Source organism: Pseudomonas sp. Pseusp21 (assembly GCF_059492145.1).
This window is the reverse complement of record NZ_CP168520.1, coordinates 4,965,698-5,078,667: the sequence shown is the minus strand read 5'-3', so window position 1 is coordinate 5,078,667 and position 112,970 is coordinate 4,965,698. Positions and strand designations below refer to the sequence as shown.

The 112,970-nt window shown below is 60.4% G+C and carries 114 protein-coding genes and 2 tRNA genes (2 of these 116 running past the window's edge); 29 read left to right on the top strand and 87 right to left on the bottom strand.

Features of this window, described 5'->3' with window-relative positions:
• Both ACEN93_RS23030 and ACEN93_RS23025 read left to right on the top strand, forming a co-directional pair.
• Positions 1–205, top strand: the end of a protein-coding gene (locus tag ACEN93_RS23030) for a proline--tRNA ligase (RefSeq protein WP_064593895.1). The gene continues 1,511 nt to the left of window position 1, outside the view; 205 of the gene's 1,716 nt are visible here — the last part of the coding sequence; the start codon falls outside the window, past its left edge; the stop codon is at positions 203–205.
• Between the two features lie 17 nt (positions 206–222).
• Entirely contained in the window at positions 223–1,176 is a 954-nt protein-coding gene (locus ACEN93_RS23025; protein WP_039771323.1) for a hypothetical protein, read from the top strand.
• Positions 1,177–1,223: 47 nt separating this feature from the next.
• Here ACEN93_RS23025 and dinB read toward each other — a convergent pair whose 3' ends face one another.
• A complete protein-coding gene (gene dinB, locus ACEN93_RS23020; RefSeq protein WP_039771321.1) occupies positions 1,224–2,285 on the bottom strand; it encodes a DNA polymerase IV in 1,062 nt (353 codons plus the stop codon).
• A 280-nt stretch (positions 2,286–2,565) separates the two neighbouring features.
• On the opposite strand from dinB, the gene ACEN93_RS23015 reads away from it, so the two are divergent.
• From ACEN93_RS23015 to ACEN93_RS22995, 5 genes are all read left to right on the top strand, one after another.
• Positions 2,566–2,642, top strand: a tRNA-Met gene (locus tag ACEN93_RS23015).
• Between the two features lie 204 nt (positions 2,643–2,846).
• Positions 2,847–2,923: transfer RNA gene (locus tag ACEN93_RS23010), tRNA-Met, on the top strand.
• A 279-nt stretch (positions 2,924–3,202) separates the two neighbouring features.
• Entirely contained in the window at positions 3,203–5,842 is a 2,640-nt protein-coding gene (gene mprF, locus ACEN93_RS23005) for a bifunctional lysylphosphatidylglycerol flippase/synthetase MprF (RefSeq protein ID WP_495610536.1), read from the top strand.
• Positions 5,842–7,137, top strand: a complete 1,296-nt coding sequence (locus ACEN93_RS23000; RefSeq protein WP_074691372.1) for a virulence factor family protein — start codon at positions 5,842–5,844, stop codon at positions 7,135–7,137. The genes mprF and ACEN93_RS23000 overlap by 1 nt, the downstream gene beginning before the upstream one ends.
• A 560-nt stretch (positions 7,138–7,697) precedes the next feature.
• Positions 7,698–8,024: a DUF3077 domain-containing protein gene (locus ACEN93_RS22995; RefSeq protein ID WP_039771318.1), complete on the top strand. Its 327-nt coding sequence runs from the start codon at positions 7,698–7,700 to the stop codon at positions 8,022–8,024.
• Between the two features lie 67 nt (positions 8,025–8,091).
• On the opposite strand, the gene ACEN93_RS22990 is transcribed toward ACEN93_RS22995, so the two are convergent.
• Entirely contained in the window at positions 8,092–9,933 is a 1,842-nt protein-coding gene (locus tag ACEN93_RS22990; RefSeq protein ID WP_414860288.1) for a potassium transporter Kup, read from the bottom strand.
• 347 nt (positions 9,934–10,280) lie between these two features.
• On the opposite strand from ACEN93_RS22990, the gene rimO reads away from it, so the two are divergent.
• From rimO to tsaA, 6 genes are all read left to right on the top strand, one after another.
• Entirely contained in the window at positions 10,281–11,618 is a 1,338-nt protein-coding gene (gene rimO / locus ACEN93_RS22985; protein ID WP_039771314.1) for a 30S ribosomal protein S12 methylthiotransferase RimO, read from the top strand.
• 111 nt (positions 11,619–11,729) lie between these two features.
• Positions 11,730–12,203: a GNAT family N-acetyltransferase gene (locus ACEN93_RS22980; RefSeq protein WP_085647830.1), complete on the top strand. Its 474-nt coding sequence runs from the start codon at positions 11,730–11,732 to the stop codon at positions 12,201–12,203.
• Between the two features lie 191 nt (positions 12,204–12,394).
• Positions 12,395–13,105, top strand: coding sequence for an rRNA pseudouridine synthase (locus tag ACEN93_RS22975; RefSeq protein ID WP_490841750.1), 711 nt, complete (start codon positions 12,395–12,397; stop codon positions 13,103–13,105).
• A 73-nt stretch (positions 13,106–13,178) separates the two neighbouring features.
• A complete protein-coding gene (locus tag ACEN93_RS22970; protein ID WP_039771308.1) occupies positions 13,179–13,646 on the top strand; it encodes a YehS family protein in 468 nt (155 codons plus the stop codon).
• A gap of 124 nt (positions 13,647–13,770) precedes the next feature.
• A complete protein-coding gene (locus ACEN93_RS22965; RefSeq protein WP_085666836.1) occupies positions 13,771–14,541 on the top strand; it encodes an SDR family oxidoreductase in 771 nt (256 codons plus the stop codon).
• Positions 14,542–14,653: 112 nt separating this feature from the next.
• Positions 14,654–15,352, top strand: coding sequence for a tRNA (N6-threonylcarbamoyladenosine(37)-N6)-methyltransferase TrmO (gene tsaA / locus ACEN93_RS22960; protein WP_210711097.1), 699 nt, complete (start codon positions 14,654–14,656; stop codon positions 15,350–15,352).
• A 125-nt stretch (positions 15,353–15,477) separates the two neighbouring features.
• Here the strand turns inward: tsaA and fpr are convergent, their stop codons facing one another.
• Positions 15,478–16,257: a ferredoxin-NADP reductase gene (gene fpr / locus ACEN93_RS22955; RefSeq protein ID WP_003222277.1), complete on the bottom strand. Its 780-nt coding sequence runs from the start codon at positions 16,255–16,257 to the stop codon at positions 15,478–15,480.
• Positions 16,258–16,401: 144 nt separating this feature from the next.
• Here fpr and ACEN93_RS22950 point away from each other — a divergent pair, with 144 nt between their 5' ends.
• Positions 16,402–17,328 carry a LysR family transcriptional regulator gene (locus ACEN93_RS22950; protein ID WP_007954941.1) on the top strand — a complete coding sequence of 309 codons (927 nt, stop codon included), beginning with the start codon at positions 16,402–16,404 and terminating at the stop codon, positions 17,326–17,328.
• Here the strand turns inward: ACEN93_RS22950 and ACEN93_RS22945 are convergent.
• The 3 genes from ACEN93_RS22945 to ACEN93_RS22935 all read right to left on the bottom strand — a co-directional run bounded on the left by ACEN93_RS22945 (position 17,325) and on the right by ACEN93_RS22935 (position 19,381).
• Positions 17,325–17,687, bottom strand: a complete 363-nt coding sequence (locus tag ACEN93_RS22945) for a diacylglycerol kinase (protein WP_039771303.1) — start codon at positions 17,685–17,687, stop codon at positions 17,325–17,327. The two genes, ACEN93_RS22950 and ACEN93_RS22945, sit on opposite strands and share 4 nt — an antisense overlap.
• Before the next feature lie 75 nt (positions 17,688–17,762).
• Positions 17,763–18,413 (bottom strand): response regulator transcription factor ErdR, encoded by a 651-nt coding sequence (gene erdR, locus ACEN93_RS22940; RefSeq protein ID WP_103386528.1) that lies wholly within the window; start codon positions 18,411–18,413, stop codon positions 17,763–17,765.
• A gap of 224 nt (positions 18,414–18,637) precedes the next feature.
• Positions 18,638–19,381 (bottom strand): tRNA-uridine aminocarboxypropyltransferase, encoded by a 744-nt coding sequence (locus tag ACEN93_RS22935; protein WP_495610535.1) that lies wholly within the window; start codon positions 19,379–19,381, stop codon positions 18,638–18,640.
• A 189-nt stretch (positions 19,382–19,570) separates the two neighbouring features.
• Between ACEN93_RS22935 and ACEN93_RS22930 the strand changes: the two genes are divergently transcribed.
• A complete protein-coding gene (locus tag ACEN93_RS22930) occupies positions 19,571–19,996 on the top strand; it encodes a PA3611 family quorum-sensing-regulated virulence factor (protein WP_011332746.1) in 426 nt (141 codons plus the stop codon).
• On the opposite strand, the gene ACEN93_RS22925 is transcribed toward ACEN93_RS22930, so the two are convergent.
• The gene (locus ACEN93_RS22925; RefSeq protein WP_074691361.1) at positions 19,997–20,191 is read right to left on the bottom strand and encodes a hypothetical protein; all 195 of its coding nucleotides are present in this window, start codon (positions 20,189–20,191) and stop codon (positions 19,997–19,999) included. It lies immediately after the preceding gene.
• A 352-nt stretch (positions 20,192–20,543) separates the two neighbouring features.
• Between ACEN93_RS22925 and ACEN93_RS22920 the strand changes: the two genes are divergently transcribed.
• Entirely contained in the window at positions 20,544–21,662 is a 1,119-nt protein-coding gene (locus ACEN93_RS22920; protein ID WP_163974120.1) for an LOG family protein, read from the top strand.
• A gap of 70 nt (positions 21,663–21,732) precedes the next feature.
• Here ACEN93_RS22920 and recX read toward each other — a convergent pair whose 3' ends face one another.
• The 46 genes from recX to ACEN93_RS22690 all read right to left on the bottom strand — a co-directional run bounded on the left by recX (position 21,733) and on the right by ACEN93_RS22690 (position 57,899).
• A complete protein-coding gene (recX, locus tag ACEN93_RS22915) occupies positions 21,733–22,203 on the bottom strand; it encodes a recombination regulator RecX (RefSeq protein ID WP_039771298.1) in 471 nt (156 codons plus the stop codon).
• 8 nt (positions 22,204–22,211) lie between these two features.
• Entirely contained in the window at positions 22,212–23,270 is a 1,059-nt protein-coding gene (recA, locus tag ACEN93_RS22910; protein ID WP_003222269.1) for a recombinase RecA, read from the bottom strand.
• Positions 23,271–23,353: 83 nt separating this feature from the next.
• Entirely contained in the window at positions 23,354–23,854 is a 501-nt protein-coding gene (locus ACEN93_RS22905; protein WP_495610534.1) for a CinA family protein, read from the bottom strand.
• 68 nt (positions 23,855–23,922) lie between these two features.
• A complete protein-coding gene (locus tag ACEN93_RS22900; protein ID WP_039771294.1) occupies positions 23,923–24,453 on the bottom strand; it encodes a lysis system i-spanin subunit Rz in 531 nt (176 codons plus the stop codon).
• A complete protein-coding gene (locus tag ACEN93_RS22895; RefSeq protein WP_495610533.1) occupies positions 24,435–24,998 on the bottom strand; it encodes a glycoside hydrolase family 19 protein in 564 nt (187 codons plus the stop codon). The genes ACEN93_RS22900 and ACEN93_RS22895 overlap by 19 nt, the downstream gene beginning before the upstream one ends.
• 56 nt (positions 24,999–25,054) lie before the next feature.
• Positions 25,055–25,297: a hypothetical protein gene (locus tag ACEN93_RS22890; protein ID WP_064593864.1), complete on the bottom strand. Its 243-nt coding sequence runs from the start codon at positions 25,295–25,297 to the stop codon at positions 25,055–25,057.
• 11 nt (positions 25,298–25,308) lie between these two features.
• On the bottom strand, positions 25,309–26,511 hold the full coding sequence (locus tag ACEN93_RS22885; protein WP_285411929.1) for a carbohydrate binding domain-containing protein: 1,203 nt from the start codon (positions 26,509–26,511) through the stop codon (positions 25,309–25,311).
• Between the two features lie 18 nt (positions 26,512–26,529).
• Positions 26,530–26,976, bottom strand: coding sequence for a tail fiber assembly protein (locus tag ACEN93_RS22880; RefSeq protein WP_074691348.1), 447 nt, complete (start codon positions 26,974–26,976; stop codon positions 26,530–26,532).
• The gene (locus ACEN93_RS22875; protein WP_074691346.1) at positions 26,977–27,873 is read right to left on the bottom strand and encodes a gp53-like domain-containing protein; all 897 of its coding nucleotides are present in this window, start codon (positions 27,871–27,873) and stop codon (positions 26,977–26,979) included.
• Between the two features lie 41 nt (positions 27,874–27,914).
• Positions 27,915–28,382 (bottom strand): phage tail assembly chaperone, encoded by a 468-nt coding sequence (locus tag ACEN93_RS22870; RefSeq protein WP_074691344.1) that lies wholly within the window; start codon positions 28,380–28,382, stop codon positions 27,915–27,917.
• The gene (locus ACEN93_RS22865) at positions 28,382–29,305 is read right to left on the bottom strand and encodes a hypothetical protein (protein WP_039771280.1); all 924 of its coding nucleotides are present in this window, start codon (positions 29,303–29,305) and stop codon (positions 28,382–28,384) included. Before ACEN93_RS22865 ends, ACEN93_RS22870 begins: the two co-directional genes overlap by 1 nt.
• Positions 29,306–29,327: 22 nt before the next feature.
• On the bottom strand, positions 29,328–29,894 hold the full coding sequence (locus tag ACEN93_RS22860; RefSeq protein WP_039771278.1) for a tail fiber assembly protein: 567 nt from the start codon (positions 29,892–29,894) through the stop codon (positions 29,328–29,330).
• A gap of 7 nt (positions 29,895–29,901) precedes the next feature.
• Positions 29,902–30,996 carry a phage tail protein gene (locus tag ACEN93_RS22855; RefSeq protein ID WP_074691339.1) on the bottom strand — a complete coding sequence of 365 codons (1,095 nt, stop codon included), beginning with the start codon at positions 30,994–30,996 and terminating at the stop codon, positions 29,902–29,904.
• A 55-nt stretch (positions 30,997–31,051) separates the two neighbouring features.
• Entirely contained in the window at positions 31,052–31,477 is a 426-nt protein-coding gene (locus tag ACEN93_RS22850; RefSeq protein WP_163974112.1) for a phage tail assembly chaperone, read from the bottom strand.
• Position 31,478: 1 nt separating this feature from the next.
• Complete coding sequence (locus tag ACEN93_RS22845; RefSeq protein WP_039771272.1) at positions 31,479–32,210, bottom strand: hypothetical protein; 732 nt, start codon at positions 32,208–32,210, stop codon at positions 31,479–31,481.
• Positions 32,211–32,224: 14 nt separating this feature from the next.
• Positions 32,225–32,824, bottom strand: a complete 600-nt coding sequence (locus tag ACEN93_RS22840; protein ID WP_039771270.1) for a YmfQ family protein — start codon at positions 32,822–32,824, stop codon at positions 32,225–32,227.
• A complete protein-coding gene (locus tag ACEN93_RS22835; protein ID WP_039771268.1) occupies positions 32,812–33,855 on the bottom strand; it encodes a baseplate J/gp47 family protein in 1,044 nt (347 codons plus the stop codon). Before ACEN93_RS22835 ends, ACEN93_RS22840 begins: the two co-directional genes overlap by 13 nt.
• On the bottom strand, positions 33,845–34,243 hold the full coding sequence (locus tag ACEN93_RS22830) for a phage GP46 family protein (RefSeq protein WP_007954906.1): 399 nt from the start codon (positions 34,241–34,243) through the stop codon (positions 33,845–33,847). Before ACEN93_RS22830 ends, ACEN93_RS22835 begins: the two co-directional genes overlap by 11 nt.
• A complete protein-coding gene (locus ACEN93_RS22825) occupies positions 34,243–34,752 on the bottom strand; it encodes a phage baseplate assembly protein V (protein ID WP_495610532.1) in 510 nt (169 codons plus the stop codon). The genes ACEN93_RS22830 and ACEN93_RS22825 overlap by 1 nt, the downstream gene beginning before the upstream one ends.
• Positions 34,753–34,779: 27 nt before the next feature.
• Positions 34,780–35,823, bottom strand: a complete 1,044-nt coding sequence (locus ACEN93_RS22820) for a phage baseplate assembly protein (protein ID WP_495610531.1) — start codon at positions 35,821–35,823, stop codon at positions 34,780–34,782.
• Positions 35,824–35,826: 3 nt separating this feature from the next.
• The gene (locus ACEN93_RS22815; protein WP_495610530.1) at positions 35,827–37,062 is read right to left on the bottom strand and encodes a DNA circularization protein; all 1,236 of its coding nucleotides are present in this window, start codon (positions 37,060–37,062) and stop codon (positions 35,827–35,829) included.
• Positions 37,049–38,821: a phage tail protein gene (locus ACEN93_RS22810; RefSeq protein WP_495610529.1), complete on the bottom strand. Its 1,773-nt coding sequence runs from the start codon at positions 38,819–38,821 to the stop codon at positions 37,049–37,051. Before ACEN93_RS22810 ends, ACEN93_RS22815 begins: the two co-directional genes overlap by 14 nt.
• A 130-nt stretch (positions 38,822–38,951) precedes the next feature.
• Positions 38,952–39,248: a phage tail assembly protein gene (locus ACEN93_RS22805; protein ID WP_003222226.1), complete on the bottom strand. Its 297-nt coding sequence runs from the start codon at positions 39,246–39,248 to the stop codon at positions 38,952–38,954.
• On the bottom strand, positions 39,245–39,592 hold the full coding sequence (locus tag ACEN93_RS22800) for a phage tail tube protein (RefSeq protein ID WP_007908779.1): 348 nt from the start codon (positions 39,590–39,592) through the stop codon (positions 39,245–39,247). The genes ACEN93_RS22805 and ACEN93_RS22800 overlap by 4 nt, the downstream gene beginning before the upstream one ends.
• Positions 39,593–39,659: 67 nt before the next feature.
• A complete protein-coding gene (locus ACEN93_RS22795; protein WP_495610528.1) occupies positions 39,660–41,156 on the bottom strand; it encodes a phage tail sheath subtilisin-like domain-containing protein in 1,497 nt (498 codons plus the stop codon).
• Positions 41,156–41,335 carry a DUF2635 domain-containing protein gene (locus ACEN93_RS22790; protein ID WP_495610527.1) on the bottom strand — a complete coding sequence of 60 codons (180 nt, stop codon included), beginning with the start codon at positions 41,333–41,335 and terminating at the stop codon, positions 41,156–41,158. Before ACEN93_RS22790 ends, ACEN93_RS22795 begins: the two co-directional genes overlap by 1 nt.
• Positions 41,332–41,916, bottom strand: coding sequence for a phage tail terminator protein (locus ACEN93_RS22785; RefSeq protein ID WP_103386540.1), 585 nt, complete (start codon positions 41,914–41,916; stop codon positions 41,332–41,334). Before ACEN93_RS22785 ends, ACEN93_RS22790 begins: the two co-directional genes overlap by 4 nt.
• Positions 41,917–41,977: 61 nt before the next feature.
• Positions 41,978–43,006 (bottom strand): phage late control D family protein, encoded by a 1,029-nt coding sequence (locus ACEN93_RS22780; RefSeq protein WP_495610526.1) that lies wholly within the window; start codon positions 43,004–43,006, stop codon positions 41,978–41,980.
• Positions 43,007–43,015: 9 nt separating this feature from the next.
• The gene (locus ACEN93_RS22775) at positions 43,016–43,228 is read right to left on the bottom strand and encodes a tail protein X (protein WP_480401832.1); all 213 of its coding nucleotides are present in this window, start codon (positions 43,226–43,228) and stop codon (positions 43,016–43,018) included.
• Entirely contained in the window at positions 43,221–43,604 is a 384-nt protein-coding gene (locus tag ACEN93_RS22770; protein ID WP_007954886.1) for a phage tail protein, read from the bottom strand. The genes ACEN93_RS22775 and ACEN93_RS22770 overlap by 8 nt, the downstream gene beginning before the upstream one ends.
• A complete protein-coding gene (locus ACEN93_RS22765) occupies positions 43,601–45,829 on the bottom strand; it encodes a phage tail tape measure protein (protein ID WP_495610525.1) in 2,229 nt (742 codons plus the stop codon). Before ACEN93_RS22765 ends, ACEN93_RS22770 begins: the two co-directional genes overlap by 4 nt.
• 128 nt (positions 45,830–45,957) lie before the next feature.
• Positions 45,958–46,539 carry a phage tail assembly protein gene (locus ACEN93_RS22760; protein ID WP_102686571.1) on the bottom strand — a complete coding sequence of 194 codons (582 nt, stop codon included), beginning with the start codon at positions 46,537–46,539 and terminating at the stop codon, positions 45,958–45,960.
• Between the two features lie 100 nt (positions 46,540–46,639).
• On the bottom strand, positions 46,640–47,146 hold the full coding sequence (locus ACEN93_RS22755; RefSeq protein WP_285411956.1) for a phage major tail tube protein: 507 nt from the start codon (positions 47,144–47,146) through the stop codon (positions 46,640–46,642).
• The gene (locus tag ACEN93_RS22750) at positions 47,146–48,312 is read right to left on the bottom strand and encodes a phage tail sheath protein (protein ID WP_495610524.1); all 1,167 of its coding nucleotides are present in this window, start codon (positions 48,310–48,312) and stop codon (positions 47,146–47,148) included. Before ACEN93_RS22750 ends, ACEN93_RS22755 begins: the two co-directional genes overlap by 1 nt.
• A 2-nt stretch (positions 48,313–48,314) precedes the next feature.
• Positions 48,315–48,500: a hypothetical protein gene (locus tag ACEN93_RS22745; RefSeq protein WP_064593825.1), complete on the bottom strand. Its 186-nt coding sequence runs from the start codon at positions 48,498–48,500 to the stop codon at positions 48,315–48,317.
• A gap of 99 nt (positions 48,501–48,599) precedes the next feature.
• The gene (locus ACEN93_RS22740) at positions 48,600–49,028 is read right to left on the bottom strand and encodes a tail fiber assembly protein (protein ID WP_490841743.1); all 429 of its coding nucleotides are present in this window, start codon (positions 49,026–49,028) and stop codon (positions 48,600–48,602) included.
• 1 nt (position 49,029) lies between these two features.
• Positions 49,030–51,975: a tail fiber protein gene (locus ACEN93_RS22735; RefSeq protein ID WP_495610523.1), complete on the bottom strand. Its 2,946-nt coding sequence runs from the start codon at positions 51,973–51,975 to the stop codon at positions 49,030–49,032.
• On the bottom strand, positions 51,976–52,611 hold the full coding sequence (locus ACEN93_RS22730) for a phage tail protein I (RefSeq protein WP_103386545.1): 636 nt from the start codon (positions 52,609–52,611) through the stop codon (positions 51,976–51,978).
• A complete protein-coding gene (locus tag ACEN93_RS22725) occupies positions 52,608–53,603 on the bottom strand; it encodes a baseplate J/gp47 family protein (protein WP_103386546.1) in 996 nt (331 codons plus the stop codon). Before ACEN93_RS22725 ends, ACEN93_RS22730 begins: the two co-directional genes overlap by 4 nt.
• On the bottom strand, positions 53,600–53,932 hold the full coding sequence (locus ACEN93_RS22720) for a hypothetical protein (protein ID WP_007954853.1): 333 nt from the start codon (positions 53,930–53,932) through the stop codon (positions 53,600–53,602). Before ACEN93_RS22720 ends, ACEN93_RS22725 begins: the two co-directional genes overlap by 4 nt.
• 14 nt (positions 53,933–53,946) lie before the next feature.
• Positions 53,947–54,555 (bottom strand): phage baseplate assembly protein V, encoded by a 609-nt coding sequence (locus ACEN93_RS22715; RefSeq protein ID WP_039771230.1) that lies wholly within the window; start codon positions 54,553–54,555, stop codon positions 53,947–53,949.
• A 3-nt stretch (positions 54,556–54,558) separates the two neighbouring features.
• Positions 54,559–55,080 carry a hypothetical protein gene (locus ACEN93_RS22710; protein WP_495610522.1) on the bottom strand — a complete coding sequence of 174 codons (522 nt, stop codon included), beginning with the start codon at positions 55,078–55,080 and terminating at the stop codon, positions 54,559–54,561.
• A 73-nt stretch (positions 55,081–55,153) separates the two neighbouring features.
• Positions 55,154–55,492, bottom strand: coding sequence for a phage holin family protein (locus tag ACEN93_RS22705; protein ID WP_039771226.1), 339 nt, complete (start codon positions 55,490–55,492; stop codon positions 55,154–55,156).
• Between the two features lie 147 nt (positions 55,493–55,639).
• Positions 55,640–56,086 carry a tail fiber assembly protein gene (locus tag ACEN93_RS22700; protein ID WP_052266599.1) on the bottom strand — a complete coding sequence of 149 codons (447 nt, stop codon included), beginning with the start codon at positions 56,084–56,086 and terminating at the stop codon, positions 55,640–55,642.
• Between the two features lie 136 nt (positions 56,087–56,222).
• Entirely contained in the window at positions 56,223–56,645 is a 423-nt protein-coding gene (locus ACEN93_RS22695) for a tail fiber assembly protein (RefSeq protein WP_235375918.1), read from the bottom strand.
• Positions 56,646–57,164: 519 nt separating this feature from the next.
• Complete coding sequence (locus tag ACEN93_RS22690; protein ID WP_085612303.1) at positions 57,165–57,899, bottom strand: LexA family transcriptional regulator; 735 nt, start codon at positions 57,897–57,899, stop codon at positions 57,165–57,167.
• A gap of 209 nt (positions 57,900–58,108) precedes the next feature.
• On the opposite strand from ACEN93_RS22690, the gene mutS reads away from it, so the two are divergent.
• Together mutS and fdxA are read left to right on the top strand one after the other, a co-directional pair.
• Positions 58,109–60,691 (top strand): DNA mismatch repair protein MutS, encoded by a 2,583-nt coding sequence (gene mutS, locus ACEN93_RS22685; protein ID WP_039771222.1) that lies wholly within the window; start codon positions 58,109–58,111, stop codon positions 60,689–60,691.
• Positions 60,692–60,854: 163 nt separating this feature from the next.
• On the top strand, positions 60,855–61,178 hold the full coding sequence (gene fdxA, locus ACEN93_RS22680) for a ferredoxin FdxA (protein WP_007908827.1): 324 nt from the start codon (positions 60,855–60,857) through the stop codon (positions 61,176–61,178).
• Positions 61,179–61,665: 487 nt separating this feature from the next.
• Here the strand turns inward: fdxA and ACEN93_RS22675 are convergent.
• The 9 genes from ACEN93_RS22675 to ACEN93_RS22635 form a co-directional block, all read right to left on the bottom strand.
• Positions 61,666–62,891, bottom strand: a protein-coding gene (locus ACEN93_RS22675) for an IS3 family transposase (protein ID WP_428997874.1) whose coding sequence is annotated in 2 segments (ribosomal slippage) — positions 61,666–62,540 and positions 62,540–62,891 — 1,227 coding nt in all. Because the reading frame shifts where the segments join, the coding sequence is not laid out codon by codon here.
• 112 nt (positions 62,892–63,003) lie between these two features.
• Positions 63,004–64,011 carry an RNA polymerase sigma factor RpoS gene (rpoS, locus tag ACEN93_RS22670; protein ID WP_007954831.1) on the bottom strand — a complete coding sequence of 336 codons (1,008 nt, stop codon included), beginning with the start codon at positions 64,009–64,011 and terminating at the stop codon, positions 63,004–63,006.
• Positions 64,012–64,117: 106 nt separating this feature from the next.
• Positions 64,118–64,999 carry a peptidoglycan DD-metalloendopeptidase family protein gene (locus ACEN93_RS22665; protein ID WP_039769692.1) on the bottom strand — a complete coding sequence of 294 codons (882 nt, stop codon included), beginning with the start codon at positions 64,997–64,999 and terminating at the stop codon, positions 64,118–64,120.
• 211 nt (positions 65,000–65,210) lie between these two features.
• Positions 65,211–65,846, bottom strand: a complete 636-nt coding sequence (locus tag ACEN93_RS22660; RefSeq protein WP_170844894.1) for a protein-L-isoaspartate(D-aspartate) O-methyltransferase — start codon at positions 65,844–65,846, stop codon at positions 65,211–65,213.
• A 41-nt stretch (positions 65,847–65,887) separates the two neighbouring features.
• Positions 65,888–66,637 (bottom strand): 5'/3'-nucleotidase SurE, encoded by a 750-nt coding sequence (surE, locus tag ACEN93_RS22655; protein WP_495610521.1) that lies wholly within the window; start codon positions 66,635–66,637, stop codon positions 65,888–65,890.
• On the bottom strand, positions 66,625–67,683 hold the full coding sequence (gene truD / locus ACEN93_RS22650) for a tRNA pseudouridine(13) synthase TruD (RefSeq protein ID WP_039769690.1): 1,059 nt from the start codon (positions 67,681–67,683) through the stop codon (positions 66,625–66,627). The genes surE and truD overlap by 13 nt, the downstream gene beginning before the upstream one ends.
• Positions 67,680–68,153 (bottom strand): 2-C-methyl-D-erythritol 2,4-cyclodiphosphate synthase, encoded by a 474-nt coding sequence (gene ispF / locus ACEN93_RS22645; RefSeq protein WP_007954821.1) that lies wholly within the window; start codon positions 68,151–68,153, stop codon positions 67,680–67,682. Before ispF ends, truD begins: the two co-directional genes overlap by 4 nt.
• Before the next feature lie 299 nt (positions 68,154–68,452).
• Positions 68,453–69,307: an S-formylglutathione hydrolase gene (gene fghA / locus ACEN93_RS22640; RefSeq protein ID WP_414882255.1), complete on the bottom strand. Its 855-nt coding sequence runs from the start codon at positions 69,305–69,307 to the stop codon at positions 68,453–68,455.
• 55 nt (positions 69,308–69,362) lie between these two features.
• On the bottom strand, positions 69,363–70,475 hold the full coding sequence (locus tag ACEN93_RS22635) for an S-(hydroxymethyl)glutathione dehydrogenase/class III alcohol dehydrogenase (protein ID WP_007954819.1): 1,113 nt from the start codon (positions 70,473–70,475) through the stop codon (positions 69,363–69,365).
• 116 nt (positions 70,476–70,591) lie between these two features.
• Between ACEN93_RS22635 and ACEN93_RS22630 the strand changes: the two genes are divergently transcribed.
• Positions 70,592–71,488: a LysR family transcriptional regulator gene (locus tag ACEN93_RS22630; RefSeq protein WP_007954817.1), complete on the top strand. Its 897-nt coding sequence runs from the start codon at positions 70,592–70,594 to the stop codon at positions 71,486–71,488.
• On the opposite strand, the gene ispD is transcribed toward ACEN93_RS22630, so the two are convergent.
• The 23 genes from ispD to rpsB form a co-directional block, all read right to left on the bottom strand.
• Positions 71,485–72,192 (bottom strand): 2-C-methyl-D-erythritol 4-phosphate cytidylyltransferase, encoded by a 708-nt coding sequence (gene ispD, locus ACEN93_RS22625; protein WP_074691307.1) that lies wholly within the window; start codon positions 72,190–72,192, stop codon positions 71,485–71,487. The two genes, ACEN93_RS22630 and ispD, sit on opposite strands and share 4 nt — an antisense overlap.
• Positions 72,189–72,467 (bottom strand): cell division protein FtsB, encoded by a 279-nt coding sequence (gene ftsB, locus ACEN93_RS22620; protein WP_003222158.1) that lies wholly within the window; start codon positions 72,465–72,467, stop codon positions 72,189–72,191. Before ftsB ends, ispD begins: the two co-directional genes overlap by 4 nt.
• Positions 72,468–72,638: 171 nt before the next feature.
• Positions 72,639–73,928 (bottom strand): phosphopyruvate hydratase, encoded by a 1,290-nt coding sequence (gene eno, locus ACEN93_RS22615; protein WP_007954808.1) that lies wholly within the window; start codon positions 73,926–73,928, stop codon positions 72,639–72,641.
• A gap of 156 nt (positions 73,929–74,084) precedes the next feature.
• Entirely contained in the window at positions 74,085–74,930 is an 846-nt protein-coding gene (gene kdsA / locus ACEN93_RS22610; RefSeq protein WP_007954807.1) for a 3-deoxy-8-phosphooctulonate synthase, read from the bottom strand.
• A 5-nt stretch (positions 74,931–74,935) separates the two neighbouring features.
• Positions 74,936–76,567 (bottom strand): CTP synthase, encoded by a 1,632-nt coding sequence (gene pyrG / locus ACEN93_RS22605; RefSeq protein WP_011332696.1) that lies wholly within the window; start codon positions 76,565–76,567, stop codon positions 74,936–74,938.
• 274 nt (positions 76,568–76,841) lie between these two features.
• On the bottom strand, positions 76,842–78,170 hold the full coding sequence (gene tilS, locus ACEN93_RS22600; RefSeq protein WP_495610520.1) for a tRNA lysidine(34) synthetase TilS: 1,329 nt from the start codon (positions 78,168–78,170) through the stop codon (positions 76,842–76,844).
• Between the two features lie 146 nt (positions 78,171–78,316).
• Positions 78,317–79,264, bottom strand: a complete 948-nt coding sequence (locus ACEN93_RS22595) for an acetyl-CoA carboxylase carboxyltransferase subunit alpha (RefSeq protein WP_011332694.1) — start codon at positions 79,262–79,264, stop codon at positions 78,317–78,319.
• Positions 79,265–79,403: 139 nt separating this feature from the next.
• Entirely contained in the window at positions 79,404–82,925 is a 3,522-nt protein-coding gene (dnaE, locus tag ACEN93_RS22590; protein WP_085748115.1) for a DNA polymerase III subunit alpha, read from the bottom strand.
• Between the two features lie 76 nt (positions 82,926–83,001).
• Positions 83,002–83,628: a ribonuclease HII gene (rnhB, locus tag ACEN93_RS22585; protein WP_495611564.1), complete on the bottom strand. Its 627-nt coding sequence runs from the start codon at positions 83,626–83,628 to the stop codon at positions 83,002–83,004.
• 11 nt (positions 83,629–83,639) lie between these two features.
• The gene (lpxB, locus tag ACEN93_RS22580; RefSeq protein ID WP_039769681.1) at positions 83,640–84,770 is read right to left on the bottom strand and encodes a lipid-A-disaccharide synthase; all 1,131 of its coding nucleotides are present in this window, start codon (positions 84,768–84,770) and stop codon (positions 83,640–83,642) included.
• Positions 84,771–84,772: 2 nt separating this feature from the next.
• Entirely contained in the window at positions 84,773–85,549 is a 777-nt protein-coding gene (lpxA, locus tag ACEN93_RS22575) for an acyl-ACP--UDP-N-acetylglucosamine O-acyltransferase (protein WP_039769679.1), read from the bottom strand.
• Positions 85,546–85,986: a 3-hydroxyacyl-ACP dehydratase FabZ gene (gene fabZ, locus ACEN93_RS22570; RefSeq protein ID WP_003222142.1), complete on the bottom strand. Its 441-nt coding sequence runs from the start codon at positions 85,984–85,986 to the stop codon at positions 85,546–85,548. The genes lpxA and fabZ overlap by 4 nt, the downstream gene beginning before the upstream one ends.
• Positions 85,987–86,092: 106 nt before the next feature.
• A complete protein-coding gene (lpxD, locus tag ACEN93_RS22565) occupies positions 86,093–87,148 on the bottom strand; it encodes a UDP-3-O-(3-hydroxymyristoyl)glucosamine N-acyltransferase (RefSeq protein ID WP_039769677.1) in 1,056 nt (351 codons plus the stop codon).
• Between the two features lie 3 nt (positions 87,149–87,151).
• On the bottom strand, positions 87,152–87,655 hold the full coding sequence (locus tag ACEN93_RS22560; protein ID WP_003222140.1) for an OmpH/Skp family outer membrane protein: 504 nt from the start codon (positions 87,653–87,655) through the stop codon (positions 87,152–87,154).
• A gap of 45 nt (positions 87,656–87,700) precedes the next feature.
• On the bottom strand, positions 87,701–90,091 hold the full coding sequence (gene bamA / locus ACEN93_RS22555) for an outer membrane protein assembly factor BamA (protein WP_074691300.1): 2,391 nt from the start codon (positions 90,089–90,091) through the stop codon (positions 87,701–87,703).
• Positions 90,092–90,165: 74 nt separating this feature from the next.
• Positions 90,166–91,518, bottom strand: coding sequence for a sigma E protease regulator RseP (gene rseP, locus ACEN93_RS22550; RefSeq protein ID WP_495610519.1), 1,353 nt, complete (start codon positions 91,516–91,518; stop codon positions 90,166–90,168).
• 53 nt (positions 91,519–91,571) lie between these two features.
• Entirely contained in the window at positions 91,572–92,762 is a 1,191-nt protein-coding gene (gene ispC / locus ACEN93_RS22545) for a 1-deoxy-D-xylulose-5-phosphate reductoisomerase (protein ID WP_495610518.1), read from the bottom strand.
• The gene (locus ACEN93_RS22540) at positions 92,759–93,565 is read right to left on the bottom strand and encodes a phosphatidate cytidylyltransferase (RefSeq protein WP_039769669.1); all 807 of its coding nucleotides are present in this window, start codon (positions 93,563–93,565) and stop codon (positions 92,759–92,761) included. The genes ispC and ACEN93_RS22540 overlap by 4 nt, the downstream gene beginning before the upstream one ends.
• On the bottom strand, positions 93,565–94,320 hold the full coding sequence (uppS, locus tag ACEN93_RS22535; RefSeq protein ID WP_007954779.1) for a polyprenyl diphosphate synthase: 756 nt from the start codon (positions 94,318–94,320) through the stop codon (positions 93,565–93,567). The genes ACEN93_RS22540 and uppS overlap by 1 nt, the downstream gene beginning before the upstream one ends.
• 14 nt (positions 94,321–94,334) lie before the next feature.
• Positions 94,335–94,892: a ribosome recycling factor gene (frr, locus tag ACEN93_RS22530; RefSeq protein ID WP_011332684.1), complete on the bottom strand. Its 558-nt coding sequence runs from the start codon at positions 94,890–94,892 to the stop codon at positions 94,335–94,337.
• Positions 94,889–95,632, bottom strand: coding sequence for a UMP kinase (gene pyrH / locus ACEN93_RS22525; protein WP_011332683.1), 744 nt, complete (start codon positions 95,630–95,632; stop codon positions 94,889–94,891). The genes frr and pyrH overlap by 4 nt, the downstream gene beginning before the upstream one ends.
• Positions 95,633–95,843: 211 nt before the next feature.
• Positions 95,844–96,707: a translation elongation factor Ts gene (tsf, locus tag ACEN93_RS22520; RefSeq protein ID WP_064593783.1), complete on the bottom strand. Its 864-nt coding sequence runs from the start codon at positions 96,705–96,707 to the stop codon at positions 95,844–95,846.
• 190 nt (positions 96,708–96,897) lie between these two features.
• Positions 96,898–97,635 (bottom strand): 30S ribosomal protein S2, encoded by a 738-nt coding sequence (rpsB, locus tag ACEN93_RS22515; RefSeq protein WP_008052780.1) that lies wholly within the window; start codon positions 97,633–97,635, stop codon positions 96,898–96,900.
• 374 nt (positions 97,636–98,009) lie between these two features.
• Between rpsB and map the strand changes: the two genes are divergently transcribed.
• The 4 genes from map to ACEN93_RS22495 all read left to right on the top strand — a co-directional run bounded on the left by map (position 98,010) and on the right by ACEN93_RS22495 (position 103,677).
• On the top strand, positions 98,010–98,792 hold the full coding sequence (gene map / locus ACEN93_RS22510; RefSeq protein ID WP_039769663.1) for a type I methionyl aminopeptidase: 783 nt from the start codon (positions 98,010–98,012) through the stop codon (positions 98,790–98,792).
• Between the two features lie 40 nt (positions 98,793–98,832).
• Entirely contained in the window at positions 98,833–101,535 is a 2,703-nt protein-coding gene (locus ACEN93_RS22505; RefSeq protein WP_039769661.1) for a [protein-PII] uridylyltransferase, read from the top strand.
• Positions 101,536–101,578: 43 nt separating this feature from the next.
• Positions 101,579–102,778, top strand: coding sequence for a succinyldiaminopimelate transaminase (gene dapC / locus ACEN93_RS22500; RefSeq protein ID WP_074691296.1), 1,200 nt, complete (start codon positions 101,579–101,581; stop codon positions 102,776–102,778).
• 170 nt (positions 102,779–102,948) lie between these two features.
• A complete protein-coding gene (locus tag ACEN93_RS22495; RefSeq protein WP_039769720.1) occupies positions 102,949–103,677 on the top strand; it encodes a M12 family metallopeptidase in 729 nt (242 codons plus the stop codon).
• An 8-nt stretch (positions 103,678–103,685) separates the two neighbouring features.
• Here ACEN93_RS22495 and ACEN93_RS22490 read toward each other — a convergent pair whose 3' ends face one another.
• Positions 103,686–105,317, bottom strand: coding sequence for a Na+/H+ antiporter (locus tag ACEN93_RS22490; RefSeq protein WP_236178325.1), 1,632 nt, complete (start codon positions 105,315–105,317; stop codon positions 103,686–103,688).
• A 182-nt stretch (positions 105,318–105,499) separates the two neighbouring features.
• Between ACEN93_RS22490 and ACEN93_RS22485 the strand changes: the two genes are divergently transcribed.
• From ACEN93_RS22485 to ACEN93_RS22470, 4 genes are all read left to right on the top strand, one after another.
• Positions 105,500–105,862, top strand: coding sequence for an ArsC family reductase (locus tag ACEN93_RS22485; protein WP_003222107.1), 363 nt, complete (start codon positions 105,500–105,502; stop codon positions 105,860–105,862).
• Positions 105,863–105,893: 31 nt separating this feature from the next.
• Positions 105,894–106,928 carry a 2,3,4,5-tetrahydropyridine-2,6-dicarboxylate N-succinyltransferase gene (gene dapD, locus ACEN93_RS22480; RefSeq protein ID WP_007954762.1) on the top strand — a complete coding sequence of 345 codons (1,035 nt, stop codon included), beginning with the start codon at positions 105,894–105,896 and terminating at the stop codon, positions 106,926–106,928.
• Positions 106,929–107,057: 129 nt separating this feature from the next.
• Positions 107,058–108,263: an aminotransferase class V-fold PLP-dependent enzyme gene (locus ACEN93_RS22475; RefSeq protein ID WP_085666849.1), complete on the top strand. Its 1,206-nt coding sequence runs from the start codon at positions 107,058–107,060 to the stop codon at positions 108,261–108,263.
• Entirely contained in the window at positions 108,260–108,667 is a 408-nt protein-coding gene (locus ACEN93_RS22470; protein WP_074691290.1) for a SufE family protein, read from the top strand. Before ACEN93_RS22475 ends, ACEN93_RS22470 begins: the two co-directional genes overlap by 4 nt.
• A gap of 158 nt (positions 108,668–108,825) precedes the next feature.
• Here ACEN93_RS22470 and tcdA read toward each other — a convergent pair whose 3' ends face one another.
• Positions 108,826–109,644 (bottom strand): tRNA cyclic N6-threonylcarbamoyladenosine(37) synthase TcdA, encoded by an 819-nt coding sequence (gene tcdA / locus ACEN93_RS22465; RefSeq protein ID WP_039769652.1) that lies wholly within the window; start codon positions 109,642–109,644, stop codon positions 108,826–108,828.
• Positions 109,645–109,858: 214 nt separating this feature from the next.
• Here tcdA and ACEN93_RS22460 point away from each other — a divergent pair, with 214 nt between their 5' ends.
• A complete protein-coding gene (locus ACEN93_RS22460; protein WP_163974102.1) occupies positions 109,859–112,450 on the top strand; it encodes a glycosyltransferase in 2,592 nt (863 codons plus the stop codon).
• A gap of 97 nt (positions 112,451–112,547) precedes the next feature.
• Positions 112,548–112,970, top strand: partial view of a succinyl-diaminopimelate desuccinylase gene (gene dapE, locus ACEN93_RS22455; RefSeq protein WP_011332670.1) — the 5' portion only. The gene runs 729 nt beyond the window's last position; the window shows 423 of its 1,152 coding nt (coding positions 1–423); the start codon lies at positions 112,548–112,550; its stop codon lies beyond the right edge, outside the window.

The following is a 112,970-nucleotide window of genomic DNA, read 5'->3' as shown; positions in this document are numbered from 1 at the left end:
GCTGCTGGACGACCGCGACAAGAAAACCAGCCCGGGCATCAAGTTCGCGGACATGGAGCTGATCGGCATTCCGCACCGGATCGTGGTCAGCGACCGCGGCCTCGCCGAAGGCAACCTGGAATACAAGAGCCGTACCGAAGGCCAGGCGCAAGCGCTGCCGGTTGCCGACGTGCTGTCCTTCCTTCAGGCCCGTATCCGCCGCTGAAACCAGATAGAGACGTCATGTTCAAGCGAAACACCTTAGGCCTCGGTGGTGCCGCCCTGTGCGGCACCCTGCTGGTCAGCGGCTGTGCCAATCACATGTCACAACGCAGCGAGCACGAGGAACGTGTCGAGCGCAAACTGCTCGATCACAGCCTGCAGATCGATGTCGGCGAGCCCAAGGTGCTTGAGCTGCCGCAACGGCGCGTGAAGATCAACGAACAGAAGACTTTCGAAGTCACCGAGTTCGAGGTTACCCGCCATTACGACCGTTACACGCCTTACCAGCCATGGCGGGAGATCTACGAGATCCCGCTGGGCGCGGTCGCGGTGGTCGGCGGCGTCGGCGCGAACGTGGTCAACGTGTTTGCCCTCGGCAATCTGCCCGACAGCGTGACACGGGACTGGCTCAGCTACGGTTTCGCCGGGCTCAACCCGTTCATGAACGTGCAATCCAACGGTCGCGCGCAACAGAACCTGGCCGGTATCGACGAAGTCCAGCGCGACAAGCGCACGGAATATTCGAGCCTGCCGTGGAGCGAGCGCCCGGTTCAGGTCAAGGCCGGCAAGCAGACCTTCGACATGACCACCGATCGCAACGGCGTGCTGCGTCTGAACCTGCTGGACAGCCCGTTCGCCGAAAACGACCTCAATCATGTAGGCAAACTGCAGATCAGCGTCGAAGACGGCAAGGATGACGTGCATTCCGACTCGTCTTTGGCGATCAGCAGTCACCTGCGCGGCAAGCTGCTGGAAGCTCACGGGCTGATCTACGACGATCTGGAAGACGACGAAGTGAGCCAATGGGTGCACCGGGTCAAGCGTCTGTCGGAACTGGGTCTGGAAGAAGAAGCCAGTGAACTGGAACAAAGCCTGATCGAACTGACCCGCAACGATCCTGAGTTGCAGGCCGAATTCCTCAAGTCCCTGACCCGGGATGCGGGGCGTCTGGTGGCGGATCCGGGGCCGAACTGAACCCCTGAAAAAATGCCCGAACCTGCTTCGGGCATTTTTTTGTCCGCTTATCGCTCGAACAGCTCCATTTGTTCGAACCCGCCGCGTAAATCCTCCAGCCGCACGCCTACTCCCAATAGCCGCACCGGTTTGCCACCGCGATTGAACGCCTGCGTCAGCATCAACTGGTAACTGCCCAGATCCCGCCCTGCCCCCGCCTGTTCCAACGTGGTCTGGGTAAAATCGTGAAACTTCACTTTGACGAACGGCTTGCCCGGCCGGTAGCTGCTGTCGATCCGCGCCATGCGGGTTTTCAGGGTTTCCAGCAATTCCGGGAGCTTGTCGAGGCAACTGCGCAGGTCCGGCAGATCGACGTCGTAGGTGTTTTCGACACTGATCGACTGACGGCGACTGTCGTTGTGTACCAACCGCTCATCAATCCCACGGGCCAGACTCCACAAGCGCTCGCCGAAACTGCCGAATTCCCGCACCAGCGCCAGCTTGTCCCACTCGCGCAATTGCAGGCAGTCACTGATACCGAGCTTGCCCAGCTTGTCGGCCGTGACCTTGCCCACCCCGTGCAGCTTGCTCACCGGCAGGCCACTGACGAAGTCTTCGACCTGGTCCGGGGTGATCACGAACAAGCCGTTGGGCTTTTTCCAGTCGCTGGCGATCTTGGCCAGAAACTTGTTCGGCGCCACGCCGGCGGAGACGGTGATGTGCAATTGATTGGAAACCCGGCGGCGAATGTCCTGGGCGATCCGCGTGGCGCTGCCGCCGAAATGCGCGCTGTCCGAGACGTCGAGATAGGCTTCGTCCAGGGAAAGCGGCTCGATCAGGTCGGTGTAATCGCTGAAGATCGTATGAATTTCCTTCGACGCTTCGCGATAGGCATCCATGCGTGGCTTGACGATGGTCAGGTCCGGGCACAGCTTCAAGGCATGTCCGGACGACATCGCCGAGCGAACCCCATAAGCCCGCGCCTCATAGTTGCAGGTGGCGATCACTCCGCGCCGGTCCGCCGAACCACCGACCGCCAACGGCTTGCCGGCGAGGCTCGGGTCATCCCGCATCTCGATGGCGGCGTAGAAACAGTCACAGTCGACGTGGATGATTTTTCGCTGAGTCATGACAGAAAAGGAAACATGGCGAGCCGGACCGGCAGTATCTCACTGACACCTGTATATAGCACCAGTGGTATGAATGTTCTTTTCAGTTTGTAGGAAACGGACTTTGAATTTATTTTCTCAATCGAAAAGCAACCTCCAATAGAGCTGAAACCCTTGTGCTGCCTGACCTGCAGCCGGGAAAAAGACCGTCCGTCAGCGCTAACCGATTGAAGCTGAACAGGTTTTATCCGAATTGAAGGTTGACACTCCGGCGTTCCTCTGTAGAATGCCGCCACACAGACGCGGGATGGAGCAGTCTGGTAGCTCGTCGGGCTCATAACCCGAAGGTCGTCGGTTCAAATCCGGCTCCCGCAACCAAACATCAAAAAAGGCCAATCGAAAGATTGGCCTTTTTTGTGCGCGTCGGTTTTTTGAATCCAGTCGCGCCAAGCGGAAATCGTTCCGATTCCGAAACTTAGCGCTTCCTCTGCGACCGTTTGCCGCGATTGCACACTTATTTGACCCATCACGGGATTATCGGTTGACACCTCGCCGTTCGCCTGTAGAATGCCGCCACACAGACGCGGGATGGAGCAGTCTGGTAGCTCGTCGGGCTCATAACCCGAAGGTCGTCGGTTCAAATCCGGCTCCCGCAACCAAACATCAAAAAAGGCTACTCGAAAGAGTGGCCTTTTTTGTATCTGTGGAAAAAGTCCTTTCGCAACAATGATCTGTCACTGTGCAGTGAACCGTTCAGGATCTTCAGACCCGCCGAGATGCGACTATGCTTGAGTCGCGGACAAGGCATCTGCAATCCAAGACCTGCCCTCGCCGATACCCGGTGAGAGGCGTAGTATTTTGTGATTATTTTTTTCTACAGGGATTGGTTACTTGGCTGGATACCTCCATCCTGTCGCGCACAATCCAAGAGGTGATTGATGCGCGCCAACTCGTCTGATTCACAAGACACCGTCACAGCGACCCCACCGATCAAGCCTGAGCGTCTGCGCCTGCTGGATCGGATCAGCAAATACCGGCAACCGATCGGTCTGGCGGTTACTTTGCTGCTGTTCGCCATCGCGCTGATTGCCTGTCGCCATCTGCTCAGCGAACTCGATCTTGACGCACTGCACGACTCGATTCTGGAGGTGCCGAAACCGGCCCTTCTCGGTGCCCTCGGTGCGACATTCGTCGGCTTCATCATTCTGCTCGGCTATGAATGGTCGGCCAGTCGTTACGCCCGCGTGACGCTGGCACCGAAAGTTCTGGCCCTTGGCGGCTTCACCGCGTTTGCCATCGGCAACGCCATCGGCCTGTCGATGCTGTCCGGTGGCTCGGTGCGTTACCGTTTATATGCACGACATGGCCTGGGCGCTTCCGAAGTCGCGCACATGACCCTGTTCGCCAGCCTGTCGCTGGGCTGCGCCCTGCCGCCGCTGGCTGCGCTTGCGACCCTGAGCAACCTGCCTGCTGCGTCGCAGGCACTGGGGCTCTCCGAGACCTTGTTGGGGACGGTTGCCGGCGTGGTGCTGCTGCTCGGCGCGATCCTGGCCATCGGCATCTATCGCCGTCGCCTGCCGGAACAACCTTATCCGGACAACCTGCTGGTCCGGGCCGGTCGTCGCACCCTGCGCCTGCCGGGTCGTCGCCTGACGTTCCTGCAACTGGTCATCACCGCCCTCGACGTCGCCGCCGCTGCGACCGTCCTTTATCTGCTGCTGCCGGAAGCGCCGCCCTTCGGTGCGTTCCTGCTGGTTTATCTGCTGGCGCTGGCGGCGGGCGTACTCAGTCACGTTCCGGGTGGCGTGGGGGTCTTCGAAGCGATTCTGCTCGCGGCGTTCGCCGACAAGCTCGGCGCCGCTCCACTGGCTGCCGCCCTGCTGCTATATCGCCTGATCTATGTGGTGCTGCCGTTGCTGGTGGCGTGCGTGCTGTTGCTGCTCAACGAAGGCCAGCGCCTGTTTCAGTCGCAGACCATGCGTGCGGCTTCCGGTCTGGCGGCACCGATTCTCGCGGTGCTGGTGTTCCTGTCCGGCGTGGTGCTGCTGTTTTCCGGCGCGACGCCAGAGATCGACACCCGTCTGGAACACATCGGCTTTCTGATTCCTCACCGCCTGGTCGACGCCTCGCACTTTGGCGCCAGCCTGATCGGCGTGCTGTGCCTGATGCTCGCCCAGGGCTTGCGTCGCCGGTTGTCGGCGGCGTGGATGCTGACCACCATTCTGTTGCTGGTGGGCGCCCTGCTCTCGCTGCTCAAGGGTTTCGACTGGGAAGAAGCGACCCTGATGACCCTCACCGCCGCGCTGCTGGGGGTGTTCCGTCGCTCGTTCTACCGCCCGAGCCGTCTGACCGAACTGCCGTTCTCGCCGCTGTATCTGGTGGCCAGCCTGTGCGTACTCGGTGCTTCGACCTGGCTGCTGCTGTTCGCTTATCAGGACGTTCCGTACAGCCATCAACTGTGGTGGCAGTTCACCCTCGACGCCGACGCCCCGCGCGGCCTGCGCTCGCTGCTCGGCGCCGCCGTATTGCTACTGGTGATCGCCCTGACCTGGCTGCTGCGCACCGCTCGCCCGGTGATCCATCTGCCGACACCCGATGAGCTGGAACGCGCCTCGAAGATTCTGATGGCCTCCTCGCAACCGGACGGCGGCCTGGCCCTGACCGGTGACAAGGCGCTGCTGTTTCATCCCAACGACGAAGCCTTCCTGATGTACGCCCGTCGCGGCCGCAGTCTGGTGGCCCTGTACGACCCGATCGGCCCCGGCCAGCAACGGGCCGAAATGATCTGGCAATTCCGCGACCTGTGCGACATCCACCACGCCCGCCCGGTGTTCTATCAGGTGCGCGCCGAGAACCTGCCGTACTACATGGACATCGGCCTGACCGCGATCAAGCTGGGCGAGGAAGCCCGGGTCGATCTGCATCGCTTTGACCTGGAAGCCAAGGGCAAGGAGATGAAGGACCTGCGCTACACCTGGAACCGTGGCACTCGCGATGGCCTGTCACTGGAAATCCATGAGCCGGGCCAGGCGCCAATGGATGAGCTAAAGGTGATTTCCGATGCCTGGCTGACCGGCAAGAACGTGCGCGAGAAAGGCTTCTCCCTTGGCCGTTTCAGCGACGATTACCTGAAGCATTTCCGCATCGCGGTGATTCGCTTCGAAGGGCGTCCGGTAGCGTTCGCCAACCTGCTCGAGACCTACAGCCACGACCTGGCCAGTCTCGACCTGATGCGCGCGCACCCGGACGCCCCCAAGCTGACCATGGAATTCATGATGGTCGGTCTGATTCAACACTATAAGAGTCACGGATACGCGCGCTTCAGCCTGGGCATGGTGCCGCTGTCGGGGTTGCAACCCCGGCGCGGGGCACCGCTGACCCAGCGTCTGGGCTCGATGGTTTTCCGCCGTGGTGAGCAGCTGTACAACTTCCAAGGCTTGCGCCGCTTCAAAGACAAGTTCCAGCCTGACTGGGAACCCCGTTATATGGCCGTGCCCGCCGGACTGGATCCGCTGGTGGCGCTGGCCGACACTGCTGCCCTGATCGCGGGCGGCTTGACTGGATTGGTGAAACGCTGATGATTCAACGCTCCCTGAAGTACATCCTGGTCGCACTGCTGGTGCTGGCCGCGATTGCCGGTGGCGGTTTCTGGTACCTCAAACGCCCGGCACCGGAACCGACCCTCGAACAGCTCACCCCGGCCGATGGCGCCGCCATGACCCGGGTCATCCCTGGCACCAAGCCCAAGGCTCAGGTACTGGTGGCGGTCAACGACGACCAGAAGCTCAGTGACAAGCAACTGACCACCCTGAGCCGCAGCGCCTCGGCGCAGATCGTCCAGGTGATCCTGCCCAAGGACTGCCTGCTGCAAAGCCGTGCCCTGCAAGCCGGCCTGCGTGAACTGAACGGCCCGGCGACCCTGGTCAGCGGCATCGGCCCCGGCGCGGTGCTGGCATGGCGCTGGCTGTCCGAACAGAAGGACGACAAGGCCCAGGCCGTCTCCGTCGACCTGGCCCTGGAAAAACCCGGCTGCACCCACCTGCTGCCAAAAGCCGCCGCCCACGGCCACTGGCTGGTGGCGTGGAACGACAACCCGGACGACACCAGCGCCGGTTTCGTGCGCGACCAACCGAACGCCGAAACCAGCATCAGCGACTACGACATCAACCTGCCGCAAGTGCTGAACAACGAACTGCGCAAGATCCTCGTCGGCGGCGACAAGGCCAACGGTGGTCTGCAGATCCCAGTGGTTGAAGTCCCGGCCGGTCAGGCCAAGGACACCGTGACCCTGTTCCTGTCCGGTGACGGCGGCTGGCGCGATCTGGACCGCGACGTGGCCGGTGAAATGGCCAAGATCGGCTACCCGGTCGTCGGCATCGACACCCTGCGCTACTACTGGCAGCACAAGAGCCCGGAACAGAGCGCGCTGGACCTGACCGAACTGATGCAGCACTACCGCCAGAAATGGGGCACCAAGCGCTTCATCCTGACCGGCTACTCGTTCGGCGCCGACGTCCTCCCGGCCATCTACAACCGCCTGCCGGAAACCGAGCAGCAACGCGTCGACGCAATCATCCTGCTGGCCTTCGCCCGCACCGGAAGCTTCGAAATCGAAGTCGAAGGCTGGCTCGGCAACGCCGGCAAAGAAGCCGCCACCGGCCCGGAAATGGCCAAGCTGCCACCGGCCAAGGTCGTGTGCATCTACGGTGAAGAAGAGACGGATGAAAGCGGCTGCACCGACAAAACCGCGGTGGGCGAAGCGGTGAAGCTGCCTGGCGGCCACCACTTCGACGAGAACTACCCGGCGCTGGCCAAGCGTCTTGTGGATCTGATCGAGAAGCGCCAGAACACGGCGCAGGTGGCGGAAGAGTGATCTGAAGCGCACCACCAAAAAGCCCCCGCAGCCTTATGGTTGCGGGGGCTTTTTCATTCAATGCTTGACTCTTCATGAAACTGAAAACGCCAGGTGTCCACATTCCATAAAACGTGGACACCTGCTTCATTGGCCTTTTCGAGTCGTCAACTCCACATTCATCTGCCGCACCAAAGCCGCGCAAAACCGCCATCAACGTTTAGTTTCGTTTACGTCTGGTGTCGCAATATCAGATGACGTCCGCATACCTTGTAGGCAAACTCCTAATCTCGTGTTTGGGCACTTTGCCGCCCTATTGCACTGTTTTTCGACGGGATACTCTCCAGAGGTCGCTGACTATTTCAGTGATCGGGTGTGGTAACCCGGCAAGGCAAAGTGCAACAGCATTCCAAACACGGCTCAGGTGTTTTTATGCCTGCAATTCGAGTCATGGCGGCTGTGCGTGGGAGACCTTCGGGTCTGCCGGTTTCTTTGCTCCCCCGGTTTACCACCCTGCGTACAGCTGCCACCCATTCGTGTGGTAACGAATGCGGCAGCTCCTCGTTTTATGGAGCGAAACAATGAGCAAACAAAGTCCTTCATCACCTTCAGACCTGACGACCATCGGTTTCACCTCTTTCCTCTACAGCTCGGATCAGGCGTTACTCAACGTTCGCTCCGGCGTCCCCATCGTCGAAGCACTGTCCCAGGCTTCAGACCTGTTGTTCCTCGCCAAATCCTTCGCCGAGGAAGCCGCCTACGACAAGGAAAGCGACCGCCACGCCTGGGCCGCGCATTACCTGACGATAATCGGCAAGGCCTTGGTCGACGACGTGATGAAGGCCCTGATGCCGCGACCTGCGCGAACGAAGACCGAATCTGAGGCAGAGCTGCCAGAAAGCATGTAACGGCGCAAAAACGAAAAAGCCCCCGCCAGCCGCAAAGCTGACGGGGGCTTTTCAATTGCGACGAGGCCTACATCTCCACCTGCGTCCCCAACTCAATCACCCGGTTCAGCGGCAGATTGAAGAATCGCAGGTTCCCGTTGGCATTCTTCAACATGAACGCAAACAACGCTTCACGCCAACGGGCCATGCCTTCAAGTTTCGAGGCGATGACCGTTTCGCGGCTGAGGAAGTAGGTGGTGCGCATCGGGCTGAAATCGAGATCGTCCAGATGGCACAGTTTCAGCGCCTGCGGCACGTCCGGTTCGTCGGTGAAGCCGAAGTGCAGGATCACCCGGAAGAAGCCTTCGCCGTGGGCTTCGACTTCGAAGCGGCGAGATGGCGGGACGCGCGGGATGTCTTCGTAAACGACAGTCAGCAGCACCACTTGCTCGTGCAGCACCTGGTTGTGCAGCAGGTTGTGCAACAGCGCGTGCGGCACCGCGTCGGAACGGGCGGTGAGGAACACGGCGGTGCCCTGCACACGGTGCGGCGGCTGCACGCGGATGCTGCTGATGAAGATCGGCAGCGGCAGTGCGCCTTCGTCGAGGCGCTCGACCAGCAGTTGCTTGCCGCGCTTCCAGGTGGTCATCAGCACGAACAGCGCGATACCGGCGATCACCGGGAAGGCACCGCCCTGGACGATTTTCGGCACGTTGGCGGCGAAGTACAGGCCGTCCACCAGCAGGAAGCCGAGCAGCACCGGCACCGCCAGAATCGGTGGCCATTTCCACAGCAGCAACATGACTGCCGACACCAGAATCGTGGTCATCAGCATGGTGCCAGTCACGGCCACGCCGTAGGCCGAGGCCAGCGCGCCGGAGGATTCGAAGCCGATCACCAGCAACACGACGCCGACCATCAGCGACCAGTTCACGGCACCGATGTAGATCTGGCCCTGCTCGTCGCTGGAGGTGTGCTGAATGTACATGCGCGGGATGTAACCGAGCTGGATCGCCTGACGAGTCAGGGAGAACGCGCCGGAAATCACCGCTTGGGAGGCGATCACCGTGGCCAGGGTCGACAGACCGACCAGCGGAATCAGCGCCCAGCTCGGCGCCAGCAGGTAGAACGGGTTGCGCGCGGCGTCCGGGTTCTCCAGCAACAAGGCGCCCTGACCGAAGTAGTTCAGCACCAGCGCCGGCAGCACCAGCAGGAACCACGCACGGGCAATCGGCTTGCGACCGAAGTGGCCCATGTCGGCGTACAGCGCTTCGGCACCGGTCAGCGCCAGCACCACGGCGCCGAGGATGGCCACGCCCATGCCGGTATGAACCATGAAAAAGCGCACGGCCCAGACCGGGTTCATCGCGTGCAGCACTTCCGGGTAGTGGCTGATACCGTAGACGCCAAGGGCGCCGAGGACCAGGAACCAGGTGACCATGATCGGCCCGAACAGAATGCCGATCCGCGCCGTGCCGTGTTTCTGGATCAGAAACAGCGCCACCAGCACCACCAGCGACAGTGGCACCACCCAGTGGTCGATGCCGTCGAAGGCCAGGCCCAGACCTTCAATGGCCGAGAGCACGGAAATCGCCGGGGTGATCATGCTGTCGCCATAGAACAGCGCCGCGCCGATCAGCCCGCAGACCACCAGCAACGTACGCAATCGCTTGCGCCCCGCCGCTGCCCGACGGGCCAGCGCGGTGAGCGCCATGATCCCGCCCTCGCCCTGGTTGTCGGCGCGCAGGACGAACATCATGTACTTGATTGAAACGACCCAGATCAGCGACCAGAAAATCAGCGACAGAATGCCGAGCACTCCGTCGTGATTGACGGGCACACCGTAAGCGCCGGAAAACACTTCTTTGAGGGTGTACAACGGGCTCGTGCCGATGTCGCCGTAAACTACCCCGACCGCCGCGACCAGCATGCTCAGCGGCTTGGTGGCCGAACCTTCGGCGCCTGCCGCGTGACTACTTGCCTGACCCATCCAACACTCCTGATTCCCAGACCGGCTTCTTATATGAAGCACTATGCTTTGTGTGCAGCATGCGCGTTTTTACGCCCTGTAACAGACGTTTTCTTGACTGTAAAAATTCAGTAAAGCGCAACGGCGCGAAGCATAGCGCAGCACTCGTCGTATTTCCCTGCATAAAGCTGGTCAAGTGCGCTGCTCGTCGCTAGAATTGCGCACTTTTTGATCAGAGGCGCGCCTTAAGCGCCCGTCCGTCGGTTCCTGAATCAGGTAATCGATGTCACAAAACACCGAGGTTAGACATGTCCACCACTCCTGCGCCGGCCAATCCAAAGGTTGGCTTCGTTTCTCTGGGTTGCCCGAAAGCACTGGTCGACTCCGAGCGCATCCTGACCCAGCTGCGCATGGAAGGCTATGACGTGGTGTCCACCTATCAGGACGCCGACGTGGTCGTGGTCAACACCTGTGGCTTCATCGACTCGGCCAAGGCCGAATCGCTGGAAGTCATCGGTGAAGCGATCAAGGAAAACGGCAAGGTCATCGTGACCGGCTGCATGGGCGTGGAAGAAGGCAACATCCGTGACGTGCACCCGAGCGTGCTGGCCGTCACCGGTCCGCAGCAGTACGAGCAAGTGGTCAACGCGGTGCACGAAGTCGTGCCGCCGAAGCAGGATCACAACCCGCTGATCGACCTGGTGCCGCCGCAAGGCATCAAGCTGACCCCGCGTCACTACGCGTACCTGAAGATTTCCGAAGGCTGCAACCACAGCTGCAGCTTCTGCATCATCCCGTCGATGCGCGGCAAACTGGTCAGCCGTCCGGTGGGCGATGTGCTCGACGAAGCCCAGCGTCTGGTCAAATCCGGCGTGAAGGAACTGCTGGTGATTTCCCAGGACACCAGCGCCTACGGCGTTGACGTCAAGTACCGCACCGGCTTCTGGAACGGCGCACCGGTGAAAACCCGCATGACCGAACTGTGCGAAGCACTGAGCACCCTCGGCGTCTGGGTCCGTCTGCACTACGTTTACCCGTACCCGCACGTCGACGAGCTGATCCCGCTGATGGCCGCCGGCAAGATCCTGCCGTACCTGGACATCCCGTTCCAGCACGCCAGCCCGAAAGTCCTGAAGTCGATGAAGCGCCCGGCGTTCGAAGACAAGACCCTGGCGCGGATCAAGAACTGGCGCGAAATCTGCCCGGACCTGATCATCCGCTCGACCTTCATCGTCGGCTTCCCCGGCGAAACCGAAGAAGACTTCCAGTACCTGCTGGACTGGCTGACCGAAGCCCAGCTCGACCGCGTCGGCTGCTTCCAGTACTCGCCGGTCGAAGGCGCTCCAGCCAACGATCTGGATCTGGAAATGGTTCCGGACGACGTCAAGCAGGATCGCTGGGAACGCTTCATGGCGCACCAGCAGGCCATCAGCTCGGCGCGCCTGCAAATGCGCATCGGCCGTGAAATCGAAGTGCTGGTGGATGAAGTCGACGAGCAAGGTGCGGTCGGCCGCTGCTTCTTCGATGCCCCGGAAATCGACGGCAACGTGTTCATCGACAACGGCAGCAACCTCAAGCCGGGCGACAAAGTCTGGTGCAAGGTGACCGACGCCGACGAATACGACCTCTGGGCCGAACAGATCTAAGCGCGAAAAATACAGAAAGCCCCGCTCTCTTTTACGAGATGCGGGGCTTTTTTACGGCTAGAGTTTGTGAGGGGAAGGACTCCCTCATCCATGACAAAGAGGCTATCGGGCATGCGTCAGCATTCGGTCATCCACACGCCGAAACTCAGCGATTATCAGGAACTGACCCGGGTCTGGGAGGCCTCGGTCCGCGCGACTCATGATTTCCTGCCGGAATCCTACATCGAGCTGCTGAAGAATCTGGTGCTGACCCGCTACCTCGATGCGGTGATGCTGATCTGCACCCGGGACAGCCATCAGCGCATCACCGGGTTTGCCGGCGTCGCGGCGGGCAAGATTGAAATGCTGTTCATCGACCCGGCCCATCGCGGCCAGGGCCTTGGCAAGAAACTGCTGAAGTACGCCATGGAGCACCTGAACGCCGACGAACTGGACGTCAACGAACAGAACCCGCAGGCCCTGGGGTTTTACTTCAAGCAAGGGTTCGAGGTGATCGGCCGCTCGGAGGTCGATGGCATGGGCCAGCCGTATCCACTGCTGCATATGCGTCTGCGGCAGAATCAGCAGCGCTCGCAACACGGCTGACAAGACAGAAATCAACTGTGGGAGCGAGCCTGCTCGCGATGGCGATCTGACAGTCGACATTGATATCGAGACTAAAGGCCTCATCGCGAGCAGGCTCGCTCTCACAAAAAGCCAAGCGGTAAAAATCGTTCCGGGCTTAACCGGCCCCAGGCAGGTACAATGCCCACCCCTTTTTTGTTACGGCCCCTGTCATGACTGACCCGATTCGCCTCTCCAAACGCCTCATCGAGCTGGTCGGTTGCTCCCGCCGGGAGGCCGAGCTGTTCATCGAGGGCGGCTGGGTCACCGTGGACGGCGAAGTCATCGACGAGCCGCAGTTCAAGGTCGGCGACCAGAAAGTCGAGCTCGACAAGGACGCCAAGGCCACCGCGCCGGAGCCGGTGACCCTCCTCCTCAACGTGCCGGCGGGCATGGATGTCGACAGCGCCATGCAGTCGCTGAGCGCCGAAACCCTCAGCGAAGAACACCGCTACGGCAAGCGTCCGCTGCGCGGGCATTTCCTGCGGCTGACCGCCAGCGCCGACCTGCAACCCAAGGCCAGCGGCCTGCTGGTGTTCACCCAGGACTGGAAGGTGCTGCGCAAGCTCACCGCCGACGCGGCCAAGATCGAGCAGGAATATGTGGTCGAAGTCGAAGGCGACATGGTTGCCCACGGCCTCAACCGACTGCAGCACGGCCTCACCCACAAGGGCAAGGAGCTGCCGCCGGTCAAGGCCAGCTGGCAGAACGAAAACCGTCTGCGCTTCGCCATGAAGAACCCGCAGCCGGGGATCATCGCTCAGTTCTGCGAAGCGGTCGGCCTGAAGGTGATCGGCATACGCCGGATCCGCATCGGCGGCGTGTCCATTGGCAAGGTGCCGGTCGGCCAATGGCGCTACCTGTCCGGCAAAGAGAAATTCTAAGGCTCGCGAGCCACCCTACATTTCCGGCATCGCGCCCGCGCGATGCCCACAGCGAACAATCAGGATTGCACACATGGTTCACAACGACGTTCTGCGCAGCGTGCGCTACATGCTCGACATCAGCGACAAGAAAGTGGTCGAGATCATCAAACTTGGCGGCCTGGACGTCACGCTGGCTGATGTCGTGACGTACCTCGACAAAAAAGAAGAAGACGAAGAAGGCTTCGTGCGCTGCCCGGACGAAGTCATCGCGCACTTCCTCGACGGTCTGGTGATCTTCAAGCGCGGCAAGGACGAAAGCCGTCCGCCGCTGCCGATCGAAGTGCCGGTGACCAATAACATCATCCTGAAAAAGCTGCGCGTGGCCTTCGAACTGAAGGAAGACGACATGCACGCAATCCTCAAGGCCGCCGAATTCCCGGTATCCAAGCCTGAACTGAGCGCTTTGTTCCGCAAGGTAGGCCACACCAACTACCGCCCGTGTGGCGATCAGTTGCTGCGCAATTTCCTCAAGGGGCTCACGCTCCGCGTGAGAGCGTAGAAAGCAGCTACAAGTTTCGAGCTGCAAGCTGCAAGCATTTGACTTTGCTTGCAGCTTGAAACTTATAGCTCGAAGCTGGCCGCATGGCCTAGGGTGTACTGAACCCTAGCCCTCAGGATTCGCCATGCACCCGTATTTCTCCCTGCAAGGCCGCACCGCCCTGGTGACCGGCGGCACCCGTGGTATCGGCAAAATGATCGCCAAGGCCTTTGTCGAGGCCGGCGCCCGCGTGTACGTCTGTTCCCGTGACGCTGAAGCCTGTCATCAAACCGCTGAAGAACTCAGTGCTCTGGGCACTTGTTTGGGTATGGCGGCGAACCTGGCGACCGAAGAAGGCGTGAAAGAGCTGGCCGAGCGACTGGGCGAACAGATCACGCATCTGGACATCCTAGTGAACAACGCCGGCACGACATGGGGCGCGCCGCTGGAGAGCTACCCGGTCAAGGGCTGGGAGAAAGTCATGCAGCTCAACGTGACGTCGGTGTTCAGCTGCATCCAGCAGTTTCTGCCGTTGTTGCGTAAATCCGGGTCGGCGGCCAATCCGGCGCGGATCATCAACATCGGTTCGGTGGCGGGGATTTCTTCCTTTGGTGAACAGGCCTACGCCTACGGGCCGAGCAAGGCTGCCCTGCATCAGCTGTCGCGGATTCTCGCTAGGGAACTGGTGAGCCAGCACATCAACGTCAATGTCATCGCACCGGGGCGTTTCCCGAGCAAGATGACCCAGCACATCGGCAACGACCAGCAGGCACTTGCCGAAGACACCGCGCTGATTCCGATGAAACGTTGGGGCCGCGAGGAAGAAATGGCAGCACTGGCGATCAGCCTGGCGAGTACTGCCGGGGCCTACATGACCGGGAATATCATTCCGCTGGATGGCGGGTTCAGCCTCTGACATCGGCGGTGAAGCTATCGCTGCGATGCGGCGATAGCGCCAGATCTGTCAGCACCAGACTTGAAGCCTGCCGGGTTATCATGCCCGCCCTGCTCCGCTTCGAATGCACACCATGACTTACAGCGTCTCCCCCATCGGCTTCGTCCGCTCCTGCTTCAAGGAGAAGTTCGCCATCCCGCGCCAGCCGCAACTGGCCCCCGCCGCCCGTGGCGTGCTGGAACTGGTGGCACCGTTCGATCAGGGCGACGCTGTGCAGGGGCTCGAGCAGGTCAGTCATGTCTGGCTGCTGTTCCTGTTCCATCAGGCGCTGGAAGACAAGCCGCGACTCAAAGTCCGCCCTCCGCGTCTCGGTGGCAACAAGTCCATGGGCGTGTTCGCCACCCGCGCCACGCACCGGCCGAACGGCATCGGTCAGTCGGTGGTGAAACTGGACAAGGTCGAGGCCAACCGCCTGTTTATCTCCGGCATCGACCTGCTGGACGGCACGCCGATTCTCGACGTCAAACCCTACGTGCCGTACGCCGACATCATTACTGACGCCTCCAACAGCATCGCCAGTGCCGCGCCGCAACTGATCGACGTGCAGTGGACGGACGCGGCGCTGCAACAGGCGCACACGCACGCTCAGCGCCTGGCCGAGCCCTTGGTCGAGTTGATCGAGCAATGCCTGGCCCAGGATCCGCGCCCGGCCTATCAGACACCCGCGCCCGAACGCGAATACGGCGCGCAGTTCTGGGATCTGGATGTGCGCTGGCATTACCCGACGCCCGAACAGATCCGCGTCCTGGAAGTCATCCCCGCCGCAGACTGAATCACGAAAACGAAAAAGCCCGCGCTGCCTTCTCAGGCAATGCGGGCTGATCGTTCCCACGTCGAGGCGTCGAACCGTCTGCGTGGGAATGCATCCAGTGACGCTCTGCGTCACCTATAAACAGCTTACTTCTCGACGAATGCGCGCTCGATCAGGTAGTCACCCGGCTCGCGCATACGCGCCGAGATCTTCAGGCCGAAGCTGTCGAGCACTTCGCTGGTCTCGTCGAGCATGCTCGGGCTGCCGCAGATCATCGCGCGGTCGTCCTGCGGGTTGATCGGTGGCAGGCCGATGTCGCTGAACAGCTTGCCGCTGCGCATCAGATCGGTCAGACGGCCCTGATTCTCGAACGGCTCGCGAGTCACGGTCGGGTAATAGATCAGCTTGTCACGCAGCGCCTCGCCGAAGAACTCGTTCTGCGGCAGGTGCTCGGTGATGAATTCGCGGTAGGCGACTTCGTTGACGTAACGAACACCGTGAACCAGGATCACTTTCTCGAAGCGCTCGTAGGTTTCCGGGTCCTGGATCACGCTCATGAACGGCGCCAGACCGGTGCCGGTGCTCAGCAGATACAAATGCTTGCCCGGGTTCAGGTCGTCCAGCACCAGGGTGCCGGTCGGTTTTTTCGAGATGATGATCTCATCGCCTTCCTTCAGGTGCTGCAGCTGGGAGGTCAGCGGACCGTCCGGCACCTTGATGCTGAAGAACTCGAGATGCTCTTCCCAGTTCGGGCTGGCGATCGAGTAAGCGCGCATAAGCGGGCGGCCGTTTGGCTGTTGCAGGCCGATCATCACGAACTGACCGTTCTCGAAGCGCAGGCCCGGATCGCGGGTGCACTTGAAGCTGAACAGAGTGTCGTTCCAGTGATGAACACTGAGGACACGCTCGTGGTTCATGTTGCTCATGTACGTGGGACTCCTGGAGATTGATCTGCGCCTGCCCGGCTCGTATTGAAGAATGCCGACGGTGCGCAATTGCATCGCATTCTAATAGCGCCGACAATATCTGTTAACTGGATTATTAAGATAAGGGTTATCGGTTATATCGATATGCGATTTACTCTTCGTCAACTGCAAGTCTTCGTCGCCGTCGCCCAGCAGGAAAGCGTGTCCCGTGCTGCGGGTCTGCTCAACCTGTCGCAATCGGCCGCCAGCACATCCATAACCGAACTGGAGCGCCAGTCCAGCTGCCAGCTGTTCGATCGCGCCGGCAAACGCCTGAGCCTCAACGCCCTCGGCAAACAGTTGCTGCCGCAAGCGGTGGCCATGCTCGATCAGGCCAAGGAAATCGAAGACCTGCTCAACGGCAAATCCGGTTTCGGCTCGCTGTCGGTGGGTGCGACCCTGACCATCGGCAATTACCTGGCGACGCTGCTGATCGGCGGTTTCATGCAGCGCCACCCGGAAAGTCAGGTAAAGCTGCATGTGCAGAACACTGCCAATATCGTGCAACAAGTGGCTCATTACGAAATTGATCTGGGTCTAATCGAAGGCGATTGCAGCCACCCGGACATCGAAGTACAGAGCTGGGTCGAGGATGAACTGGTGGTGTTCTGCGCTCCACAGCATCCGTTGGCCAAACGCGGCAGCGCGACCATGGAGGAACTGACCCATGAAGCTTGGATTCTGCGGGAACAGGGTTCGGGGACGCGCCTGACGTTCGATCAGGCGATGCGGCATCACCGCAGCGCACTGAACATCCGGCTGGAGCTGGAGCACACCGAAGCGATCAAACGCGCGGTGGAATCAGGTCTGGGGATTGGCTGCATTTCGCGTCTGGCGCTGCGTGACGCCTTCCGGCGCGGCAGCCTGGTGCCGGTGGAGACGCCGGATCTGGATCTGGCCCGACAGTTCTATTTCATCTGGCACAAACAGAAGTATCAGACTTCCGCCATGCGCGAATTCCTCGACCTGTGCCGCGCCTTCACCGCCGGGGTGCAGCGCAGCGACGAGATCGTTCTGCCGAGCATCGCTTAAAGCAGAATCACCGCCCACACCAGGGCGATCATGCTCAGTGCCACGAATTGCGCGGCACTGCCCATGTCCTTGGCGTTCTTGGACAGCGGGTGCAACTCCAGCGAGATGCGGTCGATGGCCGCCTCCACCGCCGAATTCAACAGCTCGACGATCAGCGCCAGCAGGCACACGGCGATCAGCAGCGCCTGCTCGACCCGGCTGACATCAAGGAAAAACGTCAGCGGAATCAGCACCACGTTGAGCAGCACCAGTTGCCGGAAAGCCGCTTCGCCGGTGAAGGCGGCGCGCAAGCCGTCCAGCGAGTAACCGGAAGCGTTGAGGATGCGTTTCAGGCCCGTCTGGCCCTTGAAAGGTGACATAAAGTAGATAACCGACCGAAAGGAAGTGGGGAAGCTAGAGCAACGAAAGTCAAAAAAGCGTGAAGACGCCAGTGCTTACTGGCTCGGAATTGACTCAAGTTGTTGCAGCAGTAAAGCTGCCTGGGTCCGGGTCCGCACGTTCAACTTGCGGAAAATCGCCGTGACGTGGGCCTTGATGGTCGCTTCCGACACACTCAGCTCGTAGGCGATCTGCTTGTTCAGCAAGCCTTCGCAGACCATGGTCAACACCCGGAACTGCTGCGGTGTCAGGCTTGCAAGGCCATCGCTGGCGGCCTTGGCTTCATCCGAAACGCTGACCGCCTCGAACGCCTGGGGCGGCCAGAACACGTCGCCGTCCAGCACTTTGCGCACCGCTTCCTGAATCACGCTCAGATCGCTGGACTTGGGAATGAAGCCACTGGCCCCGAATTCCCGGGACTTGACCATCACCGAGGCTTCTTCCTGGGCCGAAACCATCACCACCGGAATCTGCGGGTACTGACCGCGCAGCATCACCAGCCCGGAAAACCCGAAAGCACCCGGCATGTTCAGGTCCAGCAGCACCAGATCCCAGTCAGACTTTTCGGTCAGGCGGGTTTCCAGCTCCGCGATGCTCGCCACCTCAACCATGCGTACGTCCGGGCCAAGGCCCATCGTCACCGCTTGGTGCAGTGCGCTACGAAAAAGAGGGTGATCATCGGCAATCAGGATGTCGTATGTGGCCATTTTTCAAATGATCCTGTTTTTGATGGCAGGCCCGCGCATTCGGGCCTTGCCAAAGCAAATCCAGATACCGCCCGGCAGCGGCATCCACAGGGGCACGTTCAACGCCAATCACGAACAAAAGCGGCGTTTCAAACCTTGGCCGCACCCCAATCGGCGCCAAGCATGACCAGCGAAGCCGGGGTGGTCAAGCCGCACGGCCACTGCTTTAGCAGTATGGGCCAGGATCAGGCCGGTACTGGCGCCGCGTTTCGGATATAGGGCAGCAATTCGGCGTGCGCCGGCGTCGACACATTGACCTCCAGTTGCTGCTTGGCCCCCAGGTAATGCTGGCTGAACACATCGAAATAGGCATCCAGCGCCGACGCCGCGTCTGAATCGCCGGCCAGCTCCAGGCACAGCGCCGCCACTTCGGCGGTGCACAGGTGCTCGCTGCGGGTCGAGCGGCGCAGGCGATAGCGCGAGAGTTTGTCGGGTAACAGGCTCAGGATCGGCAAACGGTCGAAATACGGGCTCTTGCGGAATATCTTCCGGGCTTCGGTCCAGGTTGCGTCCAGCAGAATGAACAGCGGGCGCTTGCTGCTATCGAGATCCACGGTGTTGGTCACCCGCGAAGGTTCGACGTACTCGCCGGGAAACACCAGATACGGCTGCCATTGCGGGTCGTTCAGCAGCGCCAGCAGTTGCTCGTCGGGCTCGGTCCGCGACCAGATGAAGGCATGGTTGTCGCGCACGATGTCGGCGATCAACCAGCCGGTATTGCTCGGCTTGAACACTTCCTTGCCGGTCATGATCAGGCAAACGCCAGAGCGCGCATCAACCGTCGGCCGCCAGGCACACAGGCAATGGCTGATGATCACCCGGCAATCGCGGCAGCGCGGGGAACGAAAGCCACGGGCCTGGATCGGCTTGATGCCTTCGTCCTCGCGCTGATCGCGCAGGCGGGCCACGGCGTTGGGGGCATGATTCATCGCAGGCGGCACCGGCAGACAGGAAAACTCGACACGAACGACACTCGGCAGGGCAATAAAGGGCGGCAGTTTACCAGAGCGACGGGGACAAGCCTGTACCCTCCCGACCGGCTCCCCTATAATTCGCCGCCACTGAACGCACAGTCACGTGGCTGGTCGAACCACCAGTCACTGAACCAGGAGAGTTTCATGCTGCGCCTTATCGTTCCCACCGCTGCCATTCTGCTGGCTTCGTCCTTCAGCGCTCAGGCTGCATCCCTGAGTGAGCAGAATCTGAACCGAGAGCTGCGCAATGTCGCCGCACAAAGCAGCGTCGGCACGCCACGGGCGATCAACGAAGACATTCTTGATCAGGGCTACACCGTCGAAGGCACCACGCTGGTCAATCACCTGAGCGTGCAAAAGAGCCACGCCGACAAAATGCGCGCCGATCCCAAAGCCGTGTATTTCCAGCTGGGCGCTTCGGTCTGCAACAACCCGTCGTACCGCAAGCTGATGGCCAAGGGCGCGATCATGCGTTACGACTTCACCGAAGTGAAAACCAACAAGGCGATCGGCTCCGCCAGCTACCAGGAATCGGATTGCCCGAAAGCGGCTCCAGCGAAGAAGAAGTAATCATCTCGACGTGGCGCGCCGCTGTTCATCCTCGGCGCGCAGCTCGGCCAACAAGGCCTGCAAGTAACGCGAGCGGCGCTCCCCTCCCGCCAAGCGTCGGCAGCACTCCTCTTCGAGACTCACATGGTTGGTCTCGGCCGATGCTTTCAACAATCGATACAGCTGCGCATCGATCTCCAGAATGACTCTGGCCATGTGTCCCGCCTCCTTGCCACCCGCAAATCCTTGAATAGCGTGCACCTTGCGTACGCTCGTTGACGCAAAGTTGTCGTAAGGCGCCTTTAACTTAGTAAATCAGAGCATTCAGCCCTCGACGCTGCATCGGACGAGCGGTGAAAACACCTCGCAAAGCGGCAATAAGCAGTTGCCAGCAAAGACTTTGCGGCGCGATGCTCAGTGAGCGAAAAATGCATTGAGGGTCTAGATTCAACGTATTCCCGATCTTTTATTAACGGCAGGAAAGGAGCTGCCGGCTGTTTGTTTTCTTGCAGCGCGGCACTGACGTCGCACGTCAGGGCCGGAAGCTCTGTGCAGAAGGAGAAGTTGCATGCCTTACCAACCGAATGACCTGCTCAGCCGTCATTTTCAGGAAAGCGGCCACGACCTCATCAGCAAGGTCGAAGAACAACTCAACCTGGTGTCACCCAACAGCCCGAATTCCCCCATCTACCGCGACATGATCCTGACCGTGCTGCGCATGGCCCAGGAAGACCACAACCGCTGGAACGCCAAGATCACCCTGCAAGCCCTGCGCGAACTGGAACAGGCCTTTCGCACGCTCGAACAGTTCAAGGGACGACGCAAGGTCACGGTGTTCGGCTCGGCTCGTACACCGGTCGAACATCCCCTTTACGCCATGGCTCGGGAACTCGGGGCATCGCTGGCTCGCTCGAACATGATGGTCATCACCGGTGCCGGCGGCGGAATCATGGCCGCCGCTCATGAAGGTGCCGGCCGCGATCACAGCCTGGGCTTCAACATCACCCTGCCCTTCGAGCAACATGCCAACCCCACGGTGGACGGTACCAACAACCTGCTGCCGTTCCATTTCTTCTTCACCCGCAAGCTGTTCTTCGTCAAGGAAGCCGACGCGCTGGTGTTGTGCCCCGGTGGGTTTGGCACCCTGGACGAAGCGCTGGAAGTGCTCACGCTGATCCAGACCGGCAAAAGTCCCCTGGTGCCGGTGGTTCTGCTGGACGCACCGGGCGGGACGTTCTGGCAAGGCGCGCTGGATTTCATCCGTCAGCAATTGGAGGAAAACCGCTACATCCTGCCGACCGACCTGAAGCTGATGCGCCTGGTCTACAACGTTGAAGAGGCGGTAGAGCAGATCAACCAGTTCTACGGCAACTTCCATTCCAGCCGCTGGCTCAAGCGCCAGTTTGTCATTCGCATGAATCACAAACTTAGCGATCAGGCCCTCGACCATATGCAGGAGGCTTTTGCCGATCTGTGCCTGAGCGATCAGTTCCATCAACACGCCTACGCTGGCGAAGAACACGACGAGGCTCAATTCAGCCACCTGACGCGCCTGGCATTTGCCTTCAATGCGCGAAATCACGGGCGTCTGCGGGAACTGGTGGACTACATCAACCTGCCGGAAAACTGGGCCCAGTCAAAACCCCAGACCGCGCAACGCACCCGCGAACCGTCGAAGGTTACGTGAAGGCAAAAAAAAACGGCCCGCTATCGAAATAGCGGGCCGTTTTTTATTTTTTGATTGAAGCTGGAGCGATTTAATCATCCATCCCTCTGCCGCTGAACAAACGGTTGATCATCTCCATCGAGAATCCCCGGTACGCCAGGAATCGACCTTGTCTGGCGCGTTCCTTGGCATCGCCGGGAAGCTGACCGGAGAACTTCCGTTGCCACGTGTCCGTTAGTTGCTCCTGCCAGTTGATACCGCTTTCGCGCAAGGCGAGTTCGATATCGGCGCGTTGCAAACCGCGTTGGCTCAGTTCTTCGCGAATCCGCAGTGGGCCGTAACCGGAGCGGGCGCGATAGGAAACAAAGCTTTCAAGATAACGGGCTTCGGAAAGCAGCCCTTCTTCCGTCAAACGGTCGAGGGCTGTTTCGATCATCTCGGGGGGAGCGCCACGCTGACGCAGTTTGCGCGTCAGCTCGACTCGACCGTGCTCGCGGCGTGCGAGCAGGTCCATGGCGGTTCGCCGCACCGCGACGAGGGTATCGAGTACGGCGGTTGTCATCGGTGCAATCAGATGTCGGCGTCAGCCAGGTCGTCTTCGGTCTCTTTGACCGCAGAAGCCTTGGAGTCGGCGATCACGGCTGGCGACAGCAGCTTGTCACGCAGTTGCTTCTCGAGCTTGGCCGCGACTTCCGGGTTGTCCGCCAGGAACTTGGCCGAGTTGGCCTTGCCCTGACCGATCTTGGTGCCTTCATAGGCATACCAGGCGCCGGACTTCTCGACGAAACCGTGCAGTACGCCCAGGTCGATCATCTCGCCGTTCAGGTAGATACCCTTGCCGTAGAGAATCTGGAACTCGGCCTGACGGAACGGCGAAGCAACCTTGTTCTTCACGACCTTGACGCGGGTTTCGCTGCCGACGACTTCGTCGCCTTCCTTCACCGCGCCGGTACGGCGGATGTCGAGACGAACCGAGGCGTAGAATTTCAGCGCGTTACCACCGGTGGTGGTTTCCGGGCTGCCGAACATCACGCCGATCTTCATGCGGATCTGGTTGATGAAGATCACCAGGCAGTTGGCGTTCTTGATGTTGCCGGTGATCTTACGCAGCGCCTGGGACATCAGACGGGCTTGCAGGCCCACGTGCATGTCACCCATTTCGCCTTCGATTTCAGCCTTCGGTACCAGCGCGGCCACGGAGTCGACGATGATCACGTCAACGGCGTTGGAGCGCACCAGCATGTCGGTGATTTCCAGGGCCTGTTCGCCGGTGTCCGGCTGGGAAACCAGCAGGTCGTCGACGTTGACGCCCAACTTGCCGGCGTACTCAGGGTCGAGGGCGTGTTCGGCGTCGACGAAGGCGCAGGTCGCGCCGGCTTTTTGAGCCTGGGCGATCACGGACAGCGTCAGCGTGGTTTTACCGGAAGATTCAGGACCGTAGATTTCAACGATACGGCCTTTTGGCAGGCCGCCGATGCCGAGTGCGATGTCCAGACCCAGAGAGCCGGTGGAAATGGCCGGGATCGCCTGACGGTCCTGATCGCCCATACGCATTACGGCACCCTTGCCGAATTGACGTTCGATCTGACCCAGGGCCGCAGCCAAGGCTTTCTTCTTGTTGTCGTCCATTAAAGTCCTCACGTAATCAATAAGGCCTGACGGCCAACACCTGTATAAGTAGCCAGTATTATTCCACAGCGTTCACGGATCGCCTACCCCTGATTTTCGATTTCTCGTGCCGCTAGTCGCAGCAAGCCCTCTAGCGCGGCCTTCACCGTTTGTCGGCGGACTTCGTCGCGGTTGCCGGGGAAGTGCTGGATCTCGCTGGAAACCTGGTCGCCCACGCCCCACGCCAGCCATACGGTGCCCACCGGTTTGTTCGGCGAACCACCGTCCGGCCCGGCCACACCGCTGACCGCCACGGCAAACCGCGCCAGGCTTTTTTCCTGGGCGCCCCGCACCATGGCCTCGACCACCTCGCGACTGACCGCACCCACGGTGCCGAACAGCTCCGTCGGCACATTCAATTGCTGAGTTTTCTGGCTGTTGGAGTAGGTCACGTAACCCGCCTCGAACCACGCCGAACTCCCAGGAATGCGGGTGATGGCTTCGGCAATCCCGCCACCGGTACAGGACTCGGCCGTAGTGACGTGGGCATTGAGCAATTGCAGACGTCGGCCAAGTTCGGCCGCCAGTTGAGTGATTTCTTTCACGGCGCGCTCCGGATCGGATGGAATGGGTACCACCGTACACGAGCCGGTTGCGCTTTCAATACACAAGCTTATTCAAAATGTGCAGGAGCCAGCGCTCTGATATAGGCCTGACAGGCCTGCAAGGCGATCAGTCCGCGGTCGCCTTCGCCGGTGATGGCGACAATTCGTCGAGCATGCGCCGGGTCAAGTCGGGCGCGTATGGCTGCATGATCCACGCCGCTGGCGCCGGAGGCGGCTGGCACACCACAGCCTTGGGCAGCGTCGCCTGCGTCGATGAGGACTGACAGGCGCAGATCAGCAGTGGCAAGGCGATCACGCAGACGATCCTGATCACGTTGGGCATCGTTCAGTGCTCGGTAATGGGTTTGTTCACTGGCCGTGAGCCGTTGCTCCAGGGCCAGACGCTTGTCCTGCTCGGCCTGTTGCGCGGTGGCAGCGGCCGAAGTCAGCTGATTGAGGGTTTCGGCATGTAACCGCGCCTGCTCGGCCAGTTGGCGACCGTAGCGCCAGTCCTGAAACTGCCAGGCCAGCGCTGCCGATACTGCGGCCAGCAGCACCAGACCGAGCAGCCGCCAGACGCTCAAACCGAAGGCTGGCATAACACCGCCCTCGCCCGCCCCCAAAGCTCCAGTCGATCCTGCAAGCCGTTCAACCCGCCGTTGATCCGCCGGGTGATGCTGTTGAACTGGTCCTGATCCGCCAGTTCGTTCAGGCCGTTCTGCGCCCAGAACCACGCCGCGGACTCGGCCGCCCATTGCGGTTGCTCCAGCAGTTCCGGCAGCGCCAGCAAGCGCTCGTCACCAAACAGCCCGAGGCTGCACTGGCGATAGTTGGTGCGGCCGGTGATCTGGATCAGCCCGCGCCCGCGATACTTCTGCCCGTCGCCATCGGCCTCGGGCGTGTTGCCCAATCGCAACGCCAGCGTACCGGTGTCGTATTTGCTCAGGTATTGGTTGTTGCCCAGTTCACGCACGTACTGCAATTGCCCGGACTCGTGGCCGATTTGCGCCAGAAACGCAGCAACTCGCTTGGGCGTGTCGATGCGATGGCGCGCCATCGCATCGTTGAGTGCAGAAACAAAAACGCCCGCTTGGCGGCGGGCGTTGGGCATGATGGTGAGTAGATTGTCTTCAGTGATTTGCATAATGCTCGATCCTCCCTGGATGCTCCGATTGAATCACGGTTGGCGACCAAAGCTGATCAGCCATTGTTTACCTCAGTTTTCAGCGTGCTGTCCGGGGAAACCTGGATCATTCGCTTGAACAACCCCAGCATGCCCTGGCTGGCCGTCGCACTCTCGAGCGGCAGATCCAGAGGCAGTACCTGTCCCCCGGAAACCAGCCACTCCTGGTACTCGAGCCAGTCACGGTTGGTCGGATCCTGTGGAATGAACGCTGAATCACCCAGGCGCAGAACGCCAGACGATGTGAGCTGATAGCTCATGGACTTGCCTCCTAGATTTCCGCGTCCGCGGTCCATTCGATCTGCAAAATCTGCCCGGGAACACTGCCGACAGGAGTCACAGTGGCAATGGCAAAGCTTCTCTCGGTCACGCTTTGCAAAACGGTTCCCGTACACGCCTTCATCAGGCCCTGATGCCAGACTTGATTGCTCGCATCTCCCGGGCAATACAGCACGATGGTAGGTTGTACGCGCTTGAGCACCTGCATATCGATGCTCATACCGTACTGACCGGTATTGGCTGCCGCAGCCTGGGTGAAGTTCCCAATGCAGGTTGCGGCACCATTGTTCGAACGGATCTGCAGACGGTTAGCAAAAGACTTCTCAAAATAACGCTGGCAAAGGCTCAGCTCTTCCGCCGCTGGACGGTATTCAAATGGTGTCGCAACCGGCCCCTCCTCCAATTGCATCTGTGCCAGATCGACGGTCTGCAACACGTTGAGCGGCAGATCGAACGACAAGGTCAGGCAGTCATTCACGCCCAGCATTTTCCCGGCGATGGTTGGCACCTGAAACGTTGCGCTGTATTTCTTCCACGACGTACTCAGTTGAAAGACGTCGACAACCTTCACCACACCCTCCGAACCGCCCGTTCCGAACTGCTGAGCAATCGTGACGCGCAAAGGACGCGTCGCATCGGATCGCGCCCAGAAGCTGACCGTAGCCGTTCGCCCGGCCAGAGTCCTGACCGATTCAATGCTCTGGGCGACTTTATGCACCGTTGCTCCCGTGCCTGCGGTGGCCTGCTGCCAGCGCAGGAAATAAGCGGGTTCACCCACGACTTCCGTTTGACCGAGGGGAAAATCCTGGCGCGAAATGCTGACACCTGCGTTGCCGTTCCAGTCGCATCGAAAACGATCCGCCACATAGCCACCGATGTTCGGCCCTTGATTGGTCGTGCCGCGTTGCCAGATATTGAATCCACCATTGATCAACAGATTCTTGCGATACACCTGCACAGGAAACTGCTGCAGCGGATCGGGCTTGGCCAGTTGCCGAATGGCCTGTGCCAGTTGATCGGTCTGCTCCTCATCCGGCGTCAGACCGGCGGCCGTGATCGCGTTGAGAATTTCCTGGGTCACACTGTTGCCCCAACTGGCCGGGATCAACGATCCCGGTTTTCCGGCAATGGGGTCCTCATCGACGAACCGGCCATTCTCCAGGCCTGAGCCGGGAACGCTTTTCGGATAATCCATTTCAGTTTCCTTGATTCACTAGAGCGCCGAGGCCAACCAGCGTGGCGCCACCGGGCGATGCTCGCTGAATGGGAAAAGCGACGCCTGGGGCCAATCCCGCAGAGCCCGCCGAAATGATTGCAGTTCGGCGTATTGCTCGGTAGTCAGGGTGGTGCCGCCGCCGTCCTCCAGCTCATCGCGATCACGCGCTACCAGACCATCGGTCGCGGCCAGTTGCGCCGTACGCCACTGGCGTTCGATATCGGCTGCTTCTTCGGGACTCGGCGGCGGCGGATCCACCAGAATCGGAAACCCGTTACCGTTATTGACGCCAATCACCTTTGGCGAGACGGCCAATTGCTGTAACAGGGAGATCCAGTACGCCTGAGGAATTTCGATCACATCCTCGGGAATGTCCGAGGTGTTGATACCGGGTACATAAACGGCCCGGGTAGTTGCGCTGAAAAACACATTGAACGGGTTCATTCAGTAGCCCTTTGCAAAATAATAGATACCCCAGTTTGCCGAGACGGCCCCGTTATAACTGCGGACCTTCAAACGGCATCCGGTTTTGCTTTCCGATCCCGCGTACTGAACGACCATGGCTCCGTCGCCGCCCGAATGGATGGCGACGATCGATGAAAAGGCAGTTGGGAATGCAATCGGAAAGGTCACATAGACATCGCCGTTGGCATCGGTCGTCCCTACTCCCCATTGATCGATGTTGCCGCTGGGAAAGCGCTGGTAACCGACATTGCCGTAGACGCCGGAATGGGCCGTCGCATACCGGTCGCTGACCGAGCCGCCGTACAGTCGCCACTGTCCGGTCAACTTGACCAGTTGCGCCGAATCACCGAGGCCAAGCTTGAGTGCGCCGATGGTGCCGTTGCAGGTTTCAATGGCTTCATTGCCGGTGGGACTGATCGTCAGAACGCCATTCCCGGCGTTGAGGATATGCAGGGTCCCGGCATGAGGAATATTGGCAACGGAAGGCAGGGTCGCCGTAATCGGCGTGGCGCTGGAAAAACTCGCCACGCCGCCCACGCTGGCCGCTGTCAAAGTCGTACTCGTCGGATAGGAGGCGAAACCGGAAAACTGCAGACCGCTGCGGCTCACGAAAGCGGTAGTGGCGACCGACTGACTGTTGTCGAACTGCGGCGCGGTCGCAAACAGTTTGTTGCTGCGCAATGCCGTCAGTACTTGATCGGTTCGAGTCTCGGACGGGGTGAGGCCAGCGGTCTGGATCACGGTCAGCAGCTCCTGAGTGATGCCGTTGCCCCAGCTGGCCGGGATCAAGGATCCCGGCTTGCCGGTGACCGGGTCTTCATCGACAAACTTGCCGTTCACCAGACCTGCGCTGGGAACACTATTGGGGTAGTCCACGGTTTATCTCCTTATCTGAATTCATGGGTTGTGTGAGGGCTTCAGCCAATGTCCGTGGCCAGCCATTGGGGCGCTGACGGCCGTAAAACGGAGGACGGAAATGCGCCGGCACCTGGCCAGTCGCGCAACGCCTGGCGGTATTCGAGCAACTCCAGATACTGCTGGGCCTTGAGCGTTGTTCCGCGTCCCAGTTCCTGCTCGTCGCGGTGGCGGGTGACTTGCCATTCGGTGGCTGCGAGCGCGGACTGGCGCCAGACTCGCTCTGCCGCCAGAGGCTCCTTGTCCTCGACCATTGGGGGTTGAGCGATGACAGGACTTTGCGGTTCCCGCAAAGGCTCGATAGCGCGAGCCGCCTCGGGCATCGGCGCGCCGATTTCGACGCTCACACCCTCGGGCACCTGCACCATCGCCGCGACGAAAGCAGGCGCGAACAGTTGCTCGATCGCGTAGTCACCGGTGTCGATCACTTCGATCGCAACACCGTTTTCAATACGTGCATAACGGGCCATTACTCGTACTCCCAGATTTCACAGAAGGCATTGCCGCCGGCGCCGCTCACGATTGACGCAGAAGCGTGAACCGAGCAGGAACCACTGCCGCCCGAACCTCGAACACCTGCATTGCCAACGGTGTTTGACCCGCTGAAAGGGCCACCACCATCGAACGGACTCGGAGCTCCGAAACCCGACAGCAACCCCCAATTGGCGTTGCTCATTCCGAAACCTCCGGTGATACCGCGAGCACTGCAGAGATTGCCTCCAGCCAGTAATCCACCTACCCCGCCCTGAATGAATCCTGACGAAGTGCCCGTGACCACGATCCCCAGTTTCTGCCCGCCACCACCTCCCGAAACACTCATGTAGCTACCAAAGGAAGCGCCGCCGCCCGCAAGGCCCGTGGTGTTGCTGACAGCGCCCCCGGCGCCCAGCGAAACCGGTACGCCGGCGAGCATTTGCGCGGTGACGTCATACAGGCTTTCCGCATACGCGCCGGACCCGCCACCACCGCCGAGAATTTGAGTGCCTGTCGGAACAGGTTCGCATCCGCCCCCCGATCCACCCGCCCCGACCAATCGAACGCGAATCCGTTTCGCCCTCGGGTTCGGCTTGTAAACCGTGATCCCGACTGCATCAATCTGCCTTACCGCCAGCAACCTTCCCACTGCATCGGTGATGCCGTAGCCCGCCAGCGTGGTCGGGGTGTTTTTCAATTTGGTGAAGTCGACGAGAGCGCCAATGGCCGTTGCCAACTGATTGGTTTTGCTCTCGTCCGGCGTCAGTCCGGCGGCCTTGATGGCGTTGAGAATTTCTTGCGTGACACTGTTGCCCCAGGCGGCGGGGATCAATGATCCGGGCGTGCCGGCAACCGGGTTTTCATCGACAAAACCGCCATTGACCAGGCCGACGCCGGGGATGCTGTTTGGATAATCCATTGCACGGTTCCCTGTGCTGCAGTCAGTTGGTTACGGTTGCGCCGGGCACTGCCGGCCAGATGACTTCGCCGGGAAATCCGGCCTGTTTTTCGATGCGATTCAGCTCCACGCTGTAAAGCTTCCATTCGAGCAATTGCAGTTGCTCTTCATGGCTGGCGTCGCCGATGTCTTCGGCGTATTGCAGGGGGGCGATGCGCAGGACGGCGTCGCGCAGCAGCGTGTCGCGCTGTTCCAGCATCTGCTGGCTGATGCTGAGCAATCGGGCCTGTTCATCCAGTTGCCAGGCGTCGCCGCGCCACACATGAAATTCCCCCGGCCAGGGCTGCGTTGTGAGGGTATCGGGCAACTCCCCCAACTCACTCCAGATCTGCTGCCCGCCGCCATCCTTGCGGAAAACCGGACCGCGCCGGTCAATCACCTCTCGCGGTACACCGTTGATCAGGGCCCAGGTACGACCGGCTTCTGGCGCGGGCAACTCGAAGGACAACTCCACCGCATTGCCGGGCAGTTGAATACCGATGCCCGGGGTCACAAAAAACTCGACAGGCCCGGACAAGGCGCCCGAGCCATCAAACAGATAATTGAACATAGGCACCTCAGATGAGCTTGATACGGCCGGGATAGGCGATGTTGCGAGGGCGGGACTTGAACGCCAGCAGCAGGGCATTGGCGGCATCCCGCTGATAACTCGTACCGGCAGGGAAGACCGGGCCACCGTTGTACAGCCCGGACACGTATTGCGGTTCTTCACGAGTATCGGCACCAAAACTTGTCAGGCTGTCCGACCACCACGCGCCGACCGCTCCAGCACCATTGGCGCCCATGGCATACGAATGCGTCGAGCCCACCTGAAAAGAACCCATCGCACGTGCCGCATCCACACCCCGCCCCTCGTCCAGCACTCGCAAAAACTCGCCGCGCCCTTCAGGGCCACGGAAGGTTGCGGCACCATCACCCGACGTCCATTTACCTTCGTTGCCCGCGCGCGCGGCCTCGGTGCCCAACATTCCGGAAAGCTGGGCGTGGTCCCACAACCAGGGCCACTCGGCACGTTTCATGACCGTGCCATTGAGCGCACCGTAACCACCGGGACTGAGCAAGGTGGTTGTCTCGAAAAACGGCCGGCCAAGTGGAGTGTTGTCAAACCGGCCGACCGGCCACCAGCTACCGGCGGCATCGCTGCGCAACTGCCACCAGTCACCGCCGCCCATCAACACCAGAAACGGATAACCGCTGGGTGAAAGATGCGTGTGAAAACGGATGCGGTCGGTACCCGACGCCTGAACGATCAATCGGTTGCCACTGTTGTCCATGCGCCGAACAATCACATCGCGCACACCCAGCGCCGCGTTTGCCGGCGGCAACGTCACCGTCACGGCACTGGATCCGCCATCGATCAGCACCAGCCCCAGCTCCGGATCGGTCAGCGCCTTGGATGCAGTCAGCCGCGTTACTACCGAACGCATCGGACTGCCATTTCCGACAATCGATTGAATGGCTTTGAGCAACTGACCGGTATCGGCCTCGGCGGCTGTCAGCCCGGCGCCGGTAATCACGTTGAGAATTTCTTGTGTAACGCTGTTGCCCCACACCGCCGGAATCAAGGAGCCGGGCGTTCCGGCCACCGGGTTTTCATCGACGAACCGGCCATCGACCAGGCCGACGCTGGGGACACTTTTTGGGTAATCCATATTTCAATCCTTTACCTGAAGCGCTGATTGCAAATGTCGAGAACGCGGCAGGCGTTCAGTCGAGAGCCATCCATGCCGGCTTCTTTGGCCGAGAGCGTTTGGAGGGAAACTTCTTGGCCTGCGGCCATTTGCGCAGGGCCTGCAGATAGACGAGCAGGGTCTGATAGTCGGCATCGGAAAGTGTCGTGGCCTTCATCAACTCCACTTCATCCCGATGCCGGTCGCGCAGCCAGACCACGCGTTCGAACTCTTTGTCGCGCCAGGCCTTGGCGTCCCTGGCAGCCTGTTCATCCGAAACCGGAGCGAACTCCACCAGAGTCGGCAAGCCATGCTCATCGTGGGATCGATCCATGCCCGCTGCCGGATTGGCGATCACCGCCTCGTAGCGTTCATCGTCAATTTCGACGGCGTCGTCAGGCAGGCTTGTGTGATAACCCGCCAGGTAGGTATTGCCGGTAGTACGGCTGTAGAAACGTTTCATGTCAGTTCCCCACACTCAGGACACTGACATAACCCGTACCGCCGGAATTACTCAGTATCTGAACCTGGCTTGCGTCGAAGTAGGTCACCAGCGGAGGTGTGGTGATATCAAAAAAAGGGGCGTTTCCGCTGTGCGAGTAGCTTGCCCATGCCCCGCGACATTGGTTCCTGAACGCCAGCGGCCAGGGCTTGGATTCATAGGTCTTATCGACGCTGACCGTAATGAGCACCCACTGGATCGTGAAGCCACCCAGCCAGCTCGGTAAAACGACGTAGCCGTTTTCGCCAAAGCTGTAGGCCACGCCCAGACCCAGCTTTTTCGGCGTCACAATCGTGGCGTCATCCGCGATGGCATTGACCTGCGCCTGCGAAGCGATGCGCGCCCAGCCAAAAAGCGTTTCCGTCGCTTGCACCAGTTTCTTTTCAATCGCCTGAAACACTCGCAGCGGCGACATCAGCCGATTGCTGCTGGTACCCGACTCGGCTTCTTCCTTACTGGCAAAAGATTCATTTCTGTTCTTTTCGACAAGCGTCGAAATCGCCGCTTTCAGTTGGGTATTGTCACTTTCATTCGGCGTAAGACCCGCAGCGCTGATCACATTGACGATCTCATCGGTCACGCCATTGCCCCAATCTGCCGGAATCAGCGATCCCGGTTTGCCGGTCAGCGGGTTTTCATCGATAAATTTCCCGTTCACCAGACCGGCGCTGGGCACACTCTTCGGATAATCCATCCCGTCACTCCTTCCTAGTCATAGTTGATGTGCACCTTGGTGTGCGCCGGTGCCGCCCGATGAATCAGGCACTCCAGCGCCGACCCCGGATTCACGCCGAAGCGCTCGCCCCAGTAACTCGCGCCATAACGCCGGCCGAGCAGCAAGCGGCCGCCAGTGTTGAGCGTCCACATGAACTGCGCTTCCCAGGTGCCCCAATGCGCTGCGCCGAAACGCGAACGGCCCATGCGCGGGGCTTCGAGTTCGGTGATGGTGGCGTTGGGGTAACCCTGGCTTTTGGCGATTTCCAGGTAGTAGCCGACGGCCTGGCTGCCGACCGCCAGCAAGCGGCGGCGCACGGCGAGGCGACGGTCGTCGAACAGCGGCGTGGCGCCGAGGCACGGGTCGGGCAGGTTCATCACCTGTTCCCAGTCCGGCACCAGTTCGCTGACGCCGGCCGGGTCCATCTCGTTGAGCAGATCGGCGGCGCGGGCGTCGAGGCGCGCCAGTTCGACGGCGACGCCTTCCAGCACTTCCTCAAGCTCCGGCACGCGCTCCGGATCCCACGCCGGACCACTCGGCAGCAAGGCGCGCAATTGCGCCTGGTATTGCGCGGCGGTTCTTATGGCAGCCATACGCAACCCCCGAAGGTGAGCAGTTCGCTGTCACCCGCGGCCACGTTCGCCACCGGCGCCGACAGCACGTGATCGGTTTCACCCGCCGCGCTGCTGATCGCTTCGCGGATATGGCTGATCAACAGATCCTCGCCCAGGTCGGCTTCACGGTTATGCAGGTCGCGCAACTGGGTTTCGACGGCGGCGCGCACGGCGGTGGTGTCGGGGGTCAGCTTCAGTTGATAGGTCACCGGTTTCTGCACCGGCGGACGTACATGCACTTCGGCAGTCACCGGGCGCAACGGCTCGATATAAGCCTGCACTTCGGCCAGTTGATCGGCATTCGGCACCGGTTGCGGATCGTCGTCGCGCATGATGTACACGCCGACGGTGCCCGGCCCGAGGAAGCCGCCTCGGCACCAGGCACGAGTCACGCCCGGCACTTCCAGCGCCCAGGTCTCGTAGTCGCTGGCCGAACCGCCGTGAGGGATCACGCGATAAGAACGAATCACCCGCGAGCGCAACGACTCCAGGCTTTCCCGCGCCACGCCGCCGTTCAGTCCCGGCGCCAGCACCACAAAACTGTTGCCGACTACGCCGGTGATCGGCTGCACCGGCGTCAGCGCCAGCCCGGCCTCGGCATTGCCCAGGCTGCCGGCCTCCAGCGCGGCGATGCTGGTGCTGTTGACGCCATTGACGGTGGTGCGGGTGGCGGTGACTTTGAAGGTGCGACCGTCACTCGACTGCAGCAACGTATCGGCGTCCAGCACCGCACCCGCCGTGGCGCTGAAGCTGACTGTGCCGGTGGCGACCTGCGCCGGTTTGCGCGGCTGGTTCAGGCGCAGTGCGGCGATGCGTTCCAGGGTCGATTCATCGGCGGTGTCGGGCAGGATCTGCTCGGCAATCCAGTCGAGGTAGCCGTACAGACCATAAGCGGCGCCGCCGAGTGTGCGGGCCAGGACTTGCGCATCGGACTGGCGCAGCGAATCGCCGGCCAGGTCGCTTTGGGTGCGCTTGATCAGCACCGGCAGCGAAGGGGTTTCAAACGGCATAGATCACCTGCCAACTGTTATCGGGGTTGATGTCCAGGCGCTCGCCGTCGGCCAGGGTCAGGACCGTGCGCAGGTTCAGGCGCTGGGCGTCGAGGCGTTCGCTGATGATGTCGATGGCGCTGCAATGGCCGTCGTCGATCAGCCATTGCAAGGCTTCGCGGGCATAGAACTCGGCGTCCATCTGGGTCTGGCGGGTCAGCTTGACCCGGCGCAGCAGCCACAGCCGCGAGCCGATACGATCGTCGGCCACGGTGGGAAAGGTGTCGCCCCACCAGCCGAAACGCTCCTCGTCGTCGAGCGCATCGTCGTCGGCGGCACGGCGCCAGGTGAACAGGCTGATCAGCACCGCACGGGTCAGCGCGGCGTGGAGGTTCTGACTGAAAAGCATCACTGACCTCCCGCCGGCGCGCCGGTCTGGCCACTGCCCGCCTGCACGCCAACGTGCACGTGCTTGATCTGGCTGATGCCGCCGGCCACTTGATCGCCTTTGGAAACGATCTTGCCTGTCTGGTTGATCACTGGCGTCTCGAAGTTCACGGCAGTGCTGGCGCTGATGTTGAGCGTGGCGGTTTCGATGTCGATGATCCGCCCGCGCTTGAAGTGAATTTTGTCGCCCTCGTCGGTGTAGATCGCCACCTCGCCGGCCTCCAGCGATTGCAGGCGGTAACGGCGGTCGGCGACCACCAGGGCGATGGCGTGGGAACGGTCGCCGCCGAGAAACGTGACGACACCTTCGGCACCGGCCAGCGGATGGCTGGTGAAACCGTAGGGCTCGAAGTGCTCCATGTCGTCGTTCACTTCACCGGCGGTGAGGCGCATTTGCAGCGATTGCAGCTTGGATGCCGAATTGGCGAGCACGACAGTGCCGCGCGCCAGCAGGCGTGTCAGTAGGCTCATAGGGTTTCCTTGGAGGGAGGTGCCGGCTCAGGCTTTTTTCGGTGGAGTCGGATTGGCGTCGAAGGTATGCGGTGGCGCCACTTGCAGGGTGGTCACCGAGCCTTGCGCCGACAGCGAATACGTCACCTTGGAGATCAGCATGTCGCCATCGAAGCCGAGCACCGGATCCTTGACCTTCACCAGCGTGTTGTGGCGCCACAGATCGCCGTTGGACTGGCGCCAGCCCTGCACCTGATAAGTGGTGGTCAGCGCTCGGCCCATGCGCGTGGCGCTTTCCCACTGGGCCCGTTGCTGGGCCAGTTCGAACGTCAGTTGCGAGCCTTCGTTGATGATCGTGGTGCGCCGACGCTTGAAGCTCAGGTCGGTGGCGCTGGATTCAACCTCGCTGACCGCTGCCCCGCTCTTCTTGTCGTTGCCCTTTTGCTGGCCGATCACCCGGTATTCGGAGAACACCTGGCTGTGATCCATCGGCGCATTGGCCGAGAGAATGTTCTTGCCCAGCTCCAGCGCATCGCTCGCGCGGCCGCCGCTGCCCGGTTTGGCCAGCACCAGCCGACCTTCGGCGTCATCGGTGGAAAACACCCGGTACAGCGAGAGCAGACGGTCGATCGACTGAAACACGGTTTCACCCGGGACGATGGTGTGTTTGCTCAGGCGCGCGGTCTCGGGAATTTCGTTGACCACAAACTGCGAGTATTCCCCGGCCAGGGCCTGGACGATGTTCAACAGCGGCTGTTCCTGCCATTGGCCGGGGATGTTTCGCGCCGCACAATCGACCAGATCCTGGGTCTTGGAACTGCCTTCGATGCTCAGGCTGATCTGCCGCCCGTCATAGCTGATCGGGGCCTTGAACACATAACCGGTGAGCACCAGATCCTGGCCGATCCGCACTTCGCACGGGTCGCCGGCCTTGATCCGCTGATCCACGGTCTGCCCCGGCCATTGCCAGGTGATGTCGAGTTTGAAGGTGCGGAACTGACGCTCCAGGTCCGCGGTGATCTGCACGCTTTTCCAGCCGCCGTATTCCATGTTGTTGACGGTCAGCGTGACGCGGTTGTCCATCTCGCTCATGGCTTACTCCCTGGAAACTTTGACTTCGTTGGGTGAGTACCCCGGATGAGACAGACCGTTGCGCTGAATGACCTCGGTCACACGGGTGGCGTCGCCAAACTGTTTGTAGGCCACGACCACTGCCGGAAAGGTTTCCTGAAAGGTTTTGCTGACCAGTCGCACACCCGACGAAGCCACGGCCTTGAGGTGCGCGATCAGCGCTTCCTTCACATCGGCGATGGCCTGGTAGTGCGCGGGGTCGGCCTTGTCCTGGGCCTTTTGCAACGCTTCGTTCAACTCTTTTTGCAGCGTTTGCAGATCGTCGGTGACCGGCACTTCCTGACGCGTGACCGGCTGCTTCGATTGCTGGTCCAGCGAAGGTGTCGAGGTCAGTTTCACCGGCGTCGACGCCACCGGCATCGAGGCCACCCACTGCGCCACTTTGACGATCAGGGTGTCCTGCACCAGGTTGGCCATCGCTTGCGCCGCGGCGTTGGTGTCCTTGCCGGTGGTGATTTTCGGCGCGTCGGCCTTGCGGATGGCTTCTATCTGTTGGGACACGTCGGCAATCACGCCACGGTAGCCCTCCTTCGCGAATGCTTTCAGCTCCTTGATATCGCCGAGCAACCCCTTGAACTCCGCCGCCACTTCTTTGGGCAATTCCTTCACCGCCCTGACCAGCTCGGTGATCTGCTTGTACTGCGCGATCAGCGGCTTCAACTGCTCCTTGATCACGTCGTACACGCCGGTGAGGCTGTTGCGCAGATTGGCGATGCCGATCCGCGCCGCCTTGATCAGGGTCATCGCCTGTTCGAAGCGCGCCACCGCCGAGCCGAGTAAACCTTCGGCCTTGATCAGCAGGACTTTTTGCGTGCTGACCGTCGCCGTCGGAAACGGCAGCGGTCGGTCCGGGTAGAACTTCAGACTGAACGTCACCATCCCGCCGTCCTGGCGGGTATGGGTCATGTCGCACTCGCCGACCTTGACCTGCAAGCGCCCCAGCCACGGATGCACCAGTTCGCCGCTGCCCTGTTCCAGGGCCTGGAGCAGCTTGTCGCGCTGCTCCAGGCAATCGGCACCGATGATGAACGCCGTCAGGTCGTGGGTCTTGGCCTGCTGGCCGAGGTCCTCGAAAAACGGCAGGTCGCGTTGCGGGTATTCGTGCAACTGCCCCTTGCGACCGACCGGGGTTTTCGCCTGGTCGATCCAGAAGCCGACACCGCGAAAGGATGCCGGCAACAAACGGTCACGCCAGTTCATTGGAACCTCCCATGGACAGCGAGCGATAGCCGATGCGCGAATTGAGCGCCAGCCCCGGTTGATTGGTTTGCGGTTGATCGGTGCGCAGCCCCGCCGGTGCGTTTTCGAAGCGCACCGTCAGGCCGCCTTCGAGTTGCGTACGGTTGTTGGCGGCGCTTTGCTGGATCAGTGCGCTGGAAGATTGCGGCAACGAGCCGCCCTGCAACGCACTGCCGCCCTCGGGTTTCGAGCTGGCACCGAAAAATGCCGGCGCCAGTTCACCCTTGCCTTCGGCATTGGTCTGGCGTTGCGCTTCGGTCAGGGTTTCGACCTTGCCGGTGACCTTGGCGATCAGCCCGGCGAAGCCACCGTCGAACAGTTCCTTGATCGGTGCGATGACGGTTTGCAGCTTTTGCCACAGCTCGCCGAACCACCCGACAATCGGCCCCCAGCTCTCAATGATCTGATCCAGGGGTTTCCATTCAAACAGGCCGTGCAAAAAATCCACGACCGGCGCGGACAGCGCCAGCACAACACCCCACAGCGCCGAGAAAACCTCACCGATGGGCTGCCAGTACTGCGCAATCTGCTCCAGCGGCGACCACTCGAACAGACCGGTGAAAAAGCCTTTGACCTGTTGCACTGACGTTTGCAGTGCCGTCCAGATCGGTTCGAAGAATCCGACGACACCACCCCAGGCGCTGGTGATCATTTCCATCGGGAAAAAATCGAACAGTGCCCGCAGCGTATCCCGGGTGATTTGCACGGCCGATTGCAGCGTCGTCCACACCGGCTGAAAGTACGCAACAACACCGCCCCAAGCGCTGGTGATCATCTGCATTGGCGAGAAGTCAAACAGGTTTCTGAGGAGCGCCATCACCGGCACACTCAAGGCCTTGAGCAGTTCCCAGATCGCCGAAAACAGTCCCGTCAGCGGTCCCCAGTTTTCCAGGATCATGCCGGCGGGCGACCACGAGAAAACCGACTTGAAGAAGTCGATCACCGGCGCGGTCACGACCTTGACCTTGTCCCAGATTCCCGAGAAGAACCCCGTGACCGGTTCCCACAGCGCCGCCAGTGCCTGCAGCGGCCGCCAGTCGAGCACTGAGCGCAACGTCGCCATTGCACTGGCTCCGGCATTTTTCACGCTCTCCCACAATCCGGTGAAGAACGCGGAAATCGGCGTCCAGTTGGCCACGATCAGACCGGCCGCCACGGCAATGCCCATGGCGATCAGCATGATCGGGTTGGTCTTGAGCATCATGCTCATGACGTCCATCACCTGGGTCATGCCGGTGACGGCGGTTTGCATGGCGGAAAACGCAATCGCCCCCGCCGCCAGCCCTTCGACCAGTTTCGGGTTGTCGGCCAGCAGGCTGCCGACCTGGGTCAGCATCGGCTCCAGCCCGACGACCAATGCGCCCACCGCCGGCACCAGTGCGGCGTCCACCGCAGCGGATACCTTCTCCATGGATGCGCTGAACACGTTCAGGTTCTGCGCGGCGGCTTTGGGCGTATCCGGCAGGTCGACGGTTTTCGCCGTCTCGCTGACCTCGGCATGCTTGCCCTGAAAGGCTGCGGCGGATTTGATGCCGTCCACGAACGGCGTAATCACGCTGCCGCCCTTGAACAGACCGCTGATGTCCAGTTTGCCGAGGCCGGTCTGTTCGAGGTTTTTCTTGAAGTCATCGACCTTCACTCGCAGGGCGCCGAGTTTGGGTGACAGTTCGTCGATGCCCGTAAGCAGCACCGACGCTTTAGCTTTGGTTTCTTCTGCCATCACTGCACCTGCTGCATCGCATTGATCCGTTGCGCGTGCTCCAGCGATTCGCGAAGCACATCCAGTGGCCTGGCCATCATCTGTTCGGGGTCAACCTTCCAGAACCAGGCCAGGTCATAGGCGACCGAAATCAGGTCGGTGATGGCTCCGACGCCGCACTCATGAAAAAACTCGCAACGGCCCAGCTCAGCGCGTTGAGGTCAGCCAGGTCCAGCTGGTTGACCGACGACGGCGGAATGCCGGCGCATACGGCGATGTATTTGGCCGCCACGTCCATGTCGAGGCTGACCTCTTCGCTCTTGTCGATCTTGTACGGCAGCGCCTTGATCGCTCGCACCTCCTGCACCGTCGGACGGCGCAGGACGAGTTCGGTCAGGGGCTCGCCGTGAGCTTCGATCGCAACCTGAAGCTTCACGGCGCCGCTCATTGCCAGGTCCCCTTGATGCCTTCGAATTTCAGTTCGATGGTGGCGTCATCGCCTTTGGAGACTGGCTCTTCGACCAGGTAGGCACCGGCCAGTACGTAGACTTTGCCGTTGCTGAATTCGCAGGTGACGGTGATGTCGGTGCCTTCGATCAGCTTCTTCAACGGGAAGTCGGCGGTGTGCAGCGCGGTCACCTTGAACGATGGCGCGATGTCGGTTTCCTTGTAGAAACCCGGCACGACGGTTTCGCGTTTGACGGCCATCAGCGGGGCTTCGCAGCCGCCATTGATAGTCAGTTGTGCACCGTCGACCTTGACGTAGCAGGTGCCTGCAATCAGTTGACCCATGGTGTTACTCCCTTCAAATAAAAAGCCCACGCAAGGTGGGCTGAAATCACAGTGTCAGACGGGCCGATCAGGCGACGTCGTCGTACTGCAGGCGGAACTGGTTGAGCAGTGCGAACACGCGCAGACCGTTGACGTAATCCGGCGGGAACAGCACGTTCACGCGGCTCGGGTCCTGCACGTCGCGCTCGACGATCAGGTGCTCGGCGAACAGCTCGGCGTTTTCCACGTGGCCTTCGAGTTCGAGCTTGGCGTACTGGGCGATCAGCTCGCCGCGAATGGTCGCCGGGGTGACGATCGGCTGGCCGGCGCCGAAACGGGTGCCGTCGGAAGCCAGTTTGTGGCGACCGTACTTGCTGGTGATCACGCTTTGCAGACGACGCACGATGAACGCCGACTGGTGCATGGTTTCGCTGTCCAGGTACGAGTTGTCAGCCTGGCCGTAGGCGTTTTTCTGGTAGGTGGTAATCGAGCGCTGGATGCGCACGTAGCCGCCTTCGTAGTACGCGGTGGCGATGCCGTAGTTGAGCAGCGACTGACGCTCGGTCAGGGTGAAGCGCTCGCTCGCCGGCGCCGGATCGACACCCGGCAGGCTGCCGCTCTGGGTCGGACGGCTGGCGTCAGCCGAGATGAACACCGCCGTGCGCGCGGCCAGTGCTGCAGCTTGTACCCACACCGGTTGCGGAACGCCCGGTTCCAGCGCCTGAATGGTCATGTGCTGGTCGTTGCGAGCCTGACCGGCTGCCACCAGCGTGCCGACGGTGCCGCGCTTGGCGCTGTAAACGTGACCGAACAGTTGCTTGGCCCACGACCAGCGACCGGTGCTGTCGTCCATGACCGCTTGCCAGGTGTTGAGGGTGGCCAGGTCGGACCATGGCAGTGTGATGAACTCGAACGGCTCATCACCCAGTGCAGCAACCGCTTCAACCTGGTCAGGCACACCGACGCCGCCGGTCATGGCGGTGATTGCGGTGGTCAGGCCGGCCGGGGTTTCTTCACCGTTGCTCTTGCCCAGGCGATTGAATTGCAGGCTGATGTCGTTGCCGCTCTCGCCGGTCCATTTGGCGTTCAGAGTGACGACGCCTTCGGCCGCTGCTGCGCTCACCGGCAGATCGGCGGTGGCGTTGATTTTCTGTGCCAGGGCAGTCGCCGCTTGTGCCGCAGTGGCACCGTTGACCACAGTGGCCTGAACGCGGACGCCGCCGACATACAGGTTGAGCACGCCAGCCTGGGTCGCGGTGCCGGTCAGGGTCAGCACGCCTTTGGCGATGGCGCCGGTGGCGTTGTGCAGCGGCAGGCACCAGATCTCACCGATCGGGTCGGCCTTGCGGAAGGTCTCGTACATCGAGGCGAGCATCGAGCCCTGGCCGCCAATGCTCTTGGCCAGCGCCACGCTGGAGACCAGCACCAGTTTGCCGACTTCGCTCGGAGCGATGTTGTCGTTGACCTGCGCCACGATCAGGCGACGCATGGACGAGGACGCGCTATTGGCGGCCGAGTTGTCCATTTCGGCATAGAACAGCGGTACACGAATGTCCGCAGGGATGTTACTGAATCCGATCGCCATTATTTGGCTCCCTTTTGTTTGGCTGTTGCGGTTTTGAGGGTGATATCGCCGTCGGCCAGACGCCGGCGCCACCAGGCGCTGTCCAGCACTTCACGGCCTTCCAGTGGCAGCAGGTCGCCGGCTTCCGGGTCCGGCACGGCACGGCCAGGGGCCGGCACTACGATGATGCGGTTGCTCATGGGGTTACGTCTCCAGAGAAAGTCATTTCCACGCGCCCGTCAGGGCCCGGGCGTTTCAGGTTGGGGTCGGCCGGGTCGATCGCATCGACCCGCACGGTGGCCCCGGTAAAGGACGACAAACCGTCCAGTTCGCGTTCGTGCCAACTTTCCGCAGGCTGACTTGGCAGATTGCGGCCCAGCTGGAACTCGGCAAAAAAGCGCAGCCGGTAGAACGCGCGGCTGCTGTTGATCGAGACCGTTTCGCCGCCGTCATAAACGATGGCGCTGTAGTTGGAATCGGGTTTGAAACCCACCAGTGCACGCCACAGTTCGGCGCGCAGGTCGTGCAACAGATCCAGCGCTTTTGTGGCGTCCGTGGCATCGAGTGCCAGGATGATTTCGAAGCGGTCGCGGATCGGTTGGCTGGGGGAGTTCTGTGAAGAGCTGGCGCTGGCTACGTCCGACAGCGGCAAAACATGGGCCGAGGGCATCGGCAGATTCGGGTCGCCTTGCAGCAGCGCCAGGTCGACACCTGTCGCGATATGGCCGGCAAGGCTTGGGCATTGCGCACGCAGCTGCGTGAGGATCGGAGAGATCTTCATGGGGAGCGTTCCAGGATGTGGGAGTGGCCACAGTGATGCGTGTGGCGGTGAGATCGGAGGATCAGTCCTTGGCTTTTGCCTCGGGATCCCGGCCGGTCGCTTCGATCAGGCAGCGATAGCTTTCCTCGCGCTTGCCGCTGGCCGTGACCTTTTCAATCGACCAGCGACCGCGCATGAAGTCCGGCCAGGTATCGTCGAGTACCAGCAGACCTTCGGCTGCCAGCAGTGGATCGCCCGGGCAGGTGACCTTCAGCTTGTATTTCTCGCGCAGCATCTTGCGCACTTCGGCTTCGCCGATGGTTTTGGCTTCTTCTTCGCTGGCCAGTTTCTGGCGGATGACCTTGTAGGGTTCGGAACCGGTGATCACCTCCCGCAGCTTGCCGAGAGCACCGTCCCAGAATGAGGTTTTGCAACCCTGATTCTGGGTGCGGGCGGTTTCTTCCAGCGTGGCGCTGATGAAGGCGTGATCGCCCGGCCGATTGTTTTGGGTCACCGACAGTCTGACGTCCGGTATCACCTGGCCCGACAGGTTTTTGAGCTGCGCCGGTTTCGCCAGTACATAGAGGTCGTTGAACGGTTTGGCCACCGCGTCGTACTTTTTCGCCAGGCGTGTGATGAAGCCCATGTCGGTTTCGTTCGACTGGTCGACATGAGCGATCCTGATCAGCGCCAGTTCGGGATCCACGCGCGGCGAGAATCCGTGTCTCGAGACCAGCTCGCGAAACAGTCCGCCAAGGGTTATAGGGCCATGACTGGCCGTGCGCCGTTCCTTGAATCCGGTGTCGTCCTTGCCGCTGAAAGGCGCGGCGGTCGCGACAAGCGTCAGGCGCAGCGGGAACAGCGTGGGTGTCAGTCGAATGACCTTGAACTGGCCTTTTTCGACCAGCCCGGTCTCCAGATACCCCACCCGCAACCCGATGGTTCCGCCCAGGGTCGGCAAGCCTTCCAGGCCTTCCAGGTCGATCACCAGCGTCAGTTGATCGGACTCCATCCCGGCGGCATCGATGTGTTCCCAACTGATCAGGCGCTGGTTGAGCAGGTCCTTGTGGGCGCCGTAGATTTCGATCGCCGGCGTAAATCCCTGTGCCATGCAGCCTCCTTAATCCCAGGCCAGAACCGGTTTGATTGCAGCCGGTTTCGAGTCGAGCTCCGGCAGCGTCACCCAGACACCTGCCGGCAGGATCGGGCCGTGCTCGGCCAGGGTCGGGTTGAGTTTCCACAGGGCTTCCTCTGCGCTGTCATCGCTGCGACCGGTTTCGCGGTACAGCAACAGATTCACCGAGTCACCGGCCACGCTTCGTACCTTACGCATTGTTGAACTCCGACAATCCGATGACCCACTTGATCACCATCGCGGTGCCGTCATCGATGACCTCGCTCTGGTTTTCGTCGATGCTGTTGATCCGCCACAAACCCCAGTTGCGACCGATGCCGTCAATCAACGGCAACGGTACACGCAGTGCTTGCAGCGCACGCAATTCATCGAGCCGTTCCATCCCCACGGCGTACATCGAGGTGCCGGAGATGGTCAGGGTTTCAGGCTTCTGCCCTGTCTGATGGGATCTGGGTTTGCTGTTGAGGATCTGCAACTCGGTCCAGCCACCCTCGGATTTTCGCGACAGCGTGCTGTACGCAAAATCCCGGGACAGTCCGAAGATGAAACTGCCCAGTGCCATTTGTTGTTTCATTGGGCGACTCCATCGGTCAGGGCTGCGTCGCGGCGGGTGGCGAGCGGGTTGTTGGTCAACAGCGGCAGGAACTCGCCGTGGAATTGTCCGCTCAGTTGTTGCCCGATGATCGAGCGAATCTGCTCGGCAGTGTCCGGTGCCGGACAGGTGACCTGGATCAGTGGGGAGAAGGTGACTTGCTGGTTTTGACTTTGAGTGGGAGCGTTGACCAGGTTTTTCGCGACATCTCCCGGTGCAGCGAGTTTGTCGGTGGGCGGGTCCGCGAGTTTTTCTGATAGCCATGAGCCCGCCATTCCGCCCAAGGCACTCCCGATGCCTATGCCGACACCTGGAAAAACAAACCCGCCGATCACAGCGCCAATGGCTGCCCCTGCCAGCTCGGCTTTTGCGCTTCCCACCGCTTTTTCATCACCTTCACGCAGGCCTTTCAGGCCTGTGTAAGCGGCGTGCGCCACCACTAACGGGGCAGCGACCTTACCCACCAAAGGTGTCATCCGGGACAGCATCGGCATGATCTTGGCTCCGAAACTCCGCACCGCAGGCATGACCTTGGCACCGGCGCTCCGCACCGCAGGCAAGACCCTGGCAGCCGCACGCTTGATCGAAGGCATGACCTTCATCGCTGCACCACGCAGGCGATTGCCCAGGCTTTGACGAACAGCGGGCGTGCGGGGCTTGGCACTTTTCGCAGTGGTTTTAGCCTGCTTGCCCTGACCCGACTTGCGAGCCGAACGTTTCTTTTTGCGACCGCCACCGTTGTCATCGTCACCGGTGATCATATCGCCGACTTCGGACGGAAGACGTGCTGCGGCCAGGCGCAGAAGCCTCGTGGAGACCGCATCAAGCACTGCAGACACGCCGGTTTTCAGTGCCCCCGCCACGAACGGCGTGGCAGCCACCCCAAGCAATGTCAGTGCAGCGGTGACGAACGGGAAGGTTTCGGCCGCTGCGCTCAGTCCATTGACCACCGCAGTAAGCCCGATGGCAATGCCGTCTGTCACCGGGGCCAATGCATTGCCGACTGCCGTGGACAGCCGGTTTAGACTCGCATCCAGCGCATTCCAGCGTCCCTGCGATGTATTGCCATAAGCCTCAGCGGTTGCTCCCGCCGAGCCTGCATACAGGGACTTGTCAGCAACCAGCTTGAACGCCGTTTGAACATCCTCAGGCTTCTTCAACAACTCGAGGATTGCATCATTGTTGCCAAACAGCGTTTTAGTCAGCGAAGCCTGTTTCTCCTCAGGCTGTTGCTTGAGTTGTTCCAGAACCAGCTTGATCGTTTCGGGTGCATCGCCACTCATCCCGTGCGCGAGCGACTCCGGGTTCAGACCTATGTCGGCCCAGGCCGAGCGCTGCGCCGATGACGCGGATTCTCCCTTGCCCAGAACCGTCGTGAAACTCTTCAGCGCCGCTCCGGCATCGGTCTTGTTAGCGCCGCTGTTGAGGAACGCCGCCGCAAGTGCAGCCACTTGTTCGGGTGTCATCCCGGCAGCCTTGGCGTCCTGACCGGCGCTTTGAACGACGGAGCCGATGTCCGCGGCTTTGACGTTCAGGCCACTGTTGCCAAGGTAGTTGGTTGCGTCTGCCAGATCCTGGCTCTGCACCTGATCAAGCTTCAAAGCGGTGCGCCAGCCCGACAACATTTCGCCAGCCGCCTTGACATCCATCTTGAAGGCCGAGGCATTGATGGCGGCATCACGGGAGAAATCCTGTAACGCCTCGGTTTTCTGCTCGCCCTTCAGACCATCACTGATGCCGGACCGCAGCCCTGCGAGTTGCACTTGCAACAGATCCGCGCCGGTAGCCCCGCTGGGGGCAACCCGTTTATCACTAGCGATTTCCAGGTTCTTTTCCGAAAGACCCTGAAGCGATTTCGTGCTCAGGTGCAGCACCTGATTCAATTCAACCAGCGCCGTCTCGTTGGCCATCGCCGATTGCAGTCTTTTCGGTGGCGGGCGCTGCTCGATTTCCGCCTTGAGTTTTGACTTCGGCTCACTATTGGCGGCTGGCGGCGCCGTGACGACCTTGAACAACGACTGCTGGCTGACCAGCAGTTCCCGCAGCTTGATCTGCTCCTGCGTGAGCAAGCGAATATCCACGCTGACCAGCGCCATAGTCAGATTCAAGTCCTGCAGCGGTTTGCCAAAGCCATCGGCCACCGCCAACCCGGCTGCTGCGTTGCCACTCTCATTGGCGTATGTGAGCGCAAATTTGCTCTCTGCCATGCCGCTCTACTCCTGTTTCACGCCAAGGCGAGTGATCGCTATGTCGTAGCGGCGCAACGCCTTTTCGGCGTCCCACTCCAGAATTTCCGCCTCACTTACCGGGTAAATGAGCGGCACGATATCGAGGACTACTTCGATGTCGCGTTCTGAAAGAAGGCCGCCGGCTGGTTTAAAAAATCGTCGATGCGCACCTGCAATTGCGTCCAGTCCGGCACGCTCAACAGGGCCAGATCGGGGATCATCAGGCCGGTGCAATGGGCGGTGATGAACTCGGCGCGTTCCTTGGCCGTTTTCAGTTTCTTCATCACTTTGGTGGCCCGCAGCGCCGGCATTTCCAGACTCAGCGAAGTCACGGTGCGGCCGGTGACGGCGAGCGGCAACAGCAGTTGCACCTGATCGGGATCGTCGGACTGTTCCGCGTCTTCGACCTGGTCGAGAAAGAACGACGCCGGACGGGTCGAGAATTCGTGCACGTACTGCGCGATGGTCACGTAGTCCGGGCGCTTGAGCTGGTCGAGTTCCTTGACCGACAAGCCGGTGGCCAGCAGCGCCAGTTCAAAGAACTGGTCGTCTTCATCGTCGCCTGCGCGTTCCAGCGCTTCTTTCTGGGCGGCGTAGAACAGCGGCTTGAGCTGGATCGATTCGATCTGCGAGCCGTCGTCACCGGTGATCGGCGACAACAGGTCATGCTTGGGTGGCATCCACGACATGTATGAATTCCTTGGTAATTCTTGAGGGGGTGTTGCAGTCCCTTGTGGGAGCGGGGTTTGCCCACTCCCGCAGGGTTTTGTGATTGCCTTTGGCCGAGGCTTACGGCATCAGCACCGCACGACGGGCATCACCGAGGATGTCGACGCCGTTGAGCACGAACTTCTGGGTGCGCACGTCGATGTCGATCACCGGCACACCGTTTTCCAGGCGGTTGTAGGTGCGGCAGGAGAACTCAAGAGTCGTCAGGGCTTTGCCACCCATTTTGATTGCTTCTTCACTCATGGTTTTGAGCTTGCCGCCAATGGTGTGATAGGTGAACCAGGTGTTGCCGTCCTGATCCTGACCGGCTTCACGCACGTTCAGCAGAATGTCGTCGCCCAGTTTCACACCCATCGCCAGCAGCACTTCAGCGCCGGTGCCTTGCAACTTGAGCGTGGCATTCAACGGCTTGGCGCTCTTGGCCATTTCCTCAACGATGAAGCGCCCGCCCGTCATGCTTTCCATGTCGAAGTCGATCTTCGGCGGAGTGAATTCCTCAACGGTTGCCGACAACGGCAGGCCTTGCAGGGTGGCCGCGATGGCCTGTCTTACGCGGTTGGTAAACATTAGAGAACGTCCTCCAGGAACTGCTCGATGATTTCATCGCGGGCGTTGAGTTGATAAACCATGTGTTCGTTCGGCGCGTAGCGGCCGTAGTCGATGACCACGTACCAGGTGCCGTTCTTGTACTTCTCGACGCTGTTGAGTTCCGGGTGCAGGTACACGCTGCCGCCGGGAATGGTTTCGTCGGCGACCAGGGTTTGCAGCCAGTCGTTGATGCGTTTGACTTCCTGATCCATGAACGACTTGGTCAGGTTCTTGGCCATGGCTTTCTGGCCGGCCTTCACCAGCTTGCGGCTGATGGCGTCTTCCAGACCGACGTAGCTGATGAACTTGCCGGTGATCGAGCGGTTGCCCAGCAGCGAGAAGCCGCCAAGGATGGTGCGGGCGTAGTAGCTGACGCCGTAGCGGTTGAGCAGATCGCCTTCGGTGGAGGTGTCGAGGATGTTGTATTCAACGACCCGCGACACGTCCTCGGCGTAGGTCACCTGGTTGCCCGGGCTTTCCCATTGCTTGACCTTGGCCAGCGCGGCAATCGCCAGACTGGATGGCGCGAGGAACACGTTTTTCTTCGCGGCTTTCGAGTACACGGCCGGCATGTTGTGCACCACCAGGCAACGATCGAAACCGAGGTCAGCGCCGCCCAGTTCCTGGCTGTACAGCACCTGATCGGCGACCGAGACGTCCTTGCCGTCCAGCACCACACGGGCCTTGACGCGCTTGCCGAACGAGGCGAACTCGCTGGCCACAGCTTTGGTGCCGGTAAAGCCCGGCGCGCCGATGATGGTCAGGTCTTCCGGAACGCTGCCCAGTGCTGCCAGACCGAGTTTGCGGCCGGTGGCTGGCTCAACACCGCCGATTACCGCGTTGACGGTGTCAGCCGGGGTCGCGCCCGCTTCGACGATCACCACGTACACCGGCACCTTGACCACTTTGAGGATCTGGTAAACGGCGTGGTACAGCGTGCCCTCTTCCGAGCCGGTCGGATCGAGCAGCGCATGGGTGGTGAAGCTGTTGATGCGAAACGGTGCGTTGCGCGGAATCAGCGGATCGGCTTTCGGCGCGGTGCCGACCAGACCGATGACGTTGTCGCCCAGGCCACCCATGGCCTCGGGGGATTCGGTGGCATTGACGGTAATGCCGTTGTGCTCGAAGTTCAGAACCTCAGCCATAGTCAGTCAGCCTTCTTGGCAGCGGCCTTCACGGCCTTGGTGGTAGTTGTTTTCAGCTCCAGTCGACCGGCGCTGTGCAGGGCACTGGCCTCGACATCGAGCAGATCGAGTTCCTGGCCGACGCTCGACCAGTGCCCACCGCCGGTGGGGAATGGAACGAGCACGGTGTAGGTTTGGCGGGTTGCCATTTTTCGTTTCTCCATAAACGGGAAAGCCCCTCGTAGGGAGGGGCTTGGCGGGTGTTGAGTGTTTTTGAGCGGGCAAGAAAAAGCCCTGGGACGGGGCACTTATCGAATTTGAATATTGATCCAGGCAGGCGTTGCTGGACGTTGCTCCGGCGATGGAAAAGCCGGTGACTGAGGCCAGTCACGCAGATCCCGGATATAGGCCAGCAGCTCGCTGAATTGCGCGGTGGTAAGGGTTGGTGCCTGATTCATATCGAGCTGATCTCGATGACGATCGCGCAACCATTGCACCTGCTGAATCTGCGAATCACGCCAAGCACGTTCCACCGTGGCTATTTCTTCCGGTGTCCAGGCAGGCGGGTCAAGCAAGACAGGCATTCCGTCTTCATCATGGCCACGAACCTTTTCCAGCGGTGGGTTGGCAAAGACCTCCAGATAACGAGCTTCCGATATCGGCACCACGTCATCAGGCATCACGCTATGTAAGCTGTCCAGATAGGTGCCGCCCGTTGTTTTGCTGTAGTAACGCATGTCAGGAACCTATTGCGAAATAACGGAAATTTGTCGTGGCCAGAGTGCTGTAGGCAGTAAACGCGGACAATGAAGTCGCCGTTGCACCGACAGAATGGGCGCCACTGCCCCCGTCTGAAACCACCATCTGGTAAACCTGAGAGCGAAAGGCAATCGGGTAGTTGAAGTTTCCGGTGGTGCCCGACATCAGCGCCTGGCCCCATTGAAACATCACCCCGCCAAGCCATGACGGAAACACTACATATCCATTAGGGGCGAGACTGATCTCAAAACCCAATCGCAACTTCTTCGGAGTCACCATGACGCCGTCGTCTGAACCGGTATTCAACTGATTCGACGTCGCGATTTTTGCTGTGCCTTGATTGCTTTCGGTCGCTTGCTGCGCCAGCACCGCCAAGGAGGCGACATCAATGCTTCCCTGATTGACCGGCGCGTTCCAGGCTTTGATGCACCACATGACGCTGATGTTTCGTGGGCGAGTGCCAACAAGGTTGCCACGCTCAAACATCAACGGTGTGTCTAAAAAGGACTTCCCAGGGTTGTCAGCCGTGCTGACGGTAATGCCGGTTCCCGGATACATGGCCTTGTTGACCACGTCGCCACCAACGTATGAATGAGCATTTTCGCTAAGGGTCGGACCCAGCGTGAATGCAACTGTGGTGTCTTGCAGCGCCTTGAGATCAGGAGTTGTCGCGTCAGTCGCCAAAAGCGTTGCCTTCTGGAAACTTCCCAGCTCCCGTCCAGCGTCCACACCTCGTCCATGATCCCACCCTCGCAGGAACTCACCGCGAGACTCTGGCAGGCGGAAATTGCCCGCGCCTTCGTCCCCTTTGTTGAACTTTGTTCCGAGATACGCCGCCAGATCCGGATAGGTCGCAATGCTCTGCACACTGCCATCCAGCTCAAGATAACCGGCAGGAACGACACCCGTTGGAAAGGACAGAACAGCTCCCACCGGAACAGAAGATTTAAGTTGCGAGACTTCCTTGGCCAGTGCGGCGACGTCGATGTTTCCCTGATTGATCGGCGCGTTCCAGGCCTTGATGCACCACATGACGGCGAGGTTGCGTGGTCGCGCCTCGCTGCCTCCCGACGTGTTCATGTAGCTGGCGAAGTTGGAACTGCCTGTCTGCGTTCCATTGTCGGCAACGATACCCGCGGCGTTGGCGCCACCGTTATTGCCGAAAACGGGAATCCGGGTGTAGGTGTGGGCGTGAGCCTTGTTGTCATCCGCCTGCCAGCTACCGAGCCCGCGACCTATATCGATCCCGCGACCATGATCCCAGCCACGCAGGAATTCTCCGCGAGACTCCGGCAAACGGAAATTACCGGTGCCCTCATCGCCCTTGTTGAATTTTGTGCTCAGGTACGCCGCCAGATCCGGATAGGTCGCAATGCTCTGCACGCTGCCATCCAGCTCAAGAAAGCCGGGCGGTACGATCCCCGTTGGAAACGCCATGACAGCACCCACCGGAACGGCAGAGCCCAGCCGGGAGACTTCCTTGACCAGTGCCGCTACGTCGATGTTTCCCTGATTGACCGGAGCGTTCCAGGCTTTGATACACCACATCACTGCGAGGTTGCGGGGACGTGCTTCTGCTCCACCCGAAGCCTTGGTTACAACATCATCCATATTGTTGTATTGCTGAAGAAAGTTACGCCTGGTCTCGCCGGGCGCGAATGTATCGACAATAACGTCATAGACCGTCCCGTGTGTATGCGCCTTGTTGTCGTCCGCCTGCCAGCTACCAATCGCCCGACCGGCATCCACCCCCCGCCCATGATCCCAACCGCGCAAAAACTCCCCACGCGCCTCCGGCAACCGGAAATTCCCGACACCCTCATCCCCCTTGTTGAACTTGCCGCCCAGATAGGCGCTCAAGTCCGGGTAAGTCGCGCTGCTCTTGACGCTGTTGTCCAGCTCGAGAAAACCCGGCGGCGGCGTATCGACAGGGAACGCGACAATCGAGCCCACCGGCAGCGCCGAGGCCTTGGCAATCAGCGCCTCGACTTCAGCCTTGGTGTACGAATCCTTGATGCCGAAACCGGCCAGCGTGTCCGGATTCGAGCCGGCCGTCGCGCGGCCGTATTCGTCGACGCTCAGACTCTTGTAAGTCCCGGCGGCAATCCCGGTGCGCCCTGCCAGCATCTTGAATGTCAGCGCTGTTGTGCCAAGGGTAATCGGCGCATTGGTGGTCAGGTGCCACAGCGAATCGCCGTTGAGCGTCCCCTCCTCCACCATCACCGTCAGGCCCGGGGTGACCTTGGCGCTGACGTTGGCATCGTTGGCCCGAACCCAGTCGCCGTTGGCGACGATCCACAGGCCGTTGTCTTTCGCCAAGGTCTGGTTCGGCAACAGCACACGGTCACCGGCAACCACCGCCACACCGTCGATCTGCTGCGCACCGTTCAACACCACGTTGGCGGTGGCGGCGACGCGCACCGATTGTTTGCCATCAAGCTTGCCGAGTTCTTCGGCGAGGTAGCTCATGACCCACGCCCGAGTGGCCTTGACCACCGTGTCATCGATCAGCAGCGTCACCAGCGCGGCATTGCTGGTCTCGAAAATCGAGCGGATGTAGAACTCTTTGCCCGAGCCCGACGTGGCCAGCACCGGTTTGAACGACTCCGGGTATTTGACGATCGCGTAGAGAATGCCGGTGTCGGTCCACAGACCGGCTTCACGCACGTACCAGCCACCGACGTCCGGCGGGATGGTGACTTCGGCGAGCAGCCAGCTCGGGTTTTTCTCGTCCTGGAACAGCGCGTTGAGCGGTCCGCGCCAGACTTCGCGTTTCAGCGCAGTAGCCGTCGCGGCCGGGTTGTAGACCGCGCCGCCGCCGTCGCCGACGGAAATCTGCGTCAACTTGATCGGTACGCCCGCGGCCTTGCACGCCGTTTCGTAGGCAATCCCTGCGTTGGTGAGCAGGGTGTAATAGTCAGCCATTCAGGCCCCCTGAGGATAAATAGTGGATGTTTCGACGGTGTACAGCGCAGCCGCCATGAAGGCCTCGCCAGATGTCTCGAGCCCTTCGAGGAACACCGGATAGACCGTGGTCAGCTCACCGCAGAAAGTCGCGGCGCCGATGACGTGATTGCCGAAGGCGCTGAGGCCGACCGACACCGACAGCACGTCCCGCTCGCTCTTGGCGTCAGCCAGGCGCCGGTCGAGACGGGCGTCGATTTCTTCGCTGTAGGGTTGTTCGCTGAAGGCCCGCACGGAAAAGCTGTAAGGCTCGCCGGGCGGGGTCTGTTCGTACCAGGCGCGGATTTCCGGCCTGAGCTGCAAACCCTTGGCGGCGTTCTCCAGCGCCTTGCGAGTGCCGGCCTGGCGCGCGGTGGGCCAGGCCAGTTCGACGGTCAGGCGCTTTTCCTCTTCCGGTGCGTCGGTGCTCCATTCGGCAACCCCACGATCCGCCGCGAGATACGGCAGGAAGGCGACGGGGGTTGAGGCCGGGTTCATCAGTTCGGGAAACGGCGGCGCAACGCGATCAAGCAATGCGCCGAAGCCGATGTCGAGGGCCCGTTCCAGCGCCGAGCTGTTGGCCGGCAGCAGGGTCGGACGCGGTGTCTGATCGGTCATAGCGTCTGCACCTCGACCTCGACCGCCGTGCAGTACGGCGCTTGAAATGCGCTGCAGACGATGGGCGTCAGCGGTTCAAGAATCTGCAATTGCACGGCGCCGGCGCTGTGCAGCGTGTAGTCGATCCAGCTCGGGTCGACCCGGCCTTCCAGGCGATGGCAACTGTCGGCGTAGGCCTGCAAGTGTTGCTGCGCGGCGACCTTGGTCAGGCCCGAATCCGGGCCGGAATTGATCTTCGCCACCACGCGGATTTTGTAGCGCTGAATCTCGGCGGCCTGCACCGTTACCTTGTCCGTCTCGGGACAAACGTCGGGCCGTGCAAAGTGTCGACGCACGCCTTCGAGAAGAGTCGGGGACGGCGTCCCGTCGCCCTCGCGGGCAAGCACGGTAACTTGCACTTCACCCGGCGCGGTGCGACGGCCGTTACCGTCCTTGACCTGCGCGGCGAGGCCGTCCGGGTCGAAGGTGTAGGTGACGTTCACCACACCGGCCTCGGTGGATTCGACTTTCACTGTCGGCCGCTCGCCGAGGGTGAACACCTCGCGGCGATACTGCATCCGCGAACCTGCTGCCGGCGCATGGGGCGCCAGGTAATAGCGCAGCCGGGCATCGTCGTCGCTCTCGTAAATCGCCGGCACCGGCGGGAATGCCGCCGGATCGCCCGGGTCGAGCAACTGGCGCTCCAGGCCCATGTCCGCGAGCCGCGCATCAAGGTTGCTGCCGGTGGCCCACCACGCCAGCATCTGCTTGATGCGGGCGTTGTATTTGCGTTCGTGGGTTTGCAGGCGAACGCAGAACGCCTCAAGCGCCAGGGTCAGCAGCTCGCTTTCGTTTTCCAGGCTGGTCTTGAGTTTTTCCGCGCTCTGCGGCGAGCGGGCGCCGACGTACTCGACCACGAAGGTCTTGAACTCGGCGAGCAGATCCTCGAAGGCATCGACCTTGATCAAGGAGGGTTCGGCCAACTGATTCTGGCCGGGGATCAACATGCTCATGTCACGACCTCGAAAGTCTGTTGGCGGTTTTTCCAGGTACCGGCAAACCGCAGCAGCAAACCGGCGCCCTGTCGGGTGGCGACGATCACGCCGGGCTGGAAATCGCCGATGCCGTTTTGCGGGTTGTAGAACGCCTGGGCCGCGTGGCTCTGGGCGAGCAACAGGATGTCGTCGCCCAGGTTCTGCCCCAGCAGCGTGGGGATCAGCGAACCGTACAAGGGCCGTTTTTGCCGGGTGCCCAGCGGCGTGGTCAGAGCCCGGGTCGCGCGCTGCACGAATTGCAGCCAGTCGTCGACCGTGGCCCCGCTGTCTCTATCGATTCCGATCATGGGAAGCTCTTGATTCAGGGGCTGATGACGCGGCCCTGGTGATCCACCAACGGGCCGCTGAAGTGCACGCCCGAGGCGTCGATGGTCAGCCCGACCGCGCCCAGTTGCAGGTTGATCGCTTGCGGGGTCATCGCCAGCCGTGCCGGCCCGATGCTCAGCTCAAGCGACTCGCGAGAACCGTTGAAGGCGGCCGGGCCGTTTTGCCAATGCAGCGTGTGCGTGGCGTCGTCGTAGCCGCTTTCGCTGCCGTCCTGATGGACGCGACGAGTCAACGTCGGCACCGTCGAGGTCGGTGGAAAACGGTCACTGTTGAGGCCGAACAACGCCACGCTCTGCGCGCCGCTTTCGCCGCTGCCGTAGTTGAACAGCAGACACTGCTCACCCACCGTCGGGATCCGCGACTCGCTCTGCGCACCGGCGCTGGGGTTGAAGAACTTGATGGCCGGTGTCAGCAATCCGCCATGGCTGACTCTGCAGGTGTTACTGGCGGCATCGACTTCCTGACAGATGCCGATGCGGCAATAACTTTCGGCACGCCGGTGCAGGTCTTCGATTTCCGCTTCCATCTCGGCCAGGCGTTCGATGATCGGGCCCAGCTGCATTCGCAGTAACGCGTCGAACATCGGTCAGGCCTCCAGCGTGGTGTATTGGTCGGGATCGTCGATGTCGCTGACTTCCCAGGTGCGGGCGAATTTCGGTGTACCGAGCGGGTCGTCCAGCAGGGTCGGGCCCAAGTAGAGGGTCTGGTTGAAAGACAATGTCCAGGCTTTGTTCGGCTGGTCGGCGCGGATGAGCAATGACGGCAATCCATCGATGTTCATCGGCAGATCGCATTGATCGCCGGACAGGCCCCAGCGGTTGTCGGTGACCAGATTCTTCAGGGCGGCGATCAGGTCACAGGCGGCAAACGCCGTGGCGGACAGCGCCGGAATGACTTGCAACGACAGCGTCAGCAAATGGGCGATGCGCCCATTGGCGGCGCGCTCTCCCGGTGCATTTCGCTCGATGTCGATCAGCACCCAGGCCTTGTCGCCGGGGGCCGTGAAGTCATCGTGACTGCCGACCTGCACGTTCAGCTCGGAGCTGTTGCGCAAGGCTGTCGCCATCGCCATGAACAGTTGCGAAGGCTGCTGGATCGGTGCGGGCATGCTTGACCTCCTTTTTCTGATGTCCACGCGAAGTCCCGCCGCACGGCGTGCAGCGAGACAGGAAAGTGAGGGGTTATTGCGGATCGCGCGGCGGAACTTCGCAGACGCCGATGCGCTTGGCGGCCCAGCGTTCGTAAAGACCGATGGCCACGTCGGCACCGGCCATTGCGGTGAGACAACCAAATGCCCCAGCGGCCCAGATCGACAGCCCGGCGGCATACAGCAGCATGATCGCCGAGACACCGCAGATCATGCAGGCGCCGGAGCGCAAGGCCAGGCGCCGCAACAGTGACCAGCCGCGAGCGCCCTCCTTGTCGGCACGCCACATTTCGCCGGACACCCCGCCCACGACGGCCAGGAGGATGACCAGCCAGATCGGCATGTCCGCCAACGCTTGTTGCTCGTTTGTCATGTCACGCCTCCTGGTGTGATGGATGAGTGGTGTGTGTGTGTTGGTTTCAATCGTTTTCTCTTGAGGCAGGCATTCCAAAAAGCCCGGCGCATTGGCCGGGCTTTTCAGTAATGCACGCTCAGTTTTGCACTGCCGCTCATGACGGAATCAGAAGGGGATCACTGGCCAGTTGATCGAGGCTGGGTAGCCCGGTTGACTGTTCACCTCGCCAAGAGCAACGAAGTACTGTTTGTAAGCGAGCAACTTCGCCTCTTCTTCAGACGTGGCAATACCCAGATCGTGCTTGTAATGCAGAGGGTGGAAATTCAGCCATTCGACGGCGTCATCCATTTCCTTGCGAAGACGGGCACGTGCGAGCGCGAGGTGGTCTTCGTCGGTCAGCTCAACAAAAACAAATATGACAGTGCCATTAGGTTGCCAGGACTGAAAAGCCTTCCAGCCGACTTGAACTGTCGTATTGCCTGTCGCATCAACCCATACGCCCGATACTCCCTCGATCGGCGCAGTCGGCAGGCCCTCCTCCGTATCCAGAATCTGGATAACCATCGCAAAGCCGGTGGGATAGGCACTGCCAACGTAGACATAACGATTCATTTTCATCTCCTTATAAAGTTCAGGCACTGCATTGTTCTGTGCAAACCTGACGATCCATGGCGCGATGGGTGCGCCAGGCGGGCATTCCAAAAAGCCCGGCAAATGGCCGGGCTTTTCAGTACTGATCTCTGGCGACCTACGGCAACTCTGGCCAAACGATGGTCACCGGAAAGTCCGGCTGCTTATTGACCTGAGTGAAGGCCACGCAGTACTCCTTGAACGCGCTCAGGTACAGTTGCTCCGCAGTAGTAGCAATGCCCAGATCAACTTTGTATTGCAGCCCGGCGGAGGCAACACGGGTGATTACGTTGTCGAACCGACGCGTTTTTTCATTGCGCAGTTGTTCACTCAACGCCGATTGGCCCCAAGGAAACTCGGGGGCGAAAGACCAGACACCGTCGGTGTTGATCGCGTTGTGGCCGTAGTCAACCTGGCCAGCTATAGCGGTAACGTCGACCCACACCTGATCACCGGGAAACTCTTCGGTGATCGGATTGACCGTTTCGAAAATGTTGTCGACCTTGCCATTCACTACGCGTGCATATTTTTTCAAACTCATTGCTGACATCCTTATTTGATCGCCTGTATCGCGGCTTGGGTTTATCTGTCTGCATCGGGCAGGCATTCCAAAAAGCCCGGCAACTCGCCGGGCTTTTCAGTAATGCGCTCCTTCGCCTTCCTTCAATCCTGTGTACGAGAAGGAAGCTGACTTTTCGGCGCTACTGGCGCGGTACGAGTCCATTCAAATTGTTTTTCCGACCGCGGTCCCTGCCCGCCGGATAACTGCTTCTGGTGCTTTACGCTGCACACCCGGGTCAGTTGCCAACCCTCTGAACCGTTGAGGCCGGTTCATCGCTGCCTGTTCTTGTGGAACTAAAGAGCTGTTGTTGCCAGCCGCTTTGTCGAGCGGCTTGGTGGCAAGAATATGCATGGATGCATATACAGTCAATGCGTAAATGCATTTATTCATGCACAAGAAATGCGCGAATGCATGAAAGCCCCGCGATTCAAGGGTTAGCCGGTTTTCTACAGGCGAAAAAAAACCCGCCGAGGCGGGTTTTGTCAGCGAGGAATCCGGTTACCGGGCGTACATGCCCCACCAGAAGACGTGACCGAGGATGACGATCTGCTCTTCCTGCATGTCCTGAAAGCTGTAGTCCTCATCCGGGTGTTCATCGCGGTTGAAGCTGCGCAGACGGATACCGGTAGGCAGGCGATAAAGCTGCTTCACCCGCAGTTGACCGTTGTGGTTGATCGCATAAAGGTCGCCATCGATGATGTCGCCGATCCCGCATTTTCCCGCATTGACCCCGACCGTGGCACCGTCGCGCAGCACCGGCAACATGCTGTTGCCCCGCACTGTCACGCATTTGGCCTGATCGAACTGCACACCGTTATGGCGCAGGCTGCGCTTGCCGAAGCGCAGGCTGGAGCGTTCGCTCTCTTCGATGACGAATCTTCCTGATCCAGCAGCCAATTCAACCTCGCGAAGAAAGGGCACCGACACCTCGTCGTCATCGACTGGCGTGTCGTCGTCCCACAGGCTTATGTCCTTGAGTTCGGAATGCAACTCGTCGCGTCCGCCGTTGCTGGCGGGCGCAACATCCGCGCGCCCGCGCAACTGATCGGTGCTCACGGCAAAGTACTCGGCGATCTTTGAGATGTGTTTATCCGAAGGATCGACGATCTTCCCGCTGAGAATCCGCGAGAGCGTGGATTGAGGCACGCCGGTGCGACGGTGAAGCTCCGTGGGGGAGATCCCGTGCTGGTCGAGCAGTGCTCTTAAGACGGTAGATACGTTGCGTTTTTGCATAACGCGCATAGTGCTTGAAGTTTTTCGCGAAGACAAATGCTGATTTGCATAAATCGTGCATACTCGAGCTTTTGCGCCATATAGCTGTCACCCGGCCGCGATGCCTGCGTCCGACAGACCGCCCATGGTAACCTTGCGCCCATCGCGGAAAAGCCCGGCCACTGCCGCGCTTTTGCCCCACACCTTTGAACGAGTTGCCTGACAATCCGATGAATAAAGCCGTCTCCGACCTGTCCTCCCACACTCCGATGATGCAGCAGTACTGGCGCCTGAAGAATCAGCACCCGGACCAGCTGATGTTCTACCGCATGGGCGACTTCTACGAGATCTTCTACGAAGACGCGAAGAAGGCGGCCAAGTTGCTGGACATCACCTTGACCGCGCGCGGGCAGTCGGCGGGTCAGGCGATTCCGATGTGCGGGATTCCGTATCACGCGGCGGAAGGTTATCTGGCGAAGCTGGTCAAGCTCGGCGAGTCGGTGGTGATCTGCGAGCAGGTCGGTGATCCGGCCACCAGCAAGGGGCCGGTGGAACGCCAAGTGGTGCGGATCATCACCCCCGGTACGGTCAGCGACGAGGCGTTGCTGGATGAGCGTCGCGATAACCTGATCGCGGCGGTGCTGGGCGATGAGCGCCTGTTCGGCCTGGCTGTGCTGGACATCACCAGCGGCAACTTCACCGTACTGGAGATCAAGGGCTGGGAAAACCTGCTGGCAGAGCTGGAGCGGGTCAATCCGGTTGAGCTGTTGATCCCGGATGACTGGCCAAAGGATTTGCCGGCCGAAAAACGCCGTGGGGTACGTCGCCGTGCACCGTGGGATTTCGAGCGCGACTCGGCGCTGAAAAGTCTCTGTCAGCAATTCTCCACCCAAGACCTCAAAGGCTTCGGCTGCGAAACCCTGACCCTGGCCATCGGCGCCGCCGGTTGCCTGCTGGCGTATGCCAAGGAAACCCAGCGCACCGCCCTGCCCCATCTGCGCAGCCTGCGTCATGAACGGCTGGACGACACCGTGGTGCTGGACGGCGCCAGCCGGCGTAACCTGGAACTCGACACCAACCTGGCGGGTGGCCGCGACAACACCCTGCAATCGGTGGTCGACCGTTGCCAGACCGCCATGGGCAGCCGTTTGCTGACTCGCTGGCTCAACCGTCCGCTGCGCGACCTGACCGTGTTGCTTGCTCGTCAGACCTCGATCACTTGCCTGCTCGACCGCTATCGCTTTGAAAACCTGCAGCCGCAGCTCAAGGAAATCGGCGACATCGAGCGGATTCTGGCGCGGATCGGCCTGCGCAATGCCCGCCCTCGCGACCTCGCCCGCCTGCGTGATGCACTCGGCGCGTTGCCTCAACTGCAAGTGGCAATGGCTGACCTGGAAGCGCCGCACCTGCAACGCCTGGCGGCCACCACCAGCACTTACCCGGAACTGGCGGCGCTGCTGGAAAAAGCCATCATCGACAACCCGCCGGCGGTAATCCGTGACGGCGGCGTGCTGAAAACCGGTTACGACAGCGAACTCGACGAGCTGCAATCGCTGAGCGAGAACGCCGGTCAGTTCCTGATCGATCTGGAAGCCCGGGAAAAGGCCCGCACAGGCCTCGCCAACCTGAAAGTCGGCTACAACCGTATCCACGGTTACTTCATCGAGTTGCCGAGCAAACAGGCTGAATCGGCGCCGGCAGATTACATCCGCCGCCAGACCCTCAAAGGTGCCGAGCGCTTTATCACCCCGGAGCTGAAAGAGTTTGAAGACAAGGCACTGTCGGCCAAGAGCCGTGCCCTGGCCCGCGAGAAGATGCTTTATGAAGCATTGCTGGAAGATCTGATCAGCCAGTTGCCCCCATTGCAGGACACCGCTTCGGCTCTCGCCGAACTGGACGTGCTGAGCAACCTCGCCGAACGTGCGCTGAACCTCGACCTGAATTGCCCGACGTTCGTCAGCGAACCGTGCATGCGCATCTCCCAGGGCCGTCACCCGGTGGTCGAGCAAGTGCTGACCACGCCGTTCGTGGCCAACGACCTGAGCCTGGACGACAACACCCGCATGTTGGTGATCACCGGCCCGAACATGGGCGGTAAATCCACCTATATGCGCCAGACTGCACTGATCGTGCTGCTGGCGCACATCGGCAGCTTCGTGCCGGCGGCCAGTTGCGAACTGTCGCTGGTGGACCGGATTTTCACCCGGATCGGTTCCAGCGACGACCTCGCCGGCGGGCGCTCGACCTTCATGGTGGAAATGAGCGAAACCGCGAACATCCTGCACAATGCCACCGAGCGCAGCCTGGTGCTGATGGACGAAGTCGGTCGCGGCACCAGCACCTTTGACGGTCTGTCCCTGGCGTGGGCGGCGGCGGAGCGTCTGGCGCAATTGCGGGCCTATACTCTGTTTGCGACGCACTATTTCGAACTGACCGTACTGCCGGAAGCCGAACCGCTGGTGGCCAACGTGCACCTCAACGCCACCGAGCACAACGAACGCATCGTGTTCCTGCACCACGTGTTGCCGGGGCCGGCAAGCCAGAGTTATGGCCTTGCGGTTGCGCAGCTGGCCGGTGTGCCAAGCGAAGTGATTGTGCGTGCTCGTGAGCACCTGAGCCGCCTGGAAGATACCGCGCTGCCGCATGAGGCGCCAAAACCGGCCGCCAAGGGCAAACCGGCGACACCGCAGCAGAGCGACATGTTTGCCAGCCTCCCGCATCCGGTGCTGGATGAATTGGCCAAACTGGATCTGGATGACGTCACACCGCGTCGTGCACTCGAAATGCTCTATGCACTAAAGAACCGGATCTAAGCACCGACGAACCGGATATAACGCAAACGGCTTCAAGCTGTTAGAATCTCGCGCGGTTTGGGATGCTGCTGGCTAATAGCCTGGCTGGCAGACATCGCTCCCGAACCTGGCGACCCCAACCGTGAAGGGGCAACGCTGCCGCCGCCTGAGGAGAAAATTAGAAATGACCTTCGTCGTCACCGACAACTGCATCAAGTGCAAGTACACCGACTGCGTAGAAGTCTGTCCGGTGGACTGCTTTTACGAAGGCCCGAACTTCCTGGTGATTCACCCGGACGAGTGCATCGACTGCGCCCTGTGCGAACCGGAATGCCCGGCCGTGGCCATTTTCTCCGAGGACGAAGTTCCGGAAGAAATGCAGGAATTCATTCAGCTGAACGTCGAGCTGGCCGAAATCTGGCCGAACATCACCGAGAAGAAAGAATCGCTGCCGGATGCCGAAGAGTGGGATGGCGTCAAAGGCAAGATCAAAGACCTCGAACGCTGATCTGTCCCGCGTTCGAATGAAAAGGCCCCTCGCGGGCCTTTTTGTTTTTGCGGGTTTGGCTTTTCTTCAGGCAAAAAAAGGGGCGGTTTGACCCGCCCACATTTTTTCCCTATTCCCTGTGTTCCTTTTCATCGTCCTGATGAATCGCGTCCTGCGATGTCCATTCCCCTCTTCCTTGAAGGGCGTGTCTATCCGTCGACACAACCCAGATACTAAAGAGTTCCCCGATACGGGCAACCGGTCGGATCCAGTAAAACCTCGTGTCATGAGCATTTAATAATTAAAAATATTCATATAAATCAAAATCTTATAAATGACTCAACAGACCAATGGATGTCTTCCGCAGTGTAAAAATAACGAACACTTACGAAAGAGTAAGCCAGGGCTTACACCGCGAGACTACAAAACCGGGAAATGACGACCGGTCGTCAGATCCCAGGCCGTACTCCAGAGCCGTGTCTAGTCCTGAAATAGGTTTACACCTGTTTCACCCTAACGCCCGATGCACCGCATCGGGCGTTTTGTATTTTAAGGACAGGTGCGGGCGCTCCTGGTTGTAGATCAAGATCGCCTCCCGCACCATTTGTTCTGCTTGCGCCAAGTCTGTCGGCCGGTGGAGCAAGAGCTCTGTCTTCAAGATGCCGTTGACCCGCTCTGCCAGGGCGTTTTGGTAGCAGTCGTAGCCATCAGTCATTGAGCACGTGATGCCATGCTTGGCATGGAGCTTTTGATAAAGCGCCGAGCAGTACTGCACACCTCGATCTGAGTGATGAACCAGTTTCTGGCATGTTCGACGCGTCTTCAAAGCCATGCGCAAGGCTTGAGCCACCGAGTCGGCATGTAAGCTGCTATGCACGTGATAGCCGACTATTTTTCTCGAGAAGGCATCCGTCACCAGACTCAAATAAACCGGATCGTCACGCTTGGTGGACAGATAAGTGATATCGGCCACCCAGACCTGTTCCGGACCGGTAGCGACAACTTGCGACGGGCCTGGTTTGAGCAGATTGGGATGGCAGCGGAAGTGATGATGACTGTCGGTCGTTTTGTGATAAGCCCGCTTCCTGCGGACCAGTTGGCGGTAATCACGCAAGACCGCCAATAACCGATCGCGGCCGACATGCAGCTCCTGTTTCTCACGCTCCGCGTGCATCAACGAGTGCAATTTGCGGGCGCCAATGCAGGGTTGGCGTACTCGGATTGTCTGCACAAACTGGATGAGTTTCTGATCTTGCTCGATACGAGCCCGATAGACGCGATTACGTTTGTAAAAGGCTTGGCGACTGATCCCCATAAACTGGCAAGCCCTGCTGACACTCAGGGTTTGGGTCTGCGCAACGACTTGCCGGGCCGCTTTTTTACGACAGAAACGCCGTAGTCGTTCTTCAGTACGTCCACCACGTCTTCAAAAAACTTGGCTTTCTGATTCGCCAGCGCCAACTGCTCCTCAAGCTCTTTGATTCTCTGCTCGGGAGTTAAGGGCAAAGTGGGCTCGTCCATCGGTCGGTTCCTTTGGGAACGAATGGAGGCGCCTTGGCTCCAGTCTTGCCGACCATGCTTGCGTAACCAAACCAACACCGTCGACCGACCCTGAATTCCGTAGCGCCGTTGAGCCTCTTTATAACTCAACTCGCCTTTTTCGACTTGGTCGACAACCGACAATTTAAAAGTCAGCGTGTAATCGCGTTGACTGCGTTTTGCGCCCGAATCCATTGCACCCTCCTGATAAGAAGCCAGAAGGTGTAAACCTTATTCAGGACGAGACACCGGGCAACAAAAAGCCCCGAACGGGTCGGGGCTTTTTATTGGTTGGCATGCAGAACGCTTACTGGAACAGCGACTCGCTCGACAGACCGTTTTTCTCGAGGATTTCCCGAAGGCGCTTGAGGCCCTCCACCTGGATCTGTCTCACCCGTTCCCGGGTCAGGCCGATCTCCAGACCTACATCTTCCAGCGTGCTGCTCTCGTGACCGCGCAGGCCGAAGCGACGTACCACCACTTCGCGTTGCTTGTCAGTCAGCTCCGAGAGCCACTGATCGATGCTCTGCGACAGGTCGTCATCCTGCAGCAGTTCGCACGGATCGGTCGGACGGTCATCCGTCAGAGTGTCCAGCAGGGTTTTATCCGAATCCGGACCCAGCGAGACGTCGACCGAAGAAACCCGCTCGTTCAGGCCCAGCATGCGCTTGACCTCGCCCACCGGTTTTTCCAGCAGGTTGGCGATTTCTTCGGGTGAAGGTTCGTGGTCGAGCTTTTGCGTCAGCTCCCGTGCAGCCCGCAGGTACACGTTGAGTTCCTTGACCACATGAATCGGCAACCGGATGGTCCGGGTCTGGTTCATGATCGCGCGTTCGATGGTCTGACGGATCCACCAGGTCGCGTAGGTCGAGAAGCGGAAGCCGCGCTCGGGATCGAACTTTTCCACCGCGCGGATCAGTCCGAGGTTGCCCTCTTCGATCAGATCCAGCAGCGACAGCCCCCGATTGACGTAACGCCGGGCGATTTTGACCACCAGCCGCAGGTTACTTTCGATCATGCGCTTGCGCCCGGCAGGATCGCCACTTTGCGACAAGCGCGCAAAATGAACTTCTTCTTCCGGGGAGAGCAGAGGGGAAAAGCCGATTTCGTTGAGGTACAGCTGCGTGGCATCGAGTGCCCGAGTGTAATCGATGTACTTATGTTGTTTAAGTGAAGCGGAGTGTTTGGATTTGGCACGAACGGAAGGTGGAGCAGCCCCTTCATCATTCGACATCGAATCCGAATCGATGCCGGTCTCCATCAGGAGAACCTCATCGTCGATGTCAAACTCCGGCACTTCTTTACTGAGAGCCATTGTTATAGTCCTTTGGTGAGTTCGACCCCAAGCTCAAGCGACGCCTTTATCCTTGGCAACGCTGGAGCCTGTCCCCTCTACGTGACGGAACAGGCTGGTCTGCAAATCAACGTCTTGGCAGGAACTGCAGCGGATCTACAGGTTTACCTTGTCGGCGAATCTCAAAATGCAGTTTCACCCGGTCTGTACCCGTTGACCCCATTTCGGCAATTGTCTGTCCGACCTTGACCTGCTGCCCCTCCCGTACCAACAGCCGACGGTTGTGTCCGTAAGCACTGACGTAGGTTTCGCTGTGTTTGATGATGACCAATTCGCCGTAGCCCCTTAAGCCACTCCCGGCGTATACCACCGTCCCATCAGACGCAGCTAAAACAGGCTGTCCCAAATCTCCGGCGATATCAATTCCTTTATTCAAACTACCGTTTGAAGAGAATTTTCCAATGAGAATGCCATTAGATGGCCATCCCCAGCCGGTCGGGGCCGGGCCCGCTGGAGGCAGTGGAGCGGGTGTTGGCTTGTTGGCGACGGACGGTACAACCGTCGTCGAAGCCGCACCGGAACCCGTGGTTGTGGTGGTGGTCGTGCCATTTGCCTGGCGCCGGATAACCGTGGTTTTGCTGGACGAAGACGCTGAGGAACCGGAGTTGCTGACGACCGCAGTCGACGTTGAACCGGTACGTCCGTCGAAGCGAATCGTCTGACCCGGATGTATCGTGTATGGCGTAGGAATATTGTTCCGGGCGGCGAGGGCTTTGTAGTCCCAGCCGTAGCGAAAAGCGATGGAAAACAGGGTATCGCCCGGACGGACTACATACTGCCCGGTCGTCACGACCGGACGCTGGGCCACCGTATTGTTGCGATCGACGACCCGAACGTTGCTCGATTTTGTGCTGGAGCAACCGACCAGCAAGGTGCTCAAGACAAGGCCAGTCACCAGGCGCTGAAAGCTCGTGTTACCCATACGCTGCGCAATGACTGTGAGACTCACCCGCCGCTCCCTTTGTGGTGGCTGAAAAATGTGGAATACCGATTCCGGCATGAAACTTCGCAAGTATAACGGGCGCAACCGGCTTTAACTTTATAGAAGCGCTATCGCTCGGCGCACACGTTTGCTTGTAGACGATCCGTCCTGTTTAAACACTCGCTGCCGCTGTAAGACAGGCACGCGCGAAAGGAATTCAGCGGCTTCGAACAAATGCTCAGGCCAGCGGGCCATTAAGCAATGGCACGAAACGCACCGCCCCCAGAACGTGTCGGGAGAAGCCGTTTTCTTCACGCACGATCAGCATCAATTGCTGCACTTCGCCCGAACCGACCGGGATCACCATCCGCCCGCCCGGTGCCAGTTGATCAAGCAAAGCCTGAGGCACATCGGTGGCAACCGCCGTGACGATAATGCCGTTGTACGGCGCCAGCGCCGGCCAGCCCTCCCAGCCATCGCCCCAGCGAAACACCACGTTGCGCAGATTGAGTTCGACCAGACGCTCCTTGGCCCGATCCTGCAGCACCTTGATGCGCTCCACCGAGAACACCCGCTCGACCAGTTGCGACAGCACCGCCGTCTGGTAACCGGATCCGGTGCCGATCTCCAGCACCTTGTCCAGCGGTCCGGCTTCCAGCAGCAGCTCGCTCATGCGCGCCACCATGTAAGGCTGGGAAATGGTCTGGTTGTTGCCGATCGGCAGCGCGGTGTCTTCATAGGCCCGGTGCGCCAGCGCTTCATCGACGAACAGGTGCCGCGGGGTGCGACGGATCACTTCCAGCACGCTGGCGTTGGAAACACCCTCTTCATACAGACGCTGGATCAGGCGTTCACGGGTTCGCTGGGAGGTCATCCCGATGCCGCTGCGCAACCTGTCGTCTTGTTCACGAGCCATTAATTGAGCCCCTCCAGCCAGCCGTCGAGACTTCTGAAGGCATCATTGAAGGTGCGATCGAGCTGCAACGGAGTGATGGATACGTAACCCTGCATCACCGCGTGGAAATCGGTGCCCGGCCCGCCGTCTTCCGCATCACCTGCAGCAGCGATCCAGTAACCGGCCTTGCCGCGCGGATCCACGACCTTCATCGGTGCCGCCGCACGGGCGCGATGGCCGAGACGGGTCAATTGAATGCCGCGAATGTGATCGATCGGCAGATTGGGAATGTTCACGTTCAGCACCGTGCGCGGTGGCAGGTCGAGCCCGGAATGGGCTTCGACCAGTTTGCGCGCAAAGTAGGCGGCCGTGGGCAAGTTGTCGACCTGCCGCGAAGCCAGCGAGAAGGCAAACGACGGGCGATCGAGAAAGCGGCCCTCGAGGGCGGCTGCCACCGTCCCGGAATACAGCACGTCATCACCCAGGTTGGCGCCCAGGTTGATCCCCGAAACCACCATGTCCGGCTCGCGTTCAAGCAAACCGTTGAGGCCCAGATGAACGCAGTCGGTCGGCGTGCCATTGAGGCTGATAAAGCCGTTGGCCAGGTATTGCGGGTGCAATGGACGGTCGAGTGTCAGCGAACTGCTGGCACCACTCTTGTCCTGTTCCGGGGCGATAACCACGCACTCGGTGTAATCCGCCAGCGCAGCATAAAGCGCGGCAAGACCGGGCGCAGTCACCCCATCGTCGTTAGAAATCAGAATACGCATGGGCTGTCCGTCTGCCCCACCGGCACCAGATCAACGAGTTCGCGCACCAATACGGTGGCGAAGCATCCGGCCGGGAGGACGAATTCCAGTTGCAGAATGTCAGGCTCGGGATAATGCCACGTCAACCCGCCAATGGGCAGCCGCAGGATGCGACGTTCGTGGCTCATACCGGCATTAATCAACCAATCGCGCAGATCCGCCTCGCGTGCGGCAATCCCCTGCTCCAGATCATGGACAACCCCGGCCGCCGGCGAGTCACCTTCGCCCCACTGCGGACCGGTCGGGTGCAGGTCGAGAATCGCCAGACGCGGATCACTGCATTCGGCTTCCCCGGCCGGGAAAAAGCTGCGGCTATCGGTGAACGCCAGCAGATCGCCGACCTGGGCACGCTGCCAGGTGCCATCGGCGACCCGTGCTGCGAGCACCTGATTGAACAGAAAACTGCGCGCGGTCGACAGCAGTCGCGAACGCACATTGCGCTGCTCCGGCAGCGCCTTGCGCGCAGCCCACGAACGGGCATCGACCACGTTGCCACCGTCATGGCCAAAACGCTGGGCGCCGAAGTAATTCGGAATACCTTGTTTGGCGATCAGTTGCAGACGCTCGTCGATGGCAGCCTTGTCGCCTTTGAACTGGGTCAGGCGCAACGTGAAACCGTTGGCCGAATGCGCGCCACGTTGCAGCTTGCGCTTGTGGCGGGTGGTCTTGAGGATTTTCAGCGTGTCGTTTTCCGCCGCCGACAGATCCGGATCGGCCTTGCCCGGCAATTGCACGCTGAACCACTGGCGGGTCAGCGCCTGACGGTCTTTCAGACCGGCATAACTAACTGTGCGCAGCGGCACGCCGGCAGCCTTGGCTATACGGCGCGCTGCCTCTTCGGTGTTCAGGCCGCGTTTTTCCACCCAGATCCACAAATGCTCTCCGTCTCCGCTGAACGGAATGTCGAGCACTTCATCGACCTGAAAATCTTCGGCGATAGCTTTCAGTACCGCGGTGCCGAGGGCGTCACCATAGGCCCGCGGGCCGAGCAGTTGCAGTTCGTTCATGCGCGCAGCAACAAGGCAACGGAATGCACGGCGATGCCTTCTTCGCGACCGACGAAGCCGAGCTTCTCGGTGGTGGTGGCTTTCACGTTCACTTGATCCAGCTCTACTTGCAGATCCGCGGCAATCAGCGCGCGCATCGATTCGATATGGGGGGCCATTTTCGGGGCCTGGGCAACGATGGTGTTGTCGACATTGCCGACCTTCCAGCCCTTGGCGTGGATCAGACTGACCACATGACGCAGCAGCACACGGCTGTCAGCGCCCTTGAATTGCGGGTCGGTGTCCGGGAAATGCTTGCCGATATCACCCAGCGCAGCCGCGCCGAGCAAGGCATCGCTCAAGGCGTGCAGCAGGACGTCACCGTCGGAGTGAGCGAGCAGCCCGAAGCCGTGTGCGATTCGCACGCCGCCCAGAGTAATGAAATCGCCTTCAGCGAAACGGTGCACATCATAGCCGTGGCCAATACGCATAAAAAAACGCCCCGAATTTTGTCAGGGCGTGATTCTACCTGCATTAACCCGGGGGGTGTTCTCAATTAGTTTCCCCTCCGCGTTGTCGCCTTAAAGCGTGCCAGGCAAGGCGCAGGCCGCTGGGAATGGTTGTTCCCTTCCCAAGGCATGCAACGCAGCATGGCACGCTTTAAGGCACAACCCGAAGGGCCGGGCCTGCTGTTTTGCAGGGCTGCGTTGCTCGAAGCTTATTTGGAACAACCAAACCACGCTTCTCGCGCCTTGCCCTGCAAAACAGCAGACCCGGCGCGGAGTGGAAACTAACTGAGAACCCCCCCCAGAGCGCGTGCGTGATGCTGCAAGTGGTCGTCAATGAAGCTGGCGATGAAGAAATAGCTGTGGTCGTAGCCTGGTTGCAGGCGCAACGTCAACGGATGACCCGCTTGTTTTGCGGCTTGTTGCAGGGCTTCCGGTTTGAGTTGGGTGGCGAGGAAATCGTCACGGTCACCCTGATCGACCAGCAATGGCAGTTTCTCGTCCGCTTCGGCGATCAGTGCGCAGGCATCCCACTCGCGCCATTTCGAACGGTCGTCGCCCAGATAGCGGGAGAACGCTTTCTGGCCCCACGGACAATCCATTGGATTGTTGATCGGCGAAAACGCCGACACCGACTGATAACGCCCCGGATTGCGCAACGCACAGACCAGCGCACCGTGACCGCCCATGGAGTGGCCGCTGATGCTGCGCTTGTCCGAGGCCGGGAAATGCGCTTCAACCAGTGAAGGCAATTCCTGCACGACGTAGTCATGCATCCGATAGTGCCGCGACCACGGTTCCTGCGTGGCATTCAGATAAAACCCGGCACCGAGGCCGAAATCCCAAGCGCCATCGGGATCACCCGGAACGTCGGGGCCACGGGGGCTGGTGTCCGGCGCCACGATGATCAGGCCGAGCTCTGCCGCCATGCGCATCGCACCGGCCTTCTGCATGAAGTTCTCGTCCGTGCAGGTCAGGCCCGACAGCCAGTACAGCACCGGCAGCTTGCCGCCCTGCTCTGCCTGCGGCGGCAGGTACACGGCGAACACCATGTCGCAGCCCAGCACTTCGGAACGATGGCGATAGCGCTTGTGCCAACCGCCGAAACTTTTCTGACAGGAGATGTTTTCCAGACTCATGTAGGACTCCTACGCAACCACGGCCGCGCGGTGGCGGCCATGGCATCGGGATTGATCAGAAATGAATGACGGTACGGATGCTCTTGCCTTCATGCATCAGATCGAAGGCCTTGTTGATGTCTTCCAGGCCCATGGTGTGGGTGATAAAGGTATCCAGCGGGATTTCGCCGCTTTGCGCCATGTCGACATAGCTTGGCAGCTCGGTACGACCACGCACGCCACCGAACGCCGAACCGCGCCAGACGCGACCGGTCACCAGTTGGAATGGACGGGTGGCGATTTCCTGGCCGGCGCCGGCAACACCGATGATCACCGACTCGCCCCAGCCCTTGTGGCAGCACTCGAGGGCTGCGCGCATCAGCTGCACGTTGCCGATGCATTCGAAGGAGAAGTCGACGCCGCCATCGGTCATGTCGACGATCACTTCCTGGATCGGACGATCGAAATCTTTCGGGTTCACGCAGTCGGTGGCACCCAGTTGCTTGGCGATTTCGAACTTGGCCGGATTGATGTCGATGGCAATGATGCGCGAAGCCTTGGCTTTCACCGCACCAATCACGGCCGACAGACCGATGCCGCCGAGACCGAAGATGGCCACGGTGTCACCCGGCTTGACCTTGGCGGTGTTGATCACCGCACCGATACCGGTAGTCACGCCGCAACCGAGCAGGCAGACCTTTTCCAGCGGCGCATCCTTGGAGATCTTGGCCACGGAGATTTCCGGCAGCACGGTGTACTCGGAGAATGTCGAGGTCCCCATGTAGTGGAAAATCGTTTGGCCCTTGTAGGAAAAACGCGAAGTGCCGTCCGGCATCAGGCCCTTGCCCTGGGTGGCCCGAATGGCCTGACACAGGTTGGTCTTGCCCGACTTGCAGAATTTGCACTGGCCGCATTCCGGGGTGTACAGCGGAATGACGTGGTCGCCGACGGCCACGGAGGTCACGCCTTCGCCGATTGCTTCAACGATTGCACCACCTTCGTGGCCGAGGATCGACGGGAAAATACCTTCCGGGTCTGCACCGGACAGTGTGTAGGCGTCAGTGTGGCACACCCCGGAAGCCACCACGCGCAGCAACACTTCACCGGCCTTGGGCATGGCGACATCGACTTCTACGATTTCCAGCGGCTTCTTGGCCTCGAAGGCAACGGCGGCGCGCGACTTGATCATGCTGACTCTCCAGTGAATCCATTGAATAAAAAACCAGACGGTGAGTGTAGCCCAGCGCTGTTTGATGAATAATCCGGACAAAAGCAAAACATTATTGCCATATAGGGATAATCCCCATGTCCGAAAACCGCTGGGAAGGCATCGACGAGTTCGTCGCTGTTGCCGAATGCAGCCAGTTCACCGCGGCTGCCGAACGCCTCGGCGTTTCTTCCTCGCACATCAGTCGACAAATCGTACGACTGGAAGAGCGTTTGCAGACGCGACTGCTGTATCGCAGTACCCGACGCGTCACGCTGACCGAGGCCGGCCAGACCTTTCTGCAACATTGCCAGCGCTTGCAGGACGGTCGCGAAGAAGCGTTGCGTGCGGTCGGCGACCTGACCAGCGAACCCAAAGGCATGCTGCGCATGACCTGCGCCGTGGCCTATGGCGAGCGCTTCATCGTGCCGCTGGTGACGCGGTTCATGGGGCACTACCCGCAACTGCGCATCGACATTGAACTGACCAACCGCCAACTCGATCTGGTGCACGAAGGCCTGGACCTGGCGATCCGTCTTGGTCGGCTTCAGGATTCACGGCTCGTAGCGACTCGCCTGGCACCGCGGCGCATGTATCTGTGTGCGTCGCCGTCCTACCTGGAACGATACGGGCGCCCACACAGCTTGTCGGAACTGGGTCGGCACAATTGCCTGATCGGCAGCTCGGACATCTGGCAGCTTGAACAAAACGGGCGGGAATTTTCCCAGCGAGTACAAGGAAACTGGCGCTGCAACAGTGGGCAAGCGGTGCTGGATGCCGCACTGCAAGGCGTCGGGCTGTGTCAGTTGCCGGACTATTACGTGCTGGAGCACCTGCACAGCGGTGCGTTGATTTCTTTGCTGGAGGCGCATCAACCGCCGAATACGGCGGTGTGGGCGCTGTATCCGCAGCAGCGGCACTTGTCGCCGAAGGTGCGCAAACTGGTGGATTTTCTCAAGGAAGGTTTGGCCGAACGGCCGGAGTACCGGATTTAACGACGATTGGCCCAGCGCTGGCGCAACCATTCGAGGTCTTCGGGGCGGGTGACTTTTAGATTGTCCGCGCGGCCTTCGATCAGGCGCGGCGCCATGCCGGACCACTCCATTGCCGAGGCTTCATCGGTGATCACAGCATCAGCCACCAGACTGTCCGCCAGTGCGCGGTGCAAGGCACCGAGGCGGAACATCTGCGGCGTGTAGGCCTGCCAGATCACGCTGCGATCCACGGTTTCCACCACACGACCGTGTTTGTCGACCCGCTTCAGAGTGTCCTTCGCCGGTACGGCCAACAGGCCACCGACCGGATCGTTCGCCAGCTCAGCGAGCAATTTGTCGAGATCGTCACGGCTCAGATTGGGCCGCGCCGCATCGTGCACCAGCACCCAGTCCTCGTCGTCCGCGCCTTGGGCGTGCAGATGAAGCAAGGCGTTGAGCACCGAGCCGGAACGCTCGGCACCACCGTCAACCCGTTGAATTCGCGGATCGCTGGCGCTGGCCAGGTTCGGCCAATAAGGATCATCGACAGCAAGACTGACCACCAGGCCCTTGAGGCTCGGGTGATCGAGGAAACAGCCGAGGCTGTGTTCGAGAATTGTGCGCCCGCCCAGTTGCAGGTATTGCTTGGGACGGTCCGCGGCCATTCGGGCACCGACGCCCGCGGCAGGAATCACGGCCCAGAAGGCCGGCAGGGAATCGATCATTGGGCCAACTGGTAAAGGGTTTCGCCGTCCTTGACCATGCCCAGTTCGTGACGAGCCCGCTCTTCAACGGTCTCCATGCCCTTCTTCAACTCGCTGACTTCAGCGTCCATCACCCGGTTGCGCTCCAACAAGGCTTCGTTCTCGGCGTGTTGATCAGCAATCTGCTGATTCAGTTCGGCGACTTGCGCCAGACTGCCATTGCCCACCCACAGGCGGTACTGCAGACCGGCCAGCAGCAAGAGCAAAACGAGAAACAACCAGTAAGGACTGCGCATCGAATATCAGGTATCCAGTGAAAAAAGACAGCCACGCCAAAACTTTGAAGCATCTGATAGCACGAAGCCTGGAATATCCAGGCTTGTGCATATAAGGCATCAGATTAGTGGCAAATCCATCGCTGTCACGACTTTTCCGACACAATCCGGTGTCTTTTTACCATTTACAACTTAGCCGCGGAACTCGGAGCGACCGTTGTACTTGGCCTTGCCATTCAACTGCTCTTCGATACGCAGCAGTTGGTTGTACTTGGAAACACGGTCGGAACGGCACAGCGAACCGGTCTTGATCTGGCCAGCCGAAGTACCCACGGCCAGGTCGGCAATGGTCGAATCTTCGGTTTCGCCGGAGCGGTGCGAGATCACAGCGGTGTAACCGGCTGCCTTGGCCATCTGGATGGCTTCCAGGGTTTCGGTCAGGGTGCCGATCTGGTTGAACTTGATCAGGATCGAGTTGGCGATCTTTTTATCGATGCCTTCTTTCAGGATCTTGGTGTTGGTCACGAACAGGTCGTCACCGACCAGTTGGGTCTTCTCGCCGATCTTGTCGGTGAGGATCTTCCAGCCAGCCCAGTCGGACTCGTCCAGACCGTCTTCGATCGAGATGATCGGGTAACGCTCGGTCAGACCTTTGAGGTAGTCGGCGAAACCTTCAGCGGTGAACACCTGGCCTTCGCCGGACAGGTTGTACTTGCCGTCTTCGAAGAATTCGCTGGCTGCGCAGTCCAGAGCCAGGGTCACGTCGGTGCCCAGCTTGTAACCGGCGTTGGCGACTGCTTCGGAGATCACTTTCAGTGCGTCTTCGTTGGAAGCCAGGTTCGGCGCGAAACCGCCTTCGTCACCGACGGCAGTGCTCAGGCCACGGGCCTTCAGCACGGCTTTGAGGTGATGGAAAATCTCGGTGCCCATGCGCAGACCTTCCGAGAAGGACTTGGCGCCAACCGGCTGAACCATGAATTCCTGGATGTCGACGTTGTTGTCGGCGTGTTCGCCACCGTTGATGATGTTCATCATCGGAACCGGCATCGAGTACACACCCGGGGTGCCGTTCAGGTTGGCGATGTGTGCGTACAGCGGCAGGTCCTGATCCTGTGCAGCCGCCTTGGCCGCAGCCAGGGATACGGCGAGGATGGCGTTGGCGCCCAGGGTCGCTTTGTTTTCGGTACCGTCGAGCTTGATCATCGCGTGATCCAGCGCTTTCTGGTCGCTTGGGTCGGTGCCCAGCAGCAGATCGCGAATCGGACCATTGATGTTGGCTACCGCCTTGAGCACGCCCTTGCCCAGGTAACGGCTCTTGTCGCCATCACGCAGCTCGAGCGCTTCACGCGAGCCAGTGGATGCACCGGACGGCGCGCAGGCGCTGCCGATGATGCCGTTGTCGAGAAGCACGTCCGCTTCCACGGTGGGATTGCCACGGGAGTCGAGAACTTCACGACCTTTGATGTCGACGATTTTTGCCATTGTTGTAAACACTCCAAAGTTGACGAAAACGACGCAGCTAGAGGAAATCTTTTTACCGTCGGCAAGTGGTGTGCAGCGGGCAGCTTGCAGACGACAACGCTCATACCCGAGGGCATGAGCGACAAATCGTGCGGTACTTTACCGGAGAATTGAGGTTTACGCGGTTTCTACCGTCGGAAAACTCTTCACCAGTTCGTCCAGGGCTTTGAGCTGGGCCAGGAATGGCTCCAGTTTGTCCAGACGCAAGGCGCAAGGGCCGTCGCATTTGGCGTTGTCCGGATCCGGGTGCGCTTCGAGGAACAGGCCCGCCAGCGACTGGCTCATGCCAGCCTTGGCCAGGTCTGTGACCTGGGCGCGGCGACCGCCGGCGGAATCGGAACGACCGCCAGGCATTTGCAGCGAATGGGTCACGTCGAAGAATACCGGGTACTCGAACTGCTTCATGATGCCGAAGCCGAGCATGTCGACCACGAGGTTGTTGTAGCCGAAGCTCGAACCACGTTCGCAGAGGATCAACTGATCGTTACCCGCTTCCACACACTTGTTCAGGATGTGTTTCATTTCCTGAGGCGCGAGGAACTGGGCTTTCTTGATGTTGATCACTGCGTTGGTCTTGGCCATCGCGACGACCAGATCGGTCTGGCGCGACAGGAAGGCCGGCAGCTGGATGATGTCGCAGACCTCGGCGACGACCGCAGCCTGGTCAGGCTCGTGGACGTCGGTGATGATCGGCACGCCGAAGGCTTGTTTGATGTCCTGGAAGATGCGCATGCCCTCTTCCAGGCCAGGACCGCGATAGGAGGTCACGGATGAACGGTTGGCCTTGTCGAAGCTGGCCTTGAACACGTAAGGGATACCGAGTTTTTCGGTGACCTTCACGTACTCTTCGCAAACCTGCATGGCCATGTCACGGCTTTCCAGCACGTTCATGCCGCCGAACAGCACCATGGGTTTATCGTTGGCAATCTCGATGTCGCCGACGCGGATGATCTTCTGTGCCATCAGGGTTACGCCTTCTTCTGGTGTTGAGCCAATGCCGCTTTGACGAAGCCGCTGAACAGCGGATGGCCATCGCGTGGCGTCGAGGTGAACTCAGGGTGGAACTGGCAAGCGACGAACCATGGATGATCCGGTGCTTCGACCACCTCAACCAGCGCTGCATCGGAAGAACGACCGGAAATTTTCAGGCCGGCCTCGATGATTTGCGGCAGCAGGTTGTTGTTCACTTCGTAACGGTGACGGTGACGCTCGACAATCACATCCTTGCCGTAGCAGTCGTGCACCTTGGAGCCGGCTTCGAGCAGGCATTCCTGAGCGCCGAGACGCATGGTGCCACCCAGATCGGACGCTTCGGTACGCACTTCAACGGCACCGGTAGCGTCTTCCCACTCGGTGATCAGACCGACAACCGGGTGGCCGCTGGCACGATCGAACTCGGTGGAGTTGGCGTCTTTCCAGCCCAGCACGTTACGGGCGAACTCGATGACCGCCACTTGCATGCCCAGGCAGATACCCAGGTAAGGAACCTTGTTTTCGCGAGCGTATTGAACGGCGGTGATTTTGCCTTCCACGCCACGCAGACCGAAGCCGCCCGGTACGAGGATCGCGTCGACGCCTTCCAGCAGCGCGGTGCCCTGGTTCTCGATGTCTTCGGAATCGATGTAGCGCAGGTTGACCTTGGTGCGGTTGGTGATGCCGGCGTGACTCATCGCTTCGATCAGCGACTTGTAGGCGTCCAGCAGTTCCATGTACTTGCCGACCATCGCGATGGTGACTTCGTGCTCTGGATTCAGTTTGGCATCGACGACCTTTTCCCACTCGGACAGGTCGGCGCCATTGCATTGCAGGCCGAAACGCTCGACAACGAAATCGTCCAGACCCTGGGCGTGCAGCACGGCCGGGATCTTGTAGATGGTGTCGACGTCTTCCAGGGAGATCACCGCACGTTCTTCAACGTTGGTGAACAGCGCGATCTTGCGACGCGACGACACATCCACCGGATGGTCGGAGCGGCAGATCAGCACGTCTGGCTGCAGGCCGATCGAACGCAGTTCCTTCACGGAGTGCTGGGTCGGCTTGGTCTTGGTCTCGCCAGCGGTGGCGATGTACGGAACCAGGGTCAGGTGCATCAGCATCGCGCGCTTGGAGCCGACTTCGACACGCAGCTGGCGGATGGCTTCGAGGAACGGTTGCGATTCGATGTCACCAACGGTACCGCCGATTTCCACCAGCGCCACGTCGGCATCGCCAGCGCCCTTGATGATGCGACGCTTGATTTCGTCGGTGATGTGCGGAATCACCTGGATGGTTGCACCCAGGTAGTCACCACGGCGCTCTTTGCGCAGCACGTGCTCGTAGACACGGCCAGTGGTGAAGTTGTTGTTCTGGGTCATGGTCGTGCGGATGAACCGCTCGTAGTGGCCCAGGTCCAGGTCGGTCTCGGCGCCGTCGTGGGTGACGAACACTTCACCGTGCTGGAACGGGCTCATGGTGCCCGGGTCGACGTTGATGTACGGATCCAGCTTCAGCATGGTGACCTTAAGCCCCCGCGCCTCCAGGATGGCCGCCAATGAAGCCGATGCAATGCCTTTCCCCAAAGAAGAAACAACACCGCCCGTGACGAATATGTAGCGCGTCATGAAAAACCCTAGAAGTCTGCGTTAAAGCGGTCCGAGCCGCCGGGGAAAGCGAAGGAAGGCCGAAGCCCCCGATCACCTGCATTAATCACAGTGCACCTTTCAAAAAAACCGCCGCGTTGGGACAGACCGGAAGTGAAAACACCGGTACGTTGCTCGCTACACATTTTTTGGAATCGCCCAGCAAAGACTGCTTGGTAATCGGCAACTTCTGCAATTCAGGCGAATCCACAGAAGTTGTATCAAGAAGGGAGCGTAGTCTACCGGAATGCCCCCTTCATCTCAAACCTTGATCTTCGTCAGAAGGCTGCCAATGCAATCGCCAGCCTTCCAGCACATGGCCGTCGAGCCCCGGCAGGTTCGCCACGGCGAGCAATTCTTCACCGCGAAACAGCAGCGGCAATCTGCCACGCACGAAGCCCGGCACCGCGCGCTCATTGAGCAGGCGCTTGAGATCACGATGACCGCGATCCGCCAGATGCATCACCTCGCCGCCCTGCCGATAACGGATGTGCAGCGGCCCGGCGGGAGTCTGACCGCTGAACATGACACGTCCGTTATCGGGCAAGCGTAGCGCCAGCGACGGCTCGTGCCAGTCGCCGCTGACCACCGGTGTACGCAACCATTGTCCGCTGAGCCACCACAGGCGACCGGCGCTTCGGTGCAGCTCGCCATCCGCCAGACGCCAGATCGGCGAGGCATCGTTACCGGCGTCACGCACATCGACCCAACCCGACCAATGGTCGGTATCCGGCAGTCGGGTCAAAGGTTCAAGCCAGTGGCTGAGTGCATTTCGCTGACGGGCATCGGACAACCCTGCGATAGCCGAAAACTCCAGTGATGGCAATCCCGACCACTCGAACTCAGCGGGCAATTTCGCAGTAGCCAGATCGATTTGCGCCAGCTCATCGAGCAAACCTTGCGCCTCACGCAGATGCGCCGCGCTGCGGGCCATGTTTGCATGTGCCTGAGGCCAGCGACCGCTCAGCAACGGCAGAACCTGATGCCGTAGATAGTTGCGCGAAAACTGTCGATCCTGATTCGAAGGGTCCTCGACCCAGCGCAGGCCGTGGTCCTGCGCATAGGCTTCCAGCTCGGCACGCGTAACGTCGAGCAACGGCCGAACCAGACTGCCCTGCCCCAGCGCTCGCGTGGCCGGCATTCCGGACAACCCACGCACGCCGGCGCCACGCAGCAGACGGAACAACAGCGTTTCAGCCTGATCGTCGCGATGCTGCCCGGTCAGCAACACATCATTGGCCTGAGTCGCCGCACTGAACGCCGCATAGCGCGCATCCCGTGCCGCGCGCTCTACACTCGCCCCCGGCTGCACCTGCACACGCACCACTTGCAACGACACCGCCAGTTCATCGCAAACAGCCTGACAATGCGCAGGCCATGCGTCGGCCGCAGCCTGAAGGCCGTGATGAACATGAATGGCGCTTAGCGCCGGAAGGGATTCGGTTTTGGCGAGATTGGCCAGGAGGTGCAGCAGAACGGTGGAGTCAAGGCCGCCGGAGAAGGCGATGCGCCAATGGGAAGCACCGAGCCAGGGCTTGAGATTGCGCAGAAGCCTGGAAGGCAAATCAATCGAGGGCTGACCCATTTTTCTACCTTTTCACAAACCAAATGTGGGAGCGGGCTTGCTCGCGAAAGCGGTGAAACAGCCAACACAATTGTTGAATGTTACATCGCATTCGCGGGCAAGCCCGCTCCCACAGTGTTTTGCATCGCTGGTTGGAACGGCTCGACTTAGAGACCGTAGCTCATCAGACGATCATAACGACGCTTGAGCAGCGCTTCGTTGTCGAACTTCTTCAGCATCGCCAGTTGCGAGCTCAGCTCGGCGCGGATCGAGGCAGCGGCAGCGGCCGGATCACGGTGGGCGCCGCCCAGAGGCTCGCTGATCACCTTGTCGACGATGCCCAGGCCTTTCAGACGCTCGGCGGTGATGCCCATCGCTTCAGCAGCATCCGGCGCCTTCTCTGCGGTTTTCCATAGAATCGAAGCGCAGCCTTCCGGCGAGATCACCGCGTAGGTCGAGTACTGCAGCATGTTCAACTGGTCGCACACGCCGATCGCCAGTGCACCGCCGGAACCACCTTCACCAATCACGGTGGCGATGATCGGGGTTTTCAGGCGGGCCATGACGCGCAGGTTCCAGGCAATCGCTTCGCTCTGGTTGCGCTCTTCAGCATCGATACCAGGGTACGCGCCCGGGGTGTCGATAAAGGTCAGGATCGGCATCTTGAAACGCTCGGCCATTTCCATCAGGCGGCAGGCCTTGCGGTAGCCTTCCGGACGCGGCATGCCGAAGTTGCGGCGTACCTTTTCACGCACTTCACGGCCCTTCTGGTGACCGATCACCATCACTGGCTGGTCTTCCAGACGTGCCACGCCGCCCACAATGGCCGCGTCGTCGGAGAAGTGACGATCACCGTGCAGTTCGTCGAACTCGGTGAAGATGTGCTCGATGTAGTCCAGGGTGTAAGGACGTTTCGGGTGACGCGCCAGACGTGCGATCTGCCAGCTGGTCAGCTTGCCGAAGATGTCTTCGGTGAGCGTCTTGCTCTTGTCCTGCAGGCGGGAGATCTCATCGCCGATATTCAGCGAATTGTCATTACCGACCAAGCGCAACTCTTCGATCTTGGCTTGCAGGTCGGCGATCGGCTGTTCGAAATCTAGAAAATTCGGGTTCATAGGCGTCCGTCTTGGGTCGTGTCCCAAATGAGCTTGGGCCGGCCGGTTGTCTATTCGCGCCCTACCTTAAGGGAGAGGCGCGCTGAGGTCGAGATTAAAAATTCAGGTTGTGGGCAGGCGCTTTGATGGCACCTCCCGGTCAACGGTATTGGAGGAAGACGTTGTCTCGCCCGAACTGGTCACGCAGGGCTTGAATCAAGGCATCCGCCGGGTCAATCCGCCAGGTCTCGCCAAACTGCAGCAAGGTCTTCGCATCGGGACTGGTGTATTCCATGGTGATCGGGCACGCACCGCGATGACGCTTGAGCAAATCACCCAACCAGCGTAGCTGATCGCCTTTCAGGTCCTGGGTCTGCAACTTCAGGCGCAGGCTCTCGGCGAGGTTGGTGCGCGCATCTTCCATGCTCATCACCCGCTTGACCCGCAGGCGCAGGCCGCCGGAGAAGTCATCGTTGCTGACCTCGCCTTCAACCACCACCATTGCGTCGGTCTGCAGCAGCGACTGCGCGGAGTGGAACGCATCGGCGAACAGCGACGCCTCGATCCGCCCGGATCGGTCGTCGAGGGTGATGAAGCCCATCTTGTCGCCCTTTTTGTTCTTCATCACCCGCAGGGCGATGATCATCCCCGCCACGGTCTGGGTGTCCCGTGCCGGTTTCAGGTCGATGATGCGCTGGCGGGCGAAACGGCGGATTTCGCCTTCGTATTCGTCGATCGGGTGGCCGGTCAGGTACAGGCCCAAGGTGTCTTTTTCACCTTTGAGCCGCTCTTTGAGCGTCAGCTCTTTCGCCTTGCGGTGAATCGCGTAAACGTCCGCGTCCTCCTCAACGAACAGCCCGCCGAACAGGTCGGCGTGGCCGCTGTCACGGGTGCGCGCGGTCTGCTCGGCCGACTTGATCGCCTCTTCCATCGCCGCCAGCAGCACGGCGCGGTTGCGGTCGATGTTGGCCTGATAGGCCTTCTGCTCGTCATGGAAGTACGGACCGAGGCGATCCAGCGCGCCGCTGCGGATCAGACCGTCCAGCGTGCGCTTGTTGATGCGCTTGAGGTCGACCCGGGCGCAGAAGTCGAACAGATCCTTGAACGGGCCGGCCTGACGGGCCTCGGTGATCGCTTCCACCGGACCTTCACCGACACCTTTGATCGCGCCCAGGCCGTATACGATGCGGCCTTCGTCGTTCACCGTGAACTTGAACTCCGAAGTGTTCACGTCCGGCGCGTCGAGGCGCAGCTTCATCGTGCGCACTTCCTCGATCAAGGTCACGACCTTGTCGGTGTTGTGCATGTCCGCCGACAGTACCGCGGCCATGAACGGCGCCGGGTAGTGGGCTTTCAGCCAGGCGGTCTGGTACGACACCAGGCCGTAGGCGGCGGAGTGGGATTTGTTGAAGCCGTAGCCGGCGAATTTTTCCACCAGGTCGAAAATGTTACCGGCCAGATCCGCGTCGATATTGTTCGACGCACAACCCTCAATGAAACCGCCGCGCTGCTTGGCCATTTCCTCGGGTTTCTTCTTGCCCATCGCCCGACGCAGCATGTCCGCACCACCGAGGGTGTAACCGGCCATGACCTGGGCGATCTGCATCACCTGTTCCTGATACAGGATGATGCCGTACGTCGGCGCCAGTACCGGTTGCAAACCTTCGTACTGGTAATCCGGGTGCGGATACGCAAGTTCAGCGCGACCGTGTTTACGGTTGATGAAGTCATCCACCATGCCCGACTGCAGCGGGCCCGGACGGAACAGGGCCACCAGTGCGATCAGGTCTTCGAGGCAGTCGGGCTTGAGCTTTTTGATCAGCTCTTTCATGCCGCGGGATTCGAGCTGGAACACCGCGGTGGTTTCAGCTTTTTGCAGCAGCTGATAAGTCGGCTTGTCATCCAGCGGGATGAACGCGATGTCCAGCGGCGGTTCGTTGACCTTGGCGCGGTCACGGTTGATGGTCTTCAGCGCCCAGTCGATGATCGTCAGGGTCCGCAGGCCGAGGAAGTCGAACTTCACCAGACCGGCCGCCTCGACGTCGTCCTTGTCGAACTGGGTCACCAGACCGTCGCCGGCCTCGTCGCAATAGATCGGCGAGAAGTCGGTCAGCTTGGTCGGCGCGATTACCACACCACCGGCGTGTTTACCGACGTTCCGCACCACGCCTTCGAGCTTGCGCGCCATCTCCCAGATTTCCGCCGCTTCTTCATCGACCTTGATGAAGTCACGCAGGATTTCTTCCTGCTCGTAGGCTTTTTCCAGGGTCATGCCGACTTCGAACGGAATCATCTTCGACAGGCGATCGGCCAGGCCGAACGACTTGCCCTGGGCCCGCGCCACGTCACGAACCACAGCCTTCGCAGCCATGGAACCGAAGGTGATGATCTGGCTTACGGCATTGCGGCCGTACTTTTCGGCCACGTAATCGATCACCCGGTCGCGACCATCCATGCAGAAGTCGACGTCGAAGTCGGGCATCGATACCCGTTCCGGGTTGAGGAAACGTTCGAACAGCAGGTCATATTCCAGCGGGTCGAGGTCGGTGATCTTCTGCACATAGGCCACCAGCGATCCGGCACCCGACCCCCGGCCCGGGCCCACCGGCACACCGTTGTTCTTGGCCCACTGGATAAAGTCCATCACGATCAGGAAGTAACCGGGGAACCCCATCTGGATGATGATATCCAGTTCGAAATTCAGCCGGTCAACGTAGACCTGACGCTTGGCCTCGTAGTCCTCGGTGGTGTCCTTGGGCAGCAGCACGCTGAGGCGCTCTTCCAGGCCATCGAAAGAAACCTTGCGGAAATACTCGTCGATGGTCATGCCATCGGGAATCGGGTAATCCGGCAGGAAGTGCTTGCCCAGCTTCACATCAATGTTGCAACGCTTGGCGATCTCGACGGTGTTCTCGATCGCATCCGGCAGGTCGCTGAACAGCTCGGCCATTTCCTCGGCGCTTTTCAGATACTGCTGGTCGCTGTAGTTCTTCGAACGCCGCGGATCGTCGAGGGCCCGGCCCTCACCGATGCAGACGCGGGTTTCGTGAGCGGCGAAGTCTTCCTGCTTGATGAAGCGCACGTCGTTGGTGGCTACCAGCGGCGCACCAAGCTTGTCGGCCAGGGCCACGGCACCGTGCAACTGTTCTTCGTCGTTCGGACGATTGGTACGCTGAATTTCCAGATAGAAGCGATCCGGGAACACTGCCATCCATTCGCGGGCAAGCGCCTCGGCTTCGGCGGGGTTGCCGCCGATCATGGCCATGCCGATCTCGCCTTCTTTCGCAGCGGACAGCATGATCAGGCCTTCGTTGGCCTCGGCGACCCACTCGCGCTCGATGATGACCATGCCGTTGCGCTGACCGTCGATGAAGCCACGGGAAATCAATTCGGTCAGGTTGCGATAGCCCTGGGCATTCATGACCAACAGGCTGATCCGGCTCAGCGGACCATCCGGGTCCTTGTTCGACAGCCACAGGTCGGCGCCGCAGATCGGCTTGATCCCGGCACCCATGGTGTTTTTATAGAATTTGACCAGCGAACACATGTTGTTCTGGTCGGTCACCGCAACGGCCGGCATGCCCATGCCGGTCAGGGCCTTGACCAGCGGCTTGATCCGCACGAGCCCATCGACCAGGGAGTATTCAGTGTGCAGGCGTAGATGAACGAATGAAGCCGGCATAGTGATCCTGTCCAGTTACATAGAGACAACAAGGCCCGGATTGTACCGGGCCCCGAACAAAACATCAGCCTTGCCGCTAAACCTGCGTCAGGCCTTGCAGCGCTTCGTAAGCCTGACGCACCGGGGCAAACGAACGCCGGTGAATCGGCGTCGGCCCGAGGCGTGACAGCGCTTCCAGATGAACGGGGGTCGGATAGCCTTTATGGCCGCCGATGCCGTAACCCGGGTAGATCAATTCGAACGCCGCCATCTCGCGGTCGCGGCTGACCTTGGCCAGAATCGATGCCGCTGCAATCGCCGGCACCTTGCCGTCGCCCTGCACCACCGCTTCGGAACGCATCGGCAGTTTCGGGCAGCGGTTGCCGTCGATCATCGCCAGTTTCGGCTGGATGTGCAGGCCAGCGACCGCGCGTTGCATCGCCAGCATGGTGGCGTGAAGGATGTTCAGCTCGTCGATTTCTTCGACCTCGGCGCGGGCGATGCACCAGCTGAGCGCCTTCTCGCAGATTTCATCGTAGAGCATTTCGCGCTTGGCTTCGGTGAGTTTTTTCGAGTCGTTCAGACCGAGAATCGGCCGGTTCGGATCGAGGATCACCGCTGCGGTGACGACCGCTCCGCACAACGGACCGCGACCGACTTCATCGACGCCGGCCACCAGCTCTTCGACTTCGGCGACCAGGGTGAAATCCAGGCCCATCTGCATGCTTGTCTTGCTCATCGTGTTTGCCCGATCAGGTTCAGAACGGCGTCAGCCGCCTGATTGGAAGCGTCCAGGCGCAGGGTGCGATGGATCTCGTCGAAGCCACGGGTCTGCTCTTCGCCACCGTCGATCAATGGCGACAGGGTCTGGGCAAGCGCCTCGACCGTCGCATCATCCTGCAACAATTCCGGCACCAGCAGTCGCTGGGCCAGCAGGTTCGGCAGGGAGACGTACGGACTCTTGACCATACGTTTGAGAATCCAGAACGTCAGCGGCGCAAGACGGTACGCCACGACCATCGGGCGCTTGTACAGCAGCGCTTCGAGGGTCGCTGTACCCGACGCGATCAGGACCGCATTGCACGCCGCCAGGGCCAGATGGGATTTGCCATCGAGCAGGGTCACTGGCAGATCGCGGCCAGCCAGCAATTCTTCAAGCTGGGCACGACGCTCGGGGCTGGCGCACGGGATGACGAAACGCACACCCGGGCGCATGGCCCGCAAGCGTTCGGCGGTATCAAGGAACAACGCACCCAGACGGCTGACTTCGCCGCCCCGGCTGCCAGGCATCAATGCCACCAGCGGACCGTCCGGCAGACCGAGTTCGGCCCGCGCAGCAGAGCGATCGGCCTCCAGTGGAATGGTGTCGGCCAGTGTATGGCCGACGAACCGCACCGGTACGCCCTTCTCTTCGTAGAATCTGGCTTCGAACGGCAGCAGCGTGAGCATCAGGTCGCAGCCTTCGCGGATCTTCAGCACCCGCTTCTGCCGCCACGCCCACACCGACGGGCTGACGTAGTGCACGGTCTTGATTCCGGCCTGACGCAGCTTGAGTTCGATATTGAGGTTGAAATCCGGTGCGTCGATGCCGATGAACACATCCGGTTTTTCAGCGATAAGCGTGGCGATCAGGTCTTTGCGGCGCTTGAGCAGTTCACGCAAGCGTCCCAGGACCTCCACCAGGCCCATGACCGACAGACGCTCCATCGGAAAATAGGAAGTCAGGCCTTCGGCCTGCATCAGCGGGCCACCGACACCGATGAACTCCACCGCAGGGTGCTGTGCCTTGAGGGCCCGCATGAGGCCTGCGCCCAGAATGTCACCGGAAGCCTCCCCCGCCACCAGCGCAATACGCAGATTGGCCATGGTCAGCGGGTGATGCCGCGGGTCGACGACTGGATGGAGTCACGAAACATCGCGACCTCCGGGAACTGGGCGGACGGCTCGGCCAGTTCGGCCAGCGCCTGCTCGACGGTCAGGCCCTGGCGATACACCGTTTTGTACGCACGTCGCAGCGCGTGAATGGCGTCTTCGCTGAAACCGCGACGACGCATGCCCTCGAAGTTCATGCTGCGCGCTTCGGCCGGGTTGCCGAATACGGTGACGAACGCCGGGACGTCCTTGCCGATCGCCGTACCCATGCCGGAAAAGCTGTGGGCACCAATGTGGCAGTACTGATGAACCAGGGTGAAACCGGACAGGATTGCCCAGTCATCAACGTGCACATGGCCGGCCAGCGCGGTGTTGTTGACCAGAATGCAGTGGTTGCCGATGACGCTGTCATGTCCAATGTGGGCATAGGCCATGATCAGGTTGTGATCACCCAGGGTCGTTTCGGAACGATCCTGAACGGTACCACGGTGAATCGTCACCCCTTCGCGAATGACGTTGTGGTCACCGATCACCAGACGGGTTTCTTCGCCCTTGTATTTCAGGTCCGGCGTATCTTCGCCTACCGAGGAAAACTGGTAGATGCGGTTGTGCTTGCCAATACGGGTCGGACCTTTGAGGATCACGTGTGGCCCGATGACCGTACCCTCGCCGATTTCCACACCTGCACCGATGATCGACCACGGGCCGACCTCGACGCCTTCAGCCAGGACGGCCGACGGATCGATGATTGCGCGAGGGTCAATCAAACTCATAGCTTGCGTTCCGCACAGATGATTTCAGCAGAGCAGACCGGTTTGCCGTCGACCGAAGCCTGGCATTCGAACTTCCAGATCTGACGCTTGCAGCTGATGAACTTGGCTTCGAGGATCAGCTGATCACCCGGCAGCACTGGCTGGCGGAAGCGCAGCTTGTCGGAGCCGACGAAGTAATAAAGGGTGCCATCGGCCGGTTTCACGTCAAGCATCTTGAAACCGAGGATCCCGGCAGCCTGAGCCATGGCTTCGATGATCAGCACGCCCGGCATGATCGGGTGCGCAGGGAAGTGACCATTGAAGAACGGTTCGTTGATGCTGACATTCTTGTAGGCGCGAATGCGCTTGCCTTCCGTATCCAGCTCCACTACCCGGTCCACCAGCAGGAACGGGTAACGGTGAGGCAGGTATTCGCGAATCTCGTTGATGTCCATCATTTCGGGGGGAAGCCTATGTAAAGATTGGGAGCGCGACTGACGCGCACTCCTCTAGCAAATCAAGGAGGCAGTCCAGAGGCTGTGCACACTTGATATGGAAATGGTATCAGCCTTCAGATGAAGCATTACCGTCGGGGGTCACTTCCCCGGACCGCTTTTCCAGCTGTTTCAAACGTCGCGCGATGTCATCGAGCTGACGAATACGGGCCGCGCTTTTGCGCCATTCGGCCGCGGGTTGCATAGCTGTGCCGGAAGAATAGGCACCCGGCTCGGTAATCGAGTGGGTCACCATGGTCATCCCGGTCAGGAATACGTTGTCGCAAATATCGATATGCCCTACCAGGCCAACACCCCCGGCGAGCATGCAGTGCTTGCCGATTTTGGTGCTGCCGGAAATCCCCACGCACGCGGCCATGGCGGTGTGGTCACCGACCTGCACGTTGTGGGCGATCTGAATCTGGTTGTCGAGCTTCACGCCATTGCCGATCACGGTATCGGCCAACGCACCGCGGTCGATGGCGGTATTCACGCCGATCTCCACATCGTCACCGATGGTCACGCCGCCGATCTGGGCGATCTTCTGCCAGACACCCTTCTCGTTGGCAAAACCGAAGCCTTCACCACCAAGTACGGCGCCGGACTGGATCACCACCCGCTTGCCGATCCGCACATCGTGATACAGCGTGACTCGCGGGGCCAGCCAGCCGCCCTCGCCGATTTCACTGCGCGCACCGACGACGCAATGCGCGCCGAGTGTCACGCCAGCACCGATTCGCGCACCCGCTTCGATCACCACGAAGGGACCAACACTGGCGCTCGGATCGACCACGGCGTCCTCGGCGATCACGGCAGTCGGATGAACGCCGGCAACAGCCTTGGGTTTCGGATCGAACAGATGGGAAATGCGTGCGTAAGCCAGGTAAGGATCCGGCACCACCAGCGCATTACCGGCATAACCTTCCGCGTCGGCAGCCTTGAGCAACAGGGCTGCGGCCTGCGAGCCAGCCAGGTATTTACGGTATTGGGGGTTTGCCAGAAAGCTCAACTGAGCTGGGCCAGCCTCCTGCAAGGTGGCTAGCCCAGTAATTTGCTTCTCGGGGTCGCCACTCAAGGTGGCGCCGAGGAACTCGGCCAACTGGCCGAGCTTGATAGTCACGGTCATGGGTTACTTCAGCTGATTCATGCGCTCGATAACCTGGCGCGTGATGTCGTACTGAGGTTTGACATCGATCACTGCGCCACGCTCGAACACCAGGTCAAAACCACCTTTCTTGATGACTTCTTCCACTGCGCTATCCAGTTTCGGCTTCAGTTGCTTGAGCATTTCACGGTCGGCAACAGCCTTGGCTTCGTTCAGCTCCTTGGACTGGAACTGGAAGTCACGAGCCTTTTGCTTGAACTCAAGCTCCAGACGCTCGCGCTCGCCCTGCTGCATCTTGTCGCCACCGGCCATCAGACGATCCTGAATGCCCTTGGCGCTGCTTTCCAGGGTCTTGAGTTTGGTCAGTTGCGGGCCGAACTTCTTCTCGGCGTCCACGGCGTATTTCTTGGCTGCGTCGGATTCCAGCAGGGCCATCTGATAGTTCAGAACGGCGATTTTCATGTCGGCAAATGCCGGGCCTGCCACCAGTACGGAGGCCAGGAGAACCAATTGAGTCAACTTACGCACGATGCACTCCTACAAAATCCATTGTCGTTGTCTTGGGTCAGACGCTTAGAACGTCTGGCCCAGGGAGAATTGGAACACTTGAGTTTCAGCTTCATCCGGTTTCTTGATCGGCATCGCCAGTGCAAAGCTCAGCGGGCCCAGTGCGGTGACCCAGGTCACACCGACACCGACGGAGCTGGCCATGTTGCTGAGGCTGATGTCGTTGCACTGAGTGGAAGAAGTCGAACCGACAGTCGCGTTGGTAGTCTTCTCGCACTTGGAGTCAAATACGTTACCCACGTCCCAGAATACCGAAGTACGCAGGGAACGCTGATCCTTGACGAATGGCAGCGGGAACAACACCTCGACACCACCCTGGATCAACACGTTGCCACCGAACGGCAGCGGATCCTGATCCGGGTCACGCAACGTACCGGCGTTACCGGTCACACCGGCGCCACGACTAGGGGTACTGCGTGGACCCAGCGTGCTGTCTTTAAAGCCACGAACCGAGTTGAAACCACCAGCATAGTAGTTTTCATAGAACGGCAAGCCGTCGGTCGAACCGTAACCATCGCCATAGCCCAGCTCGGTGTGCAGGCGCATGGTGTAGTTCTCGCTCAAAGGCTGGAACAACTGGCCACGGTAATCGAGCTTGAAGAACGACAGATCGCTGCCTGGAATGGTGGTTTCCAGGGTCAGGCTCTGGGAACGACCACGGGTTGGCAGCACACCCTTGTTCAGGGTCGACTCGGACCAGCCAGCCGAAGCCTTGAAGTTCAGGTAGTTGTCGCCTTCACGCTTAACGAAGTCGAAAATCTCGTCAACGGTGTACTGGCCGGTCTTGATCTTGTCCTGCTGAGCGGACAGACCGAAGGTCAGACGCGAAGTCTCGCTGATCGGGTAGCCCACGTTCACGCCGGCACCCAGGCTGTCTACCGCATAGCTCGCTACGTCGACGTCGAGGTCTTTGTAGTCGGTGGTGCGGTAGAACGCGTTGTAACCCAGGCTCACGCCATCGGCGGTCCAGTAGGGGTCAACGTAGCCGAAGTTGTAGCGGCTCTGGTATTCGCTGCGGGTCAGGCCGACGCTGACGCGGTTACCGGTACCGAGGAAGTTGTTCTGGGTGATCGAACCACCGAGGATCAGACCAGCACTCTGGGCGAAACCGACGCTGGCGGTGATCGAACCGGAAGCCTGCTCTTCAACGCTGTAGTTCACGTCAACCTGGTCATCGACACCTGGCACAGCCGGGGTCTCGACGTTGACTTCTTTAAAGAAGCCCAGACGCTCCAGACGGGTCTTGGACTGGTCGATCAGGTAGGTAGAAGCCCAGCCACCTTCCATCTGACGCATTTCACGGCGCAGCACTTCGTCCTCGGACTTGGTGTTGCCACGGAAGTTGATGCGGTTGACGTAGGCACGCTTGCCCGGATCGACAGCGAACAGGATATCGACGGTGTGATCTTCGTCGTGCGGTTGTGGCACGCCGTTGACGTTGGCGAAGGTGTAACCCTCGTTACCCAGACGACGGGTGATCAGTTCGGAAGTGGTGGTCATCAGCTTGCGCGAGAACACCTGACCTTTCTGCACCAGCAACAGCGACTTGACCTGGTCCTCAGGGACTTTCAGGTCACCGCTGAGCTTGACGTCACGAACGGTGTACTTCTCGCCTTCGTTGACGTTGACGGTGATGTAGACGTGCTTCTTGTCCGGGGTGATGGACACCTGGGTCGAAGCGATATCCATGTTGATATAGCCACGGTCCAGGTAGTAGGAACGCAGACGTTCCAGGTCACCGGACAGTTTTTCACGGGCATACTTGTCGTCGTTCTTGAAGAACGACAGCCAGTTGGTGGTTTTCAGTTCGAACAGGTCGGTCAGGTCTTCCTCGGGGAAAACCGTGTTGCCCACCACGTTGATGTGCTGAATGGCGGCGACGGTGCCTTCGTTGATCTTCACTTTCAGGCCGACGCGGTTGCGCGGCTGCGAGACCACTTCGGTATCGACGGTGGCCGAGTAACGACCTTGTGCAACGTATTGACGTTGCAGCTCGTTACGCACGCCTTCGAGGGTCGCACGCTGGAAGATCTCGCCTTCGGCCAGACCGGATTGCTTGAGGCCTTTCATCAGGTCCTCGGTGGAGATCGCCTTGTTGCCTTCGATCTCGATGCTGGCGACCGAGGGACGCTCGACGACCGTGATCACCAGAACGTTGCCTTCGCGGCCCAGCTGGATATCTTGAAAGAAACCGGTTTTGAACAGCGCACGAGTGGATTCCACCAGGCGACGGTCATCCGCCTGCTCGCCGACGTTCAACGGCAAGGCACCAAAGACGCTACCCGCGGAGACCCGCTGGAGGCCATTGACGCGAATATCAGAGATAGTGAAGGACTCGGCGTGAACTTCGGCGATCATCAATACGGTGAGAACCGCAGTTAGCAGCAGACGTTTCATGAAGTCCTTTCTTATTCCAACTGGCAATAAACAAACTGCCGCAAAATGCGGCAGATTCGCAATTCAGCGAAGCGTTACAGACGACCCAGATCGTTGACCAGAGCAAGCAACATCACCCCGACCACCAAGCTGATACCGATCTGTATCCCCCAACCTTGCACCCGATCCGACAAGGGACGACCACGCGCCCACTCGATCAGATAAAACAACAAATGCCCCCCATCCAGTACAGGAATGGGCAGCAAATTCAGAACCCCCAGGCTAATACTCAGATAAGCAAGGAAATTCAGGAAATCAGCGACGCCCGACTGGGCAGAAGCGCCCGCCACTTTAGCAATGGTTATCGGTCCACTCAAGTTTTTTACCGAGAGCTCGCCGAAGAGCATTTTCTTCAGTGAATCCAGCGTCAGAACGCTCATGGTCCAGGTACGACGGGCACCCTCGCCAATCGCCGCCAAAGGCCCGTAGCTGACCTCGCGGATCATTTCCGGCGGCCAGTCGACAGCCTTCACGCCCGCCCCAAGGTAACCGCTTGGCGACTTTTTATCGCCACGCGCAGCCAATGTCACAGGGACGTCGATTTGAACACCGTCGCGCTCGACGCGCAGCACGATTTTGGTATCAGGACGCGTACGAACGGTATCGACCACCTGCTGCCAGTCATCCAGCGCCTTGCCATCCAGTTTCAGCAGACGATCGCCGGTTTTCAGCCCGGCTGTCTGGGCCGGGCCTTTCGGATCAAGTTCGGCCAGCACCGGCGGCAATGCCGGGCGCCAAGGGCGAATGCCGAGGGAGCGAATCGGATCGGGCTCGTCGGCCCCCTTGAGCCATTTATCGAGTGCCAGTTCACGAGGCGTATCAGCCGTAGAGCCCTGCTCGCGCACCAGTACCTGCAAGGAACCGCTTTCGCCGAGACGTCGCACCAGCTGGAGGTTGACTGCAGCCCAGCCCGAGGTCGGCTCGCCGTCGATCGCGACAATTTCCTGACCAGCGCTCAGCCCCGCTGTCGCAGCGATGCTGCCGGACTCCACCGAACCGATAACCGGACGAATCTGCTCGCTGCCGAGCATCGCCAGCACCCAGAAGAACACCAGCGCCAGCAGAAAGTTAGCCACAGGGCCGGCCGCGACGATGGCGATCCGCTGACGAACAGACTTGCGATTGAATGACTGATGAAGCTGATCGGCCGGCACTTCGCCTTCGCGCTCGTCGAGCATCTTGACGTAGCCACCCAGCGGAATCGCGGCGACTACGAACTCGGTACCCTGCTTGTCGTGCCAGCGCAGCAGCGGCATGCCGAAGCCCACGGAGAAACGCAGAACCTTGACGCCACAGCGACGCGCGACCCAGAAGTGGCCGAATTCGTGAAAGGTGACCAGCACACCCAGAGCGATCAGGGTGCCGGCAATCATATAGAGCGCGCTCATCTACTTTCTCCGCAATCCTGTCCAGTGCCGCGTGAAGCCATGTGTTGCAAGACCTATCGGCCGTGACGACTCAACCATTGCCCGGCCAATGTCCGGGCGGTTGCATCAGCGGCGAACACCGCATCGAGATCATCCAGCGCCACCACAGGCTCGAGATTCAAGACTTCCTCGATGATACTCGCGATTTCCAGGTAGCGAACCCGTCCGTCGAGAAACGCGGCAACCGCCACTTCATTCGCCGCGTTGAGCATGGCCGGGGCACTGTTTCCCGCCTCGGCGGCCTGCCGCGCCAGGCGCAGGCACGGGAAACGCTCTTCGTCGGGAGCTTCGAAATCCAGGCGCGCCACAGCGAACAGATCCAGCGGCGCCACGCCCGAGTCAATGCGCTCTGGCCAGGCCAGGGCGTTGGCAATCGGCGTGCGCATATCGGGATTGCCCAACTGCGCCAGCACCGAACCATCCACGTAATCGACCAGCGAATGGATCACACTCTGTGGATGAATCACCACTTCGACTTGCGATGGCTTGGCATCGAACAACCAGCAGGCCTCGATCAGTTCGAGCCCCTTGTTCATCATGCTGGCCGAATCCACCGAGATCTTGCGCCCCATGGACCAGTTCGGGTGCGCACAGGCCTGATCCGGTGAAACATGCGCCAGTTCGGCCATCGGCGTCTGCCGGAAAGGACCACCGGAGGCCGTCAGCAAAATCCGACGGACCCCAACGTTACTCAGCCCGCGAGCAAAGTCCTGCGGCATGCACTGGAAAATCGCGTTGTGTTCGCTGTCGATCGGCAACAGGACCGAACCGCTCTTGCGCACCGCCTGCATGAACAAGGCGCCGGACATGACCAGCGCTTCCTTGTTGGCCAGAAGAATCTTCTTGCCCGCCTCGACTGCCGCGAGGGTCGGGCGCAGGCCGGCAGCGCCGACGATGGCGGCCATGACGGCATCCACCTCGGGTGCCGCAGCGACCTGACACAATCCTTCCTCGCCGACCAGCACCTGCGTCGGCAGACCCGCAGCTCGTAAATCGTCCTGCAGGTTGCGAGCGGCGCCGGCCTCCGGCACTACTGCATATTTAGGAAGATGACGGACACACAGGGCAAACAGTTCGCTCAGGCGGGTAAAACCGCTCAGGGCGAAAGCCTGATAACGCTCCGGATGCCGGGCGATGACGTCCAGAGTGCTCAGACCGATCGAACCGGTCGCCCCCAATACGGTTATCTGCTGCGGGCGACTCACGACGCCGCCATCCACAACAGCACCGCAAAGACCGGAATCGCCGCCGTCAGGCTGTCGATGCGATCCAGTACACCACCATGACCGGGCAGCAGGTTACTGCTGTCCTTGATGCCGGACTGGCGCTTGAACATGCTTTCGGTCAGATCGCCCACCACCGAGATGAAGACAATCACCGCCGCACCGATCAGGCCCTTGAACAGCTGCGCCACCGTCCAGTCACGGAACAGCGCGACCAGGGTGGTGATGACCAGGCTCAGCGCCAGACCGCCATACACGCCCTCCCAGCTTTTGCCGGGACTGACTTGCGGCGCCAGCTTGCGCTTGCCGAACGCACGACCGGAGAAGTACGCCCCGATATCAGCCCCCCAGACCAGCACCATCACCGCCATGATCAACCAGTTACCGAGCGGGTATTGCTTGATCAGCACCAACCCTTGCCAGGCAGGCAACAGAATCAGCAAACCGATTACCAGCTTGGCGGCGGCGCTGGACCAATGCTCACTGGAGCGCGGATACGTCAGCACCAGCCAGGTCGCCAGCACCCACCAGATCACCGACGCACCCAGCACCCATGGCGCCAGCCCCGGCAGGATGTACATGACGAACAGCATCAGCGCGACCACCGCCGCGTAGCCAACACGGAATGCCTGCGCGGTGAAGCCGGCCAGGCGTGCCCACTCCCAGGCACCCAGACTTACGACCAGCCCGATGAACAGGGCAAAACCGGACCCTTCGAGCAGGAAAAAACCACCCAGGGCGATCGGCAACAGAATCAGTGCAGTGATGATGCGTTGTTTAAGCATTAAACCCGGGCTCCAGCTTCGACCTGCTCGCTCGTTTTACCGAAGCGACGCTGGCGCAAAGCGAAATCGGCCAGCGCATTGCGCATGGCTTCGTGTTTGAAGTCCGGCCAGAACAGGTCGGAGAAGTACAACTCGGCGTACGCCAGCTGCCACAAGAGGAAGTTGCTGATGCGATGCTCGCCGCCGGTGCGGATGCACAAGTCGGGCAACGGCAGATCACCAGTGACCAGACAGGTCTGCAGCAGATCCGGGGTGATATCTTCCGGGCGCAAATGCCCGGCCTGAACCTCACGCGCCAGACGCTGCGCCGCTTGCGCAATGTCCCACTGACCGCCGTAGTTGGCAGCGATCTGCAGGATGAAACGGTTGGCACCGGCGGTCATCGCCTCAGCTTCACGCATCGCTGCCTGAAGCTCGGGATGAAACCGCGTGCGATCACCGATGATGCGCAGACTGATGTTGTTGTCGTTAAGGCGCTTTGCCTCACGACGCAACGCCTTGAAGAACAGATCCATCAAGGCACTGACCTCATCGGCCGGGCGCTGCCAGTTTTCACTGGAAAAAGCGAACAGGGTGAGCACCTCGACCTTGGCCTCGGCACACACCTCGATCACCGCCCGCACAGCGTCCACGCCCGCTTTATGCCCGGCAACACCTGGCATGAAGCGTTTTTTCGCCCAGCGATTGTTGCCATCCATGATGATCGCGACATGGCGCGGCACCGCGGACGGCGCAGTCTGCTTGGTCTTGTCCATTTAAAGCTCGACCCTTATACGGCCATCAGGTCTTTTTCTTTCTCGGCCAGCTTGGCGTCGATTTCAGCCACGAACTTCTTGGTCAGATCGTCGATCTCGCCGGCTGCGCGACGCTCTTCGTCTTCACTGATTTCCTTTTCCTTGACCAGATCCTTCAGGGAGCTGTTGGCATCGCGACGGATGTTGCGCACGGCAACACGAGCGTCTTCAGCCACATCACGCGCCTGCTTGGTGAAACCGCGACGGGTCTCTTCAGTCAGAGCCGGCATGCTGATCAGCAGCAACTCACCCAGGTTGGTCGGGTTCAGGTTCAGACCTGCACTGCCGATGGCCTTGTCCACGGCGCCCAGCATGTTGCGCTCGAACGCAACGACTTGCAGGGTACGGGCATCCTTGACGGTGATATTGGCCACTTGCTTGATCGGGGTATCAGCGCCGTAGTAAGGCACCATCACGCCTTCCAGGATGCTCGGGTGCGCCTGACCGGTGCGGATACGGCCGAAGTTGTGAGCCAGGGACTCAACGGACTTCGTCATGCGCTCTTTAGCGTCTTTCTTGATTTCGTTGATCATTGTTGGACTTCCTCGATCAGAGTGCCTTCGGCGCCACCATGCACGATGTTCAGCAGGGCGCCCGGCTTGTTCATGTTAAATACGCGCAGCGGCATCTTGTGATCGCGGCACAGGCAGATAGCCGTCAGATCCATTACACCCAGCTTGCGATCCAGCACTTCATCGTATGTCAGATGATCGAACTTCTCGGCATGCGGGTCTTTGAACGGGTCAGCGGTATAGACGCCATCGACCTTGGTCGCCTTGAGCACGACGTCCGCGTCGATTTCAATGGCGCGCAGGCAGGCTGCCGAATCCGTGGTAAAGAACGGATTGCCGGTACCGGCCGCGAAGATCACCACGTCCTTGGAGTTCAGGTGGCGCATGGCCTTGCGACGGTCATAGTGATCGGTCACACCGACCATGGAGATGGCCGACATCACGATGGCGGAGATATTGGCACGTTCCAGCGCATCGCGCATGGCCAAGGCGTTCATCACAGTGGCCAGCATGCCCATGTGGTCGCCCGTGACCCGATCCATGCCGGCCTTGCTCAGCGCTTCACCGCGGAACAGGTTGCCACCGCCGATCACCAGACCGACCTGAACGCCGATGCCGACCAACTGGCCGACTTCCAGCGCCATGCGATCCAGCACTTTCGGATCGATCCCGAACTCTTCCGAGCCCATCAGGGCCTCGCCGCTAAGCTTGAGTAGAATGCGTTTATAGCGAGCCTGATAACCACTGCCCTGCTGAGCCATTGCGAATCTCTCCTGCGGCGTATTTTAAAAATTCTTTGCGAGCTGTTTACAGCTGGCGTTCACTCTAGCTTGGCGCTGCTTCAGCGCCATCGGAACATGGCTTTGTAAGTCAGTTCCAAGGGGAAACCAATTAAAAATTGGTAACCCTATCTGAAAAGAGGCTGCGCGCGTGAGCGGGCAGCCTCTTTCGGGCGACAGTTGAAAAACCGTCTTATTGCTTGGCGGCAGCCAGCTGGGCAGCAACTTCTTCAGCGAAGTTGTCGACCGGCTTCTCGATGCCTTCGCCTACTTTGAAGTAGGTGAAGGAAACGATTTCAGCGCCGCCTTTCTTGGCCAGCTCACCAACCTTGATTTCAGGGTTCTTGACGAACGCCTGCTCAACCAGGCTTGCTTCTGCCAGGAACTTGCTGATACGGCCCTTGACCATGTTCTCAACAATATTTTCTGGCTTGCCTTTGATTTTTTCTTCGTTCAGCTGCAGGAACACAGCCTTTTCACGCTCGATCGCTTCGTCGGAGACTTGCGAAGGCAGCAGGAACTCAGGGTTGCTTGCAGCAACGTGCATCGCGATGTCTTTGGCCAGCTCGACGTCGCCGCCTTTCAGGACAACAGCAACACCGATCTTGTTGCCGTGCAGGTAGGTGCCGACTACGTCGCCTTCTACGCGCACCAGGCGACGGATGTTGACGTTCTCGCCTACTTTGGCAACCAGTGCTTCGCGAGCGGCTTCTTGAGAAGCGATCAGCGGAGCTGCGTCGGTCAGCTTGTCAGCGAATGCTTTGTCAACGCTGGCAGCAACGAAGTTTTTGAAGTCGTCCTGCAGAGCCAGGAAGTCGGTCTGCGAGTTGACTTCGATCAGAACGGCAGCCTTGCCGTCGTCCTTGATGGCGATAGCGCCTTCAGCGGCAACGTTGCCAGCTTTCTTGGCAGCCTTGATGGCGCCCGAAGCGCGCATGTCATCAATGGCTTTTTCGATGTCGCCGCCAGCCTTTTCCAGGGCTTTCTTGCAATCCATCATGCCTTCGCCGGTACGCTCGCGCAGTTCTTTGACCAACGCTGCAGTAATTGCTGCCATTTTCAAATTCCTCTTGGATAGGTTTTCAACCATTCCACCCGATCGAACGGGCGTTCAATTCTTCCCGAACCTGTTTGTAGCTGCTGCACGTTACAGATGCTGTAGCTGCGCTGCCGACAGATGGTTTTCGAGGTGGCAAAAAGGGGGCCAAGCCCCCTTTTTGCTTACTGAGTCAACGCCAGGGCGTCGATTACTCAGCTGCAGCCTGAGTTTCTTCAGCTGCGAATTCTACAGTGCCGCCAGCAACGTTGTTGCGACCGCGGATCACTGCGTCAGCCATCGAACCCATGTACAGCTGGATAGCGCGGATTGCGTCATCGTTGCCTGGGATGATGTAGTCAACGCCTTCCGGGCTGCTGTTGGTATCGACAACGCCGATGACCGGGATGCCCAGCTTGTTGGCTTCGGTGATCGCGATGCGCTCGTGGTCAACGTCGATCACGAACAGTGCGTCTGGCAGACCGCCCATGTCCTTGATGCCGCCCAGGGAGCGATCCAGCTTCTCAAGATCACGAGTGCGCATCAGCGCTTCTTTCTTGGTCAGCTTGGCGAAAGTACCGTCTTCGGCTTGAACTTCAAGGTCACGCAGACGCTTGATGGAAGCACGGATGGTCTTGAAGTTGGTCAGCATGCCGCCCAACCAGCGGTGATCGACGTACGGCGAACCGCAACGTGCTGCTTCTTCAGCAACGATCTTGCCAGCGGAACGCTTGGTGCCGACGAACAGAATCTTGTTTTTGCCCTGGGCCAGACGCTCTACGAAAGTCAGAGCTTCGTTGAACATTGGCAGGGTTTTTTCAAGGTTGATGATGTGAATCTTGTTACGCGCGCCGAAAATGTATTTACCCATTTTCGGATTCCAGTAACGGGTTTGGTGACCGAAGTGCACACCGGCCTTCAGCATATCGCGCATGTTGACTTGGGACATGATAGTTCCTTGATAAGTCGGGTTGGGCCTCCACGTATCCCAATGACCAACCATTGATCCGAGGATCAAAGGCACCCAGGCCATCGTGTCGACACGTGTGTGGGTTAATGCTCCCGGAGCTATCCCCGGAAAGCGGCGCATTTTATACCACAGGGGCGACGCAAACGGAACCCGGAATCTGCAATCGCGTCAGGGACATGCGCGCCAGCCCCTTGGAATCGGGACAATGCGCCGCATTGTATAGACAGAAGCGATACACGCAGGCGCGGATTTGCGCCTTTGGTCTGTTAGAATCGCGTTTTTCGGGGCCGCCAAATCAACAGCCGCGCCCCTGTTCGTATCAGCAAGCGCCGTCGAGCGCAGAGAGAGCCTGTATGACCGTCACCCTCAAAACCCCCGAGGACATCGCTGGCATGCGTGTCGCCGGCAAACTGGCCGCCGATGTGCTGGAAATGATTGCCGAGCACGTCAAGCCTGGCGTGACCACCGATGAGCTGAACCAGATCTGCCACGACTACATCGTCAACGTGCAGCAGGCCATCCCTGCCCCGCTCAACTACAAGGGCTACCCGAAGTCGATTTGCACCTCGATCAACCACGTGGTCTGCCACGGCATCCCGAACGACAAGCCGCTGAAAAATGGCGACACCCTGAACATCGACGTCACGGTGATCAAGGACGGCTACCACGGCGACACCAGCCGCATGTTCCACGTCGGCACCGTGCCGGTCTGGGCAGAGCGCCTGTCGCAGGTCACCCAGGAATGCATGTACAAGGCGATCGAAATCGTCAAACCCGGCTGCCGCCTCGGTGACATTGGCGAAATCATCCAGAAGCACGCGGAAAAGAACGGTTTCTCGGTCGTACGCGAGTTCTGCGGCCACGGCATCGGCAAGGTGTTCCACGAAGAACCGCAGATTCTGCACTATGGCCGCGCCGGCACCGGCATGGAACTGAAGGCAGGCATGACCTTCACCATCGAGCCGATGATCAACCAGGGCAAGGCCGACACCAAAGTACTGGGCGACGGCTGGACCGCGATCACCAAGGATCGCAAGCTGTCGGCGCAGTGGGAACACACCTTGCTTGTCACCGACACCGGCTACGAGATCTTCACCCTGCGCAGCGACGACACGATCCCGCGCATCTCGGCCTGACCCAGACACCGTTCCCAGCCTATAGAAGGAAAGCCAATCGATGCCGCAGGTGGATCCCGAACTCTTCGACCGCGGTCAGTTCCAGGCTGAACTGGCCCTGAAAGCGAGTCCTATCGCGGCGTTCAAGAAGGCGATCCGCCAGGCCCGCGAGGTGCTCGATGCACGTTTTCGGGCCGGTCGCGATATACGCAGGCTGATCGAAGATCGGGCGTGGTTCGTCGATAACATCCTGCAAAAGGCCTGGGACCAGTTCGACTGGAGCGAAGACGCCGACATCGCGCTGGTCGCGGTCGGCGGCTACGGTCGCGGTGAATTGCACCCCTATTCCGACATCGATCTGCTGATCCTGCTGGACAGCGCCGATCACGAAATTTTCCGCGATTCCATCGAGCGTTTTCTGACGCTGCTGTGGGACATCGGCCTGGAAGTCGGTCAGAGCGTTCGCTCGGTCGACGAATGCGCCGAAGAGGCGCGCGCCGACCTGACGGTGGTCACCAACCTGATGGAAAGCCGCACCATCTGCGGCCCCGAGCGCCTGCGCCAGCGCATGCTCGACGTCACCAGCACTGCACACATGTGGCCGAGCAAGGATTTCTTCCTAGCCAAGCGCGCCGAGCAGAAGGCTCGCCACCACAAGTACAACGACACCGAATACAATCTGGAGCCCAACGTCAAAGGCTCGCCCGGCGGACTACGGGATATCCAGACCATTCTGTGGGTGGCCCGCCGTCAGTACGGCACCCTGAACCTGCGCGCCCTGGCCGGCGAAGGCTTTCTGGTCGAGAGTGAAAACGCCCTGCTGGCGTCCTCTCAGGAATTCCTCTGGAAAGTGCGTTACGCCCTGCACATGCTCGCCGGTCGCTCCGAAGACCGCCTGCTGTTCGATCATCAGCGCACCATTGCCGGGCTGCTGGGTTTTGAAGGCGACGACGCCAAACAGGCCGTCGAAAACTTCATGCAGCAGTATTTCCGGGTGGTGATGAGCATTGCCCAGCTCAGCGACCTGATCATCCAGCACTTCGAGGAAGTCATCCTCGCCCCGGAAGACGAAGCGCCACCACAGCCGATCAACTCGCGCTTCCAGCTGCACGACGGCTACATCGAGGCACGCAACGACAACGTGTTCCGCCGTACGCCGTTCGCCATGCTCGAGATCTTCGTGCTGATGGCCCAGCAGCCGGAAATCAAAGGCGTACGCGCCGACACCATTCGTCTGCTGCGGGAAAACCGTCACCTGATCGACGACAACTTCCGCAACGACATCCGCAACACCAGCCTGTTCATCGAGCTGTTCAAGTGCAAGATCGGCATTCACCGCAACCTGCGGCGGATGAACCGCTACGGCATTCTCGGACGCTATCTGCCGGAATTCGGCTTCATTGTCGGGCAGATGCAGCACGACCTGTTTCACATCTATACGGTCGATGCGCACACGCTGAACCTGATCAAGCACCTGCGCAAATTGCAGTACACCCAGGTGTCGGAAAAATTCCCGCTGGCCGCCAAGCTCATGGCCAAACTGCCCAAGCCTGAACTCATTTATATGGCCGGCCTGTACCACGACATCGGCAAGGGCCGGCATGGCGATCACTCGGAGATTGGCGCGGTGGATGCCGAGGCGTTCTGCCAGCGTCACCAACTGCCGGTCTGGGACAGCCGCCTGATCGTCTGGCTGGTGCAGAACCACCTGGTGATGTCGACCACCGCCCAGCGCAAAGACTTGTCCGACCCGCAGGTAATCCATGACTTCGCCCTGGCGGTCGGTGACGAAACCCGTCTCGACTACCTGTACGTGCTGACCGTGGCCGACATCAACGCGACCAACCCGACGCTGTGGAACTCGTGGCGTGCCAGCCTGTTGCGCCAGCTCTACACCGAGACCAAGCGCGCCCTGCGCCGCGGCCTGGAGAACCCGGTGGATCGCGAAGAACAGATCCGCCAGACCCAGAGCGCAGCACTGGACATTCTGGTGCGCGGCGGCACCGACCCGGATGACGTCGAGCAGTTGTGGGCGCAGCTGGGTGACGACTACTTCCTGCGTCACACCGCCGGCGATGTGGCCTGGCACACCGACGCCATCCTCCAGCAACCGGCTGACGGCGGTCCGCTGGTGCTGATCAAGGAAACCACCCAGCGCGAATTCGAGGGTGGCACGCAGATCTTCATCTATGCGCCGGACCAACACGACTTCTTCGCCGTGACCGTGGCCGCGATGGACCAGCTCAACCTGAATATTCACGACGCCCGGGTCATCACGTCCAGCAGCCAGTTCACCCTCGACACCTACATCGTGCTCGACACCGATGGCGATTCGATCGGCGACAATCCGGTCCGGGTCAAACAGATTCGCGAGGGACTGACCGAAGCCCTGCGCAACCCGGCCGACTACCCGACGATCATCCAGCGTCGGGTGCCGCGCCAGCTCAAGCATTTTGCGTTCGCCCCGCAGGTGACGATCCACAACGACGCCCAGCGTCCGGTAACCGTACTGGAACTCACTGCGCCGGATCGGCCGGGCCTGCTGGCACGGGTCGGCGGGATTTTCCTCGAGTTCGACCTGTCGCTGCAGAACGCCAAGATCGCCACCCTGGGCGAGCGGGTGGAAGACGTGTTCTTCATCACCGACGCCCACAATCAACCGCTGTCCGACCCGCTGCTGTGCAGCCGTTTGCAGGATGCCATCGTCGAACAGTTGAGCGTCAATCAGGAACCCGATATCAAACTGTCGCGCATCAGCATTTGATTGCGCGCCCGGATTCAACCGCTTTGCACGAGATCCCGCACCGATGAACAACGCTCTGTCCCAGCTTCAGCCCTACCCGTTCGAAAAGCTCCGCGCCCTGCTCGGCAGCGTTACGCCAAACCCGGACAAGCGCCCGATCGCGCTGTCCATCGGCGAACCGAAGCATCGCTCGCCAAGCTTTGTCGCCGAGGCGCTGGCCAACAATCTGGATCAGATGGCGGTGTACCCGACCACCCTCGGCATTCCGGCCCTGCGCGAAGCCATCGCGGCTTGGTGCGAACGTCGTTTCAACGTACCGAGCGGCTGGATCGACCCGGCGCGCAACGTACTGCCGGTCAACGGCACCCGTGAAGCGCTGTTCGCCTTCACCCAGACCGTGGTCAACCGTGGCGACGACGCACTGGTGGTCAGCCCGAACCCGTTCTATCAGATCTACGAAGGCGCGGCGTTCCTCGCCGGCGCCAAGCCGCACTACCTGCCATGCCTGGACGAGAACGGCTTCAACCCGGACTTCGACGCGGTATCGCCTGACATCTGGAAACGCTGCCAGATCCTGTTCCTGTGCTCGCCGGGCAACCCGACCGGTGCGCTGATTCCGGTCAATGTGCTGAAAAAACTGATCGCCCTGGCCGACGAATACGACTTCGTGATCGCCGCCGACGAGTGCTACAGCGAACTGTACTTCGACGAACAAACCCCGCCGCCGGGCCTGCTCAGTGCCTGCGCAGAACTGGGCCGCCAGGACTTCAAGCGCTGCGTGGTGTTCCACAGCCTGTCCAAGCGCTCGAACCTGCCGGGCCTGCGCTCAGGTTTCGTTGCCGGCGATGCCGACATCCTCAAGGGCTTCCTGCTGTACCGCACCTACCACGGCTGCGCGATGCCGGTTCAGACCCAACTGGCCAGCGTCGCTGCGTGGAATGACGAAGTGCATGTACGCGCCAACCGTGCGCTGTATCGCGAAAAGTTCGACGCCGTGCTGGCGATTCTCAGCCCGGTGATGGACGTGCAGCGCCCGGATGGCAGCTTCTACCTGTGGCCGAATGTGCAAGGTGACGATGCCGCGTTCTGCCGGGATCTGTTTGCCGAAGAGCACGTGACCGTGGTGCCGGGTTCGTACCTGTCCCGTGACGTCGATGGCGTCAATCCGGGCGCCGGGCGCGTGCGCATGGCGCTGGTTGCGCCGCTGGCCGAGTGCGTCGAGGCTGCCGAGCGCATCCGCGATTTCGTCCTGCGCCACAAGTAATGTCTGAACGCCCGTGCCGGGCAATCCGGCACGGGCAATCAAATATCACGTAACAGTTGCCCTCCTGTTTCTACCTCACTCTCCTATTGGCCAGACGTTAGTCTTGGGCGGCGCCGCTCGCTGCGCACCACCAAAAACCGACCTTTGACTTCATGGAAGAAGTGAAAAAAATGACAGAACTGCTCGATTGCCAACTTCATCAATGGCCCGACGATCAGGCGGCCTACACAGCCGCCATCAATGAAAACCCGGCCAACGCCGGCAACGCGACCGGCACTCGCCGCAAGCGCTCCGTCGTCAACTATTCAAAGCTGTGGGCCAACGGCCGCACACTGAAAGTCGCCTTCATGGACGCGCCCGATGCCGAGCACAGGACCAAGATCATCGACGCCGCCAGCCAGTGGTTGCCGTACATCAACCTCAAGTTCGAATTCGTCGATGACCGGCAAGGCGATATCCGCATTGCCACTAACAACAATGACAACAGCTCAATGCTGGGCACCGATGCGCTGTTGATTCATCCGGACTATCCGACCATGAATCTGGGCGTGAAGCCGGACCACCAGGACTTTGAAGTGATCGTGATTCACGAGTTCGGGCATGCGTTGGGCGCGCTGCATGAACACCAACACCCACAGGCAAAAATTCCGTGGGATAAACCGAAGGTGTATGAGTTCTACAAAAATCGCGAAATGAACCCGCTGACCGAGGCGCAGGTCGACCGAAACCTGTTCGCCTCCTTCGACACGCTGGATGCGATCTACACCTCCTACGACCGCAGATCGATCATGCACCACCCCGTGGCCAACACCTTGACGGTGGGCAACTGGGAGGTGCCGATCAACCGCAAGATCAGCAAGAAAGACAAACGCCTGATGAGGTTGCTTTATCCCAAGTAACGTTTTGCCTATTTGACCTGGCCCAGGTTGGCCTCACTCAAGTCGAGTTCGCCCAACACCTCGCGCAGCACGTCATCACCGATCTGGTGCTGACGACTGAGGCTGTACAACTCAAGGCGCTGCGCGCGCAGCGCCTTGAGGCGCAAGCGGCGTTCCAGCAGATCCATCTGGAACGCCAGCGCCTGGGCTTCGGCCGAATCGTTGAACACCTCCAGTTGGTGGCGGTACTCGGACATGATGCGCGCCTTGAGCTCGGCCGCCAGTGCGGCTTGCGCGGCGTCCTGCGGGCTGACCTCTTCGATCTCCAGCGCGTGAATCGCCGCTTCCGCCGTCTTGCGCCAGGCGTCGCGCACTTCCTGACGACGCTTGTCGTCCGGGCTCTTTTCGATGCCGCGCAACAGCAACGGCAGCGCAATACAGGCCGCCACCAGCGACAACAGGATCACCCCGGCGGCGATGAAGATCAGCAAATCGCGCTCGGGAAACGCCTCACTACCCATCAGCATCGGCACCGACATCACGCCCGCCAGGGTCACCGCACCGCGCACACCGCCAACGGTCAGCAACCAGCAGGAACGGGCGGTCGGCACTTGCGTCAGATCCCCCTTGCCACGCAGGCGACGCAACAGCACCGACAGACGCCAGATGCTCTGCACCCAGATAAAACGCAACAGCACCAGCGCCAGGAAAATCGCCACCACGTCGAGACAGCGGTAGAACAGGGTCGGCCACAACGAGGTCTCGTGGCTGACCACCGCTTTAATGATGTCCGGCAGTTGCAGACCGAGCAGCAGGAAGATCAGGCCGTTGAAGGCGAATTCCAGCAACGACCACACACTGCGGTTGAGCAACCGGGTGCTGGTCTGGCGCGGCAGCAGATCGAGCCAGCTCTGCATCATCCCCGCCGCCACTGCCGAAAGAATGCCCGATGCGCCGAGCCGTTCGGCCAGAACGTAAGCGGCAAACGGCAGCAGCAACATGAACACCACATGGGTCGCCGGATCGTCCCAGCCCCGGGCGATCATCCAGGCGCGCAACCGGCCGACCAGCCAACTCAGCGCCACACCGACCGCCAGCCCGCCGACCGCCACCAGCACGAAGGTCAGACTGGCATTGGCCAGGGAAAACGCACCGGTAACCGCCGCGACCAGGGCGAACTTGAACGTCACCAGGCCCGATGCATCGTTCATCAACGCCTCGCCCTGCAGCATGTGCATCAGCGGCGTGGGCAAGCGGTTCTGCGAAATGGCCGAGACGGCCACGGCATCCGTTGGCGACAGCACCGCCGCCAGCGCAAAGGCCACCGGCAAGGGAATCGTCGGCAGCAGCCAATGAATGAAGTAACCGGCACCGACCACGGTAAACAGCACCAACCCGACCGCCAGCGTCAGCACCGGCCCGCGCAGGCGCCACAATTCGCGCTTGGGCATGCGCCAGCCATCGGAAAACAGCAGCGGTGGCAGGAACAGAAACAGGAACAGCTCCGGATCAAGAGCCACGTGCAGGCCAAGGGTCGGCCAGGCCAGCAAGGCACCGGCGGCGATCTGCACCAGTGGCAGCGGCAGCGGAATCACCCGTCCCACCAGGCGCGAGACACTGACCAGCATCAGCAGGATCAGGACGGTATAAGCGGTTTGCATAAAGCGAAAATCCCGGACAATCGACAGCGTTGAAACTGCCATATTAGCCGCTTAGGCTGTGCGTGACCGTTGCACCTATGTCGCAGCCCCCTCAGCAAAAGCAACCTCGGCGCCGCGAAACCGTCTGGTCATGGCATAATCCGACACCATTTTTTTCCAGCACCTGTAAAGGGGGCAATTCCTTGACCGTTTCAAGCAAAACGTTGCACCTTTTCGGCATCAAAGCCTGCGACACCATGAAAAAGGCGCGCACCTGGCTCGATGAACACGCTGTCAGCTATGACTTCCACGATTACAAGACCGCCGGCATTGACCGCGAGCACCTGACCCAATGGTGCGACGAGCATGGCTGGCAAACGGTGTTGAACCGCGCAGGCACGACCTTTCGCAAACTCGACGACGAACGCAAAGCCGATCTCGACCAGTCGAAAGCCATCGAACTGATGCTCGCTCAACCCTCGATGATCAAGCGCCCGGTGCTCGATCTCGGTGACCGAACCCTGATTGGCTTCAAGCCAGACATCTACGCGGCCGCGCTCAAGTAAGCAGCCCGTCACTTTTTGTAGAGGTATTCACATGTCCAACTCCCTGTTCAGTATTGCCTTCGGTGTCGGCACCCAGAACCGTCAAGGCGCATGGCTGGAAGTGTTCTACGCCCAGCCGCTGTTGAACCCTTCGGCTGAGCTGGTCGCCGCTGTTGCACCGATCCTCGGCTACACCGAAGGCAACCAGGCCATCACCTTCACCACCGCACAGGCTGCGCAACTGGCTGAAGCCGTGAAAGGCATCGACGCGGTGCAAGGCAAGCTGCTGACCCGCCTGGCCGAAAGCCACAAGCCGCTGGTCGCGACCCTGCTGGCCGAAGACGCGCAACTGACTTCGACTCCTGAGGCTTACCTCAAGCTGCACCTGCTGTCCCATCGTCTGGTCAAGCCGCACGGCGTGAGCCTGGCCGGAATCTTCCCGCTGCTGCCGAACGTGGCCTGGACCAGCCAGGGCGCGATCGACCTGAGCGAACTGGCCGAGCTGCAACTCGAAGCCCGTCTGCGTGGCGAGCTGCTGGAAGTGTTCTCGGTGGACAAGTTCCCGAAAATGACCGACTACGTGGTACCGGCCGGCGTGCGTATCGCTGACGCCGCACGTCTGCGTCTGGGCGCCTACGTGGGCGAAGGCACCACCGTGATGCACGAAGGTTTCATCAACTTTAACGCCGGCACCGAAGGCCCGGGCATGATCGAAGGCCGCGTCTCCGCTGGCGTCTTCGTCGGCAAGGGTTCGGACCTGGGCGGCGGCTGCTCGACCATGGGCACCCTGTCGGGCGGCGGCAACATCGTGATCAAGGTCGGCGAAGGCTGCCTGATCGGCGCTAACGCCGGTATCGGTATCCCCCTGGGCGACCGCAACACCGTCGAGTCGGGCCTGTACGTGACCGCCGGCACCAAGGTCGCGCTGCTGGACGAGCACAACAACCTGGTCAAAGTGGTCAAGGCCCGTGAACTGGCCGGTCAGACCGACCTGCTGTTCCGTCGCAATTCGGAAACCGGCGCTGTGGAATGTAAAACCCACAAATCGGCGATCGAACTGAACGAAGCGCTGCACGCTCACAACTAAGCAGCACATTGACCTATGTGGGAGCGAGCCTGCTCGCGAAGCTTTTGGCGTCCATAAGGACGCCTTCGCGAGCAGGCTCGCTCCCACAAGGTTCGGTGTACACCCGCCCAAGTTCACAGGGCTGAACAGATGATGATTCCCTCCCCCTGGCGCGCCGATTTCCCGGCCATCGCCGCCCTGCAACGGCAAGACCAGACTTACCTGGACAACGCCGCCACCACGCAAAAACCCCAGGCCCTGCTCGACGCGCTGGCGCATTACTACGCCAATGGCGCGGCCAACGTTCATCGTGCGCAACATCTGCCCGGCGCCCACGCCACGCAGGCGTTCGAGGACAGCCGCCTGAAGGTTGCCCAGTGGCTGAATGCCGGTGACAGCGGGCAGATCATCTTCACCCACGGCGCCACCAGTGCGCTGAATCTCCTGGCTTATGGCCTGGAACATCTTTTCCATCCGGGCGATGAAATTGTCATCAGCGCCCTGGAGCATCACGCCAATCTGCTGCCGTGGCAGCAACTGGCGCAACGTCGCGATTTGAAACTGGTGATCCTGCCGCTGGACGATGACGGCGTGATCGACCTCGCTGCTGCCGTTCACCTGATCGGTCCGCGCACTCGCTTGCTGGCGGTCAGCCAGTTGTCCAACGTACTCGGCGCCTGGCAACCGTTGCCGGCATTGCTGGCAATGGCCAAGGCGCATAACGCCCTGACCGTGGTCGATGGCGCTCAAGGCGTGGTCCATGGCCGGCATGACGTGCAGGCGCTGGGTTGCGACTTTTACGTGTTTTCCAGCCACAAGCTGTACGGCCCCGATGGCCTTGGCGTGCTGTTCGGAAGCAACGCAGCGCTCGAACAACTGCGCCCGTGGCAGTTCGGTGGCGAGATGGTGCTGGAAGCCAACTATCACGACGCGCGCTTCCGCCCTGCCCCATTGGGCTTCGAGGCGGGAACACCGCCGATTGCCAGTGTGATCGGCCTCGGTGCGACCCTCGACTACCTCGCGGGTCTGGATCAGGACGCCGTGTCCGCCCACGAAGCCGCGCTGCACGATTACCTTTTGCGAGGCCTCGCCGCCCGCAATGGCATCCGTCTGCTGGGCAAGCCGCAACTGGCGCTGGCCAGTTTTGTCGTCGAAGGCGTGCACAACGCCGATCTGGCGCACTTGTTGACCGAACAGGGCATCGCCGTGCGCGCCGGGCACCACTGCGCCATGCCGCTGCTCAAGCGCTTCGAACTGGCCGGGGCGATTCGCGTGTCGCTGGCGCTGTACAACGATTCCGAAGATCTGGAGCGGTTCTTTGAAGCGCTGGATCAGGCGCTGGAGCTGTTGCGATGAGCCTGCCGATCGAGGCCGCCGAAGCGCTGCAAACTTTTCAGAACGCCGCCGGCTGGGAACAGCGGGCGCGATTGTTGATGCAGTTCGGGGATCGTCTGCCACCGTTGAGCGATGCGGACAAGTGCGACGCCAATCGGGTACACGGCTGTGAAAGTCAGGTGTGGCTGGTTGGCGAATTGCGCGACGGCCACTGGCAGTTCGCGGCGAGCAGCGATGCACGGATGATTCGCGGGTTGGTGGCGTTGCTGCTGTTGCGGGTCAACGGCTTGACCGCGGGCGAGCTGCAGCAGGTGGATCTGCCGGACTGGTTCAATCAGTTGGGACTGTCGCGGCAGTTGTCGCCGTCGCGCAGCAATGGCTTGAATGCTGTTTTACAGCGAATGCGCGAACTCGCCCCGAACTGATCGTTCCCACGCTCCGCGTGGGAATGCAGCCCGGGACGCTCTGCGTCCCATGCCGAAGCGGACGCAGAGCGTCCAATGAGGCATTCCCACGCAGACGGTTCGACGCCTCGACGTGGGAACGATCGGCGACGTAGAGCGTGTGAACGATCGGTCACTGGTCAGGCCTGAGGCTTGACCCGATCCGCCGGGCGCCGCACGCCCGCCACAATCTTGTCCACAGCCTTGGTCGCCGCGACCATGCCGAACGTCGCCGTCACCATCATCACCGCGCCAAACCCGCCGGCGCAGTCCAGCTTCACGCCGTCGCCGACAAAACTCTTCTGCAGGCAAATGCTGCCGTCCGGCTTCGGATAGCGCAGCTGTTCGGTGGAGAACACGCACGGCACGCTGTAATGGCGGGTCACGGTGCGCGAAAAACCATAGTCGCGGCGCAATGTCGAGCGCACTTTCGAAGCCAGTGGATCGTTGAAGGTGCGGTTGAGGTCGCAGACCTGAATCAACGTCGGATCGATCTGCCCGCCGGCACCGCCGGTGGTGATGATCTGGATCTTGCGGCGCTTGCACCAGGCAATCAGCGCGGCCTTGGCGTTGACCGCATCGATGCAGTCGATCACGCAGTCGATGTTTGGCGTGATGTATTCGGCCATGGTGTCGCGGGTGACGAAATCCGCCACGGCGTGCACCTTGCAGTCCGGGTTGATCCCGCGCAGACGCTCGGCCATCACCTCGACCTTGGGTTTGCCGACGGTGCTGTCGAGCGCGTGCAACTGGCGGTTGGCGTTGCTGACGCAGACGTCGTCGAGGTCGAACAGCGAAATCTCGCCCACCCCGCAACGGGCCATGGCTTCCGCCGCCCAGGAACCGACGCCGCCAACGCCGACAATCGCCACGTGGGCTGCACGCAGGCGCTCGAGGCCCTCGATGCCATACAAACGGGCGATGCCTGCAAACCGCGGATCTTCTGTACTCATGACCATTACCCTGAAAACCGGCGCGCATTATAGGACTACGCAGCGACAAGTTTTAAGCTTCAAGCTACAAGTGTAAGAACTTAAGTCAAAGTCGATTGCCCAACATCCGGCATTTTCCTGTCTCTTGTAGGACTCAGCGAACTGCCGGTGTAGGATGCGCGCCCTCTTGGCGTCAACCAGCCGACCCTTCGTTCCACAGCCTTTGGAACCCGACACAGCTATGTCATCGCGTAAATTTGGACTCAACCTGGTGGTGGTTCTGGCAATCGCCGCCCTGTTCACCGGTTTCTGGGCGCTGATCAACCGCCCCGTCTCCGCGCCGAACTGGCCGGAGCAGATCTCCGGTTTCTCCTATTCACCGTTCCAGCAAGGACAGTTCCCACAGAAGGATCAGTATCCGTCCGACGATGAAATGCGCCGCGACCTGGAGATCATGAGCAAGCTGACGGACAACATCCGCATCTACTCGGTCGACGGTTCCCTGCAGGACATCCCGAAACTGGCGGAAGAGTTCGGTCTGCGCGTGACCCTGGGGATCTGGATCAGCCCCGACCAGGAGCGCAACGAGCGGGAAATCACCCGCGCCATCGAACTGGCCAACACTTCGCGCAGCGTGGTTCGCGTAGTGGTCGGCAACGAAGCGATCTTCCGCAAGGAAATCACCGCCGAACAACTCAGCGTGCTGCTCGACCGCGTGCGCGCAGCGGTGAAAGTGCCGGTGACCACCTCCGAACAGTGGCACGTCTGGGAAGAACACCCGGAACTGGCCAAGCACGTCGACCTGATCGCCGCCCACGTTCTGCCCTACTGGGAATTCATTCCGGTGGACAAGGCCGGGCAGTTCGTTTTCGACCGCGCCCGCGACCTGAAAAAGATGTTCCCGAAAAAACCGCTGCTGCTGTCCGAAGTGGGCTGGCCGAGCAACGGCCGCATGCGCGGTGGCGCCGATGCGTCGCCGGCGGATCAGGCGATCTACCTGCGCACACTGGTCAACAAGCTCAACCGCCAGGGCTTCAACTACTTCGTGATCGAAGCGTTTGACCAGCCGTGGAAGGCCAGCGACGAAGGTTCGGTCGGCGCCTACTGGGGCGTGTTCAACGCCGCGCGCCAGCAGAAATTCAACTTCGAAGGCCCGGTGGTGGCGATCCCGCAATGGCGCGTGCTGGCCATCGGCTCGGTGGTGCTGGCGCTGTTGTCGCTGACCCTGCTGATGATCGACGGCTCGGCCCTGCGCCAGCGCGGTCGTACCTTCCTGACCTTTATCGCGTTCCTCTGCGGTTCGGTGCTGGTGTGGATCGGCTACGACTACAGCCAGCAATACAGCACGTGGTTCAGCCTGACGGTGGGCTTCCTGCTGGCGCTCGGTGCGCTCGGGGTGTTCATCGTGCTGCTGACCGAGGCCCACGAACTGGCCGAAGCGGTGTGGATCCACAAACGCCGGCGTGAATTCCTGCCGGTGGTCGGCGATTCCGACTACCGCCCGAAAGTCTCGATCCACGTGCCCTGCTACAACGAGCCGCCGGAGATGGTCAAACAGACCCTCAACGCCCTGGCCAACCTCGACTACCCGGACTTCGAAGTCCTGATCATCGACAACAACACCAAGGACCCGGCGGTCTGGGAACCGGTGCGCGACTACTGCGAAACCCTCGGCCCGCGCTTCAAGTTCTTCCACGTCTCGCCCTTGGCCGGTTTCAAGGGTGGCGCGCTGAACTACCTGATCCCGCATACCGCCAAGGACGCCGAAGTGATCGCGGTGATCGACTCCGACTACTGCGTGCACCCGAACTGGCTCAAGCACATGGTGCCGCACTTCGCCGACCCGAAAATCGCCGTGGTGCAGTCGCCGCAGGATTACCGCGACCAGAACGAAAGCACCTTCAAGAAGCTCTGCTACGCCGAATACAAAGGCTTCTTCCACATCGGCATGGTCACCCGCAACGACCGCGACGCGATCATCCAGCACGGCACCATGACCATGACCCGTCGTTCGGTTCTGGAAGAACTGGGCTGGGCCGACTGGTGCATCTGTGAAGACGCCGAACTCGGGCTGCGGGTATTCGAGAAAGGCCTGTCGGCGGCGTACTACCACGACAGTTACGGCAAGGGTCTGATGCCGGACACCTTCATCGACTTCAAGAAACAGCGTTTCCGCTGGGCCTACGGTGCGATCCAGATCATCAAGCGCCACACCCGCAGCCTGCTGCGCGGCAAGGACACCGAACTGACGCGCGGCCAGCGTTACCACTTCCTCGCGGGCTGGCTGCCGTGGGTGGCAGATGGCATGAACATCTTCTTCACTGTCGGCGCACTGTTGTGGTCGGCGGCGATGATCATCGTGCCGCAACGGGTCGATCCGCCGCTGCTGATCTTCGCGATCCCGCCGCTGGCGCTGTTCGTGTTCAAGGTCGGCAAGATCATCTTCCTCTACCGTCGCGCCGTGGGCGTGAACCTCAAGGATGCGTTCTGCGCCGCACTGGCCGGTCTGGCGTTGTCGCACACCATCGCCAAAGCGGTGCTGTACGGCTTCTTCACCAGCAGCATTCCGTTCTTCCGCACCCCGAAAAACGCCGACAACCATGGCTTCTGGGTGGCGATTTCCGAGGCCCGGGAAGAGCTGTTCATCATGCTGCTGTTGTGGGGCGCGGCGCTGGGGATCTTCCTGGTGCAGGGCATTCCGAGCAACGACATGCGCTTCTGGGTGGCCATGCTGCTGGTGCAGTCGCTGCCGTACGTGGCCGCGCTGATCATGGCGTTCCTGTCGTCGCTGCCAAAACCTGCGGCGGCGCCTGAACCGGCACCGGTGGTCTAAATCCTCACCGATGCACTAAACGGCGGCCAATGGTCGCCGTTTTGCTTTAAGATAACCGCCATTTTGCGCGCCTTGCCCCCAGCTTTCGGAGTTTTCCATGACGGCCCACGCCGACCTTTCGCCGACCCTCCAACTCGCCATCGACCTGATCCGCCGTCCGTCCGTGACGCCGGTCGACGCCGATTGCCAGAAGCAGATGATGCAGCGCCTGGGCGATGCCGGTTTTCAGCTGGAACCGATGCGCATCGAAGATGTGGATAACTTCTGGGCGACTCACGGCAAAGGCGACGGCCCGGTGCTGTGCTTCGCCGGCCACACCGACGTGGTGCCAACCGGCCCGGTGACGGCCTGGCAGATCGACCCGTTCAACGCGGTGATCGACGAGCACGGCATGCTCTGCGGCCGTGGCGCAGCGGACATGAAAGGCAGCCTGGCCTCGATGACTGTGGCAGCCGAGCGTTTTGTCGCCGACTACCCGGATCACAAGGGCAAGGTCGCGTTCCTGATCACCAGCGACGAA

Excerpts from the sequence above, each read along its gene's own strand:
- pyrG (WP_011332696.1), bottom strand. The coding sequence starts at position 76,567 with ATGACGCGCTACATATTCGTCACGGGCGGTGTTGTTTCTTCTTTGGGG.
- ACEN93_RS22800 (WP_007908779.1), bottom strand. The coding sequence starts at position 39,592 with ATGGGTCAACTGATTGCAGGCACCTGCTACGTCAAGGTCGACGGTGCA.
- dapD (WP_007954762.1), top strand. The coding sequence starts at position 105,894 with ATGTCCAACTCCCTGTTCAGTATTGCCTTCGGTGTCGGCACCCAGAAC.
- ftsB (WP_003222158.1), bottom strand. The coding sequence starts at position 72,467 with ATGCGCAGTCCTTACTGGTTGTTTCTCGTTTTGCTCTTGCTGCTGGCC.
- recX (WP_039771298.1), bottom strand. The coding sequence starts at position 22,203 with ATGACAACCGCCGTACTCGATACCCTCGTCGCGGTGCGGCGAACCGCC.
- bamA (WP_074691300.1), bottom strand. The coding sequence starts at position 90,091 with ATGAAACGTCTGCTGCTAACTGCGGTTCTCACCGTATTGATGATCGCC.
- ACEN93_RS22755 (WP_285411956.1), bottom strand. The coding sequence starts at position 47,146 with ATGTTTACCAACCGCGTAAGACAGGCCATCGCGGCCACCCTGCAAGGC.
- ACEN93_RS22750 (WP_495610524.1), bottom strand. The coding sequence starts at position 48,312 with ATGGCTGAGGTTCTGAACTTCGAGCACAACGGCATTACCGTCAATGCC.
- dinB (WP_039771321.1), bottom strand. The coding sequence starts at position 2,285 with ATGACTCAGCGAAAAATCATCCACGTCGACTGTGACTGTTTCTACGCC.
- ACEN93_RS22925 (WP_074691361.1), bottom strand. The coding sequence starts at position 20,191 with ATGGCCAGAGTCATTCTGGAGATCGATGCGCAGCTGTATCGATTGTTG.
- mutS (WP_039771222.1), top strand. The coding sequence starts at position 58,109 with ATGAATAAAGCCGTCTCCGACCTGTCCTCCCACACTCCGATGATGCAG.
- ispF (WP_007954821.1), bottom strand. The coding sequence starts at position 68,153 with ATGCGTATTGGCCACGGCTATGATGTGCACCGTTTCGCTGAAGGCGAT.
- rnhB (WP_495611564.1), bottom strand. The coding sequence starts at position 83,628 with ATGCAGATGGGCCTGGATTTCACCCTGGTCGCCGAAGTCGAAGAGCTG.
- truD (WP_039769690.1), bottom strand. The coding sequence starts at position 67,683 with ATGAACGAACTGCAACTGCTCGGCCCGCGGGCCTATGGTGACGCCCTC.
- ACEN93_RS22735 (WP_495610523.1), bottom strand. The coding sequence starts at position 51,975 with ATGGCTGACTATTACACCCTGCTCACCAACGCAGGGATTGCCTACGAA.
- ACEN93_RS22920 (WP_163974120.1), top strand. The coding sequence starts at position 20,544 with ATGCCTTACCAACCGAATGACCTGCTCAGCCGTCATTTTCAGGAAAGC.
- lpxB (WP_039769681.1), bottom strand. The coding sequence starts at position 84,770 with ATGGCCAATCTGCGTATTGCGCTGGTGGCGGGGGAGGCTTCCGGTGAC.
- rpsB (WP_008052780.1), bottom strand. The coding sequence starts at position 97,635 with ATGTCCCAAGTCAACATGCGCGATATGCTGAAGGCCGGTGTGCACTTC.
- ACEN93_RS22965 (WP_085666836.1), top strand. The coding sequence starts at position 13,771 with ATGCACCCGTATTTCTCCCTGCAAGGCCGCACCGCCCTGGTGACCGGC.
- ACEN93_RS22725 (WP_103386546.1), bottom strand. The coding sequence starts at position 53,603 with ATGAGCATGTTGATCCCCGGCCAGAATCAGTTGGCCGAACCCTCCTTG.
- lpxA (WP_039769679.1), bottom strand. The coding sequence starts at position 85,549 with ATGAGTTTGATTGACCCTCGCGCAATCATCGATCCGTCGGCCGTCCTG.
- ACEN93_RS22860 (WP_039771278.1), bottom strand. The coding sequence starts at position 29,894 with ATGTTCAATTATCTGTTTGATGGCTCGGGCGCCTTGTCCGGGCCTGTC.
- ACEN93_RS23025 (WP_039771323.1), top strand. The coding sequence starts at position 223 with ATGTTCAAGCGAAACACCTTAGGCCTCGGTGGTGCCGCCCTGTGCGGC.
- fpr (WP_003222277.1), bottom strand. The coding sequence starts at position 16,257 with ATGAGCAACATGAACCACGAGCGTGTCCTCAGTGTTCATCACTGGAAC.
- ACEN93_RS22470 (WP_074691290.1), top strand. The coding sequence starts at position 108,260 with ATGAGCCTGCCGATCGAGGCCGCCGAAGCGCTGCAAACTTTTCAGAAC.
- fabZ (WP_003222142.1), bottom strand. The coding sequence starts at position 85,986 with ATGATGGACATCAACGAGATTCGCGAATACCTGCCTCACCGTTACCCG.
- tsf (WP_064593783.1), bottom strand. The coding sequence starts at position 96,707 with ATGGCAGCAATTACTGCAGCGTTGGTCAAAGAACTGCGCGAGCGTACC.
- ACEN93_RS22970 (WP_039771308.1), top strand. The coding sequence starts at position 13,179 with ATGGTTCACAACGACGTTCTGCGCAGCGTGCGCTACATGCTCGACATC.
- tcdA (WP_039769652.1), bottom strand. The coding sequence starts at position 109,644 with ATGGTCATGAGTACAGAAGATCCGCGGTTTGCAGGCATCGCCCGTTTG.
- dapC (WP_074691296.1), top strand. The coding sequence starts at position 101,579 with ATGAACAACGCTCTGTCCCAGCTTCAGCCCTACCCGTTCGAAAAGCTC.
- ACEN93_RS22505 (WP_039769661.1), top strand. The coding sequence starts at position 98,833 with ATGCCGCAGGTGGATCCCGAACTCTTCGACCGCGGTCAGTTCCAGGCT.
- rimO (WP_039771314.1), top strand. The coding sequence starts at position 10,281 with ATGTCCACCACTCCTGCGCCGGCCAATCCAAAGGTTGGCTTCGTTTCT.
- lpxD (WP_039769677.1), bottom strand. The coding sequence starts at position 87,148 with ATGACCGTGACTATCAAGCTCGGCCAGTTGGCCGAGTTCCTCGGCGCC.
- ACEN93_RS22990 (WP_414860288.1), bottom strand. The coding sequence starts at position 9,933 with ATGCTGGTCGCGGCGGTCGGGGTAGTTTACGGCGACATCGGCACGAGC.
- pyrH (WP_011332683.1), bottom strand. The coding sequence starts at position 95,632 with ATGGCTCAGCAGGGCAGTGGTTATCAGGCTCGCTATAAACGCATTCTA.
- ACEN93_RS22810 (WP_495610529.1), bottom strand. The coding sequence starts at position 38,821 with ATGGCAGAAGAAACCAAAGCTAAAGCGTCGGTGCTGCTTACGGGCATC.
- ACEN93_RS22475 (WP_085666849.1), top strand. The coding sequence starts at position 107,058 with ATGATGATTCCCTCCCCCTGGCGCGCCGATTTCCCGGCCATCGCCGCC.
- fdxA (WP_007908827.1), top strand. The coding sequence starts at position 60,855 with ATGACCTTCGTCGTCACCGACAACTGCATCAAGTGCAAGTACACCGAC.
- ACEN93_RS22760 (WP_102686571.1), bottom strand. The coding sequence starts at position 46,539 with ATGTCGTGGATGCCACCCAAGCATGACCTGTTGTCGCCGATCACCGGT.
- ACEN93_RS22710 (WP_495610522.1), bottom strand. The coding sequence starts at position 55,080 with ATGCCCGCACCGATCCAGCAGCCTTCGCAACTGTTCATGGCGATGGCG.
- ACEN93_RS22770 (WP_007954886.1), bottom strand. The coding sequence starts at position 43,604 with ATGAAACAACAAATGGCACTGGGCAGTTTCATCTTCGGACTGTCCCGG.
- tilS (WP_495610520.1), bottom strand. The coding sequence starts at position 78,170 with ATGGGTCAGCCCTCGATTGATTTGCCTTCCAGGCTTCTGCGCAATCTC.
- ACEN93_RS22775 (WP_480401832.1), bottom strand. The coding sequence starts at position 43,228 with ATGCGTAAGGTACGAAGCGTGGCCGGTGACTCGGTGAATCTGTTGCTG.
- ACEN93_RS23000 (WP_074691372.1), top strand. The coding sequence starts at position 5,842 with ATGATTCAACGCTCCCTGAAGTACATCCTGGTCGCACTGCTGGTGCTG.
- ACEN93_RS22820 (WP_495610531.1), bottom strand. The coding sequence starts at position 35,823 with ATGAGCGAGATGGACAACCGCGTCACGCTGACCGTCAACAACATGGAA.
- ACEN93_RS22720 (WP_007954853.1), bottom strand. The coding sequence starts at position 53,932 with ATGATCGGAATCGATAGAGACAGCGGGGCCACGGTCGACGACTGGCTG.
- ACEN93_RS22840 (WP_039771270.1), bottom strand. The coding sequence starts at position 32,824 with ATGGCTGCCATAAGAACCGCCGCGCAATACCAGGCGCAATTGCGCGCC.
- ACEN93_RS22980 (WP_085647830.1), top strand. The coding sequence starts at position 11,730 with ATGCGTCAGCATTCGGTCATCCACACGCCGAAACTCAGCGATTATCAG.
- map (WP_039769663.1), top strand. The coding sequence starts at position 98,010 with ATGACCGTCACCCTCAAAACCCCCGAGGACATCGCTGGCATGCGTGTC.
- ACEN93_RS22595 (WP_011332694.1), bottom strand. The coding sequence starts at position 79,264 with ATGAACCCGAATTTTCTAGATTTCGAACAGCCGATCGCCGACCTGCAA.
- ACEN93_RS22830 (WP_007954906.1), bottom strand. The coding sequence starts at position 34,243 with ATGCTTTTCAGTCAGAACCTCCACGCCGCGCTGACCCGTGCGGTGCTG.
- dnaE (WP_085748115.1), bottom strand. The coding sequence starts at position 82,925 with ATGCCGGCTTCATTCGTTCATCTACGCCTGCACACTGAATACTCCCTG.
- ACEN93_RS22855 (WP_074691339.1), bottom strand. The coding sequence starts at position 30,996 with ATGGATTACCCAAAAAGTGTCCCCAGCGTCGGCCTGGTCGATGGCCGG.
- ACEN93_RS22895 (WP_495610533.1), bottom strand. The coding sequence starts at position 24,998 with ATGCAAATCACTGAAGACAATCTACTCACCATCATGCCCAACGCCCGC.
- ACEN93_RS22900 (WP_039771294.1), bottom strand. The coding sequence starts at position 24,453 with ATGCCAGCCTTCGGTTTGAGCGTCTGGCGGCTGCTCGGTCTGGTGCTG.
- surE (WP_495610521.1), bottom strand. The coding sequence starts at position 66,637 with ATGCGTATTCTGATTTCTAACGACGATGGGGTGACTGCGCCCGGTCTT.
- mprF (WP_495610536.1), top strand. The coding sequence starts at position 3,203 with ATGCGCGCCAACTCGTCTGATTCACAAGACACCGTCACAGCGACCCCA.
- ACEN93_RS22745 (WP_064593825.1), bottom strand. The coding sequence starts at position 48,500 with ATGGCAACCCGCCAAACCTACACCGTGCTCGTTCCATTCCCCACCGGC.
- ACEN93_RS22700 (WP_052266599.1), bottom strand. The coding sequence starts at position 56,086 with ATGAATCGTTATGTCTACGTTGGCAGTGCCTATCCCACCGGCTTTGCG.
- ACEN93_RS22540 (WP_039769669.1), bottom strand. The coding sequence starts at position 93,565 with ATGCTTAAACAACGCATCATCACTGCACTGATTCTGTTGCCGATCGCC.
- ACEN93_RS22935 (WP_495610535.1), bottom strand. The coding sequence starts at position 19,381 with ATGAATCATGCCCCCAACGCCGTGGCCCGCCTGCGCGATCAGCGCGAG.
- ACEN93_RS22635 (WP_007954819.1), bottom strand. The coding sequence starts at position 70,475 with ATGATCAAGTCGCGCGCCGCCGTTGCCTTCGAGGCCAAGAAGCCGCTG.
- recA (WP_003222269.1), bottom strand. The coding sequence starts at position 23,270 with ATGGACGACAACAAGAAGAAAGCCTTGGCTGCGGCCCTGGGTCAGATC.
- ACEN93_RS22715 (WP_039771230.1), bottom strand. The coding sequence starts at position 54,555 with ATGTTCGACGCGTTACTGCGAATGCAGCTGGGCCCGATCATCGAACGC.
- ACEN93_RS22930 (WP_011332746.1), top strand. The coding sequence starts at position 19,571 with ATGCTGCGCCTTATCGTTCCCACCGCTGCCATTCTGCTGGCTTCGTCC.
- ACEN93_RS22490 (WP_236178325.1), bottom strand. The coding sequence starts at position 105,317 with ATGCAAACCGCTTATACCGTCCTGATCCTGCTGATGCTGGTCAGTGTC.
- ACEN93_RS22740 (WP_490841743.1), bottom strand. The coding sequence starts at position 49,028 with ATGCGTTACTACAGCAAAACAACGGGCGGCACCTATCTGGACAGCTTA.
- ACEN93_RS22630 (WP_007954817.1), top strand. The coding sequence starts at position 70,592 with ATGTCCGAAAACCGCTGGGAAGGCATCGACGAGTTCGTCGCTGTTGCC.
- frr (WP_011332684.1), bottom strand. The coding sequence starts at position 94,892 with ATGATCAACGAAATCAAGAAAGACGCTAAAGAGCGCATGACGAAGTCC.
- ACEN93_RS22780 (WP_495610526.1), bottom strand. The coding sequence starts at position 43,006 with ATGGCACAGGGATTTACGCCGGCGATCGAAATCTACGGCGCCCACAAG.
- fghA (WP_414882255.1), bottom strand. The coding sequence starts at position 69,307 with ATGAGTCTGGAAAACATCTCCTGTCAGAAAAGTTTCGGCGGTTGGCAC.
- ACEN93_RS22805 (WP_003222226.1), bottom strand. The coding sequence starts at position 39,248 with ATGAGCGGCGCCGTGAAGCTTCAGGTTGCGATCGAAGCTCACGGCGAG.
- ACEN93_RS22995 (WP_039771318.1), top strand. The coding sequence starts at position 7,698 with ATGAGCAAACAAAGTCCTTCATCACCTTCAGACCTGACGACCATCGGT.
- rpoS (WP_007954831.1), bottom strand. The coding sequence starts at position 64,011 with ATGGCTCTCAGTAAAGAAGTGCCGGAGTTTGACATCGACGATGAGGTT.
- ACEN93_RS22835 (WP_039771268.1), bottom strand. The coding sequence starts at position 33,855 with ATGCCGTTTGAAACCCCTTCGCTGCCGGTGCTGATCAAGCGCACCCAA.
- ACEN93_RS22765 (WP_495610525.1), bottom strand. The coding sequence starts at position 45,829 with ATGGCAGAGAGCAAATTTGCGCTCACATACGCCAATGAGAGTGGCAAC.
- ispD (WP_074691307.1), bottom strand. The coding sequence starts at position 72,192 with ATGATCGATTCCCTGCCGGCCTTCTGGGCCGTGATTCCTGCCGCGGGC.
- ACEN93_RS22660 (WP_170844894.1), bottom strand. The coding sequence starts at position 65,846 with ATGACCTCCCAGCGAACCCGTGAACGCCTGATCCAGCGTCTGTATGAA.
- ACEN93_RS22695 (WP_235375918.1), bottom strand. The coding sequence starts at position 56,645 with ATGAGTTTGAAAAAATATGCACGCGTAGTGAATGGCAAGGTCGACAAC.
- ACEN93_RS22885 (WP_285411929.1), bottom strand. The coding sequence starts at position 26,511 with ATGGATTATCCGAAAAGCGTTCCCGGCTCAGGCCTGGAGAATGGCCGG.
- ACEN93_RS22795 (WP_495610528.1), bottom strand. The coding sequence starts at position 41,156 with ATGGCGATCGGATTCAGTAACATCCCTGCGGACATTCGTGTACCGCTG.
- ACEN93_RS22495 (WP_039769720.1), top strand. The coding sequence starts at position 102,949 with ATGACAGAACTGCTCGATTGCCAACTTCATCAATGGCCCGACGATCAG.
- ACEN93_RS22825 (WP_495610532.1), bottom strand. The coding sequence starts at position 34,752 with ATGAGCCTACTGACACGCCTGCTGGCGCGCGGCACTGTCGTGCTCGCC.
- ACEN93_RS22790 (WP_495610527.1), bottom strand. The coding sequence starts at position 41,335 with ATGAGCAACCGCATCATCGTAGTGCCGGCCCCTGGCCGTGCCGTGCCG.
- ACEN93_RS22785 (WP_103386540.1), bottom strand. The coding sequence starts at position 41,916 with ATGAAGATCTCTCCGATCCTCACGCAGCTGCGTGCGCAATGCCCAAGC.
- eno (WP_007954808.1), bottom strand. The coding sequence starts at position 73,928 with ATGGCAAAAATCGTCGACATCAAAGGTCGTGAAGTTCTCGACTCCCGT.
- erdR (WP_103386528.1), bottom strand. The coding sequence starts at position 18,413 with ATGGCCACATACGACATCCTGATTGCCGATGATCACCCTCTTTTTCGT.
- ACEN93_RS22945 (WP_039771303.1), bottom strand. The coding sequence starts at position 17,687 with ATGTCACCTTTCAAGGGCCAGACGGGCCTGAAACGCATCCTCAACGCT.
- ACEN93_RS22690 (WP_085612303.1), bottom strand. The coding sequence starts at position 57,899 with ATGCAAAAACGCAACGTATCTACCGTCTTAAGAGCACTGCTCGACCAG.
- uppS (WP_007954779.1), bottom strand. The coding sequence starts at position 94,320 with ATGGACAAGACCAAGCAGACTGCGCCGTCCGCGGTGCCGCGCCATGTC.
- ACEN93_RS22845 (WP_039771272.1), bottom strand. The coding sequence starts at position 32,210 with ATGGATTATCCGAAGAGTGTGCCCAGCGCCGGTCTGGTGAACGGGAAA.
- ACEN93_RS22850 (WP_163974112.1), bottom strand. The coding sequence starts at position 31,477 with ATGAAACGTTTCTACAGCCGTACTACCGGCAATACCTACCTGGCGGGT.
- ACEN93_RS22730 (WP_103386545.1), bottom strand. The coding sequence starts at position 52,611 with ATGACCGATCAGACACCGCGTCCGACCCTGCTGCCGGCCAACAGCTCG.
- kdsA (WP_007954807.1), bottom strand. The coding sequence starts at position 74,930 with ATGGCACAGAAGATCATCCGCGTCGGCGACATCGAGATTGCCAACGAT.
- ACEN93_RS22870 (WP_074691344.1), bottom strand. The coding sequence starts at position 28,382 with ATGGCCCGTTATGCACGTATTGAAAACGGTGTTGCGATCGAAGTGATC.
- tsaA (WP_210711097.1), top strand. The coding sequence starts at position 14,654 with ATGACTTACAGCGTCTCCCCCATCGGCTTCGTCCGCTCCTGCTTCAAG.
- ACEN93_RS22815 (WP_495610530.1), bottom strand. The coding sequence starts at position 37,062 with ATGAACTGGCGTGACCGTTTGTTGCCGGCATCCTTTCGCGGTGTCGGC.
- ACEN93_RS22705 (WP_039771226.1), bottom strand. The coding sequence starts at position 55,492 with ATGACAAACGAGCAACAAGCGTTGGCGGACATGCCGATCTGGCTGGTC.
- ACEN93_RS22950 (WP_007954941.1), top strand. The coding sequence starts at position 16,402 with ATGCGATTTACTCTTCGTCAACTGCAAGTCTTCGTCGCCGTCGCCCAG.
- ACEN93_RS22880 (WP_074691348.1), bottom strand. The coding sequence starts at position 26,976 with ATGAACCCGTTCAATGTGTTTTTCAGCGCAACTACCCGGGCCGTTTAT.
- rseP (WP_495610519.1), bottom strand. The coding sequence starts at position 91,518 with ATGAGCGCGCTCTATATGATTGCCGGCACCCTGATCGCTCTGGGTGTG.
- ACEN93_RS22975 (WP_490841750.1), top strand. The coding sequence starts at position 12,395 with ATGACTGACCCGATTCGCCTCTCCAAACGCCTCATCGAGCTGGTCGGT.
- ACEN93_RS22865 (WP_039771280.1), bottom strand. The coding sequence starts at position 29,305 with ATGGATTATCCAAACAGCATCCCCGGCGTCGGCCTGGTCAATGGCGGT.
- ACEN93_RS22460 (WP_163974102.1), top strand. The coding sequence starts at position 109,859 with ATGTCATCGCGTAAATTTGGACTCAACCTGGTGGTGGTTCTGGCAATC.
- ACEN93_RS22890 (WP_064593864.1), bottom strand. The coding sequence starts at position 25,297 with ATGAGCTATCAGCTCACATCGTCTGGCGTTCTGCGCCTGGGTGATTCA.